At 60.6% G+C, this 115,343-nt stretch carries 104 protein-coding genes and 2 pseudogenes (2 of these 106 cut by a window edge); 34 read left to right on the forward strand and 72 right to left on the reverse strand.

Annotated elements, in window-relative coordinates; translation table 11 throughout:
* On the forward strand, positions 1–176 hold the final stretch of the coding sequence (locus tag LB513_RS18150; RefSeq protein WP_224664877.1) for a DUF3299 domain-containing protein. 388 nt of this gene lie to the left of the window's left edge; the window shows 176 of its 564 coding nt (coding positions 389–564); its start codon lies beyond the left edge, outside the window; it ends in the stop codon at positions 174–176.
* Between the two features lie 4 nt (positions 177–180).
* Here the strand turns inward: LB513_RS18150 and LB513_RS18155 are convergent, their stop codons facing one another.
* From LB513_RS18155 to LB513_RS18170, 4 genes are all read right to left on the reverse strand, one after another.
* A complete protein-coding gene (locus tag LB513_RS18155; protein ID WP_006205209.1) occupies positions 181–672 on the reverse strand; it encodes an Lrp/AsnC family transcriptional regulator in 492 nt (163 codons plus the stop codon).
* A gap of 108 nt (positions 673–780) precedes the next feature.
* Entirely contained in the window at positions 781–1,398 is a 618-nt protein-coding gene (locus tag LB513_RS18160; RefSeq protein ID WP_224664878.1) for a uracil-DNA glycosylase family protein, read from the reverse strand.
* Positions 1,395–2,006, reverse strand: coding sequence for a glutathione S-transferase (locus tag LB513_RS18165; RefSeq protein ID WP_224664879.1), 612 nt, complete (start codon positions 2,004–2,006; stop codon positions 1,395–1,397). Before LB513_RS18165 ends, LB513_RS18160 begins: the two co-directional genes overlap by 4 nt.
* Before the next feature lie 51 nt (positions 2,007–2,057).
* Entirely contained in the window at positions 2,058–2,681 is a 624-nt protein-coding gene (locus LB513_RS18170; RefSeq protein WP_411962719.1) for a thermonuclease family protein, read from the reverse strand.
* Between the two features lie 75 nt (positions 2,682–2,756).
* Between LB513_RS18170 and LB513_RS18175 the strand changes: the two genes are divergently transcribed.
* Positions 2,757–4,277, forward strand: a complete 1,521-nt coding sequence (locus tag LB513_RS18175; protein ID WP_224664881.1) for a sensor histidine kinase — start codon at positions 2,757–2,759, stop codon at positions 4,275–4,277.
* 73 nt (positions 4,278–4,350) lie between these two features.
* Here the strand turns inward: LB513_RS18175 and LB513_RS18180 are convergent, their stop codons facing one another.
* A complete protein-coding gene (locus LB513_RS18180) occupies positions 4,351–5,349 on the reverse strand; it encodes a nicotinate-nucleotide--dimethylbenzimidazole phosphoribosyltransferase (RefSeq protein WP_224664882.1) in 999 nt (332 codons plus the stop codon).
* Positions 5,350–5,544: 195 nt separating this feature from the next.
* Between LB513_RS18180 and LB513_RS18185 the strand changes: the two genes are divergently transcribed.
* Together LB513_RS18185 and LB513_RS18190 are read left to right on the forward strand one after the other, a co-directional pair.
* The gene (locus LB513_RS18185) at positions 5,545–5,778 is read left to right on the forward strand and encodes a DUF1289 domain-containing protein (protein WP_224664883.1); all 234 of its coding nucleotides are present in this window, start codon (positions 5,545–5,547) and stop codon (positions 5,776–5,778) included.
* 12 nt (positions 5,779–5,790) lie between these two features.
* Positions 5,791–6,487: pseudogene (locus tag LB513_RS18190) on the forward strand (TIGR02281 family clan AA aspartic protease).
* Between the two features lie 15 nt (positions 6,488–6,502).
* On the opposite strand, the gene dusA reads toward LB513_RS18190, so the two are convergent.
* Positions 6,503–7,501, reverse strand: a complete 999-nt coding sequence (dusA, locus tag LB513_RS18195; RefSeq protein WP_224664884.1) for a tRNA dihydrouridine(20/20a) synthase DusA — start codon at positions 7,499–7,501, stop codon at positions 6,503–6,505.
* 1,470 nt (positions 7,502–8,971) lie between these two features.
* On the opposite strand from dusA, the gene LB513_RS18200 reads away from it, so the two are divergent.
* Positions 8,972–9,217, forward strand: coding sequence for a DUF6894 family protein (locus LB513_RS18200; protein ID WP_224664885.1), 246 nt, complete (start codon positions 8,972–8,974; stop codon positions 9,215–9,217).
* Positions 9,218–9,248: 31 nt separating this feature from the next.
* Here the strand turns inward: LB513_RS18200 and LB513_RS18205 are convergent, their stop codons facing one another.
* The gene (locus tag LB513_RS18205; RefSeq protein WP_224664886.1) at positions 9,249–9,971 is read right to left on the reverse strand and encodes a glycosyltransferase family 4 protein; all 723 of its coding nucleotides are present in this window, start codon (positions 9,969–9,971) and stop codon (positions 9,249–9,251) included.
* A 725-nt stretch (positions 9,972–10,696) separates the two neighbouring features.
* Between LB513_RS18205 and LB513_RS18210 the strand changes: the two genes are divergently transcribed.
* From LB513_RS18210 to LB513_RS18220, 3 genes are read left to right on the forward strand one after another with little or no spacing between them, the layout of a single operon-like run.
* Positions 10,697–12,244, forward strand: a complete 1,548-nt coding sequence (locus LB513_RS18210; protein WP_224664887.1) for a DUF4214 domain-containing protein — start codon at positions 10,697–10,699, stop codon at positions 12,242–12,244.
* Complete coding sequence (locus tag LB513_RS18215) at positions 12,241–13,689, forward strand: lipopolysaccharide biosynthesis protein (protein WP_224664888.1); 1,449 nt, start codon at positions 12,241–12,243, stop codon at positions 13,687–13,689. Before LB513_RS18210 ends, LB513_RS18215 begins: the two co-directional genes overlap by 4 nt.
* Entirely contained in the window at positions 13,686–14,975 is a 1,290-nt protein-coding gene (locus LB513_RS18220) for a glycosyltransferase family 4 protein (RefSeq protein ID WP_224664889.1), read from the forward strand. The genes LB513_RS18215 and LB513_RS18220 overlap by 4 nt, the downstream gene beginning before the upstream one ends.
* Here the strand turns inward: LB513_RS18220 and LB513_RS18225 are convergent.
* The 3 genes from LB513_RS18225 to LB513_RS18235 all read right to left on the reverse strand — a co-directional run bounded on the left by LB513_RS18225 (position 14,959) and on the right by LB513_RS18235 (position 18,775).
* A complete protein-coding gene (locus LB513_RS18225) occupies positions 14,959–17,040 on the reverse strand; it encodes an oxidoreductase (RefSeq protein WP_224664890.1) in 2,082 nt (693 codons plus the stop codon). The two genes, LB513_RS18220 and LB513_RS18225, sit on opposite strands and share 17 nt — an antisense overlap.
* Positions 17,041–17,050: 10 nt before the next feature.
* Entirely contained in the window at positions 17,051–17,764 is a 714-nt protein-coding gene (locus LB513_RS18230; protein ID WP_224664891.1) for an FkbM family methyltransferase, read from the reverse strand.
* Positions 17,765–17,950: 186 nt separating this feature from the next.
* On the reverse strand, positions 17,951–18,775 hold the full coding sequence (locus LB513_RS18235; RefSeq protein WP_224664892.1) for a PIG-L deacetylase family protein: 825 nt from the start codon (positions 18,773–18,775) through the stop codon (positions 17,951–17,953).
* 87 nt (positions 18,776–18,862) lie between these two features.
* On the opposite strand from LB513_RS18235, the gene rfbF reads away from it, so the two are divergent.
* Genes rfbF through LB513_RS18255 form a run of 4 tightly spaced genes read left to right on the forward strand, consistent with a single transcriptional unit; the run spans position 18,863 to position 23,172 of the window.
* Positions 18,863–19,633, forward strand: coding sequence for a glucose-1-phosphate cytidylyltransferase (gene rfbF / locus LB513_RS18240; RefSeq protein WP_224664893.1), 771 nt, complete (start codon positions 18,863–18,865; stop codon positions 19,631–19,633).
* Between the two features lie 3 nt (positions 19,634–19,636).
* A complete protein-coding gene (locus LB513_RS18245) occupies positions 19,637–20,680 on the forward strand; it encodes an NAD-dependent epimerase/dehydratase family protein (protein ID WP_224664894.1) in 1,044 nt (347 codons plus the stop codon).
* A 27-nt stretch (positions 20,681–20,707) separates the two neighbouring features.
* Positions 20,708–21,955: a class I SAM-dependent methyltransferase gene (locus LB513_RS18250; RefSeq protein ID WP_224664895.1), complete on the forward strand. Its 1,248-nt coding sequence runs from the start codon at positions 20,708–20,710 to the stop codon at positions 21,953–21,955.
* A gap of 2 nt (positions 21,956–21,957) precedes the next feature.
* Positions 21,958–23,172: a class I SAM-dependent methyltransferase gene (locus LB513_RS18255; RefSeq protein ID WP_224664896.1), complete on the forward strand. Its 1,215-nt coding sequence runs from the start codon at positions 21,958–21,960 to the stop codon at positions 23,170–23,172.
* Here LB513_RS18255 and LB513_RS18260 read toward each other — a convergent pair.
* From LB513_RS18260 to LB513_RS18275, 4 genes are all read right to left on the reverse strand, one after another.
* The gene (locus tag LB513_RS18260) at positions 23,159–24,148 is read right to left on the reverse strand and encodes a DUF707 domain-containing protein (protein ID WP_224664897.1); all 990 of its coding nucleotides are present in this window, start codon (positions 24,146–24,148) and stop codon (positions 23,159–23,161) included. The two genes, LB513_RS18255 and LB513_RS18260, sit on opposite strands and share 14 nt — an antisense overlap.
* Positions 24,149–24,186: 38 nt before the next feature.
* Positions 24,187–25,146, reverse strand: a complete 960-nt coding sequence (locus LB513_RS18265) for a glycosyltransferase family 2 protein (RefSeq protein ID WP_224664898.1) — start codon at positions 25,144–25,146, stop codon at positions 24,187–24,189.
* 28 nt (positions 25,147–25,174) lie between these two features.
* Complete coding sequence (locus LB513_RS18270) at positions 25,175–26,158, reverse strand: class I SAM-dependent methyltransferase (protein ID WP_224664899.1); 984 nt, start codon at positions 26,156–26,158, stop codon at positions 25,175–25,177.
* A gap of 233 nt (positions 26,159–26,391) precedes the next feature.
* The gene (locus LB513_RS18275) at positions 26,392–27,699 is read right to left on the reverse strand and encodes a glycosyltransferase (protein ID WP_224664900.1); all 1,308 of its coding nucleotides are present in this window, start codon (positions 27,697–27,699) and stop codon (positions 26,392–26,394) included.
* A 260-nt stretch (positions 27,700–27,959) separates the two neighbouring features.
* On the opposite strand from LB513_RS18275, the gene LB513_RS18280 reads away from it, so the two are divergent.
* Together LB513_RS18280 and LB513_RS18285 are read left to right on the forward strand one after the other, a co-directional pair.
* Positions 27,960–28,826 carry a glycosyltransferase family 2 protein gene (locus LB513_RS18280; protein WP_224664901.1) on the forward strand — a complete coding sequence of 289 codons (867 nt, stop codon included), beginning with the start codon at positions 27,960–27,962 and terminating at the stop codon, positions 28,824–28,826.
* A gap of 14 nt (positions 28,827–28,840) precedes the next feature.
* Complete coding sequence (locus tag LB513_RS18285) at positions 28,841–30,271, forward strand: polysaccharide biosynthesis/export family protein (protein WP_224664902.1); 1,431 nt, start codon at positions 28,841–28,843, stop codon at positions 30,269–30,271.
* Positions 30,272–30,297: 26 nt separating this feature from the next.
* Here LB513_RS18285 and LB513_RS18290 read toward each other — a convergent pair whose 3' ends face one another.
* Positions 30,298–31,698, reverse strand: a complete 1,401-nt coding sequence (locus LB513_RS18290; RefSeq protein WP_224665001.1) for a hypothetical protein — start codon at positions 31,696–31,698, stop codon at positions 30,298–30,300.
* Between the two features lie 192 nt (positions 31,699–31,890).
* Here LB513_RS18290 and LB513_RS18295 point away from each other — a divergent pair, with 192 nt between their 5' ends.
* Entirely contained in the window at positions 31,891–32,127 is a 237-nt protein-coding gene (locus LB513_RS18295; RefSeq protein WP_224664903.1) for a hypothetical protein, read from the forward strand.
* Between the two features lie 38 nt (positions 32,128–32,165).
* On the opposite strand, the gene LB513_RS18300 is transcribed toward LB513_RS18295, so the two are convergent.
* The 8 genes from LB513_RS18300 to LB513_RS18335 form a co-directional block, all read right to left on the reverse strand.
* A complete protein-coding gene (locus tag LB513_RS18300) occupies positions 32,166–33,017 on the reverse strand; it encodes a sugar transferase (RefSeq protein ID WP_318011201.1) in 852 nt (283 codons plus the stop codon).
* Positions 33,018–33,455: 438 nt separating this feature from the next.
* Positions 33,456–35,192 (reverse strand): GumC family protein, encoded by a 1,737-nt coding sequence (locus LB513_RS18305; RefSeq protein WP_224664904.1) that lies wholly within the window; start codon positions 35,190–35,192, stop codon positions 33,456–33,458.
* Positions 35,193–35,477: 285 nt separating this feature from the next.
* Entirely contained in the window at positions 35,478–37,802 is a 2,325-nt protein-coding gene (locus tag LB513_RS18310; protein WP_224664905.1) for an AGE family epimerase/isomerase, read from the reverse strand.
* 192 nt (positions 37,803–37,994) lie between these two features.
* Positions 37,995–38,765 (reverse strand): response regulator transcription factor, encoded by a 771-nt coding sequence (locus tag LB513_RS18315; protein WP_224664906.1) that lies wholly within the window; start codon positions 38,763–38,765, stop codon positions 37,995–37,997.
* A gap of 363 nt (positions 38,766–39,128) precedes the next feature.
* A complete protein-coding gene (locus tag LB513_RS18320) occupies positions 39,129–39,848 on the reverse strand; it encodes a Crp/Fnr family transcriptional regulator (protein ID WP_224664907.1) in 720 nt (239 codons plus the stop codon).
* Positions 39,849–40,025: 177 nt separating this feature from the next.
* On the reverse strand, positions 40,026–40,301 hold the full coding sequence (locus LB513_RS18325; RefSeq protein ID WP_224664908.1) for a hypothetical protein: 276 nt from the start codon (positions 40,299–40,301) through the stop codon (positions 40,026–40,028).
* 284 nt (positions 40,302–40,585) lie between these two features.
* Complete coding sequence (locus LB513_RS18330) at positions 40,586–41,725, reverse strand: acyltransferase family protein (RefSeq protein WP_224664909.1); 1,140 nt, start codon at positions 41,723–41,725, stop codon at positions 40,586–40,588.
* A gap of 216 nt (positions 41,726–41,941) precedes the next feature.
* Complete coding sequence (locus LB513_RS18335) at positions 41,942–43,093, reverse strand: acyltransferase family protein (RefSeq protein ID WP_224664910.1); 1,152 nt, start codon at positions 43,091–43,093, stop codon at positions 41,942–41,944.
* A 380-nt stretch (positions 43,094–43,473) separates the two neighbouring features.
* Here LB513_RS18335 and LB513_RS18340 point away from each other — a divergent pair, with 380 nt between their 5' ends.
* Together LB513_RS18340 and LB513_RS18345 are read left to right on the forward strand one after the other, a co-directional pair.
* Entirely contained in the window at positions 43,474–43,920 is a 447-nt protein-coding gene (locus LB513_RS18340; protein WP_224664911.1) for a hypothetical protein, read from the forward strand.
* A gap of 343 nt (positions 43,921–44,263) precedes the next feature.
* Complete coding sequence (locus LB513_RS18345; RefSeq protein WP_224664912.1) at positions 44,264–44,554, forward strand: DUF982 domain-containing protein; 291 nt, start codon at positions 44,264–44,266, stop codon at positions 44,552–44,554.
* Positions 44,555–44,787: 233 nt separating this feature from the next.
* Here LB513_RS18345 and LB513_RS18350 read toward each other — a convergent pair whose 3' ends face one another.
* From LB513_RS18350 to LB513_RS18360, 3 genes are read right to left on the reverse strand one after another with little or no spacing between them, the layout of a single operon-like run.
* A complete protein-coding gene (locus tag LB513_RS18350; RefSeq protein ID WP_224664913.1) occupies positions 44,788–45,789 on the reverse strand; it encodes a rhamnose ABC transporter substrate-binding protein in 1,002 nt (333 codons plus the stop codon).
* Positions 45,790–45,838: 49 nt separating this feature from the next.
* On the reverse strand, positions 45,839–46,828 hold the full coding sequence (locus tag LB513_RS18355; RefSeq protein ID WP_224664914.1) for an ABC transporter permease: 990 nt from the start codon (positions 46,826–46,828) through the stop codon (positions 45,839–45,841).
* Complete coding sequence (locus LB513_RS18360; RefSeq protein WP_224664915.1) at positions 46,825–49,392, reverse strand: ATP-binding cassette domain-containing protein; 2,568 nt, start codon at positions 49,390–49,392, stop codon at positions 46,825–46,827. Before LB513_RS18360 ends, LB513_RS18355 begins: the two co-directional genes overlap by 4 nt.
* Before the next feature lie 242 nt (positions 49,393–49,634).
* Between LB513_RS18360 and LB513_RS18365 the strand changes: the two genes are divergently transcribed.
* A complete protein-coding gene (locus LB513_RS18365; RefSeq protein WP_224664916.1) occupies positions 49,635–50,831 on the forward strand; it encodes an ROK family transcriptional regulator in 1,197 nt (398 codons plus the stop codon).
* Between the two features lie 59 nt (positions 50,832–50,890).
* Here the strand turns inward: LB513_RS18365 and LB513_RS18370 are convergent, their stop codons facing one another.
* The 11 genes from LB513_RS18370 to LB513_RS18420 all read right to left on the reverse strand — a co-directional run bounded on the left by LB513_RS18370 (position 50,891) and on the right by LB513_RS18420 (position 61,857).
* Entirely contained in the window at positions 50,891–51,781 is an 891-nt protein-coding gene (locus LB513_RS18370) for a carbohydrate ABC transporter permease (RefSeq protein ID WP_224664917.1), read from the reverse strand.
* Between the two features lies 1 nt (position 51,782).
* Entirely contained in the window at positions 51,783–52,634 is an 852-nt protein-coding gene (locus LB513_RS18375) for a carbohydrate ABC transporter permease (protein ID WP_411962721.1), read from the reverse strand.
* 163 nt (positions 52,635–52,797) lie between these two features.
* Positions 52,798–54,123, reverse strand: a complete 1,326-nt coding sequence (locus LB513_RS18380) for an ABC transporter substrate-binding protein (RefSeq protein ID WP_224664919.1) — start codon at positions 54,121–54,123, stop codon at positions 52,798–52,800.
* A gap of 35 nt (positions 54,124–54,158) precedes the next feature.
* Positions 54,159–55,241, reverse strand: a complete 1,083-nt coding sequence (locus LB513_RS18385) for an ABC transporter ATP-binding protein (RefSeq protein WP_224664920.1) — start codon at positions 55,239–55,241, stop codon at positions 54,159–54,161.
* Positions 55,242–55,537: 296 nt separating this feature from the next.
* Positions 55,538–56,296, reverse strand: coding sequence for an SDR family NAD(P)-dependent oxidoreductase (locus tag LB513_RS18390; RefSeq protein ID WP_224665003.1), 759 nt, complete (start codon positions 56,294–56,296; stop codon positions 55,538–55,540).
* Positions 56,297–56,384: 88 nt separating this feature from the next.
* Positions 56,385–57,977 carry a gamma-glutamyltransferase gene (gene ggt, locus LB513_RS18395; RefSeq protein WP_224664921.1) on the reverse strand — a complete coding sequence of 531 codons (1,593 nt, stop codon included), beginning with the start codon at positions 57,975–57,977 and terminating at the stop codon, positions 56,385–56,387.
* A 43-nt stretch (positions 57,978–58,020) separates the two neighbouring features.
* Positions 58,021–58,737, reverse strand: a complete 717-nt coding sequence (locus LB513_RS18400) for an ABC transporter permease (protein ID WP_224664922.1) — start codon at positions 58,735–58,737, stop codon at positions 58,021–58,023.
* Positions 58,734–59,447 carry an ABC transporter permease subunit gene (locus LB513_RS18405; RefSeq protein WP_318011202.1) on the reverse strand — a complete coding sequence of 238 codons (714 nt, stop codon included), beginning with the start codon at positions 59,445–59,447 and terminating at the stop codon, positions 58,734–58,736. Before LB513_RS18405 ends, LB513_RS18400 begins: the two co-directional genes overlap by 4 nt.
* Positions 59,448–59,476: 29 nt before the next feature.
* On the reverse strand, positions 59,477–60,325 hold the full coding sequence (locus LB513_RS18410) for a transporter substrate-binding domain-containing protein (protein ID WP_224664923.1): 849 nt from the start codon (positions 60,323–60,325) through the stop codon (positions 59,477–59,479).
* 73 nt (positions 60,326–60,398) lie between these two features.
* Positions 60,399–61,064, reverse strand: coding sequence for a GntR family transcriptional regulator (locus LB513_RS18415; RefSeq protein WP_224664924.1), 666 nt, complete (start codon positions 61,062–61,064; stop codon positions 60,399–60,401).
* A 388-nt stretch (positions 61,065–61,452) separates the two neighbouring features.
* Complete coding sequence (locus LB513_RS18420; RefSeq protein WP_224664925.1) at positions 61,453–61,857, reverse strand: DUF982 domain-containing protein; 405 nt, start codon at positions 61,855–61,857, stop codon at positions 61,453–61,455.
* 166 nt (positions 61,858–62,023) lie between these two features.
* Here LB513_RS18420 and LB513_RS18425 point away from each other — a divergent pair, with 166 nt between their 5' ends.
* Entirely contained in the window at positions 62,024–63,481 is a 1,458-nt protein-coding gene (locus LB513_RS18425) for an NCS1 family nucleobase:cation symporter-1 (protein ID WP_224664926.1), read from the forward strand.
* Between the two features lie 33 nt (positions 63,482–63,514).
* Here LB513_RS18425 and LB513_RS18430 read toward each other — a convergent pair whose 3' ends face one another.
* The 5 genes from LB513_RS18430 to tpiA all read right to left on the reverse strand — a co-directional run bounded on the left by LB513_RS18430 (position 63,515) and on the right by tpiA (position 68,686).
* Positions 63,515–64,054 (reverse strand): DUF1697 domain-containing protein, encoded by a 540-nt coding sequence (locus LB513_RS18430; protein WP_224664927.1) that lies wholly within the window; start codon positions 64,052–64,054, stop codon positions 63,515–63,517.
* Between the two features lie 21 nt (positions 64,055–64,075).
* Complete coding sequence (locus LB513_RS18435; RefSeq protein ID WP_318011203.1) at positions 64,076–65,713, reverse strand: CTP synthase; 1,638 nt, start codon at positions 65,711–65,713, stop codon at positions 64,076–64,078.
* A gap of 236 nt (positions 65,714–65,949) precedes the next feature.
* A complete protein-coding gene (locus LB513_RS18440) occupies positions 65,950–67,065 on the reverse strand; it encodes a L,D-transpeptidase family protein (protein WP_224664929.1) in 1,116 nt (371 codons plus the stop codon).
* Between the two features lie 208 nt (positions 67,066–67,273).
* Positions 67,274–67,750, reverse strand: coding sequence for a preprotein translocase subunit SecG (gene secG / locus LB513_RS18445; RefSeq protein ID WP_224664930.1), 477 nt, complete (start codon positions 67,748–67,750; stop codon positions 67,274–67,276).
* A gap of 168 nt (positions 67,751–67,918) precedes the next feature.
* Positions 67,919–68,686: a triose-phosphate isomerase gene (tpiA, locus tag LB513_RS18450; protein ID WP_224664931.1), complete on the reverse strand. Its 768-nt coding sequence runs from the start codon at positions 68,684–68,686 to the stop codon at positions 67,919–67,921.
* 144 nt (positions 68,687–68,830) lie between these two features.
* Between tpiA and LB513_RS18455 the strand changes: the two genes are divergently transcribed.
* Genes LB513_RS18455 through glp form a run of 5 tightly spaced genes read left to right on the forward strand, consistent with a single transcriptional unit; the run spans position 68,831 to position 74,240 of the window.
* Positions 68,831–70,723 carry a SurA N-terminal domain-containing protein gene (locus LB513_RS18455; protein ID WP_224664932.1) on the forward strand — a complete coding sequence of 631 codons (1,893 nt, stop codon included), beginning with the start codon at positions 68,831–68,833 and terminating at the stop codon, positions 70,721–70,723.
* Positions 70,720–71,730 carry an anthranilate phosphoribosyltransferase gene (gene trpD, locus LB513_RS18460; protein WP_224664933.1) on the forward strand — a complete coding sequence of 337 codons (1,011 nt, stop codon included), beginning with the start codon at positions 70,720–70,722 and terminating at the stop codon, positions 71,728–71,730. The genes LB513_RS18455 and trpD overlap by 4 nt, the downstream gene beginning before the upstream one ends.
* A 3-nt stretch (positions 71,731–71,733) precedes the next feature.
* Positions 71,734–72,549, forward strand: coding sequence for an indole-3-glycerol phosphate synthase TrpC (gene trpC, locus LB513_RS18465; RefSeq protein WP_224664934.1), 816 nt, complete (start codon positions 71,734–71,736; stop codon positions 72,547–72,549).
* Between the two features lie 2 nt (positions 72,550–72,551).
* Positions 72,552–73,034, forward strand: coding sequence for a cyclic pyranopterin monophosphate synthase MoaC (gene moaC / locus LB513_RS18470; RefSeq protein ID WP_224664935.1), 483 nt, complete (start codon positions 72,552–72,554; stop codon positions 73,032–73,034).
* Positions 73,035–74,240, forward strand: a complete 1,206-nt coding sequence (gene glp, locus LB513_RS18475) for a gephyrin-like molybdotransferase Glp (RefSeq protein WP_224664936.1) — start codon at positions 73,035–73,037, stop codon at positions 74,238–74,240. It abuts the gene before it with no gap.
* A gap of 42 nt (positions 74,241–74,282) precedes the next feature.
* Here the strand turns inward: glp and LB513_RS18480 are convergent, their stop codons facing one another.
* Positions 74,283–75,116, reverse strand: coding sequence for an alpha/beta hydrolase (locus LB513_RS18480; protein WP_224664937.1), 834 nt, complete (start codon positions 75,114–75,116; stop codon positions 74,283–74,285).
* A 220-nt stretch (positions 75,117–75,336) separates the two neighbouring features.
* On the opposite strand from LB513_RS18480, the gene kynU reads away from it, so the two are divergent.
* Positions 75,337–76,584: a kynureninase gene (gene kynU, locus LB513_RS18485; protein WP_224664938.1), complete on the forward strand. Its 1,248-nt coding sequence runs from the start codon at positions 75,337–75,339 to the stop codon at positions 76,582–76,584.
* Positions 76,585–76,958: 374 nt separating this feature from the next.
* Positions 76,959–77,705, forward strand: a complete 747-nt coding sequence (gene lexA / locus LB513_RS18490; RefSeq protein WP_224664939.1) for a transcriptional repressor LexA — start codon at positions 76,959–76,961, stop codon at positions 77,703–77,705.
* On the opposite strand, the gene LB513_RS18495 is transcribed toward lexA, so the two are convergent.
* Positions 77,699–80,158: a ComEC/Rec2 family competence protein gene (locus LB513_RS18495; RefSeq protein WP_224664940.1), complete on the reverse strand. Its 2,460-nt coding sequence runs from the start codon at positions 80,156–80,158 to the stop codon at positions 77,699–77,701. The genes lexA and LB513_RS18495 overlap by 7 nt on opposite strands.
* Positions 80,159–80,261: 103 nt before the next feature.
* On the opposite strand from LB513_RS18495, the gene gltX reads away from it, so the two are divergent.
* Both gltX and gltA read left to right on the forward strand, forming a co-directional pair.
* Positions 80,262–81,686, forward strand: coding sequence for a glutamate--tRNA ligase (gene gltX, locus LB513_RS18500; protein ID WP_224664941.1), 1,425 nt, complete (start codon positions 80,262–80,264; stop codon positions 81,684–81,686).
* Positions 81,687–81,868: 182 nt separating this feature from the next.
* Positions 81,869–83,197, forward strand: a complete 1,329-nt coding sequence (gltA, locus tag LB513_RS18505) for a citrate synthase (protein ID WP_224664942.1) — start codon at positions 81,869–81,871, stop codon at positions 83,195–83,197.
* 30 nt (positions 83,198–83,227) lie between these two features.
* Here the strand turns inward: gltA and lpxB are convergent, their stop codons facing one another.
* From lpxB to LB513_RS18590, 17 genes and pseudogenes are all read right to left on the reverse strand, one after another.
* The gene (gene lpxB, locus LB513_RS18510; protein ID WP_224664943.1) at positions 83,228–84,400 is read right to left on the reverse strand and encodes a lipid-A-disaccharide synthase; all 1,173 of its coding nucleotides are present in this window, start codon (positions 84,398–84,400) and stop codon (positions 83,228–83,230) included.
* The gene (locus LB513_RS18515) at positions 84,393–85,295 is read right to left on the reverse strand and encodes an LpxI family protein (RefSeq protein WP_224664944.1); all 903 of its coding nucleotides are present in this window, start codon (positions 85,293–85,295) and stop codon (positions 84,393–84,395) included. Before LB513_RS18515 ends, lpxB begins: the two co-directional genes overlap by 8 nt.
* On the reverse strand, positions 85,282–86,115 hold the full coding sequence (lpxA, locus tag LB513_RS18520; RefSeq protein WP_224664945.1) for an acyl-ACP--UDP-N-acetylglucosamine O-acyltransferase: 834 nt from the start codon (positions 86,113–86,115) through the stop codon (positions 85,282–85,284). Before lpxA ends, LB513_RS18515 begins: the two co-directional genes overlap by 14 nt.
* A 15-nt stretch (positions 86,116–86,130) precedes the next feature.
* A complete protein-coding gene (gene fabZ, locus LB513_RS18525) occupies positions 86,131–86,598 on the reverse strand; it encodes a 3-hydroxyacyl-ACP dehydratase FabZ (RefSeq protein WP_224664946.1) in 468 nt (155 codons plus the stop codon).
* Complete coding sequence (gene lpxD, locus LB513_RS18530) at positions 86,591–87,649, reverse strand: UDP-3-O-(3-hydroxymyristoyl)glucosamine N-acyltransferase (protein ID WP_224664947.1); 1,059 nt, start codon at positions 87,647–87,649, stop codon at positions 86,591–86,593. The genes fabZ and lpxD overlap by 8 nt, the downstream gene beginning before the upstream one ends.
* A 74-nt stretch (positions 87,650–87,723) precedes the next feature.
* A complete protein-coding gene (bamA, locus tag LB513_RS18535; protein WP_224664948.1) occupies positions 87,724–90,096 on the reverse strand; it encodes an outer membrane protein assembly factor BamA in 2,373 nt (790 codons plus the stop codon).
* 217 nt (positions 90,097–90,313) lie between these two features.
* Positions 90,314–91,456 carry an RIP metalloprotease RseP gene (rseP, locus tag LB513_RS18540; RefSeq protein ID WP_224664949.1) on the reverse strand — a complete coding sequence of 381 codons (1,143 nt, stop codon included), beginning with the start codon at positions 91,454–91,456 and terminating at the stop codon, positions 90,314–90,316.
* A gap of 103 nt (positions 91,457–91,559) precedes the next feature.
* Entirely contained in the window at positions 91,560–92,375 is an 816-nt protein-coding gene (locus LB513_RS18545; protein WP_224664950.1) for a phosphatidate cytidylyltransferase, read from the reverse strand.
* On the reverse strand, positions 92,372–93,106 hold the full coding sequence (locus LB513_RS18550) for an isoprenyl transferase (protein ID WP_224664951.1): 735 nt from the start codon (positions 93,104–93,106) through the stop codon (positions 92,372–92,374). Before LB513_RS18550 ends, LB513_RS18545 begins: the two co-directional genes overlap by 4 nt.
* A gap of 32 nt (positions 93,107–93,138) precedes the next feature.
* On the reverse strand, positions 93,139–93,693 hold the full coding sequence (frr, locus tag LB513_RS18555) for a ribosome recycling factor (protein ID WP_224664952.1): 555 nt from the start codon (positions 93,691–93,693) through the stop codon (positions 93,139–93,141).
* A 104-nt stretch (positions 93,694–93,797) separates the two neighbouring features.
* Positions 93,798–94,520: a UMP kinase gene (pyrH, locus tag LB513_RS18560; protein ID WP_224664953.1), complete on the reverse strand. Its 723-nt coding sequence runs from the start codon at positions 94,518–94,520 to the stop codon at positions 93,798–93,800.
* 145 nt (positions 94,521–94,665) lie between these two features.
* A pseudogene (locus LB513_RS18565) lies at positions 94,666–94,974 on the reverse strand (aldo/keto reductase); the annotation flags it as partial.
* Positions 94,975–95,097: 123 nt separating this feature from the next.
* Complete coding sequence (gene tsf / locus LB513_RS18570; RefSeq protein WP_224664954.1) at positions 95,098–96,018, reverse strand: translation elongation factor Ts; 921 nt, start codon at positions 96,016–96,018, stop codon at positions 95,098–95,100.
* 110 nt (positions 96,019–96,128) lie between these two features.
* On the reverse strand, positions 96,129–96,911 hold the full coding sequence (gene rpsB, locus LB513_RS18575; protein ID WP_095200152.1) for a 30S ribosomal protein S2: 783 nt from the start codon (positions 96,909–96,911) through the stop codon (positions 96,129–96,131).
* A 259-nt stretch (positions 96,912–97,170) separates the two neighbouring features.
* Positions 97,171–97,782, reverse strand: a complete 612-nt coding sequence (locus LB513_RS18580; protein WP_224664955.1) for a LysE family translocator — start codon at positions 97,780–97,782, stop codon at positions 97,171–97,173.
* Entirely contained in the window at positions 97,779–98,057 is a 279-nt protein-coding gene (locus tag LB513_RS18585) for a DUF4031 domain-containing protein (protein WP_224664956.1), read from the reverse strand. Before LB513_RS18585 ends, LB513_RS18580 begins: the two co-directional genes overlap by 4 nt.
* Positions 98,058–98,072: 15 nt before the next feature.
* Entirely contained in the window at positions 98,073–98,900 is an 828-nt protein-coding gene (locus LB513_RS18590) for a cell envelope integrity EipB family protein (protein ID WP_224664957.1), read from the reverse strand.
* Between the two features lie 138 nt (positions 98,901–99,038).
* On the opposite strand from LB513_RS18590, the gene LB513_RS18595 reads away from it, so the two are divergent.
* The 4 genes from LB513_RS18595 (at position 99,039) to LB513_RS18610 (ending at position 102,078) form a co-directional block, all read left to right on the forward strand.
* Positions 99,039–99,503: a RidA family protein gene (locus LB513_RS18595; protein WP_224664958.1), complete on the forward strand. Its 465-nt coding sequence runs from the start codon at positions 99,039–99,041 to the stop codon at positions 99,501–99,503.
* 14 nt (positions 99,504–99,517) lie between these two features.
* Entirely contained in the window at positions 99,518–100,246 is a 729-nt protein-coding gene (locus LB513_RS18600) for a glycerophosphodiester phosphodiesterase (protein WP_224665005.1), read from the forward strand.
* A 55-nt stretch (positions 100,247–100,301) separates the two neighbouring features.
* A complete protein-coding gene (locus LB513_RS18605; protein ID WP_224664959.1) occupies positions 100,302–101,525 on the forward strand; it encodes a GNAT family N-acetyltransferase in 1,224 nt (407 codons plus the stop codon).
* Positions 101,526–101,643: 118 nt separating this feature from the next.
* Positions 101,644–102,078 carry an HIT family protein gene (locus LB513_RS18610; RefSeq protein WP_224665006.1) on the forward strand — a complete coding sequence of 145 codons (435 nt, stop codon included), beginning with the start codon at positions 101,644–101,646 and terminating at the stop codon, positions 102,076–102,078.
* A gap of 3 nt (positions 102,079–102,081) precedes the next feature.
* Here LB513_RS18610 and LB513_RS18615 read toward each other — a convergent pair whose 3' ends face one another.
* From LB513_RS18615 to LB513_RS18630, 4 genes are all read right to left on the reverse strand, one after another.
* On the reverse strand, positions 102,082–102,981 hold the full coding sequence (locus LB513_RS18615; protein WP_224664960.1) for a phosphatase PAP2 family protein: 900 nt from the start codon (positions 102,979–102,981) through the stop codon (positions 102,082–102,084).
* Positions 102,982–103,208: 227 nt separating this feature from the next.
* Positions 103,209–105,677 carry an ATP-dependent Clp protease ATP-binding subunit ClpA gene (gene clpA / locus LB513_RS18620; protein ID WP_224664961.1) on the reverse strand — a complete coding sequence of 823 codons (2,469 nt, stop codon included), beginning with the start codon at positions 105,675–105,677 and terminating at the stop codon, positions 103,209–103,211.
* A gap of 6 nt (positions 105,678–105,683) precedes the next feature.
* Positions 105,684–106,013, reverse strand: a complete 330-nt coding sequence (gene clpS / locus LB513_RS18625; protein WP_224664962.1) for an ATP-dependent Clp protease adapter ClpS — start codon at positions 106,011–106,013, stop codon at positions 105,684–105,686.
* A 326-nt stretch (positions 106,014–106,339) separates the two neighbouring features.
* Positions 106,340–106,669, reverse strand: coding sequence for a phasin family protein (locus LB513_RS18630; RefSeq protein WP_224664963.1), 330 nt, complete (start codon positions 106,667–106,669; stop codon positions 106,340–106,342).
* Positions 106,670–106,952: 283 nt separating this feature from the next.
* On the opposite strand from LB513_RS18630, the gene LB513_RS18635 reads away from it, so the two are divergent.
* Positions 106,953–108,383, forward strand: a complete 1,431-nt coding sequence (locus LB513_RS18635; RefSeq protein WP_224664964.1) for an SPOR domain-containing protein — start codon at positions 106,953–106,955, stop codon at positions 108,381–108,383.
* A gap of 45 nt (positions 108,384–108,428) precedes the next feature.
* On the opposite strand, the gene LB513_RS18640 is transcribed toward LB513_RS18635, so the two are convergent.
* From LB513_RS18640 to LB513_RS18650, 3 genes are all read right to left on the reverse strand, one after another.
* Entirely contained in the window at positions 108,429–109,130 is a 702-nt protein-coding gene (locus LB513_RS18640) for a DnaJ domain-containing protein (protein WP_224664965.1), read from the reverse strand.
* A gap of 288 nt (positions 109,131–109,418) precedes the next feature.
* Positions 109,419–109,856 carry a DUF1489 family protein gene (locus tag LB513_RS18645; protein ID WP_224664966.1) on the reverse strand — a complete coding sequence of 146 codons (438 nt, stop codon included), beginning with the start codon at positions 109,854–109,856 and terminating at the stop codon, positions 109,419–109,421.
* 70 nt (positions 109,857–109,926) lie between these two features.
* Positions 109,927–111,330, reverse strand: coding sequence for an L-serine ammonia-lyase (locus LB513_RS18650; protein WP_224664967.1), 1,404 nt, complete (start codon positions 111,328–111,330; stop codon positions 109,927–109,929).
* Positions 111,331–111,519: 189 nt separating this feature from the next.
* Here LB513_RS18650 and LB513_RS18655 point away from each other — a divergent pair, with 189 nt between their 5' ends.
* Positions 111,520–112,263: a DUF599 domain-containing protein gene (locus LB513_RS18655; RefSeq protein WP_224664968.1), complete on the forward strand. Its 744-nt coding sequence runs from the start codon at positions 111,520–111,522 to the stop codon at positions 112,261–112,263.
* Here the strand turns inward: LB513_RS18655 and LB513_RS18660 are convergent.
* From LB513_RS18660 to LB513_RS18675, 4 genes are all read right to left on the reverse strand, one after another.
* Positions 112,212–113,009, reverse strand: a complete 798-nt coding sequence (locus LB513_RS18660) for a YdcF family protein (protein ID WP_224664969.1) — start codon at positions 113,007–113,009, stop codon at positions 112,212–112,214. The two genes, LB513_RS18655 and LB513_RS18660, sit on opposite strands and share 52 nt — an antisense overlap.
* A 28-nt stretch (positions 113,010–113,037) precedes the next feature.
* Positions 113,038–114,603 carry an amidase gene (locus LB513_RS18665; protein WP_224664970.1) on the reverse strand — a complete coding sequence of 522 codons (1,566 nt, stop codon included), beginning with the start codon at positions 114,601–114,603 and terminating at the stop codon, positions 113,038–113,040.
* A 153-nt stretch (positions 114,604–114,756) separates the two neighbouring features.
* Positions 114,757–115,044 (reverse strand): Asp-tRNA(Asn)/Glu-tRNA(Gln) amidotransferase subunit GatC, encoded by a 288-nt coding sequence (gene gatC / locus LB513_RS18670; RefSeq protein WP_224664971.1) that lies wholly within the window; start codon positions 115,042–115,044, stop codon positions 114,757–114,759.
* Positions 115,045–115,185: 141 nt separating this feature from the next.
* Positions 115,186–115,343, reverse strand: partial view of a metal-dependent hydrolase gene (locus LB513_RS18675; RefSeq protein WP_224664972.1) — the final stretch only. 550 nt of this gene lie beyond the right edge of the window; 158 of the gene's 708 nt are visible here — the last part of the coding sequence; the start codon falls outside the window, past its right edge; its stop codon occupies positions 115,186–115,188.

Below are 115,343 nucleotides of genomic sequence, written 5' to 3' on the forward strand. Positions count from 1 at the left end.
CGGGCACCCTGAAGCCGGGTATCGAGACAAGCCAGTTGTTTATCCTGGACGGCGTCAGCGTCATCCGCTCCGGCTACACGATGCGCAAGGCCGAAGTGGTGGAGGTCGAGAGCGTGCCGGACACGGTGACTTTGCCGGCCAATTCGCCTTGGACTTTTCTCAACAAGAAGAACTGAACGCCTAGGCTGCGTTGGCACCCGATTCCTTGTCGAGCACCATATAGTCGAGTGGGATTTCGGTCGTGTATTTGATCTGCTCCATGGCGAATGACGACGACACGTCGCGAATTTCTATTTTGGCGATCAGCCGTTTGTAGAACGCGTCGTAGGCAGCGATGTCAGGCACCACCACGCGCAGAAGGTAGTCGACATCTCCGCTCATGCGGTAGAACTCGACCACCTCAGGAAATTCCTGGATAACCTCGGAAAACCGGCGCAGCCATTCGTGACTGTGCGAATTGGTACGGATCGACACGAAGACGGTGACGCGCACATTGACCTTCTCATGGTCGAGAATGGCGACGCGCCGCTTGATGACGCCCTCTTCCTCGAGCTTCTGGATACGCCGCCAGCACGGTGTCGTCGACAATCCGACTTTCTTGGCGACATCGGCCACCGCAAGCGTCGCGTCCTCCTGCAGAAGGCGGAGAATCTTTCTATCAAGCCGGTCCATTGCAAGCCCTCAAGGGAATAGATTGGCTATAATCCGCTTAACTGCGGCCTTTGCCAAGAAAGAAATTCTGCCGATCGCGGGAAAAGCGAGTGATTTCTTGCTGAAAGCTCAACCGAGGCGACAGCGGATTTCCGACTGAAGGAAAGGCAGCAAATCCGTTTCGAACCACGGATTCTTCTTCAGCCAGCCGGTGTTGCGCCACGATGGATGAGGTAATGGCAGCACTTTTGGCCCAGTCGACTTCTCCCATATGGCGCGCCAGTCCATGACCGTCTCGGTCAGCGAGGCCCGGCGCATGGCCCCCATGTGCCAGGACTGCGCATAAATGCCGATCGTCAGCACGAGGTCGATTTGTGGCATAAGGGCCATCAAAGGAGCGCGCCATGCCGGCGCGCATTCGGGTCTCGGTGGCAAGTCGCCGCCCTTGGCGTCCTGGCCGGGAAAACAGAAGCCCATCGGCACGATGGCGAATTTCTCGGTGTCGTAGAATTCGTCGTTCGTCACGCCAAGCCAGCTTCGCAGGCGGTCTCCCGAAGCGTCCGTGAACGGCATGCCGGTGATATGGACCTTAGTTCCCGGCGCCTGGCCGGCGATCAGGATCCTGGCGGTCGACGACGGCCCTAGAACCGGCCGTGGCTCGTGCGGCAGCGGCTTGACCGCAGGAGTTTCGGCGCAGATGCGGCAAGCGCGTGCCCGTGCCGCCAAGGCGTCAAGTTCAGCGCTCAAGCGGCGGCGCTAGGGCGACTGGAAACCGCATGGTGCCAGCGCAACACATGGGTGAAGTCTTCCGGCACCTTGATGCGAGCGGGCTTCATAAAGTCGATGGCAATCAGACCGGTGATATCGGCAATGGTGTAATCATCGCCAGCAATGAAATCCCGGTTCGCCAGTTCGCCGTCAAGCATCTTGAGGAATTCCAGTGCCTTTGGCTTGTTGGCCTCGCCCCACTCGGGAATCTGCGGGATTTCCCACTCCTTCATCGCCGGATGGATGTGACGGAAGGCCTGGGCAACGCAATTCAACAGGTTGAACTCCATCCGCCGCTGCCACATCTCCACCCGCGCTTTGCCAATCGCGCCACGGCCGAACAGCGCGGGCTCGGGGTGCAGTTCCTCGAAGTAACGGCAGATGGCGACGGATTCAGTGATCACGGTGCCGTCGTCGAGTTCCAGAACCGGCAGGCGCTGGAGCGCGTTTCGCGAGCTGACTTCCTGCTTTTTGTGCTCCATGGCGCCCATGTCGACAGGCACCAACGGAACCTCGATCCGCTTCTCGGCGAGAAAGACTCGGACGCGCCTTGGATTGGGCGCGCGGCCGCCGTCGAACAGTTTCATCTGATCCTCCCTATCTCGGCGCGACTATACGGTCGAACCTATCTGCGAGCATCACCAGAATCGAAAGACATCGCGCAAGATGTCACCCCACTGCGCCAGTGAACCGCGTTGTCTTTCGGTGATCGCGGCCGGATGGCTGTCACGCCAATCGCGCGGCCGGTCGAACGTGCCCGCCCATATGCCGGCCTTTGCGGCACGAGCGCGAGCCTCCTCCTTCTCGAAATCTCCGTAAGCGACTGCCCAGCCCGCTTCGACCTGGGCGCGATTCAGGTTGTTTCCGTCGGCGGCGGTGCAGTCGCCAAGCAGTCGGCCATAGCGGTCGCGCCGCCACCCTGTACAGGACACAGGCCCTCCGGCGATGAGGCGCACCAGCGAAAGCCGTGCCAGCGTTCCGCATGCATAGTCGGCGCCATTACGGCGGCAGGCCTGCGTGTATTCCGGCGCATCGATGCCCCGCATGCGGATGCGTTCGCCGCCAAGCCTGATGGAATCACCATCGTTGACGAAAGCCACGCCCGCGGTCCTGCGCGTTTGTGCCTGGTCAAGGCGTGCGGCAACCAGGATCAGCAGTCCAAGAATGACGATTGTTAATCCGTAGTCCGCCAGCCGGCGCCACATTGTTGGAGGTGCCGCGGCATATTGACGGCGCGGCCTCGAGCGCCATGAGCGGGTCATATGGCAAACGGTTGGTTAATCATTCGAACGTAGCTTAACAAATAGGAACCGCTGCTCGCATAAACCGAAGTTTTCATGCCCTTGCAACGCTCGAACACAGCGGACAAGTTCATTGTGGACCGCAGGAAACGCCATCGCAACAGCGATGTCGCGCGCGCGGTGCGTAAGACGCGCGACCGTCTTTCGCAACAGGCGGGTAATCCCGATTTCGACCGGGAACTTCTCAAGTTGCATGCCCGCGCGATGACGGGCGGCGCGATCGCCATGCCGCTTCTCGTTCTGGCGATAGCAGCAGGCGGCCGCATTGTAGGAGTCAGCAACGAGATCGGGCTATGGGCTCTGTTCACCCTGGCCTGCTACACGGCGCTCGCGTTGATGGCGCGGCGGATCGAGCGGACGCAGGCTTCGAACCTCACGGCTGTGCACGCACGACGCGGATTCCTGATCGGTCATTTTATGTGCGGCCTCGGCTGGGGCTGGTTCGTCTGGCTTGGGTGCGATGCCTGCCAGGTCGACCAGTTCCAGGCCGCCAAGGCGGCGGTGCTGTTGTGCGCCATGGCGGCGACTGCGTTGATGACATCTTCGTTGCGCGGCGCCCTACTGGCGACCTTCGCGGTCCCCGTCGCGCTCTATGCCTATGCCTGGTTCATGCTGCGGATGCCGGTCGGGGCGATCATGGTGGCATTGCTTGTCATGTCGCTGCCCTTCCTCGCTTTTGTCGCTCGCCATCTCCACCGTTCGTCTCTGATGCTGCTGTCGTTCCGCTCCGAGAAGGATGCTCTGATCGCCGAACTGGAGACGGCCAAATCGATGTCCGACGAGGCCCGGCGTCGGGCCGAGGACGCCAATCTGGCGAAGTCGCGCTTCCTCGCGTCTATGAGCCACGAGTTGCGTACGCCGCTCAACGCCATTCTCGGCTTTTCCGAGGTGATGTCGAACGAGGTGCTCGGGCCGATGAACAATCCGACCTATCGGGACTATGCCCATGACGTGCACGAATCCGGCCAGCATCTGCTCGACCTCATCAACGAGATCCTCGACCTGTCGCGCATCGAGGCCGGCCGTTATCAGCTCAATGAGGAGCCGGTGTTCCTGCTCAACATCGTCGAGGATTGCTGCCACATGATGGAGTTGAAGGCGCGCAACAAGGATATCCGCGTCATCCAAGACTTCGAGCACGAATTGCCGCGCCTCTTCGCCGACGAGCGGGCGGTGCGGCAGATCACGCTCAATTTGCTGTCGAATGCCATCAAGTTCACCCCCACCGGCGGCCAGATCCGTGTGCGTGTCGGCTGGACAGCGGGCGGCGGTCAGTACATTTCGGTCAAGGACAATGGACCCGGCATACCCGAGGATGAAATTCCCGTGGTGCTCTCCGCCTTTGGGCAGGGCTCGATTGCCATCAAGAGCGCCGAGCAGGGCACGGGGCTTGGGTTGCCGATCGTGCAAGGGCTGCTCGCCATGCATGGCGGAGAGTTCGAACTGCATTCGAAGCTGCGCGAAGGCACCGAGGCGATCGCCATTTTCCCGGTGAGCCGGGTGATGGAGGAGCTGCCCGCACTTCCAACGGCCGCCGTCGCCGCGCGGAGGCGATAGGATACCGGGCCAGTCCGCGCCATCTTGAGATAGTGCCGGGCCTAAACGAACGCGACTGCATCCTGTACGAGCTCTAGCCGCGCACCGCCGCCGCCATGCCTGAACTGGTGAGCGCCGCGGCTTTCACCAGGCCAGCGGCAAGAGCGGCGCCCGCCCCCTCGCCATGGCTTATGCCCAGGTCGAGCAGCGGATGAAGGCCGAGCCGCCCGGCGGCCAGCGCGTGAGCGGGGTCGGGCGACAGGCCAGCAAGAAGACAATGGTCGATCGCGGCCGGATTGGCGGCATGCAGCACTGCGGCGGCCGCCGTGGCCGCAAGTCCATCGAGCAGTACAGGGATCCGCTGCATCCGGGCGGCAAGGATGGCGCCGGCGATCGCCGCGAATTCTCGGCCACCGAGGCGGCGCAGCACTTCCAGCGGATCGCCGAGGTGGCCGTCATGAAAAGCCAGCGCCATATCGACCACTTCCGCCTTGCGGGCCTGCATGGCCGCATCGGCGCCTGATCCCGGGCCGACCCAATCGACGCCCCTGCCCCCGAACAGCGCCGCGAACAAGGCGGCCGCCACTGTCGAGTTGCCCACGCCGAGATCGCCAAGGCACAAAAGATCGGTCCCGCCGGCGATCGCCTCCATGCCGAAGGCCATGGTGGCGGCGCAGCCACGTTCATCAAGCGCGGCATCCTCCGTGATGTCGTCGGTGGGGATATGCAAGGCAAGGTCGAAGACCTTCAGCCCGAGATCGTTGGCGATGCAAATCTGATTGATGGCGGCCCCTCCGGCGGCGCAAAGCTCGACCGCTTCGGCGGTTGCCGCCACTGGCCGGGGCGAAACGCCATGCCTGACGACACCGTGGTTGCCGGCAAAGACTGCCATCGAGGCTCTTGTCACGGCCGGCGGAGCACGTCCGCTCCACTTGGCGAGCCAGGCCGCGACATCCTCGATGCGTCCCAGCGAATTGGTCCACTTTTCTGCCTTAGCAAACAGCGCCCGCACGCGGGCCTCGGCGACCGTGTCCGGTGCCGGCAGATTGGCCAGCAGGTCGCGAAAATCGTCGAAGGGCAGCAGGCTTGTCATGTTTCCAGCACCGTTCCGTGACGTTGTCCTGCGGCATAGCCGCCTTCCCTGGCCGGCACAACCTTCCGCATAACCTCTGGCATTGGCGCTAAAGCTGCCGGGGAAGGCGCAATCGGAAGGGCTTGCATTGGCTCGGCGGCTGCACCATGTGGGGATGGAAAAGGGGATTCCGCTCGGAACCCCGAAGAGAAAGTCATGACGGCCATCGAATCTCCGTGCATCCTTGTCTGTTCGATCGACATGAAAACCGGTTTCTGTTTCGGTTGCGGCCGCACGCGTGAGGAAATCGGCGCCTGGATAGGAATGACGCCGGAGGCGCGCCGGGGCGTGATGGCTGAATTGTCGGCACGATTGGAAACCGTTGAACGCCGGCCGCGCCGGGAGACCCGCCGCACGCGCATGACGCGCGAACGCGACGCGCTGTCGTAAGCGGCAGCGCCTATGAAGCGGCCTTTCTGGATAGTGATGGCGCTCATCGGAGCAGGAGCAATCCTGCTAATGTTCAATGACTCCGCAGGCAGTACGCTCGGCATGGAGAATTACGATTTCGGCCGGCTGATCTGGCTCGGCGCGCTCACTGTCCTGATCGGCGCCGGACTGCTTCGAGCCGGTCGGCGCGATGGCACGCAACCTCGGCGCCTGGGTAGCGATCGTGCTGACGCTCATCGCCGGCTATCAATATCGTTATGAACTGCAGGACGTGGCCAGCCGGGTGACAGCAGGGCTCGTGCCCGGCAGTCCGCTGGCGCTCGGCGTTGACGACGGCCATGCCACTGTGATGCTCAACAAGGCGGACAACGGCCATTTCGAAGCCCGGATCCTGATCAATGGGAACCCTATTCAAGCCGTGGTCGATACCGGCGCGACGAGCACCGTGCTGACGTCGCAGGACGCGCTGGCCGCTGGCTTCAATCCAGCCACGCTCGACTACACCATACCGGTTTCGACGGCCAACGGCATGGCGCGCGCCGCCGCGGTCAGGACCGAGGAAATGGCGATCGGCGCCATAGTGCGCAAGGACATGTCGGTAATGGTGGCGGCACCCGGTATGCTGAGCCAAAGCCTGCTCGGCATGAATTTCATCGGCTCGCTGTCAGGCTTCGACGTGCGTGGCGACCGGATGATCCTCAGGGACTGAGCCGAGCGTGAATAGTCAGGCCGCTTCGGCCCCGCGGGCGCCGAATTCAAGAGCGGCGAATGCCGTCTTAAGAATTTCCGCTCCGGCGCCGGGCCGAGTGGCGTCGGTCGATAGGATCTGGCGGTAGCGGCGCGCCCCGGGCATTCCGTGGAACAGCCCTACCATGTGACGGCTGACGTGGCCGAGCCGCCCGCCCCGCTCGATGTAGCGTGCTGCGTAGCCAGCCATCGCATCGATCAGCGCGGCAGGGTCGAAAGTCTCTGCCTCGACGCCATAAAAGGCGGCATCCACGCCGGCCAGAATGCCGGGCGTGTGGTAGGCGGCGCGGCCAAGCATGACGCCGTCGATGTGGTTGAGATGTGCCCGCCCCTCTTCAGTCGACTGAATGCCACCGTTGATACCGATGAATTTATTCGCTTTTCCGGTCTTCAGCCGATAGACTCTGGCGTAGTCGAGAGGCGGAATATCGCGGTTCTCCTTGGGGCTCAGTCCCTCCAGCCAGGCTTTTCGCGCATGCACCCACAAAGCGTTCGCGCCGGCATCGAAGACGCGATCGGCCAGCGCATCGAGCGCGGGCTCAGGATCCTGTTCGTCGACACCGATGCGGCACTTGACCGTAACCGGAATGGTCACGGCCGTCTTCATTGCCGCAACGCAATCAGCGACGAGATCCGGCACCTTCATCAGGCAGGCGCCGAAGGTGCCCGACTGGACACGGTCCGAAGGACAGCCGACATTGAGGTTGATTTCGTCATAGCCGAAGGATTCACCGATACGCGCGGCCTCGGTGAGTTTGATCGGATCGGAGCCGCCGAGTTGCAGCGCGACAGGATGTTCCGCCTCATCGAAGCCAAGCAGTCGCTCCCGCGCTCCATGGATGACCGCGTCGGCCACCACCATTTCGGTGTAAAGCAGCGCACGGGTCGTCAACTGCCGATGAAAGAACCGGCAATGCCGGTCCGTCCAATCCATCATCGGGGCCACGGCCAGTCTATGTTCTCGATATTTCTGCATCTTTTCTTTTAACATCAAGTCGTTCGAATCTGCCGAGTGCAGGCGACTCACGCCAGACAACGACCCTTCTCGCCACGTTTCGATCTCTCAGTGCACAGAGAGCGCACTCGAATAAAATGCCACCTGCGCAAAGCTAACGTCCGGTTCCTGGCGTGTGCAAGTCCGTCGCACAGGTCGCTACGTCAGCGAGACCCCTTTGCGCCGAGAGACGCTCGGCGCTGGGCGACATAAACCGAGGGCCAGGTTGATCGCGGTTAGCGGCCGACCAAATCCCGCAAAGCGCGCTGAAACGTTCAGCGAGCTCATCGACCTTCATATCGACGACATGTGCGATGTAGGCAAGTCCCGTCGCCGTTCCAAGGCAGCAGCCCTATATGCTGCAAAGCATCCAGATAACCTGTCGGGCTGCTGGCAAGCCCTATCGCTTGGGTTTAGCTCGGCTTGGAGACGCAGCTGATGTTGCGTGTCCGTCACCAAACAAGAGCACGAACCGGTACGGGGCGTCGCGCCTCCCCGGCGCATGGCTGCTGAGCAGGACAGGACGGCAGAGCGCGCGTGAAAGTGCCTCCGCCGCTCGCTCGTCAATCTCGAGCGTGACATTCTCGCTTGTGTCTGAAATCCCGCATCGAGGGCAAAACAGGCGATCCACCTCGTCACCGTGGCCGCGCACCAGCGCTACCTTGCATTGTCTACAGCCGACCGGTGGTGCGTTTCCGATCATTTCCGATCAATCACGTCTGACAAAGTTGGCACCATTGCACCTCAGGCTGATCGCATTCCATTCTGGGACATCACGCCGACGCCCGAACAGCTTTGCTTCAGCCCGTGCAATTACTATGCCGGTTGCAGTCATCTCAATTCGGGGCAGCACTTCAAAGCTTGCAACCGCGTCGATCTTACGACCGGACACTCGGAGAGGGACCTCCTAGAACCGCAGCCGGTTCAAGGGGGGTAAAGCTGTGCCAGCGCCGGCATGATCCGAGCTGTATTCCGCGATCGCGCATCTAGTCGCGGTGGCACCTTTGTTGTTATCTGTTGGTGGTAGAACTAATTGCTCCTTGACCGGCGCGAGTTCCGGCCCCGCCGGGCATGGTGTCGGCCGACTTTGTTTTGGTATTCTGGAATGCCCGGATGGAGTGCATTCTAACGTATCAGACGGCGCCGGGTAGTCTGCCCCCGGCTCCTATACAGCTGCACAATCAGGCTCCTCAATCATCTAGATTGGATCGCTGGATCCGTGTCTTTTGCGACGAACTCGACAGCGGCCTGCGTGGGGCGAATTGTAGGTAACGAAGCGTAACCCTGCTTCGCATTTTGTGATGGAACTTCTGGCGCGTTGTGCACAGAAGCGTTTTGTTTCCTACCTCCAGTTGCTGTCACATGTCATGGAATTGGCCTAAAGAACGTCGCCAGAGCGCTTTTCGAGAGCAGCGTATAAAAGTTCACAGTTCCATAGGGTCTAGATAGTTAATGCCAGTGTTTTTTTTCGACATCCAGGATGGCAAGAGCCGCTCGCCGGACACAGAAGGTACGGAATACCGTGGCATTGCCGAGGCGCAGGCCGACGCCATCAGGATGCTGGTAGCCATCGCGCAGGACGAATGGCATGACGGGGCGAGGAGCGCGCTGGCTGTCCAGATATATGACGAGGAACGCAGACCTGTGGTCGCAGCCAAGATCGACTGCGCCGTGACGGTCTTTGACGGTCAGTTGTGAGCCATTTGATAAAATCCGCGCTTCCCAAACACTAGGTTGCAAGAGCGTTCGATGTCTCCAGGCGGCACGGCGCCATGTGCGCTAGGCCATCCGCATGAGCCATCAATTCGAGATATCGTCGAGCAGATGCAGTCCAGCTGTATTGAGCCGCTCTCGCTCGGCCGCGCGAGGACAGATCGCGTCTGAGACCCTCGTTCCGTTGTAACCGCAAGAAACAGTTGAACCAGGCATCGGCATTATCAGGGGAAGCATAAAGTACGGCATCTCCTCCGATTTCTGGCAGGCTTGCACGGTCCGACATGACAACCGGACATCCAAGAGACATAGCTTCGAGCGGCGGCAATCCAAAGCCCTCAACAAGTGACGGGAACGCCAGGCACATTGAGTCGCGGAGAAGTGCGGCCAGTTCCGCGTCCGAAGATCTCCCCAGCCAGACGACGTTTGGCGCGTTCCTGTAGTCGATCCTGCTGAAGACACGAGAGGTGGAGGCGCCGACGACCGCCACCTGCAGTCCTGCCGAACCGAGCCGATCCTGGAGGCCAAGGATCAGACCTATATTCTTGTGCGCAATCGAACTGCCCAGCACAACAATCGTCCCTGGTCCGGCCACAGACCGGGTGCGATCCGAATGAAGAGGCACCCAGCGAAGCGCATGTTCGTGTCCGTTGCCGATGACCTCGATCTTCGACGCGGAAGACACGCCGTGCCTCGTCAGCTCGCCGGCTGAGTACTGCGACACTGTTGTCACTTTCATCGCAGTTTTGCCCAGAGCGGGTAGCAACGTACGGTAAAGCAGTCGAAACGGAAGCGAGTAGCTCTGTGGGCATATTCGCGTGTTGACATCATGAATGCACAGTATGTGCCTGCGCGCGCTCAAGGGGCCCGTATTGCATAGGCTAAGTAGACCGCCACGAACTCGAGCCGGAAGCACGGCCTGTTCCCAGGCATGACCACCAAAGCTGCCGACTGTCCGGACGCGGATCGTGGAAAGGCTCAGAAGGTCATGTGGCCCGGGCGGAGCCAGCAACTCAACCTCGAGGTCCCTCGCCAATGGACCTCGATCGGCGAGCAAACTGTCCAGTGCCGAAATGATCTCGCGTGCATACCTTTGGACCCCTGTCGTCGGTTGCGCCAGGAAGCGGCCGTTTATCGTCCAATGTCGCGTCATCAACTCACATTCGGGCGCAAAGATAGCAGCGCCGAGTCAGCCCCAGTCGCTCCGACTTTCGCTGACGAGAAAGCCCAGGTCATCTTAGCCTTGCGACTTAGCTGACTTAAAGCACAGCCTTGGGTCGTTCTCATCCGAATGGCGTGTCCTGGGCGGGCCTCTACGCCCAATGTGTGGGCTTGCCGCCGGCTCGCCAGTGATAGGATGGCGCCGACTGCAACAGGTCTGAATTGTCCCCTTTGATCGATCAGTGATCTGCCAACGGAGTGAAGGCGTATGATATCTGGCGACGTCCAGGGAAGTTTGGGCTGATGCTGGTCGCGACCAAGTCATCGGGACCTGGAGCCGTTGGCTACATTGCCGCGGCAACCAGATGTCTTTGGCTGTGCCTATTATGGATGATGATCACGACCGGTTCGTCCGCGGCGGACTTGCTCTGGGGCGTGAACGGACATCCGTTCAACGCTTATCCCGGCATATCCATCGAACGGCAGCTGGATTTTATCCACGACCTCGGCATGAAGTCATACCGCGTCAACATTTCCAACGCCGATAGCGCTGGCAGACTTGCCGAACTGATCAAGGCCGGGAAGGTGCGAGGCATAGAGATCCTGCCAGTGATCACACCCGAACTGGATCTCGACCACACGACCGCGGACGAACTTTACGCACAAGCCTATCGGCTTGCATCGACACTTGTATCTCGCTTCAAGGACGACATTCGCGTCTGGGAGCTCGGCAATGAGATGGAAAACTATGCCATCCTGTCGCCTTGCGAGATGAAGGACGACGGAGCGCAGTACAGTTGCTCCTGGGGGCCCGCCAGCGGCTTGGAAACATCAGATTATTTCAGCCCGCGCTGGGTGAAGGTGAGCGCGGTCCTACGGGGTCTTTCAGACGCCACCATCGCAGTCGACCCGACCATCAGGAAAGCGATGGGGACGGCAGGCTGGGGTCATCGCGCGGCCTTCACCCGCATGCGGCAAGACGGCATAAGATGGGATATTTCGGTGTGGCATCTCTATGAGGGTGACCCCGAGGAGGCATTCAAGTTCCTGGCTACGTTCGGCAAACCGATCTGGTTGACCGAGTTCAATTACAGCGGAGGCAGCCAACGAGGAGAAAGGGAGCAGGCCGAAGGTCTGCTCGAAACGATGAATCTCCTGCGCAAATATCAATCTTCCTATGACGTGCAGGCTGCCCATATTTACGAACTTCTCGATGAGACCTATTGGGCACCAAGCTATGAGGCTTTCATGGGCCTCGTCCGGCTGGAAAAACGCGGCGGTGGGCTCTGGACACCGAGTGGTGAAAAACCGGCTTACGAGGCGGTAAAGAAGTTCATTGCGGAAGGCGATTTGGATTTCACTTTACCAACAACAACAGCAACGAGCCCAGCGCTTGTGGACCAGACATCGGCTCCGTCACCTGAAATTGTCAGAGCAATTCACCCCTGTTCCCCCGATGATATCGATAAGTCCTCTTTCAACCATGCAAACCAGGTTGCGTATGCGTACTGCTTGCTCCTGCACCGCATGCCATCGCCTGTCGAACAGTGGAATCAGATCGTTGCCCTGAAAACGGATCCGTCCATCTCGTCGACACTCCTGATGATAATGAATTCGGCCGAATTCAAAACAGGGAACCTGCCGGCCGGGCTTGGAAACGTGAAATATATAACCGTGCTCTACCGAGTGCTGCTTGGGCGTGACCCGGACAATAACGGGCTCGATTCTTACGTTGGCAGGCTCAGCATAAACAAGGTAACTCGCCAAGACATCGTGTCTGAATTCACAAATTCCTACGAATTTCGCTCCAAGCATCCATTTTTATTCTCCACCCAGCAGGCACTTCAGTGAGTGTATTTGGCAAGCAGATCGCCAATAGCGCCTTCTGGGCCGCTGCGGAAACCTGGGGCCGGCAAGCGGCCATGTTTGCCGTATTCGTGGTGCTGGCGCGCCATCTTAGCCCCGAGGCATTCGGACTTGCCACCCTCTCGATGGTGGTGCCGAATATCTTCGCCGCTCCGGTAACGCGGGGACTGCCCGACGCCATTATCCAGCGGGCCGAAATCGAACCCATCCATCTGGATTCAGCGTTCTGGCTGCTTGTTTCGACAGGGGCACTGATCAGCACCCTCATATGGCTGTCTGCCGGGATGATCGCGGCTGCGTTTGATCAGCCGCAACTGCAGGCACTCGTCAAATGGACCAGCGCGGTCGTCGTGGTTCAGGCCTTCAACGTCGTGCCTGCGGCTATTTTGAAACGGGAGCTGAGCTTCCGCCTTTTTGCGGTGCGCACGCTGACAGGCTCCGTCGTAGGCGGCACGCTGGCGGTGGGAATGGCCCTCGCCGGTTTTGGCGTGTGGAGCCTGGTCTGGATGCAGCTCACAAAGGCCGTTGTCGAGACAATCGTCATTCTCATTGGCAGCGCATGGAAACCAAGTTTCAGATTTTCCTATACCCGCATCCGGGAGCTTTTTGGATTTGCCGGCCCACTGGTCCTGCAAACTCTCTGGAATCTCGGTAACGATGAACTCCCCAAGATCGTGCTTGGCGCGTTCCTCGGTCCAAGCGCCGTCGGCATATATGCGCTTGCGCGCCGACCTCTCGATCTTCTCGTCGAATTCCTGCTCTGGCCAATCATGGCCATCACCATGCCAACCATCTCCCGCATCCAGGCCGAACCGGAAAAGATAAACAGCTTCTTCAACACGACGATCCGGGTAGCCGGCATCATCGGTTTCCCCGCCTTTTTCGGTTTCGCCGCAATTGCGCCCGTGGCCGTCCCATTCATCTTCGGCCAACACTGGTCCGTCGGCGTGGTGGCTGTCCAGATATTGATGATACTGGGAGTCCAAAGAACGGTTGACGGAATCTGCGCCTATACGATCCTCGCACTCGGCCGCTCCAGCCTTCTGCTAAAGCTAAACATGATCTATACGGCTCTCGCTCTTGTCTTCATAGCGGGTGGAGTGCAGGTGAGCTTCGCTTGGGCCATCGCCGGCCTCGTGGCCAGCAACGTGCTGCTCCTGCCGGTCTTCCTTGTCCAGATTCGCCAAATTGCCCGCATCGACGTCCTCCGGCCGCTGGTGATTTTCCCTCGTCTTGCTCTCGCTTCGATGCTGATGTTTGCGGTTGTCAGTCTGTGGCTAAGGGGCGCCCCTGCCAGCGCCGCGCCCGGCTTCGTGCTGATCGGCGGTATCTTTGTCGGCGCGATCGTCTATGCAGCGGCCTCTTTCCTGCTGGTGCGGCCTGACCTGCTCAACGCACGCAATTTTGTGCTTGGACTGAGGACCCGATGAAGGTCGTCATCCTGAGCCAGCCCTTTGACACAGTCACACCGCCGACCCAGAACTCGGTTGGCATTTGGACATATGAGGTTGCCAGACGGCTGGCTAGCGATTGTCAAACGACTGTCCTGGCTCGGCGTTCGCGAGGTATGCCGGCCCACCTGGAGATCGACCGCGTACGTTTCGAACTGCTGAAATGTGCACCAGCACGTTTGTGGGGCATAGCCTCCCGTTTCTGGAGACATGTCAGGCCGCGGTCGCCGTTGGTAGCACAAAGTATCTATGCACTGGACTATCTCGCCCAGGCCCTTCGGGCGATACGTCGGATCTCGCCTGACATAATCCACGTGCAGAATTTCCCTCAGTATGTGCCTGCAATCCGACGTGCGGCGCCGAAAGCGGCAATCATGCTGCACATGCATTGTGACTGGCTTGCTGAACTTGACCGCGAAGCAATGAAGCGCGCGCTGGCCGCCACCGATCTTGTTGTCGGTTGCTCTGGACATGTCATGGCCGGCGCGCGCAATCGCTTCGCCGACTTGGACACAGTCTTCGCGGTTCTGCCAAATGGCGCACCCGAGAGCCATAATGTCTCGGCCGCAGCGGGAATTCCCGGGCGGGTCTTGTTTGTTGGCAGAGTGTCTCCCGAAAAGGGCCTTCACACGCTGATGAAAGCCTGGCAGATCGTGACTGCTGAACTTCCTGCGGCGCGGTTGGAGATCGTTGGGCCGTCGGTCACGCTTCCTCGCGAATTTCTAATTGACCTGAGCTCGGATAATGACGTCCGCGACCTCGCCCGCTTCTATGAGGGCGGCCGCGAATGCGTCGGTTCCTACGAAGCGGCATTGCGCGCCATGATACCCGCGGAAATCGCTTCCACGGTCAGCTTTCTTGGCACCCTTCCCTACAAATTATTGACTGAGCGATATGCCCAGGCATCGCTCCTCGTAAATCCTTCCTTGAGCGAATCCTTCGGAATGAGCCTGATCGAGGCGCTGTCTGCAGGCACTCCCGTTCTTGCAACGCGCGTCGGCGGCATGACCGAGATCGTGGAAGGCGTAGGGGGTGGCGTTCTTGTGGAAAAAAATGATCCGCAGGCGCTGGCGGCTCAAATGATCGATCTTCTAGCCAACCCCGCCCGAACGGCAAGGATGGGATTTCAAGCTGCCGCCAGGATCGCCGATCGTTATGGGTGGGAAAAAATTGCTGAATCGACCCTCTCCCAGTATGCGGCAGCGCTCGCTCTTCGCCATGCACATGTTGAGGCAAGCCGCCCTCATCTCAGCGCCGGGCCTTGAACGATGTAAAGACCGAACCCGTGTCGTCACCCCATTCCCAGTTGACTGCAAGTCCGACCCGCATGATTTGAAGTGCCGGATCATTCGGATAGATATCGGTCAGGCTGCGCTGCATGACGGGTTCGTCATCAATGAAGATTTCAAACCGATTGCCGTCGAATGCCACGCGCATGCGAAAAGGCTTCCCCCAGATGACCTTGTCGGCCACATTGGTCCAGACCGCATCGTAGAGTTCTTCAAAGCCGAGCCGCTTGATAAACACTGAAATCGAAGCGCCCGGGTAGACGTCGTCGAGCCAGGTCGTGACGCAAACGTAGTTGTCGCGATCTTGCCAGAAGAGCAATCCAGCCCGACTGCGCTGATCCTGTCCTCGACGCTCCCCAGGGGGCAGAATCGAAACTTCCAGATCGCTGAAGCCGGGCAGATCCCACGGCAGCGAATAGAACGTGCGACCCGGGTTCGGTCGATCCACGCTTGCCCGCACACAGGCGCCGCCGCGGCCGTCGAGGTCGATGACCCCGGCTCCGAGCGTTCGGGTCCATTGTCCGTCGCCGAAGTCCGTCGTGCGTTGTTCCAGCTCGCCGGCAATACCAGCAAAACTGTCGGCATAGGACAGGCATGTGCCGAGCAGTTGGGGATGCTCGCGCAAAGGCGCCATTGATGGAACAGGAACCTCACTCGGATGGGCCTCGAAGCTGCGCCATCGAATTTCGCTCTCGGCGGTTTTCCACGTTCCTGCTCCGGTAGCGGTCTCTGCAGCGACGACACCGGCATGCGCTTCGAAAAGGCGAAACCCGTCCAGAAAACAGGTTACCCGGCCGCCGAAATCGAGAATCTGGACCGAATGCGTAACGCCTTCTCGCAGCCCGTGCTCTGTATTCGACGCGATTGCAACATCTTCGCCAGAGCGCCTGGTGACCAAACTGCATCCGAGCGCCGAGAGTTTCAGCAGCCAGTAGTTTCCGATGTCGCCGAACCGCCACACGAGCCCCCCGGCGCCAGAGGCTTTGTCTATCTGCAACAGAGCGTGGATCAGCCCAGAGGGGCGGCCGGGATCCACGATGGAGATATCGTCGGCTCCATCGGGCCAACTACGCCAAGGCCCACCGATAGCGGCAGACCGCCTCGGCAAGCCTTCGTTAAATGCATCGGCAGCGTGGGCGGATCCAAATGTCGTAGCGAAGCGCGGTATTGTTCCGATGTGGACCGCCTCGACGCGAGTATCGACCCTAAACCCGATCTGGCCAAGTGCGGCTTGATGGACACCCGCAAAAAGCTTTTCGTCCTTGTTGAACGGGTCCACCGCGATCGGCCGCATCATCGGGAAGGCCGCGACGCCGAACGAGGCCTGGTCGGCGGCCGCATAGTAGACAGCGCCCTGTTCCCGCAATGCCACGACGTAGTACGTATGAATGTTGTTCAGGCGTCGAAACGCGCTGAGACAACGCTTGCCGACACGTGCCCACAGTTCTCCGTTTTCACCTTCCGCGGCGTGAACAACAAAGCAGCAGCCGTCTCCGAGCGGATTTATCGGGGCCTCGCTAGAGAACCAGCCAACAGCCAGGTTCTCGTTGATGTTCGGTCCCCGGTAGGTCCTTGACGTGCTGAGCGCCCACCACAAAAACCGGCGGGCAGTGAGGCTCTTTCGCGGCGAGCGCAGCAAGGCAAGCAACCGGCTTGGCCATGGGTCGATCCCGGGGCCCCGGAGCCAACGGTAGAAGCGCCTGGCGATGTCGTCTGGCAGTGGTGAGGCCTGCGAGGTATTGTGTCCATTGGTCAAGGAGACCACGAGCACCAGGCCGGCCTCGCGCTGAAAGGGGCCGTAGGCGATGCCTTGCCGACCCCAGCCAGGTCTCACCAGTGGTTGAAAACGCAAGGCACCGTGATCGATCGCGATCTGACGCTCGACATCGCAGCCATGCCTGATGCCTCCCTTCGTTGCCGGCGTCCCTATCACGGTGCCGCGTGCGCGATCATCTCCAAAGTCATCAACGACTATCGTCCTTGGCAAGGCGCCGTCTGCTTCGACCCCTTCATCCGGCTCCAACCGGTCGAGCCAATCCAACCGAATATCCTCACATCGTCACGGGCTGTGCAAGCAGATGCAAGACCTGCCAGCCGCCGTTGGCATAAGCCACGGGCAAGGGCGATACGGTGTACCCGACCGAAGCCAGGAACCGAGCGATCTCGCGCATCTTCTGGTCCGCCCCCTCCTTTGTGGCATCATCGATCTCGCAGATTATTTTTGGGCGATGCGCGTTCAAAGTCGCCACCATCCCACGAAAAACATCCATTTCCGCGCCCTCGACATCGACCTTGATGAGGCTCGGCGGCCTCAATCCGTGTTCAGCGATGGATGCGTCGATGGTGGTCATCCTGACATCGAGGCGCCCCTTCATATCCGGAGGCATGGAAACCGTCGCAAGGGTGGCGCCTCCGAGATGGCGAGCCAGCAACAACTCGACCTGCCCGCTGAGCGCACCAACCGCTTCGGCAAAAACACGAAGCCTGCTCAGGCCGTTGGCGTCACGGCTTCGTTCAATGGCGGCAGCGTTGCGGGGCACGGGCTCATAGGCATAAACTTGGCCGGCGGCGCCGACCTGGCGCGCAGCAATCAGCGAGAAGAAACCTATGTTGGCCCCTATATCGTAGAAGACATCGCCAGGCATCAGGCGCGATGCAATCGCCTTCTGCACGGGAAGCTCGTAGATCCCCCTTGCAAAATCCGGATCCGCACCGCGCGAAAATATCTTCAGGCCGGCGGCTTCTCCCCCGGCAATTGTCGGCATGCCGGACAAGACATCATGCAGCTTCGTCGCTAGTCTCACGGATGTTCCTCACGAGCTGGGCTCCCAAGGAGCAACCTCGAGCATGGCAGAAGGTAGCGCCGCCTTCGAGTTATACATCAGTTGCTCGGCGCACATCCTTCTGGCGGTACCTCTGCTGTCCATTCGTATCGACGAGATACCCCGCCGTCATAGGTTGACCTCATAGCGGGTGAACATCTCGTGGTTGCCCAGCAACCGCATCAGGAAGTCGCCCTCGCCTACGTCCGCCAGCACAGGCCAGTTATCGAGCCCCGCCGGACGCTCGACCTGGGACCGGTGTGCCATCAGGGCATGGCGTTTTACATCGATCATGTCGCCGATATCGGCGACGCAGTTGAACATCCTGATGCCTCGGAGACCTGCAAGGGTCCGCAGCGTTTGACGTAACGCCGCGCGACGGAGCCCAGGTGCGTGCCCGTGCAGGCTAACCCAGGGCCACTGATGCCAATACCAGACGGGATACTCGAAAACGCTGACATGCCGGCCGTAAATCCGCAGCGCCTGCCTGACACCGAGATTGGCGGCAATGTGATCGGAAGGCGGCTCTTTCGCATGCGTGACGAAAACGCTCTGAGGCTGCCAGGCGACTAACAGCGGGACGAGTGCATTCGCGATCGCTCCAACATGAGTCTTGGCCTCACCGTCTGAAACGCGCAGGAATGTCACGCGATCGGCTGAGCCGCCCAACCGGCAAACGGCCTCTATCGCCTCGCCCTCCCGGATGGTTCTTAGGGCCTGCGGGCCAACACGATCCGAATGGGATGCCGAACCATCAGTAACGAACACGAAACGCACGTCGGCCCCGCAGCTGAGTTTCTTGCTCGCCACACCTCCGCATCCCAACGTCTCATCATCGGGGTGCGGTGCGACGATGACCGCCGATGACTGCCAGTCAGCTACCTCGAATGGATGAGCCCCCCTAATCATCGCTCTGTCGAGCATAGCGCCAATCGTATGCCTGAAGTCACGCATCCATGTCTTCCCCTCATCCCTTCTTCGGTCTGGTTCAACCCGACAACCGCATGCTAGCAAAACCGCAAGGTAAGGGGTGTGAAAATAATGAAGGTGGGAATTCTAGCTGGCGGATTAGGTACGCGCTTAGCGGAAGAGACCGAAATCAAGCCAAAGCCAATGGTCGAGATCGGAGCCAAGCCGATTCTATGGCATATAATGATGCATTATTATGCCTACGGTCACCGGGAATTTGCGATTGCCTTGGGATACAAGGGCGAATACATCAAGCGCTGGTTCAGTGACTATGTTGCATTCGACGGCAGCCTAACGGTCAATGCCGGATCAGGCAGCATCAAGCGCCACTCGAATTCTCTGCCGGACTGGTCCGTCGATCTCGTCGAAACAGGACTGAATACGCTCACGGGAGGCCGCATAAAGCGGCTTATCGAATGGATGGGCGGTGAGACGGTGATGCTCACCTGGGGCGACGGCGTCTCCGATGTAGATCTCGACGAGTTGATCGCCTTTCACAAATCGCACGGTAAGCTCGCCACCATGACGGCGGTAAGACCGCCAGCTCGCTACGGGCACATCGAATTTGATGGCAACCGCGTCGTCGACTTCACGGAAAAGCCGCAGGCCTCGGAGGGCTGGATCAATGGCGCCTTCTTCGTGCTCGAACCAGGGATCGCGGACTACATCGACGGCGACGACGTCATGTTCGAGCATGCTCCAATGCAGAGGCTCGCCAACGACGGGCAGTTGATGGCCTATCGCCACGAATCTTTTTGGCAATGCATGGACACGGTGCGCGAAAAGCACCTGCTTCAGAAACTGTGGGACGGCGGCGGCGCCCCCTGGAAGACGTGGGATTGATCAATGAAAATTCTGGTTACGGGTCACCTTGGCTACATCGGCTCTGTTCTGACGCCGATGCTGCTCGAACGCGGTCACGCCGTCACAGGCCTTGACAGCGACATCTTCCGGGCGTGCACCTTTGTCGGCGCGCTGGCCTACACGCCAACGATCGAGAAAGACATTCGTGACATCGAGCCCGGCGACATCGCTGGCTTCGACGCCATCATCCATCTCGCCGGCCTTTCAAACGACCCGTTGGGCGACTACCGGCCGCACCTCACCGAGGAAATCAACTGCAATGCCTCGGTAAGGTTGGCCCAGATCGCCAAGGCGGCCGGCGTCAAGCGCTTCCTCTACGCGTCATCGTGCAGCAACTATGGAGCCGCTGGTGACAGCTTTCTGGCTGAAGATGCCTCGTTCAATCCCGTTACGCCCTATGGCGTGTCGAAGGCAAATGTAGAGCGCGCCGTCTCCCCCATGGCAGATGAAACGTTCAGCCCGACATTCCTGCGAGCTTCCACCGCCTACGGCTTGTCGCCTCGCATCCGCTTCGACCTTGTGGTCAACAACCTGACTGCATGGGCCTACACGACCGGCCTCGTCTACCTAAAAAGCGATGGATCGCCATGGCGCCCAATCGTCCATGTCGAGGACATTGCACTCGCCTACATCGCCGTGCTCGAAGCCGACCGGGACCTCGTTCATAACCAGGCATTCAATGTCGGCTTGACGACGGAAAATTACCAGATCCGTGAGATCGCGGCCCTGGTGCAGGCGATCGTCCCCGGCAGCCGTGTGGAGTTCGCGCTAGACGCCGGGCCGGACAAGCGATGCTATCGGGTCGACTGTTCCTATATCGGACGGCGGCTGCACGGGTTCAAACCGCAATGGACTGCGCGGCGCGGTATCGAGCAGCTCTACGACACCTTCCAGGCGGCGAGCCTGACGCTTGAAGACTTCGAGGGCGAGCGCTTCAAACGCATCGCCCATGTACAGAAATTGATCCGAGATGGCGAGTTGGATGGCGACCTGCGGCGCAGGCCACTACTGGCGATGGCCGTTTGACGCAATCTGTAGCTGGGGACGACGACAATGATGATCGCTGGTACAGCGTCTGTGACCGAGCAGACCTGCAGGTCGTGTGGTGGGCCTCATATCGACACGTTCTTAAAGCTCGGCAGGACACCTCTTGCGGATCGGCTCACAACCGACGCGAACAGTGGCGAGGCAGAGCCCGTTTTCCCGCTCAATGTCGCTTTCTGCCAAGACTGCAGTCTGGTGCAAATCACTGAAACGGTGAACCCCAGGATTCTGTTTGCCGACGCCTACCCCTATTACTCGTCGTTCTCGCAAGCGCTGTTGGAGCACTCGCGGGAGAACGTCCTCGATCTGATCGAGCGGCGCGGACTGACCGGCGACAGTTTCGTCATCGAACTGGCGAGCAATGACGGCTATCTCCTGAAGAACTATGTCGAGGCGGGTATTCAGGTATTGGGGATCGACCCGGCCGATGGACCCGTCGCCGCTGCCAACAAGATCGGAGTTCCAACAGATCTTGCCTTCTTCACTCGTGAGCTTGCAGAAACGCTTCGCGAGAAAGGCCGACAGGCCGATGTCGTTCACGCAAACAATGTCCTCGCCCATGTCGCCGACACCAATGGTTTTGTCGCCGGTGTCGCCCGACTTCTCAAGGACGACGGCGTTGCGGTAATAGAGGCACCGTATGTCGAACCAATGATCGACCATTGTGAATTCGATACGATCTACCACGAACATCTGTGCTACTTCTCAGTGACGGCGTTGGACAAGCTGTTTCGCAGGCACGGGCTCTATCTCAACGAGATCAAGCACCTGTCGATCCATGGGGGCTCACTTCGCCTTTATGTCGAGAAGTTGGAGCGCGTCGGAGCAAGCGTAAAGGATCAGCTGGCGCACGAGAGATCACGCGGACTGGACGCTATTGAGTACTACCGGGACTTTTCCGCGAAAGTCGACCAGCTGAAGGTGGACCTTCGCAGTTTGCTCCACGATTTGAAGGCCGACGGCGCCACGATCGCGGCCTATGGGGCAGCGGCCAAGGGCGCCACCTTGATCAATACCGCTGGTATCGGGCGCGATGTTCTCGATTTCGTTGTTGACCGCAACACGAACAAGCAGGGCAAGTACATGCCCGGCCAGAGAATCCCAATCCGCCGGCCCGACGCCTTGCTGGATGCCCAGCCGGACTATGTTCTCGTCCTCGCTTGGAATTTTATCGACGAGATCGTGGCACAGCAGTCGGAATATCGCGCTCGAGGTGGCAAGTTCGTTGTTCCGGTGCCGACCCCACGGATCATATGATCATGGGGATCCAAGCCTTGGTCGGTGACGAATTGCGCGAGGGCATCCCAGGCGCCGCGCATCTTCGTGGGGATTGTCCCGTCTGCGCAGGGCAACATTTGCAGCATTCAGTCTCTTTCGAAGCGTTGCCGGTTTCCTGCAACTCGCTGCACCCGGACGCCAAGTCGGCCGCCGCTGCAGCGACCGGGCACTTCGCCCTGGCCTTCTGCCGAAGCTGCGAACATTTCTTCAACGCGGCATTTGAAGACGATCGCGTCGGATACACCCCGGACTACGAGAATTCGCTGCACTTCTCGCCGCGTTTCGTAAAGTTCGTTGAAGATCTCGCGCACCGCCTGTCGAGCGCTTACGGGCTCGAGGGAAAACTGGCTGTCGATGTTGGCTGCGGCAAAGGAGATTTCCTCAAGCGGCTTTGTTCGACCAGCGGCGCCACGGGTATTGGCTTCGACAGGAGTTACGAAGACAATCGCAGCGCGAAAGTCGCCGGCGTCGAGTTCATCAATGACTGGTTCGGTGATGCCTATCCGCAGGTAAAGCCCGACTTCGTCTCCTGCCGCCACGTTCTTGAGCACATAGCCAACCCAATTGCCTTCCTGGAAGGGCTTCGCTCTCACCCTGGGATTGGATCCAATTCGGTGTTCTATATCGAAGTTCCCAATGCCCTTTATACATTGCGCGACATGGGCATCTGGGATCTGATCTATGAGCACGTATCCTATTTCACGCCAAATTCTCTACGGGTAGCGATGCAGACGGCCGGTTTCGAGGTGCTGGACCAAGGCTCGTCCTACGGCGATCAATACCTGTTCATCGAGGCAAGACCGGTCCAATCGCCGATGGCTGTCGGTCTCTCGACGTCCGCGACGGTCGACGAGCTGGTCCGCAGGTTCGATCGAACCTACCGCGACAAGGTGGCGTGGTGGCGTCGCTACCTCTCAAAGCGGGATCCGGCGCAGACCGTCGTGTGGGGTGCGGGATCGAAAGGCATCACTTTCGTCAACGTCGTTCCCGAGGCCGCGCGGATAGCAGCGCTGGTCGACGTCAACCCGCACAAGCAAGGCCGCTTTGCCCCGGGCACCGGAACACCCGTGGTTGGGCCCGAGAGCCTGCGTGGCAGGCCTTTGCAATCGATCATCGTGATGAACCCCCTTTATCGGGACGAAGTCGCGCAGGCCGCCCGACAGCTCGGCCTGGCTCCGGAGATCATCGTGGCATGATCGAACGGGCCGCCCTCTCCCGCTGAACGCCCGGCTTCTCGATACCTGCGATGTCGATCCGCTGGAGGTTGATCGGCCTCGACCAGCAGTGTCGCGTATAATCGGTCGCAAGGCGCAGGAACTGGCTCCATTTGAGCGGCGTTTTGAACAGTGATCGCAGAAGTCTGAGGGAATTCAGGCCGATCAGAAAGCGAGAGCGAACAAGTTGTCCCCGCCGGTTGACGGCGGCGTAGGTTACGAACCCACGAAACTCAGCGCCAAATCTCTTTAACACCGCATCGACTTGGACATCGTAACGTTCGTTTACACCGAAGCCTTGTAGCGTTTTTGTCGTACCGACGGGTCGAGTATGCCGCACGACGACATCGTCAACTATGGCGTACCGCAGCCAAGGTGTGTCAGTCAGGCGGCTCCAGAGCAAGTCTATACCTGTCTCGTAGCCCAGTCCGAACAATCCAAGCGCGGATCGCAGGCAACGTGCGCTAAACACCGGGCACATCATTTCGACGGTGTTGGTGTATCGCAAGACATATCGCTTACCGCTGGCGAGGGTCGATGCGTATGAGAAATAACTGTCTGACGACAAAGCCGGTTGAAATAAATCGAGTTTGTACTTTTTACCGATTTCGAACAGCCGATTGATATCGTCCGTGGTTGTGTCGATGTCATCGTCGATCAGCGCGATAAGATCGTAGTTCTCCAAAATCTCTGGATAGCATTGGAACAGCGCATGATACCCGGCAATCTTGCGGCCGGGGATGAAGACGCTCAGGTCGGTCGGCGCATGAGAAACGCCAGCCTCATAGGCGGCGACCAGAAGATCAAAGCCTGCCTTCCCCGACCCCTTCGCCCATCCTGGATGCAAGGATCTGCGTCCCGCCCGGACGATGACCAGATTCCTTACGCCCGACCCCTTGAGAAATTGTCGCGGGATTGGGAAGGTCGATGCACCCGGTGCCAGGCTGCGGCGGTTCATTCAAAGCTCCGAGCGGATCGTTGCGATAAATTGCTCATTCAGCCGGGAGATCGATTGGAGACGGTTTGGATGCGTTTTAGAGCGACAAGGCCGACACCACGCAGTTTCGAGCGCAAGGTGGGAGAGACAACACCCACCGCCTCGAGGCATAGGCGCGCGACAAGCAGCGGATTCAGGACCCATGCAGACAAATGAAAAAGCGTCCTTCCCAATGGCACGATGCCACGGTGTCGATGGACGATGGCAACGAGATGCCTCAGCCGTGTCGATAGTTCAAAGGCATTTGCCTTGGAGCCGTTGGGGTTTTGCCAAGCCAGTCGATCGGAGCTCGGCAGTCGCACCGAGCGCATCGGGTGGTCGCGGCTATACAGAACCGCCTCAGGAGCGCCTACAAACGTCCCCAGCAGAGCCATCTCGGCCAGAAGCGCGCAGTCAGACCCATAGTAGGGCTCGTGCAATGTTGTTTTGACCAGGGCGTCCCGCCGCCAAACCCCAAACATGGCTGCATCCCACCCGTGTGCCGCAACCATCAGCCGGAAGCGGGATGCCGGCGGCGCTCTTTCCATGTCGGGCAGCACGCGTTCGACGTATCCCGTCAGTTGTCCGGTCTCGTCGATACCCAATAGGCGGGGGTAGGCAATCACATGCGCTGCGTTGTCGTCGAGTGCACGAACGCATGCCGTGATGAAGGCTGAATTCACGATGTCGTCGTGCGCGCACCATTTGAAGTATTTGCCGAGACTCAGTTTGAAAGCTTGGTTGAAATTGCCGGCGGCGCCCAGATTGTGCTCGTTTCGAAAATAGCGGATGCGTCCGTCACGCCGTGCGAATTCCTGACAGATATCTGCGGTCCTATCCGTGGAGGCGTTGTCCGTTATGACCAGCTCGAAATCGCTGAAGTCCTGATCGAGGATCGAACGGATCGCCTCGCCGACGAAATTCTGGCCGTTATAGACGGGAAGACCTAGAGACACCTGTGGGGGCATGGATTCTTCCATCTTTCAAATCGCCGAGCGAGGTCGGCGGTCAGACCGAGACGACTTCCGGCCGCAAGCCCAACGCGTCCAGGGACTGCACCACTTCGGAGCGATAGATCGGGTTCATAACGATGACGAGGTCGGGTGGATTATCAACAAGGTCCGTGGGAGCGATGACCGGATGACCGCTACCGGGCGTAAACTTGCCTTGCTTGTAGGGATTGATGTCGACAGCGGCTGACACCTCGTCGCCTATCTTCAGTGTCGTCAGGAATGACACCGCCTTGGACCCGCCGCCCCACAGCACCACTCGCCGGTCGGCGGCATGGGCAGACCGGATGCGCTCCAGCCACCGATGTTTCGAGGCCCTTACGCGGATGGGAAACGTTTCGGCCAGGTGGTGCATCTCCTCCAGGTCGCGCTCTAGCGGCAGCCTTGGCACGGATCGGCCTTTTGACGGCCTGGCATACTGGACGATGTACTGTTTGTCGTAGACGAGTTCCAAATCGGTGACGTCAAAACCTTCCTGTCGGAATAGCCGCGCGTGCGCACCGGCACTGAAATAGGAACAATGCTCGTAGTAGATATCCCAAAAGGCACTTTCGGCCAGCACGCGTTTAGCGTCGGGCGTTTCGAAGAAGATCCAATCCTCGGTCCGCTTCCCGACCATCTCGCGGATCAACCGTACGAATGCGGCAACCGAGCTTATGTGCTCAAGCGTGTGACGGCAAAGGATCGTGTCGGCCTCGAGATTTCGATACTGCGGGCCAAAGAAATCGACGATGAACTCGATGTGGTTGTAGTCTTCGTTCCGCCCCTTGTCGGCGCGATACCCCGGATCGATACCGAGGCCCGTTGCATTGCCCGACAGGCAGAGCTCTCGCAGGAATTCTCCTTTACCGCAGCCTATCTCCAGTACCCTCTTCCCGGCTATCTCACATTTGCGCGCGATCTCATGCGCGAGTTCTTTCGCGAAGTTGTTGAATGTACTCGAAAAATGTTGCGACTCCTCGAAATTGGTCGAGTAAATCATAACGCCTTCGTCAAAGGCCCTGTTGAATATGAAGCCGCACGCTTCGCAGAATGCTAGATCGAGCTCGCGACGCGGAAAGGCTTGAGCTTCCTCAGCCGTGTTCAGGAGGACGCAGCTATGCACCGGTACGGATGCGACGCGATAAATTGATCGACTAACCGCCGCGGAGCAGCACGGACACGCCGTAGCTCGAAGCGCCTGGCCAGTCCTGGCAGCATGCGGGTCAAATGAATTCATGGCAAAGCTGGCTCAGCAAGAGTATCGGAAATGCCGCGGGCCGCGCTCTCGGCGCCGAGATATTCGTTGTGTCCCATTTCGCGAGCGGACTGGACGGATTGAGCAAGGCCAAGGGCGTCGCATATCGCCAGATCAAACCGTTCCTCGGAGAATCGGGCCGCATTCATTCGGCATGCATTGGGGGCAATAGACGTCGTGTTCGCCTCAAACAGATCAATCGCGACCGAAATGGAGGCAAGGGTCTGGTTGGCGAAGAGCACCCCGGTGGGGTGGTTGCTCTCGCCAAGCGGCCGAACGATGTCGCGAGCCCCGCCGCGGCCGAACGCGATTAACGGAGTACCGCACGCTTGCGCCTCGGCAAGCGCAATACCGAAATCTTCACATCCGGCGAAAACCATGGCGCGAGCTCGCGCGATCTTCTCGATATATTCGTGCCGCGGCAGGTACCCGGTGAAGACAATGTTAGGACCGGCGATCGACCTGAGGTGCTTTGATTGCACGTCGTCGCCTACAACAACCAGCCGGCGCGATGGCGTTTTGCTGAACGCCTCGATGATGAGGTCCGTGCGCTTGTAAGGAGCGTGAAACGCAGCCGTCACATAGTACTCGTCCTTGTCAGCGACAAATCCGAGTTCCTGAGTGGCGACGGGCGGATGGACCACTCTTGCATCGCGACCGTAGATCCGCTGAATTCGCGAACGGACGTAGGTCGAATTTGCCAGCATCAGATCCGGACCATGCGCCGTGCGCGCGTCCCATACCCGCAGATTGTGGAGCAGATATCGAAACGCCAGGCCCTTCGGCCCGAAGCCTAGCCCGCCCTGCTGCAGGTATGAGAATTGCTCGTCCCAGGCATATCGCACCGGACTGTGGACATAGCAAAGATGCGGCTGATCCGGCCTGGTCAGGACCCCTCTGGAAAAGGCTGCAGATGAGGAAATGACGGCATCGTACCCAGTTACATCAAATTGCTCGACCATGAACGGGCAGAGAAAGAAGAGGGACCGGTAATACCTCTTCACAAACGGAAGACGGTTTAATGGAGATACATGAAAAACGACGTCTTTGAAGTATTCTTCTTTCACGTCGTCCGGAAGAAAATCGAACAGCGTAAAGACCTCGGCTCGCGGGAATATCTTGCAAATACGAGCAAGGACGCGTTCCCCGCCTCGAAAATTTGGGCACCAGTCGTGCACGACAGCGATGCGAGCGTTGCGGTCGATAGCGGGCAATGGCGCCGTGGAACGGGAGCTATTGGCACCAAGACGTTGCGAGTCAGACGAATTCCGCCGCTCATGACGCATGTGCTTGCTCCCAACCTCTTGCCATAACCAGACAGTGTGTTGCCCGTCCGATCCGCACAAGCTGGCTATCAGGGTGAGCCGAAGCCTAGACGGCGCATGGATGTAGTCCAACGGAGTAAGCCTGCTACTTCCATCTGCCTAAGGGGGCATCAGCGCTAGCCTTATGCACAGGCTGCATCGCTGCGTTCCGGGCATTAGGGTGCGTCTGCGGCCTAGAGCCAGCATCTGGTTTGTATGCCAATGGGAAGAGCTGATCGTCGATGAAAATAGTCGTGGTCATTGCAACGTTCGGACGTCCTGAACACGTGACCCGGCTCCTCGCACAGCTTGAGAAGCAAACCAGACTGCCGGACGCCGTCATCATCTCGGCGCCTGATGCCGGGCACATCCCAAGCAGTACGGCCTCGACGTTCCCCGTCTCGACGCTGCTCGGCAAGACCGGTTTGCCCGCTCAACGAAACATCGCTCTCGAAGCGGCGCTTGACCGTTTCGACATTGTCACCTTTTTCGATGACGACTTCATCCCTGAAGACACCTATCTCGCCGGCGTTTCGGCGGCGTTCGACAAACAGCCGGACTGGGCTGTCATAACGGGCAACGTGCTTAGGGATGGAGCAAGCTCGGCGGGCCTGACCTGGGACGAGGGAATACAGGCGCTTGCTGAGGCCAACCCCACTGCCGAAGCCCCCGGCGTGGACAAGCTGTGCGGCTACGGCTGCAACATGGCCATCAGAACAGCATTCATAGGCAATCTGCGCTTTGATGAGCGCCTTGTCCTCTACGGGTGGCAGGAAGATGTCGATTTCACCAGCCAACTGCGGGTCAAAGGGCGGGTCGTTGGCTTGAATTCCATCCGTGGTGTCCACCTCGGCGTCAAGAGCGGTCGCGTCAGCGGTGTTCGTTTCGGTTACTCTCAGGTTGCCAACCCGGTATACCTCATCCGCAAAGGCACGGTTCCGTTGACCTTCGCATTGCGGCTGGTGGGCAAGAATCTGCTCGCCAATCTCGCACGCAGTCTCTGGCCGGAGTCCTATGTCGATCGCAGGGGACGCCTGCGCGGCAATCTTCTGGCCATATCACATGTCGTGAGAGGCCGGGTAGAGCCAGAATATATTCTAGAGATCTAGTGCAGAGGATCGTGATGCTGGAAGCGCCAACCGGATCGATTGACGATGGTTCAACCAGTCGCGTGGGGCGTCCACGTAAGGTGCTCAATCGATGGATGATCACGCATTCTCTTCGTGTGGTGTTGTTGGCGGGACTTTCCGTTAGCGCAATTGCCAGCTCCTCATCCGCCAACCCCAAGGGGTATGTTCTCGGACCTCAGGACAAACTTCGCGTGAAGGTCTACGAGTGGCGGGCGTCTCGGGATTCCATATTTGCATGGGATGCGATCAATGACGTCTATACGGTCGGCCCAGATGGGTCCGTTTCTCTGCCATTGATCGGAGAAATCAAGGCCGCCGGGTTCACGACCCAGGAGGTCGCCGTCTCCGTCGGCGAGAACCTGATGCGGAACATTGGTTTGGCAAGGCCGCCGGCCGCAGCGGTGGAGATCGTCCAGTTTCGGCCGATCTACGTGGTGGGCAAGGTCTCGCAATCGGGAGAGTTCGCGTATCGGCCGGGGCTGACGGTCTTGAAGGCTTTGGGTCTTGCAGGCGGACTGCGAACCCGGGAAGACAAGGACGCACGGTTCGAGCGCGAGGCGATCCAGGCTCGTGGGGATCTTAGCCTGATCAGGTTGAACGAGGTCAACCTCCTCGTGCGTAAAGCGCGGTTGGAGGCGGAACTGTCTCATGCCAGCGAAATAGCTCTCCCCCCGGAAGTGACATCCCATCTTCAAGACAGCGCGATCGCGATGATCGTCAAGCAGGAGCGTCAAGTCTTCCAGGCTCGAAGCGAAGGATTGGATACTCAGATCAAGGCACTTCAAAACCTGCGAGAGTTCCTTGAGAAAGAACTCAAGTCGCTGGAGGAGCAACTGGTTTTCCTGGATAAGCAGATCGAGTCGATTCAGAAGGAACTGAAAAGCGTCTCGTCGCTAGTGGACAAAGGTCTCGCGGTTGCGCCTCGCGAGTTCTCCCTGGAACGGACGCTCGCGCAGGCCCAGAGTGAGCGACTTACGGCTGAAGTCAGCCTGCTGCGGGGTCGCCAGGAAATAAGCAAGACGGACATCTCGATTCTCGAACTCCAGGATGGAAGGAGAAACGAGGTCACGATCGACCTACGTCAAACACAGGCCGAACTCGATGCCCTCGTCAGCAAGACAGATACAACCCAGCAGCTTTTGTACGATTCCGAAGTCTCCGCACCAAGTCTTGAGGCCCGTCGAGCGGACTCGGAGGCGGCCGCGCCAACCTACACCATTTTCAGGCCTTCCGCGGACGGTACGACAGAGCAGATGCCAGCGAGCGAAACGAGCGCTGTGGAGCCTGGGGATACCATAAAGGTCGATATACCGATGGTCTCGGATGAGCCGGCTGTGCTAGGCGCAATTTCGAACGGGCGCAGGCAGGTGCAAGGCATAGCGCTCCAGGAAGACCCCACCGCGGGTTCGATCGCTATTCCATAGGCTAGACAGGTGCTTCTCACGACGTGTTACGCGCGCCCGGACATCGAAGCCAATCGACGCTTGCCTGAACGAGCCTGGTGATCGGACCGCTCTAACGCGGCAACAACGGCGCGATTGTCTTTGACGGGTAAGCGTCGGCTCGCCAGAATGACAGCAAGCGGAATATAGAAAACGATGCCTGGGTCAGGGCTGCCGCTTGCCAGCGATCCAGCCACGAGTGACGACAATGCGCAGGCGCGGGAGCTCGAGGCTATGGCGTCCACCTCCGCGTCGACAAAGCTGCTGCCCTTCAGTCCTCGCATGAGCATCGCCAGCAGGACCGTCATGATGACGGTGCCGAACAATCCCAACTGAGAAAGAAGGGCTATCGGCCAACTTGATGCTCGAGAGCTGCCCAGGCCGACTCCCAACCCCCCTGTGTCGAAGAAGGACTGCAGGCTCTTGTAGTTCCAGTAACTGCGCTCCTGGCCGGAGGTCGACGTGACCTTGTTTACGAGTGTGTTGTCGACAAGCTGCGCCACCGGATCGAGGAAGTGAGGATAGAACAAGATGACGGCCATACAAAGGAGCAGCAGGGGCATCAGAAGCGTCAAAAGCAACGCCTCCTCGGACCTTAGCCGACCTGAGGCGAGCGACCTTGCAATGGATAAGACTACCGGCAAGCTGATGATCGCAAGGCCGACATAGGCGGTCGACGACGTCGAGAGCAACAGGAGGCAGAACAATAACGCTCCCAGGCCGAGTGCAAACTTTGATCCCGTCTTTGTCCAATAGGTGTAGGTGAACGCAAGGCCCGACAGGGACACGCCGCCGAACGCCGAAGCTTCTGAAAATGCCCCCGCGATGCGAAAGAACCCTGCTTCTGTAACGTCCGTCAACATGGAGTAGTTGGCGGTACGGATCGGGGCGAGGACGTCGCCGGCGCCTGCAAGTTTCCCCAACAGATCCAGCATGCCCATCGACACGTGTAGGATGAACCACAAGAAGTAGCCGCGTTTGATGTCCGTTAACGTACCTTCACGCTGAACCAGCACGCAGACCGCCAGAAAGGTAAGTCCAGCAAGCACGAAATACCCGGTCTGCGAGATGTTGGCCGATACCGGCGCTAACGCCGCTTCGTAGACACCTCTGCCGGTTCGAGAAGCAACAAAGGCACTTGTCTGCCCCTCAAAAAGCCTCGGAAACAGCAGTGCGCCCAGAGTCACATAGATCATGAGCGCGCTCACGATCCATGTTGCACCAATATGGCTGAAGGCTATCCCAATTTGGCGCCATATGCCACGCCGAGCCAACGCCGTCCCGATCAGCAGTATGTTGAAAAACGTGAAGATCAGCGGAGATGACCCGCCAAGGGAGCCTATGGTGCCAATCGCGGTCGCGCCGAAAGCCAACGAGGCAATAAGAGCGGTGATGATCGACCAGCGCATGTAGGCCACGACTGCCAGGATCCCACAGCATATCAATAAGCCTACGACGGAGATTTGCACTCAACTTCTCCAATGCCCGGCGTGCGACGCGCAGCCGCTTGGATAAATCATCGGCTTCACACGAAGGGTGGACTCTGATTTCCTGCGACCCCTGATCATATCGACCGTGCCAAGCCGACCTGGGGGATCGCCGTGTTATTTGCCTTCGTCGGCGTCGCAATCGTCTCCCTGCTAGTTGGGCTGACGTTGCGCGCGCCGGCTCTTATTGTGGTTACGCTTGTGGTGATCCTCGTGAGCATCATTGCCGGCAGTGTTCTCCAGCTTTCGCTTCGAACCACGGTAGGTTCGACTTTATGCCTCGTTCTCGTCACGCAGGTTTTCTATTTGATCGGCCTCGCGATCGGACTGCTGCGCCACCGTGCCCGGTAAGGGGTCGCGACGCATTGTAGCGGTTGCAGCGATGCCACCTAGGATGTCTGATCAAATCGCAAAACCGCGGGTATCGTCTTTGCGAGGATTGTGAGGTCGCGCGCGAATGACCATGTCTGGATATACAGTGTGTCCATCGAGACACGGTGCGAATATTCGGCAAGGTTTCTGCCGCTAATCTGCCAAAGGCCGGTCAGGCCTGGCCGTGCCCTCAGATATTCCAGCGATGCGGCTCCGTAACGTTCCAGTTCATCGGCCACGACAGGTCGCGGACCAACGCAGCTCATGTCGCCACGCACAATATTGAACAGCTGCGGTAGCTCATCCAAGCTCGACTTTCGCAGCATCTTGCCAAAAAACAGCACACGTGGATCGCACTTCAGCTTCTGGGTCGTCCGCCACTCTTGAGCGGCGTGGGGATCCGAGCTCAAATGTCGTTCCAGCACCTCCGCGGCATTCGGCACCATAGTGCGGAACTTGTAGCAATCGAAGGCCGCCCCGTTGAACCCGATCCGGCGGTGAACGAATAGCACCGGGCCGCCCGTCGTTAATTTTATCACGATGGGGATCAATATCAGAAGGGGGCTGACCAGAACGAGCGCCATCGAGGCGACCAGCAGATCCAGAAATCGTTTTGCACGACCCCCGATTGGTTGCAGGCATTGGTTGGGCGAGTTGTCGTTGGCAATTGCCGAAGACATGTCGACCCCAGTGCGGATGGCGTTGAGAGCTTGGCTCGCGCTGATTTCGGGTGAAGAGACCGCATGTGCATTCAGCTTGGCGAGACTGGCGGCCGGCAGGGCAAACAATGTTGCGGGTGCGGCTCGCCCCCCAACCGACGTGCCCTGGAGCCCAAGTTGCTGCAGACTGCTTTCAAGTAGGTCGTGCATTAGCAACAACTCTCCACTGTCATCTCGGCATATTCGCAACGGCGCGTGGCGGTCAGCAAGCAGCGAAAAGGGAGTAGTCGGCGATTACCAGTTTCACCGGACTACGCCAAAGTTGCTAGGGAACGCCCTCACGTCCCACCCCCAAAATATGCTCGCCGTCAATGTTCATCGGCGATAAGGCGCCGGCGACACAAGTATGGAGCACGTCTTACCGCCGCCCGCCCGGCATGCCCGGGGCAGCAGGCGGGCCGATCTCCGGCGCTTCGGTTAGATTGTCTGCATGGCGCAACAAACGTGGCGATAGCGTGCAACCCGGCGCCGCCGATGCCTGTGACGGGTGTTGCAAGGCGCCAAAGGATTCAGCGACAGATTGCCCGGCTAAACCGGATCGATGGCGGTTCTCAACCCCGAGGCTGCAGACGCCGTACGATGCATTTCTCAGCGTGGAGCCTGGGCCGCGAGCTTGCGGTGGCCGCTTGTCGACATTGAACGGACTTTGGTCATTACCACGCCCAGCACGGTTGAATTGTTGTTCTTGAGGGTCGCCGTCAGCTCCGCGAGCTGGTCCATGGAGGTTACACCCCACTGCGCCACAACGACCACACCATCAAGAGCCGGGCAGATTGAAAGCGCATCGGACCCCGAAGTAAAAGGCGGAAGGTCGACGATAATCATTTTAGAGAGGCCGACTTCCTTCAGAACCTTCTCCAAATTCTTGGCAAGAACGATTTTCCCTACGCCGGTATCGGAGCCTTTCATGCAATAATATCCAGTTTGCTCAACAAACTGGATCTTCCTTACGTGATCTTTTGCATCGACGGATTCCTGCTCGAATACATCGAAATTGTGGGTTTGAAGCAAATCGTTGGCCAAGGCGGAATTGTTATCGACGTTAATGACCAAAGTCTGGATGCCGGATGCCGCATAAAGCGCCGCCAGATTGCTGACGACGGTAGCCTTTCCGTCTCCGGGTGACACCGAGGTGATGCCGATCCGGGCCTGATTGGGCGCCCGTGCGACATTGATCGACAGCTTGGCACCTTTCAAGCTGGCCGTAAAAGCGGATCTGGGGTCCTTGAGCACCTCGTCGAGGCGACCAAAACCACTTCGCTTGAAACGAACGTACGGCAGCTCTCCAATACACGCCAAGCCCAGTTCCCGGCCGATTTGCTGCGCAGACCGCACGCTGCGATCAAGGCTTCGTCGCGCAACGGCAAACCCTATGCCGGCCACCAGTCCGGCGAGGCCCCCGAAGGCAATGATCAGTTTTTTGCGAGGCCAGCTTTCCACCTTTGGGCTGGTCGCAGACGTGATTACCCTGGCATTCGCGATCAGATATGGCTGCTGGTCAACGGAATTTGTATATGCAGCAAGCAGACTCTCATACATCTTGCGATAAGTGTCCGCGGTGACTTCCAGCTGCTCCAAGGTAGTCTGGCGTTCGCCACCAGAGCCGCCATCCCCGCCGCCAGCTGCCGTTTCGACTTGATCAATGCTATAGTCATGCTTTGCGCGAAACTCCTGGGCGAGCCGGGTCGCCTCGTTCATCTGGTTGCCTACCTCCTGCATCCGCTTCTCCAACCAGGCGATGCCTTCTCCAGCTGCAAGCGTTGTCGTTTGCACCTGCTCGCGCACGAATGCATCCGCCGTCGCATTTGCAATGCGTGCCGCCAAATCGGGCTCCAGGGACTGGAAGGTGATATCGATCGCGTAGGAGACACCGACACGCTGCACCACCAGACCATCATCGAACACCTCAACCGCGACGCGCTCGCGCTCCGAATCCGGTTGAGGAGCTTCTGGTTGTTTGTCGTCTGACCACGGAAGCATCCGATCCAACAGATTCGCCAACGCGGCGTAGCCACCGTGATTGCGCAGCGACGCGCCGTAAACGAGGCTGGCCCAAGCCCTTCGAATCCTCGCCCCGATCCCAGGCCCATGCATGTCCCTGAAGCTTGGATCGTTCATAAGCCCAAGGTCATCGATTACCATCATCGCGATCTTCTGGGAGCGCAGGACTGCGAGCTGGCTCTCGACCTGGGCGGTGTCTAGAGACAGGTTCACTTCGGCGGGCTGTTGCTGCTGAACGCCGCGGGGAATCTTCGGCTCGATCAGAATTTGCGTTCGCGCCGCATATATTGGGTCAGAGGTGACGACATAGAACGTCGACAGCAATATACCAGCAGCACAAAACGCAGATATGGAAGATATATACTGCCTGACGAAGTAGAGTACGTCATGGAGGCTGATAAGTTCTTGTGATGCCTCTCGCCATGATCTCTCATTCATCGCCGCCAGAGACCGGTGTAGCATACTTGAAATCCCTAGTTACGATGGGAAACGTCAGAAGTTAAGAGATGGGCCGTCGCCCCGGCTTTGAAACTGCGTTCAAATGTCGTTCAATTCCGCTTTGCTTCCAATTGGTGGCTCATCTCAGCTCGTCTGGATTAGGCGGCGCCGCTAAGCCGAATCCCGAAGAGCCTGATCGAACATGTCTGGATCCAATTTGGGCCGTGACGCGTAAGGCGATGCGGATATCGGCCGGACAATCGCCCCTTCGGTGTTATCCAGATACTGCATCAAGGCTGTCACTAGGTGGTAGAATATGCTGGCAGGTGTTTCGGTGGCACGGGCCCTGCCCTTCTCGTCGATCCTGTCGATCCACAGCCCAAGGGGGGCGGGGTCTATATGCCAGCGAAACAGGCGTCCGACGCGAGTTTCTATCTCCGGTTTCAGGTCTGGTCCGCCGGTTCCATCGAGTGCGATCGCGGCCTTGATCGCCTCCGACTGAGGCCAGCTGCGCGATATCAGGTCCAGCGGCAAAGCAGATCGCGACACGGCACCATAGGCCAGTCCCGTCGATCGATTGAGCCCATTGGCTATGGCGGAAGCATAGAGCTTTCTTGCATAGGGCATGAGATCAGTCTGCCCGCTCTTGGTCGCGAACTCGACAAGGAGTGAGGCCCATTCGAAATGGTGCCCGGGCTCAGTCCATTGGCCCTGCTCACCCGCAGCCGGCTTCCATTCGTCGTCGAAATACTCGCCGAGGGTCCAGCTGTCAGCATCGAAGAAATGCGTTCGGAAGAGATCGACGATGCGAGCGGCATGGCGAAGGTAGCTGCGCTGCCCAGTAGCCGTATGCCATGCCAAAAAAGCTTCCAGCAAATGCATGTGAGGATTGCTGCGGCGTAGCCCAGCTCCGCTCGATGTTTCGAGGAACCCGTTTAAACGGCCATCTTCGAGATGCGCGGCGACGAAGGCCATGGTTTCTTCGCCCAGCCTGAGCGCATCCGGGTTTTCTGCTTGGTGGGCGTATGCCAGGGCCAGAAGAACACAGGCATGATCGTAAGCATCCTCGCACGCATCGGCGACGGCCCCGTCGACATTGAGTGTACGTGCCCATCCGCCTCGACTGGTTCGTCCACTCTTCATGAACTCGATGCCATGGGCGATGATTTGGTCGGCGGGCCCGTCCCATCCGCGCAGCTTGGCGACCGAAAATGCATAAACCTGCCGCGCCATAGTTCGCATGCGCTTTGGCTTGGCAAGCGGCTTGCCGTCCAGCGATAAAGCCTCGTGGAATCCGCCGTAGCGTTCGTCAACGCCCACGGACGACCACAGCGGCAGCGTCTCATTGAAAAGCCAGTGCGCGACACGCTCGCGCCAAGCACCCGGCAGCAGCCCATGACTGTGGGAAGGCGTGAACTTGGTTTCGAGGCGGCCCCATTTCTCAAGCCGCTCGACAACGCGCTTTACATTCTGGCTTTCGGCCACAGGGGCCACAAAGGTCGCGTCGGCTGTCGAGACAACGGCAACGTTCTTCAACCCGATTGCCGACAGCAACCTGCCGCGGCTGCGGAGATAGGAGTTCTCGCAATCTATGGCGACGACATCGCCGATTACCACATTGCCATTATCATCGGTCACGCTTGAATCGAGCAATGACTGCCAAGAGCCAAGGTCACTCCAACTGAAGCTTGCCGGTACCAAGGCGATATTGTTGGCATTCTCCATGATGGCGTAGTCTATGGAGATCGCCGGGATCGCCCCGTAGAGATCGAGCGGCAGATAAGTGCCAGACACGTTTGTCGTCGCCGCGTCCAGGGCTTTTTCAGCACGGCTCCAAATGTCTGGACAATGGCGAACAAAAGCGTCGCGCATGGTGCTCGCGCGGAACAGAAAGATGCCCGTGTTCCAGAAAAATGAATCGGTGCCGATGTACCTCGTTGCAACCTCGAACTCGGGTTTCTCGATGAAGCGAACCACATTGCGGATGTCGGTTTCAGCCGCCGGCGCTCCGGCCTCGATATAGCCATATCCTGTCTCAGGGCGACTTGGACGCAGGCCAAACACAACAATACTGCCTTGCTCCGCAGCAGGCACGCCTTTCTCGATTGTCTCCCAGAACTCCAGGTTGGTGGAGATCGCATGATCGGAAGGCACGACGAGAACAATCCCATCACCGTGGCGAGCAATTGTGTGCAGCGCCGCGGTGGCAACCGCAGCTGCGGTGTTGCGTCCGACCGGCTCGAAGACAGCACATCCACCGGAAAGGTCAATTCCGGCAAGGTCAGACCGGACCTTGTCTGCGTTCCGCTCCGATGCGATCAGATGGATCGGCGTCTCACCGTTGCAGCGGCTCTTCAGCCGCCTGACGGTTTGGGTCAGCATTGACCCATCGCCAGCGAAATCATGGAACTGCTTCGGGTTGTCCTCCCGAGACAGCGGCCACAGCCGGGAACCGACCCCGCCGCTCAACACAAAACAGGAAACTCGACCAGTCATCACACTTTCAACCGCCAGACGCGCACATATTGCCAAGAAACACCCTCTTGAGAAGCGCGGCGGCCGGAACCGCAGCAGGTCTCGGGGACTTGGACGTGGAATTACAATTGAACTAGACCAGCGTAGTTCATGAGAGATCGTTGGAAATTCTTGCAATCACAAGGATGCAGGCATCCACACGCCAAAGACTCTTCAGCTCGCTCGTGTTGAATGGCTTGCGCCGGGAAACATCTCGTTTAGCTTGTAGACGACCTCAGTCCTGTTGGTTGCCTTCAACTTTTTCATGATATTACGGATATGCACTTTGACCGTACTTTCTCGGAGGTTCAGCTCGTGGGCGATTATCTTGTTCGCCTTTCCGCGTCTGAGGGCTTGGACGACCTCCTCCTGCCGCTCGGTAAACACGCTCGCCATTGGTCTTGGCATTTCCACATCAGCGTCAATGGTCGTATGCAGCCCCATAAGGCTGCTTGCGGGAACAAATGTTCCGCCAGCGATGACGAAGTTTATGGCTTCCACACAGATTTCGAAGCGGAGCGATGACGGGATATACGCTTTTGCCCCATAGTTCAGGGCTTTGAGTATCTGCTCCAACTCGTCAGAGTCAGCTAAGATGACAATTGGCGCGGGCTGAGCTTTCCTGACGAGATCAGCTATCGCCTCGCCTGTCTTTGCATCACTCACCTTCCGACTTCCCAGGTTCAGCAGAACTGCCGAAGCTGACGGTACATTCTCGCACAGCTGCCAATCCTCGATTGAGCCGAATGACACGATGTCTTTCCCGACCCGGTAGGCGGTCAGGCACTGTGCCAGACATTGCCGGTCAAGCACGCGTTCATCGAGAAGAACCAGGCATGTTTCAGCGGTTGCCTGTCCGTTGAGACGTATTGCACCCCCGCCCTTCTGACTGACGAGTTCAAGTCCGAGGATCGGTTTGCTATCCGTTTGAATTGCCGCAATCATGCCACTCACCCCTAAAACATTACCCAGGTTCGAGACCGGCACGAGACGGGGATTTCGGGACAAGCGAAAAGCTGCGAACGATTTTCTGTCCGCGCCGAAGTCTGGACGACTGTGAGTTCCTAGGCCCCCGCCGCAGTCACAGGTCTAATTCATTCAGACTATCAGCCCAACTGCACGCTTTCACTAACGTAAGTTAATAAAATGTAAAAAACGGAGATAAATTTAGTTCGACCCGAATGGTCGATACTCTCCATTTGCGCAACCCAGCCAAGCCTCTTGTTATCGGGCGCAAATCTGGTCGCGTGCTCGGTCGAAGCGACCGGCCGTTCATGGGACTGTATTAGGTGTCGATGCGGCGCAGCGTCAGTTGTCGACATGCCTGTCGTCGAAGTCTGCAAACCTCGCCACGCCCTCTCGATCAAGCATCCGGACGTGGCCCTGACGAAACTCCAGAAGCTTGCGTTCACGCAATTCTCGCAACATGCGATTTACGTGGATCGGGGTGAGGCCCAATGCGTCCGCAAGGTCGTACTGGGTAAGCGGGCAAGAATAGCCATTATGAGTAGCACTCCCCACTCGCTCCAAGCGTGTCCTGAGTTCAAGGAGAAGGTGCGCCGTGCGTGTCAAGGCGCTACGCCGCCCCACATTCGTCAGATGCTGGGCGACGAGTGCCCGCTGAAGGACCAGAGTTTCAAGAAAGAGGGAAGCGATCCGAGGCGATTTCGCGACTGCAAGCGCAAACATCTTGTTTGATGCCTCGAACACCGCAAGGTCGGTCTGGGCCACGAAAGTCTCGGGGGCGGCCCCCGGGAAAGAGTGTGGCAGCACAACGTCACCCTTTAACGCAAAATCCAGGATCTGACGCTGACCGCCAGCGAGATTGTGCGATATACATCCCCAACCCGACTCGATTATGAAGACACGGTCAGCGTGCTGGCCATGATCAACGATCGTTGTTTCGGCCGGATACCGCTTCTGCACGAAGCCAAGCGCTTTGATGTAATCCTTGTCATCGTCGTCAAGTCGGGCCGATGAAGGACGGTTTTCGTTCCCAGTCAAAAATGGATGAGATGCAGATGCCATCGAACCCCACTAGCCCCTCCCTTTTGCAACCATAGGGTAAGTGTATATCAGGCTCGAATAGATGAGTAGCCTACATTAGCTACACCTATTGGATGAAGCTATGGCGTGGTTTTGTGCCACTCCAAAGCGGAGCTTGCATCCATAGCAGTTGGGCGAACAGCACCGGCAGGGTGCGGATCAGACTTTGCTTTTCTTGAAACTTTCGCGGAGCGCCTCGATCATCTCGCTGGCCACGATGCAACTGCGGTTTTCTACTCCTGCATTGCGCAGCGTCGTAGCGGCGTCTTTCAGCACTCCCCTGATTTCTCTAGCAGTGAGAATCTCGGATGCTTCCAATTCCAGCAACAGCGCCTCGCTCACATGCAACGCAGCGAGTGCGATTGCCTCGGGCCTGTTGCCCTGCACGACGAGCAGGTCGCCGCCCTGTTTGTAGCGTGACTTCCTTTTTCCCATCTTAATCTCAACCTCTCTGAGGCAGACAACCTCCAACGTACGCCGCTGTCAGAACTTCGAACACCATACTAACCTTATTCAACATCCCGACACAGCGTGCGGCGCCTACCAAATTCGCTGTAACTTGTTGAACAGGCTGGAACGCTACGGACCTCCTGACATAAGCCAGACGGCACGAGGCCGGCATTGCAGGAGCTGATCCTGCTGAGAATACCCGCAGCAGTTGCCGCAGCATCGTCACCAACAAAATCCTGCCATGGCTTGCGCCGTCAGCATTCCTGCCGTCACATGGCCGCCAGTTTGGCCGCGCCTGACATGGGATGGGCGAACCTGCTGCGTATGGCATTCTGGACTTTTCTCTCCAGCCAGGTGACGCTGGCACTTACAATCAAGACCGAGGCGACAGACACAATAAACACGGCATAGGTTGGAAGCCCCCGGCGAAATAAAAGCCACACCACAACCATCCCCAGCGTATAGTGATTTAGATATAGCGTATAGCTTATTCTACTCATGTAATTTGCAAAATTCTCATAAGCGCTGATTTTTCTACTTATTTCTACATCCCATAACTTTCCTAGTATCATCAACACCAACAATATAGCGAAGATCGACACCGCTATGTATTTATATTCGCCGGGGCTATCCAGGTTGACCAATATTTCAATGATCCCCATCATCGAAAACAAGACAATCAGAATGGTCATTTGGGCATGACTGGGCCCCGGTCCACGATCCTGATTGCTGGCGACAAAAAAGACCATGCCGGCCGCGAAGAAGACACCGTGCTGCAACAAGAGCAGTTTAAAGGGGAAGCGAGAGAGCACTGCTATTGCCCCTTCCGTCCCCGCCGAGGAAGGCGCCAAATGAAGCCCGCTCAAAATCAGAAGATATGCTGAACTCGACAGGCCAATCAACTTTGCCAGGTCGTAGATCGACAGACGGAATTTTGACATGACGCTGACGGCGGCCAACAGATAGAAAGTCGCCTGCACAACGAGCGACCAGACGACACCGTCAATGTATGGCCCCTTGGGAGATAGAAGAGCGGATCTGGCAAAATCCATCACCAGAACGCGGAAATCTTCTCCGTAAAAGCTGCGCGCAGCCAAGCTGACGAACGCCGACATCCACAAGGCAGGCAGGATCCGCGTAGCCCTGATACGAGCGAACCTTAGAGCAGCGGACATCCCGCCGTCGCGAGAGGCGCTCATTGCAATTGCAAATCCCGAAATTACAAACAGGGTCGCGACACCCGCTGCCCCCAACCCCGCAAACACAGATAGGAACCCGAAGGCCGCGTCCTTTCCGGTGGTGACGGATGCCGACTTCCCGGCATAGGTAGCGAAATGGCTCAGTAGAACCAGTATGGCGGAGAATATCCGCAGGCCGTCCAGGGTGAAGTAGTGCGGTTTGCGGTCCATTAGGCGTTATGGGCCTTTGCTTCGGACGCCACGATGGGATCCATTTTGCTACATCGAATGGCCCGTTGCGACCACTGCACCGTTTGGGTACGGCGTCATTCCTTCGGATAATCGGCTGCCTGAACTGGTTGCATCAGACCCTGCGGCCCGGACGACCTTCCAGGCGCCGTAAGGCAGCTGCCCAAATCAGGAGGCGCGTAATGCCGCTCGCGGCGTTCAGCCGGACGCGAGTGTTGTCGCCGGCACGATTGGCCTGCGAAGCAGATGCCGGATTGTGAAACCAGCTTTTGCTTGATGCTGAATTTTGCCCTCCAGCCAAAGGACGGCCAAGCTTAAAATCAAAACCGCCAGTAAGGAAATTCCAAAACAGACAGGCGCAGAAACGCCATATGAGCTTACAAACCAGACAATAATCATCCCGGAAGCGTAATGATTCAAATACAGAGGATAACTTAATCTTCCGCTGAATTTAATTGCTCGGCCGTATGCGATAAGGCGTGAGTTCACTGCATTCTGTGCAACGACGTTTAGAATTATCGCTATCACGCTGAGAGCCCAGATTCCAGCTGCTGCGATTTTGTAAGGATAACTCCTGTCTATCGACAACAGTATTTCCAGAGCACCCATTGCGAGGAAGAAGCCCATCAACGATGTCATCCTTGTACGGCGGAAGCTCTGACGATCATCGTTCAATCTAAACAATAGCATCCCAGACGCAAAAAATACGCCGTGCTGCAGCAGCAATATCTTGAAATGAAACCGTGATAGAATCGCGATGAGATCGACTGCAAAAATAGGTGGACGCGCCACAACGAGAAAAAATAACGACGTTATGTATATGGAACTGCAGATTCCTAGAGCTATTGCCACTCCATGAATTGATACTCGGAACCTGGACATGATAGATAGAGCGATCAGCGCATAGAATATCATTTCTACGACCAGTGACCATACAACACCGTCAATGTATGGGCCTTTGGGTGATAATATAACGGATCTGAAGAAATCCATTGACAGCGATGACATGTCCTCTCCGTAGGCAGATCTGACCGCAAGGCTTATCAACGCCGATATCCATAAGGCTGGTAATATACGAAGGGCGCGGAGTCGCGCGAACTGGATTGAGTGCGACAAACCCCCTTTGCCGGCAGCACTCACGGCGATTACAAAGCCGGAAATTACAAAGAAGATTTCAACCCCGACTGCGCCCACGCCAGCGAAAGCCGAAAGAAAGCCGAACTTGGCCTGGTTAGTATCGACCACCGATGCCGCCTCGCCTGCGAATGTCGCGAAATGATTCAACAGCACCAGGGTCGCCGCAAAAATTCGCAGTAGGTCTATCGCCAGATAATGATGGGCAGATTTCATTGCACTTTCCGCTGCCAGCCGCCAAGGCAGGATGATAGACCGAAATGGTCAGGGTACCTGCTAGTCCATTCGGATATGGCGCAAAGTGCTGACCGCTTACAGGCAACTAGATGCGTGCCTGATTGCTTGGTGGTGGACGAAGAGTGCTTTTGACCGTCTGCCGGAATTCACAACAGAGGTTTTGAGCGGATGCCTGTAGGAACGCTCATCCAAATGGAGGCCGGAGAAACTGTCGGCGTATGCCGCCTGGCAGATTGAGTCGATCGGACTCAAGGAGCCGGGCTAGTCCCCTTTGCACGCCAGTATCATCCAAGTGGTGGAATGGACCGGATGTCATGCCTGGCTGTAGGCTAACCGGGGCGGTGCGCCTTGGGAGGCCGATGACGATATCGTTGCAAATCAGAGAGTTGTTGGAACTTGACGCGTACCGGCGAACGATCAAGGTGATTAACCATGCGTGTGAACTGAGCCTGAGAGATGCTGGCTCGGACGCGGACCGCGAGCGTGCACGTTACAAACGTCATTGGGAGACGTTGCTGTATTCCGAGCAGATCGAAGCGATACGCTCGCGACGACTGTTGAGGGCGGCTCACAGGTTCAATTTGGCGATTGACGACGCGGTTCAGGATAGCCCGCTGTGGAGATGGTCGACCCAGCTTAACAGCTGGATCCTGACGGCAAAAGGACATTCGGACATCCAGAACGCGATCCGGACAGAGCGCAAGCGACAACGTCGAGCAGCCATCGCCTGGATCGGCTGGGCCATCGGGGTTTTCGCCTCATTTACAGGCCTGTTGTCCGTATGGCGCTTTGCTCGGGGTTTGTAGCGAGCCGAGGGGACGCTCCGCTTCTTACTTCATGTTCAAGCCTGTGCGCAGCTGCGGGGACACAGACCACAACTTAAAAAAAGGACCTGCCGGTGCGGCACACGCCGATGCAGGAGAGCGCCTGAACCGATGCCAACCCGCCCTGATGAATTTATGGGCATATCAGGCATCACGCGGCTAAGACCGGAATCCTACCCGCGTTTGCTCGCGTCAGATCGGGATCCTATCCGTAAGGCTTAGTTGCATCGTTGTGGGAACACCGCGATCATTCGCAAGCTAGGGATGGCTATCCCTAACACGTCCTTGGCACTTGAGCCATCGTGCGACCAACGAGGTTCAACAAATGACTGTCCAGCGCTTCAGACGTCCTGTGCACGTTTTCGTGGGGCTCGGCTTTCCCCATTTGGTATCGACCGTGCAGGAGGTCCGACAGCTTCTTGATGAATGGACAGGTAGCCGCTGCCAAAAATATGCGCAGGCTTTAGCGCTTTGCCATTCTGCACTGGCCTGCGAGGAACATGTTGATGTGCTTTGCGCTGCCTTTGAGGCTTTTGCTCGAGCCCACGGGATTCTTGCGCCTGACCCGATCGAGGTTTCGGTTTCGCGCACAGCTGAAGACTGGATGACAGCTTAAGATACTCGGTGACTGATTTAGGCGCGACGTCCTACCGGTCAACTTGCCTGGCGAGGACCCCAACCAGCTCAAGCCCGGCGAGCCTACTCCCCGCCGGCAGCGACCGAACTCCTCGGCGCGAAGGTCTCGCCTGCCGGCAACAGTCCTATCGTCACCCTCACACTATTCGACTACGGGGTGGAAGGCGGGCGGCGGCTGGAACCGGCGCCCGCGGTCTCTGATGCTTCAAGGGATCAGAACTTGAACTCGGCCAGGTTTTCCGGAGTCACGATCTTGGCCGGGCCAAGGATCAGTTCGCCACTAGCGCCAATTGTGTATTCCCCAAGCCGGCCTGCCTTGAACTTCTCGCCTTCCTTGCCGGTGATCTTGCACTGTGCCAGCGCTTGCGCGGTTTGATAGGTGAGATAGCCAAGGTCGGTGACGTTCCACCAGATATCCTGAGCAGCCCCGTCCTTGATGTATTTCGAGATCAAAGTGGCCGGCGCCAAGCCGGTCAACTTGACTTTACCGATCATGCCCGCTTCCTCGAGTGCACGAGCGGCCGCAGGAAGGCCGATGCCCGCAGGAACGATGATCACCTTTAGGTTCGGAAAGGCCTGCACCAGTGCAAGTGCCTGCTGCTGGTTGATCTGCTCGCTTTCTTCTCCATAAGCGACCTGCACCAGTTTCATCTTGGCGAATTTGGGCTCGGCAGCCATTTTCGCCTTCATGAAGTCGATCCAGGCGTTCTGGTTGGTCGCCGTGGGCGTCGACGACAGGATCGCGAATTCGCCCTCACCGCCGCTGAGATTGAATGCGCTTTCCAGCATCATTTCGGCCAGGCTGTCGCCCTTCACTTGATTCACGAAGACTGCGCGGGCGTCGGCCGCCACATCGGAGTCATACGAAATCACGCGGACGCCCTGCTGGACGGCGCGCTTCAGCGCGGGCGCAACGGCATTGGCGTCGTTGCCGGCAATGGCGATGACCCCGACCTTCTGCGACACGAGAGTGTTGATGAATTCGATCTGCGCCTCTGCCGTCGCCTGCGATGGGGCGACCTGGGTAGCGGTGCCGCCAATTTCCTTCGCCGCCTCCTGGGCGCCTCCAAAGGCCACCTTGAAATAGGGGTCAGTGTCGAGCTTGGGCAGGAAGCCGACCGTTACCGGCTCCTTGGCGCATTCCTGGCTCAGAGCGAGCGAGGTTGGCGCAAGCAGAACCGCGGATGCGAGCAGGGCTAATCTAAACGCTTTCATTGTAACTCCTCCGTCAAAAAAATTCGGGCTTGAAGGAAGGGGCCCGAGATCACCCCTTGGTCTCGCGCATGACGCGCGATCTTGAGAGCCGCTCCTGTGTGGAGCGCCAGTAATTGCCGACCAGCAGCGAGCCGATCAGAAGCAGGCCGATGATCATCCCCTGCGCGTCGCCCCCGATCTGGTTGAGTGCCAGCACGTTGCGGATAACGGCAATCAAAACCAGGGCAAGCGTGACGCCGGTGAGGCGACCCTTCCCGCCAAAGACGCTGACGCCGCCGAGCAGCACGATGGTGATGACGTCGAGCTCCATGCCAAGTGCATTGTTGGCGCGGGCATTGGAGAGGCGCGCGGTATAAACCATGCCAGCGATCGCCGCGACGGCGCCCGAGACGATGAATAGTTTCAACACCATGCGGCGCGTATCAATGCCGGAATAGCGCGCCACTTCGGGGCTGCCGCCGAGCGCATAGATGCGCTTGCCCGTCGGTGTCTTCTGCAGGATGACTGCGAAGATCGGCGCCAGCACCAGGAAGGGCACGATGGTCCAGGGTATCTGCGTGCCCGGCAGGTTGTTGATGCCGAAATCGACGACCGCGGGCGGCAGTATGTTGACCGAACCGGTCCCGAGCAGGATGTAACCGATGCCCCTATAGAGAGCCATCGTGCCGAGCGTCACTACCAGAGACTGCAATCCCAGGCTTGAGACCAGGTAGCCATTGAAGGCGCCAAGCAGGCCTCCAACGATGAGCGTAAGCGGGATTGCGGCCAGTGTCGGGACACCGGCTTGGACAAGCATGCCAAAGACCACGGATGTCAGCGCCAGCACAGAGGCGATCGACAGGTCAATCTCCCGGGTGATGATGAGCAGCGTCATGGGCAGGATCAGCAACGCCTTTTCCGAGGCGCTCGCGGCTAGTTGCGAAAGATTGAAGCCGGAGACAAAGTTCGGAACGAACAGGGCCGCGTAGAGGAATATGGCCAGACAAGAGATGGCCAGGAGCAGATCCCAGAAGTCGATTGAACGGAGGAATTTTCTCACCTCGCCCTCGCCTGTCTTGCCTGATCGGCGCGCCGCACGATGAGCGTGTCGATGCCGATGGCGACCAGGATCACCAGGCCGTAAACGCCCTGCAGCCACAGCGGGTCAACGCGCACCAGAGTCAGCCCATTCTTGATGACAAGAAGCGTCAGCGCTCCAAGGATAATGCCGAGCAGTGTGCCGGAACCACCGCGAATAGCGACACCGCCTACCACCGCCGAAGCGATCACTGTCAGTTCGAAGCCGAGGGCGACGCGGGCGTCGATAGTGGCATAGCGGGATGCCCACAGCGCGCCGCAGAGGCCACCCAGCAGACCAGCCACCCCGAACGCCAGCAGGATCCGACGGTCAACGGGAATGCCGATTAGGCGGGCGCCGTCCGGGTTGGAGCCGGTGGCAAACAGTTCGCGCCCGATGGCCGTGCGGTAAAGCAGCACGTAACCGGCGCACAGGATGAGAATGGCGATGACGACGATCAGAGGCACGCCGGCAATCCGCATGCCTGTCATGTCGAGCCAGCCCTGGGTGACTTCGTCGGCGCTGATCTGGTCGCCGGCGGCCCAAATCGAGTTGAAACCGCGAAAGATCGACATCGACGCCAGCGTGACCACAATGGCCGGGATCGTTCCCCGGGTAACAACGAGCCCGTTTATCAGGCCGGCCATGCCGCCGACCGCGCATGCCGTGGCAAGGCCGATGGCTATGTCGAGCCCCGGATAGGCCTGAACCATGCTGGCCGCCATGTAGGCCGAAAGCCCGATCACCGCGGCGATCGAGAGGTCGATATTTCGTGTGATCAGAACCAGCATCTGAGCGAGTGCTGCAACCACGAGCAAGGCAGCATCCATCGACACCGCTGTCAGGTTTGGCGCACTTACCATCCGCGGGTTTATGATGGTGACCGGAATGGCGACCGCCAGCATGGCGGCGAGCAACCCCAGCTCGCGCCGCTTCAGCAAATCGAATGGTCCCTTTTTCCTCTTCCGGAAGGGGCTCCGCTCTGCCAGCGCCGCCGGATCGACGCCCTCGCTGGTCTTGGTCGCCGCCTCCAGTACTTTCTCCTGGGTCGCCTCTCCCCTGGCGAATTCGGCCGTCTGGTGGCCTTCGCGCAGCACAACGATGCGGTCGCACATGCCGATCAACTCGGGCATTTCGGACGAGATCAGGATGATGGCCATGCCTTGCGCGGCGAGGTCGGCGATCATCGCGTGGACTTCCGCCTTGGTGCCGACATCGATGCCTTGCGTCGGCTCGTCGAGGATCAAGACCCGCGGCTCGGTGCGCAGCCATTTGGCCAACACCACCTTCTGCTGGTTGCCGCCGGACAATTCCTTGACGGGCTGGCCGTAACCGGAGAAGCGCAACTTCATTCGTTTCAGCCAGCCCGCGACCAGATCAATGGCGCGATCCGTGCCGTAAAGTCCGGCCGGCGCGGCTTTGTCGAGAACGGGCAGCACTGCGTTGTCGAGGATCGAGAAATCCATCACCAGGCTCTGGCCCATGCGGTCTTCAGAGACATAGGCGATGCGAGCATCCATGGCGTCGCGCGCGGTTGCAAAGCGCAGAGCTTTGCCGTCGATCAGGATTTCGCCGGAGTCCGGCTGGTCGATCCCGAACAGCACGCGCGCGATCTCCGTCCGCCCACTGCCGACCAAGCCGCCAAGCCCAAGCACCTCTCCGGCGTGGAGCTTGAGATCGATGCCGGAAAAGCTGCCTGCTCTCGAAAGCCCCCTCGCCTCCATCACCAGCGCGCCGGTCTCGTGGCGCCGTTCGGGATAGAGGTCGGTCAGTTCGCGGCCGACCATCATGCTGATGGCAGCGGCGCGGCCGAGCTCTGCCTTGGACTTGACGCCGACCAGACGCCCGTCGCGCAGCACGGCAATGCGGTCGGCGATACGGAAGATCTCGTCCATGCGGTGGCCGACGAACATCATCGCCACGCCATGCAGCCGCAGATCGGCAACGACGCTAAACAGCCTCTCGACCTCACGCTGCGACAGGGCCGCGGTGGGCTCGTCCATGATCAGCACACGCGCGTCGAGTGAGAGGGCGCGGGCGATCTCAACCAATTGCTGTTCGGATGTTCGCAAGGTTCCCAGCTTTGTTTCGGCCGGCACATCGAGGCCGACCGTCGCCAGCACCTTGCGCGCGCCAGCCAGGATGGCTGCGTTGTCGATGCCGCCGAGGCGGTCGCGCGGCATGTGGCCGAGATAGATGTTTTCGGCAACCGAAAGGTCTGGAAACAGGCCGGGATGCTGGTGCATAACCGCGATGCCCGCAGCCTGGGCATCGTGCGGGGAATGGAACAATACGGGTTTGCCGTCGACTTCCACGCGGCCGCTCGTTGGGGCGTGCACACCTGCCAGCAGTTTGACGCAGGTGCTTTTGCCGGCTCCGTTTTCGCCAAGCAAAGCCAGCACCTCGCCGGAGCGCAATTCAAAGGACGCGTCCTTGAGGGCAATGGTGCCGCCAAAGGCCTTTGTCGCCTGAACAAGGGCCACGGGAACAGCCACGGTCCGCTTTATCGTGGCGTCGACCTGGCCTTGCGCGCCTGACTCTAGCACCGATCCTCCCAGTCGCTGTTCTTTTTTTAAATTTGCTATATTAAATGCTCCGCGACGGCAACCAAAAAATTGACTTCCGCCGCCCCGGGAGGCACTGTCGTGTTGCGGGGGAGAAGCCGCGACCGCGGCAGCTTGAAATCTCCGGGCGGCCGAAATAACGCCGCGAGACATGAATGGAGGCGCCGGTTTTGTCTGGAAAGGGCAGTAATTCTGTCAAGGTTCGGCACTACAACGAGCGTTTCGTGCTTGATGCCATCCGCCGGCTGAAGGAGGCCTCCAAGTCCGATCTGGCGCGCGCGGCGAATCTTACGCCTGCTGCGGTGGCCGCCATTGTCGACGGGTTGGAGTCCTCTGGATTCGTAAAGCAAGTCGGAAAAAGGTTCGGTCAACGCGGTTCTCCTTCCACACTCTACAGGCTTGCGCCCGAGCGCATCTACAGCATCGGCATAAAGATCGGTCGGCGCGCGCTGGAGGCGGTGCTTGTCGACTTTGCCGGCGAGGTCCGCTCGCGCGAGTCGCATGAATATTTGTATCCGGATCCCGATATCGTGGTCAGGGCCGGAAATAAGTCGCTTGTCAATTTCGACAAGGTGATCGCCGGACTTGGCGACGCCAGCATTGTGGGTGTCGGCATCGCTTCGCCCTATTTCTTCGGCGGCTGGAGCGAGGAGCTGGGCTTTCCGGACGACCTTGGCAGCCGCTGGGAGACAATTGAGCTGACGACATTCTTCGCCACGGGGCAGAAGACGCCAGTCTTCGTCGAAAACGACGCGTCGGCGGCGGCGCTGGCCGAACTCATCCAAGGAGCCGGCGCGCGCTTCCGCGACTTCATGCATATCTCGATCGACACTTTTGTCGGCGGCGGGCTTGTGCAAGGCGGTAAGGTCCATACGGGTCCGCATGGCAACAGCGCCGCGCTTGGACCGTTGCCGGTTTCACCTTCGAGCCTCGATTCCGTAGCGGCCAAGCCGGCGCGCTACCAGAGCCTGCTGCATCGAGCTTCGATCTATGTTCTGGTCAATCATCTCAAATCCCGCGGCGTCGAGATCAATCGCGTGCGGGAACTGGATCCGCTGCCGCCTGGAGCACGTGAGCCATTGTTCGAATGGATCGAAGACTGCGCCAACGCGCTGGTCGAAGCGATCATCGCCATCACCTCCGTTATCGACATCGAAGCGATCGTCCTCGACAGCATTCTGCCGCGGCCCATCCAACTTGAGTTGCTTGCGAGGGTGCAGACCCGGTTCAACCGCACCGGCGCGCTTGGCATCGTGGCGCCGGAAATCGTGTCGGGACAATTCGGCCCAGAGGCGTCACCGATCGGCGCGGCCATGCTGCCGTTCTCGGCGCTGCTGGCCCCTGACAGCGGCGTGCTGATGATCGGCAAGGACAGAACAATGCTGCCAGGCAGCCTCTCGAGGCTGGCCGGCCAGAAGTGAGCGCTAGGGTGTGGCGCCAGAAGGCGCACGCACTTTGGCAAGGCGACCGTAGCGAACCCTCACTCCTTCACTGCGCCTGTCATTGAGGAGACGTAGTGTTCGACGAAGAATGAATAGAGCACCACCACCGGCAGGGAGCCGATCAGCGCGCCCGCCATCAACGCTCCCCATTCATAGACGTCCGACCGCACGAGTTCGGTAAGCACGCCGACCGGGACGGTCTTGTTTTCGGACGACTGGATGAAAGTCAGCGCATAAATGAACTCGTTCCAGGACAGGGTGAAGGCGAAGATGCCGGCGGAAATCAGGCCCGGTACCGAGAGCGGCAGCACGATCTTGGTCAGGATCTGCCAGCGGCTTGCCCCGTCGATCAGCGCGCATTCTTCCAGTTCGAACGGGATCGAGCGGAAGTAACCCATCAACAGCCATGTGCAGAACGGGATGAGAAAGGTCGGGTAGGTAAGGATCAGAGCGAAAGGCGTGTCGTAAAGGCCAAGGTTGAACACCATGACCGAGAGCGGAATGAACAGGATCGACGGCGGCACGAGATAGGCAAGGAAAACCGCCAGGCCGACCTGCCGCGCCCCGGAGAAGCGCAGCCTTTCAATCGCATAGGCCGCGAACACTGAGGCCAGCAGCGACAGGAACGTAGCGGCTGTCGAGATGATGATCGTGTTGAGCAGCCATCCCGGATAGGACGTGTCGAAGAGCAGATAGCGGATGTGCTCCAATGTCGGGTGCACCACCCAGAACGGGTTGAAGTTCTGATAGTCGGTCATCTCCAGATTGGGCTTAACTGCCGTGATCGTCATCCAGTAGAACGGGAACAGCAGCACGATGACGAACACCAGCAGCGGCAGATAGACGGTCACGACGCGCCGGGGCAGGCTCTGGAGATAACCCATGCCGCCTTCGTCTGTTTCCGGACGGTTGCTTTCTATTGCGGCCATATCAGTCTCCGCCGCCCTGCTGCCATTTGCGGCGCTGCAGCCCGAAATAGCTGAACAGGATCGCAGCGAGCAGGAATGGGATCATGGCGACCGCGATCGCAGCGCCCTCGCCTAGCTGACCGCCGGAAATGCCGCGCTGGAACGACAGCGTCGCCATCAAATGGGTTGCGTTCACGGGCCCGCCGCGGGTCAGCACATAGATCAGCTGGAAATCGGTGAAGGTGAACAGGACCGAGAACGTCATCGTGATGGCGATGATGGGCGTCAGCAACGGCAACGTCACGTAGCGGAACAATTGCCAGCGGCTGGCTCCATCGAGGGTGGCGGCTTCATAGAGGGATTGAGGGATCGTCTGCAGGCCGGCAAGCAGCGTGATCGCGACAAAGGGAATGCCGCGCCACACATTGGCGGCGATGACCGAGGCGCGCGCGTTTGTCGGATCACCGAGGAAGTTGATGCGGTGGTCGATAAGCCCCATCTGCTGCAAGGCCCATGACAGGATCGAGAACTGCGCGTCGTAGATCCACCAGAAGGCGATCGCCGACAACACCGTCGGCACCACCCACGGCAACAGGACGACGGCGCGAAAGAAGGATTTGAAGGGCAGGTTCTGGTTGAGGATAAGCGCCAGCCAGAGGCCGAGCACGAATTTCAGGATCGAGGCGCTGATGGTGTAGAGCAAGGTGTTGAAGACAGAGAGCCAGAAGACGGCGTCGCTCCAAAGATATTCGTAGTTCTCGAGGCCAACAAAGATGCCGGGGCGGCCGATGCGGGCATCAGTGAAGCCGAGCCAGACGCCGAGCCCGAGCGGATAGGTCAGGAACACCAGCAGCAGCGCCGCCGCCGGCAGCATGAAACCGAAGCCAAGCGCGTTGCGACTTTCGGACAGGCGCGAAAGGATCGACGGACGCGGCTGAACGACGACGGACGGCACGGCCATGGGGGTCGGCTCCTGTTGAAGTCATTTGATTGGCCGGATAGCCAGCCGGGCAGCAGAGCTGCCCGGCTGGCTCGCATCAAACGCGATAGTAGCGGTTCGCGCGCTTCTCGGCCTCTTCCATCGCCTCTTGCGGCGTCGCTTGGCCGGTGACGGCCTTGGCAAACATATCAACCAGCACATAGTCGGCCATGGTTGCCGCCGAGGCATAGCCCAGCGGCCCGGCAAAGCCATTCGGTCGCAGCGTCGCCGACGCCTTTGCGTAGGCAGCATTGTTGCGGTCGGCCGTCCATACAGGATTATTGTCGAACGCCTTGAGCGTCTGGCAGCAATAGCCGGCCGAGGAGGTGATCCAGCTCGACATTTGCGGTTCTTCGAACATGAACTGCAAGTAGGCTTTGGCCGCGTTCGGGTAAGGCGTGTAGTCGAAGATGACGGCGGTGGTCACCTGGAACAGCTCGACGGATTTTCCGATGGGACCGATCGGCAGGTTGGTCGTGCGCGTATCCTTGGCGATTTCGGTTAGTTTCGGATCCTTGTCCTTGTTGATCTTGGCCGTGTTGTAGGCTGAAATGCCGTTGGCGATCACGCTCAGCTCGCCAGCCAGGTAGGCTCGGTTGTTGTTGACGTCGAGCCAGCTCTCAGTGCCCGGAATGAATGTCTTGTAAAGCTGCTGCGCGTATTCGATCGCCTTCATGGTTTCGGGGCTGTTGATCGTCACCTTGCCCTTCTCGTCGACCATCTGGCCGCCGTGGCTCCAAAGCAGCCAGTGCGCGTAATTGTTGCCGTCGCCGACGCCATGGCCGTGCGTGAAACCGGCGGGATGTCCCTTCGCCTTCAGCGCTTTGCAAAGTTCGAGGAAGCCTGCCGTGTCTTTCGGAAATTCCGAGAAGCCAGCTTCCTTCACCCAGCTCTCGCGATAGACAATCGCGTTGCCGATGGTGGCCAGCGGCAGGCCGATGAACTTTCCTTCCCGTGTCGCATACTGCTTTGGTCCCTCATGCCAGCCGCCGTATTTCGACCCGAGATATTCGCCCAGCTCGGTCACGTCGTGCAGCTTGTCGGGATATTGGTGTGGATCGTCGAACCAGACGAACATCAGGTCGGGGCCGGATCCGACATTGGCGGCGACCGCTGCCTTGGGCCGAATGTCCTCCCAGCTTTCCTTGTCGACACGAACCTCGACACCGGTGGCTTCGGTGAATTTCTTGGTGTTGGCCAGCCACTGGTCCTCGTCGCCCTGGACGAAGGGTGACCAGCGCAGCAGCCTGAGCTTGGCGCCTTCCTCGGGTTTGTATTTGGGTCCCTCCTGGGCAAAGGCGGGCGAGTTGATGAACCGGCTTCCCAAGGCACCCGCCGCAGCAGCGGCGGTGGTGCGGATTACGTCGCGTCTGGTGACCTTCATGCTTATCTCCTCCTGTCGATTCCTCGTGGTGATCCCTATTGCCTGATGCGCGTGTCCAATCGCTTCCCGGTCTCGGCGTTGAAAAGGTGGATGAGTCCCGGCTCGGCGGTGAGGTGGATGGTTTCTCCCGGCGTGAAAGCATGGCGCTCCCGGAAATTGGCGACGATCTCGTCACCCCCCGAAGTGCGGCCGATGAGCTGCACCTCCGATCCGGTCGGTTCGACCACCACGACGGTGACGGGAATGCCGTGATCGGAGAGCTGCAAATGCTCGGGCCGGATCCCCAACACCACGGGCTGGCCATTGCCAACGGAAAGTGCCGAGGCCAGCGGGACCGAAATGCTCCCGGCGCCGCGAAAGGTCGGCGAGCCTTCGGTGGCGATTTCACCCTTCAGCAGGTTCATGGCCGGCGAGCCGATAAAGCTGGCGACAAAAAGATTGTCCGGCCGATCATAGAGTTCCAGCGGCGGCCCGATCTGCTCGACGATGCCGTCATGCATGACAACGATCTTGTCCGCCATGGTCATGGCTTCGATCTGGTCGTGGGTGACATAGACCGTGGTCGTCTTCAGGCGCTGGTGCAGCTCCTTGATTTCGGCGCGCATTTGCACCCTGAGCTTGGCATCCAGATTGGACAGCGGCTCGTCGAAAAGGAAGACCGCCGGATCGCGCACGATCGCGCGGCCCATGGCAACGCGCTGGCGCTGGCCGCCGGAAAGCTGACGGGGATAGCGCGACAGCAGCGGCACCAGCCCGAGGATTTCGGCGGCCCGGCGAACACCGGCATCGCTCTCTGTCTTGGAGACACCTTTGAGCATCAGCGAGAACGCCATGTTCTCGGCGACTGTCATGTGCGGGTAGAGCGCGTAATTCTGGAAGACCATCGCGACGTCGCGTTCCTTTGGCGCAACGTTGTTGACGACACGATTGCCGATCATGATCTGGCCGCGAGAGATTTTTTCCAGGCCAGCGATCATCCTGAGAAGGGTCGATTTTCCGCAGCCCGAGGGCCCGACCAGCGTGACGAACTCGCCGTCTTCTATATCGACACTGACGCCGTGGAGAATCTCGGCGGTCCCGAATGATTTGTAGACTTCGCCAATTGCGACAGCCGCCATCGATTCCTCCCGAATGCTTCCCGCGACTTCGCCGAAGGAAACCGCCTCGTGTCAGGTCCGCGATAGCGCAGGTTCTCCTCCCCTGCTCACGCGACCGTGAAACGGTAGCGCTACCACACCGGGCTGTAAAGAGTTTACTCCACCCCAGGTTGGCCCGCCGGTCGATCCATCAGTCCTCTGAGCGGTCATGCGCGCGTGGCCGACTGCGTAAATGCAAGGATCATGATCGGCCCGAAAAGCGCAAGGTCAGCGCCATTCGGGCACGAGCAACAGCGCTTGCACATCGGCATGCCAACTCAGCCCTTGCGTTCCTGAAGGCTGTTGCCGCCGTCGACCACAAGCAGGGCGCCGTTGACGTAGCTGGCGCCTTCCGATGCCAGGAATGCCACCGCCGCGGCCACCTCGTCCGGTCGTCCGGCACGCGCTGGTGGTGTGTGCAGCGCGGCTTGCCGTTCCATCTCGCTCGACGCGCCCGTTTCGATCCAGCCGGGCGCCACGGCGTTGACCGTCACGCCGCTCTTGGCCACTTCGAGCGCCAGCGCGCGCGTCAGGCCCACCATGCCTGCCTTGGCGGCGGAATAGGCCGATGTGCCTTCGAAGGATACCAGCGGCCCGGTGACCGACGCCACATTGACGATGCGCCCATAACCCGCCTCGACCATCGCCGGCAGGAAAGCCTGGGTGACCAGAAACGCGGTTTTGAGGCTGACGTCCATGCCTCGATCCCATTCCACCTCGGTCATGGCGAGAAACGTCTTCTCGACCGATGGCGATGCAAGCGAGCCCATGCCGGCATTGTTGACCAGGATGTCGACAGCGCCGACATGAGCCCGCAGCCTCGCGACTTCGGCCGCAATGGTGAGATCGGCAACCGCGGCTCTGGCATCGATGCCTCCGGCGCAAAGCTCGGCGGCGCGGTCGAGGACACGCCCGCTGGCACCGTTCAGGAAGACGGCATGGCCGGCAAGGCCGAGTTGCCTAGCGATCGCAAGGCCGATGCCGTCGGCCGCCCCTGCCCCGGTGATCAGCGCACGCTTGGTGGTGGAATGAGGCATGGTCAAGTCACACTCCGCTGGTCAGCCCGTCGCTGTCTTACCATGCACCCTGGCGACCGCGCCGCGATCGCCACGGTCGTGAGATGTTCTAAATACCTAATGCGCAGCCGTCCTTGCGAGGGTCTGAACCGCCCTGCAGCGTCCCGTTCATCCAGTCGATCATGATCGCTTGGGCGCCCCCGATCGGCTCCGCCGCCTGGACGATGCGGAACCCGCGACGGGCCAGTTCTTCTTGAACAGCGGCTGGGAGCGTACTCTCGACCTCCACGTCCATCGTGCCCGGAATTGGAAAGACGCGTGGCAGATCAATGGCCTGCTGAAGGTCGAGGCCAAAATCGAGAACTTTCGACAGGAAGTGCGCGTGACCCATGGCCTGATAAGCACCACCCATCACGCCGAAGGGCATGACTGCGCGCCCGTCCTTCACCAGCATGCCCGGAATGATGGTGTGCAGCGGCCGCTTGCCCGGCTGGATAACGTTGGGGTGGTTGGGATCGAGCGAAAAGCTCATGCCGCGATTGTTCAGTGTCACGCCCGAGCGTGGCGCAACGATCCCCGAGCCAAAACCATAATAGATCGAGTTGATGAAACTGACGGCGTTGCGGTCCTTGTCGACGACGGAAATATAGACCGTGTCGCGATGGACCGGCCCATCGAATGAAGGAAGATCCGTGCGCGCACGCATGAGATCGATCATCCCTGCCAAGCGATCCGCCGTCGCATCGGAAAGCAGTTGCTCGACCGGCACAGCCACCTTCGCCGGGTCGGCGAGCAAAGCGTCGCGCGCCGCATAGGCAAGTCGCGTCGCCTCGATCTCGATGTGCAGCCGGTCCGCGGACTGAGGGTCGCCATTGGCCTCGAAGCGCGACAGGATGTTAAGGATCATGAGCGCTATGACGCCTTGGCCATTCGGTGGGCATTCATAGACGTCGTGGCCGCGAAAACTCGTCTTTATCGGCGTCACATATTCGCCCCGGGCCCCCAGGAAATCATCCAGCGTGTGCAGACCGCCGAGGCTCTGCAGGCGCGAAACCATGTCCTGCGCGACTTCCCCCATGTAAAAGGCGCTTCGTCCGTCCGTTGCGATCTTGCGCAATGTTGCGGCGAGTTCGGGTTGCCGGTGCACCTCGCCGATCCGCGGCGCCCGCCCCTCAGGAAGAAAGATGCGTTTTGCGGCAGGATCACCGGAAAGCAGCGCCGCCTCCCGTTCCCAGTCAAAATGCACGCGGGGGGAGATGGCGTAGCCGCTTTCGGCGTATTCGATGGCAGGCGCCAAAAGCTCGCCCAATGGCAGTGTTCCGTGATCAGCATTGAGCTGGGCCCATGCATCGACCGCACCGGGGACGGTTACAGCATGCGGTGAGTCACGCTCGATTTCGGTGATGCCCCGGGACGCATACCAGTCAGCCGTTGCTGCCGCCGGGGCACGGCCGGATCCATTATAGGCGATGATGTCGCCGGATCCTTCCTTCGACATCAGGACGAAACAATCTCCGCCAATGCCGGTCGATCCCGGTTCGACCACGCACTGGACGGCGCTGGCGGCGATGGCCGCATCGAGTGCGTTGCCGCCCGCCTCCAAAATCCGCACCGCTGCAAGCGTGGCCGAGGGATGGGATGTCGCTGCCATGCCATGCCGTGCCACCACAATCGAGCGGTTTGGTTTCTCGAAATCCCTCATTTGCAAAAACTCTCTAAAGCGGGTTGGTGTGAAGGCCAGCCGGTCACGTTGGACTTGTCGCGAAGCCCGATGCAGGACGCAGATGCCGAGACAGATTGTGTTCGAGCCGGCCCAGCGTCCGGGTGATGATGAAATTCAGGATCAGGTAGATGGCGCCGGCGCAGACGAAGACTTCCACGGCCCGGTAGGTCTGCGAGATGATGCCCTGGGCGATGCCGGTGACTTCCATCAGCGTGACGATGGATGCAAGTGAGGTTCCCTTGACCATCAGGATGATCTCGTTGCCATAGCTTGGCAAAGCCTGGCGCAGTGCGATCGGCAGGACGATGCGACGCAGCGTCATCAGTCGCGTCATGCCAAAGGCCTGCGCCGCCTCGATCTGGCCGATCGGCACCGACTGCATGGCGCCACGCAGGATTTCACTGCCATAGGCTGTGGTGTTGAGGGTCAGCGCAAGGATGGCGCACCAATAAGGCTCGCGGAAGAGACCCCACAGACCGAGTTCCTGCAGCGTCAACCGAAACTGGCCAAGACCGTAGTAAATCAGGAATATCTGAACCAACAGGGGTGTGCCGCGAAACAGCGCGACGAAACCTCTTATCGGCCAGTCGATCCAAGGCTGCCGGAGCCGCTGGGCCAGCGCCAAAGTCAAAGCGAGGATACCGCCGAGCAGAATGGAAGTGCCGGCAAGCTCCAGCGTCAGCGGCAGGCCGGCAAGCAGCTTCGGCACTATCTCAGCAAAAAAGGCGAAGTCCATCATACCCTCCGAAAGCCCCGAAGCGCGCGGCGTTCAGCCCGTTTGAACAGCAACCCCGTCGTTGAGGCGATGGCCAGGTAGAGCGCAGCGGCGGCCGTGTAGAAGAGAAACGGCTCGCGCGTCGATCCGGCCCCGATCTGTGCCTGACGCATCAGTTCGACAAGCCCGATTACTGAAATCAGCGCTGAATCCTTGAGCACCAGTTGCCAGCCATTCCCCAGGCCCGGGATGGCGTGACGCATAAGCTGGGGAGCGATCACCCGCCGCAGCATGAGCGCAGGCGGCATGCCGTAGGCGCGGGCTGCTTCGATCTGACCTCGGTCAATGGCGATGTAGGCACCGCGGAAGACCTCGGCCTGATAGGCTCCGGAAATGATGCCGATCGCCGTCGTGCCTGTGGCGAAGGCCGGCAATCCGACGAAGCCTTCGGCGCCGAACCAGTGTCCGACCGCAGTCAGCGCCATGCTGCCGCCGAAATAAAGGAGGTAGATGGTCAATAGGTCGGGCACGCCCCGGAACACCGTGGAATAGGCATCGGCGAGCAGGCCAAGGGGGCGCGACCCGCTGACACGGGCCGAAGCCGCCAAGGCCCCTATCACCGAGCCAACCATGAACCCGGCGATCGAAAGCAAAAGGGTTACGAGCGCCGCGCTGAGCAGCGCCTCTGCCCAGCCGCCGTCGCCAAAGCCCAGCAGACCAAGGCTGTCCAGCATCGGCTAGTTCGCGCTCCCGGAAGGGCTTTTCACTTGGGCGGCGTGACGTCGGTCTTCAGCCATTTCAGCGAAAGCTTCTTGACGGTGCCGTCGGCGATGGCTTCATCGATCGCCTTGTTCAGCATCGCCTTGAGCGCCGTATCCTGCTTGCGCAGCCCCGCTCCGGTACCCCGTCCGAAAACCCCGCCGACAAAACCGGGACCGGCGACGGTGTAGCCGGAGAATTCCGGCTTGGCCAAGGTTGCCGCCAGAGCGGTCTGCTGCGCAAACAGGGCATCTACGCGGCCGGCCGCGAGGTCGAGGTCATGCTGTTCCGTGGTCTTGTATTCGCGGATCTCGACGGAGCCGTCGAAATACTTTTTCAGGAACTCCAGGTTCGAAGTCGCCGCCTGAACGCCGACGACCTTGCCGGCGATCAGCGGCTTGATCTTGTCGATGGCCGCCTTGGCTGGAGCTTCGTCTTCGAGCTTTATCTTCTCGCTCGAGCCGGCCAACGCACCGAGCGGGCTGTCTTTCGCAACGGCGAATCCGGAAGGGTCGATGGCATAGGGCTGCGTGAAGTCGATGACTTCAAGTCGTTTGTCGGTGATGAACATGCTCGCCATTATGACGTCGAACTTGCCTACCGTCAGGGCCGGGATGAGCCCGTCCCAGTCCTGTGTGATGATGGTGCATTCGACTTTCATACGCTCACAGAGATTGCGGGCGAGTTCCACTTCCATGCCATCAGGCTTTCCATCGGCCGTGGTGAAGTTCCAGGGCGCATAAGCGCCCTCCGTCGCGATGGTGATTTTCTTTGGCGCGTCCTCGGCTGAAGCCGACAGAGCGGCGCCTATGCTCAACGCAGCAGCAAGACATGCAATGGGCAGTAGTTTCATTGTGGTGTTCCCCTTTTTTCGGCCCTGCGAGGGCACTTGTTGAAATCAAATGTTTCTTTCCAGCCCGACTGGCTCAGCGTCGGCTCGGGCTCGCAAACTCGGCCAGCAGCGGGGCCGTGTCGAGGATGTGGCTGCGCATAACGGCTTCGGCGGCCGCGGCATCTCCGCCGCGCAACGAATCGATTACTGCCGAATGTTCCTCCGCGGCGCTGAGCGGTTTTTCGACATAGTCGAACCAGATGCGCAGATAGGGTTCGATGGTCACATGCAGTGACGCGATGTGGCGAATAAGCTTCGGGCGGCCGCTGAGATTGCAGATGTAGCCGTGAAATTCCTGGTGGCGTGTTACCCAATCGGCTCCGCCGGCAGCGCCACTCCGCTCCATCCGAGCCAACAAACGTTCGAGTTCGGCAATGGTCTCGGCGTTCATTCGCGGCATCGCCAAGCGAACGGCAAGCCCTTCGAGGACCGAGCGCATCTCGAACGTCTCGTAAATCTCCTCCAGAGTAAGGCCGGCAACGATACACCCACGATTTGGGCGGATCACAACCAGCCCTTCGACCGCCAGGCGCTGGAAGGCCTCCCGAACGGGCATCCTGCTCATGCCGATCTCGGCCGCGATCTCTTCCGGGATAAGCCGGTCACCTGCCCGGTAACGCCCGAGGCGTATGGCGGATTGCAGATGTAGGAAGGCCTCCTGCTCCGCAGTGGCCGGCGTCTGGGCGTAGGGAAGTGCCAAATGATTGACCCTAACGACATCACTGGATTTTTGTATCCACAAATACACTGGTCTTTTTCGAAGCCGTCAAGGCAAATCACCACAGCTCTTGAAGTTAGGCGGAGGAATCGAGGACCAATGCGGCTGGGCCGTCCGTACTGGCCGGCGCGCCGAACTTCTGGCGGTGGCGATGATCAGCCTGTTGGCCGCGCAAGCGGCGCGTGAGCGATCTCGCGGCGGGTTCTTAAGCGTGTATACGCTGCGCACTGACGGCCAGATTACAAAGGGCAAGAGAAGCGTTCGGATCAGCGGTCTTTATTGCGTGAGCAGGAGTGGGGCGACACCGTTAGAGGCGAAGCGATCGCGAAGCCCAACAGTCGCGGCAGATCTGATGCAGCCGCCCGGCCGTTTAATGCCTTAGCGCCTGCACGCTGGCCGCGACTTCACCGCGCACCGGCCGCGCTAGATCCTCATCCAGGAGGCGGGTGATCCGCGCAAACCCGGTAAAGGCCTTCCTGGCGGCCGAGGCCGCCATCTGGCCCGACAGAGCCGCGGAACAGCAGTTCACGGCGCATTGATAGACCGGCCCACGCCGGCCTGCAGGCCATGCGTTAAGAAACGTTATGGCCTGACCGACGCTGCCGATCTCTTCTACAGGATGTCCGTCTCGGTGCGAAATCCGAGTCGGGCAAAAGAAATGCAATCGGTCCGTTGCCTCCTCCCTCAAACACGATGCGGAATAACTGGTACGACGCGTTCTCCTCCGATGTTTCCGTGCAACGGGCGTCGAGCTCCTGCGGCCGAGCCGGCTCATCCGCAAAGAATGAACCCGCGCGCCTTGGCGTGGCGATAATCGCGGTTCTCATTGAATATCTTTAAGGCCAAAGCCGGCCAATGGATTGCTTGCGGCTAACCCTGCGTCAGGATTAACTGGCATTGCCATCGCGTGGGGGCGCGCGGCGATCAAGGGGAGATTTCGCATGACTATACAAGGCGCATCGCCTGACCTGTATAATGAGGACCTAGCTCCGGCGACGATCCGCAACTGGGGACCATTCTCGATCTTCAACGTGTGGACATCGGATGTTCACAGTCTTTGGGGCTATTATCTCGCGGCCAGCCTGTTCCTGTTTTGCGGCGGCTTCTTCAATTTCATCATCGCCATCGGCATAGGGTCGCTGATCATCTATGCGCTGATGAACATGGTTGGCTATGCCGGCGTCAAGACAGGGGTGCCCTACCCCGTCCTCGCCCGCGCTTCCTTCGGCATCTGGGGCGCCAACATACCAGCACTGGTGCGCGCTATCGTCGCTTGTTTCTGGTACGGCGCCCAGACAGCCGCGGCGTCCGGCGCCATCGTCGCGCTCCTGATCCGCTCGCAATGGTTCGCCGATTTCAACGCCAATACGCATTTCCTTGGCCATTCCGGCCTGGAGGTCATCTGCTTCGTCGTCATCTGGGCGCTACAACTGCTGATAATCCAGCGCGGCATGGACACGGTGCGGCGTTTCCAGGATTGGGCCGGGCCCGCGGTCTGGGTCATGATGCTGATCCTGGCGATTTATCTCTGCGTCAAAGCCGGAACATTCGCATTCACCAGCGATATTCCGATGGATGTGCTTCTGGAGAAGACCAAGGACGCAGGTGTGCCGGGCACGCCTGGCTCCCCGGCCGCCCTCTTCGCTGTGGCGGCGATCTGGGTCACCTATTTCTCGGCGCTCTATCTCAACTTCTGCGATTTCGCGCGCTACGCACCCGACCAGGCGTCGCTTCGCAAGGGCAACATCTGGGGTCTGCCAGTCAACCTCATCCTGTTCTCGCTGGTTGCCGGCGTCACCACCATTGCCGCCTACGATGTCTATCACGAGGTGCTGCTGCATCCCGACCAGATCTCGGCCAAGTTCGACAGCTGGTTCCTGGCAGCGCTTGCGGCTTTGACTTTCGCCGTGGCCACCTTGGGCATCAATGTCGTCGCGAATTTCGTGTCGCCGGCCTTCGATTTCTCCAACGTTTTCCCGAGGCAGATCAACTTCAAGAAGGGCGGCTACATCGCGGCGCTGATCGCGCTTGTGCTCTACCCCTTCGCGCCATGGGAAGGCAGTGCGGCCTCCTTCGTCAATATCATCGGCGCGACGATGGGGCCGATCTTCGGCGTGATGATGGTCGACTACTATCTGATCCGCAAAGGCGAGCTCGACGTCGAGGCGCTATATCGCGAAGACGGCGAGTTCCGTTTCCAGGGCGGCTGGCACGTCAATGCCTTCATCGCCGCCGGCATCGGCGCCGTCTTCTCGTCGATCCTGCCCAACTTCACCGACTGGCTGCCGTCCTGGTGGGGCGTCTATGGCTGGTTCTTCGGCGTCGCTATTGCCGGCGTCATCTACTATGTGCTGCGCACCGCCGCCGTCAGCGCCGGCGCCAGGACAGCGAAAGCCTGACAGGCCTCGTAAGGGGCGGCGAAAGGCCGCCCCTTACTCGCGAACCATATCGGCCAGTTTGCGCACTGTGTTCCAGTTGCGCGAGGTGCCGATGCCCAGCCGCTTGTGGCCTATCGCCGTCAGAAGCCGTGAATTGGGCGTGGCGCGGGAGAAGAAAATCCAGAGGTCGCCATCAACGGCCTGCATCTTTTCATCCCTGCCGACATAGGGCCTAAGCGTGGCGACATCTTCTTCGGACACTGGCCGCCGCATCACCCGAACCGCCACCTGATCCGTGGCGGCTGCCGATTCCGCCGGGAACGGATTGCCGGCCGCAAGCCTCAGCCAATCGCCGGCGCCGCGCACGATGATGTGGACATGGCGGCCGAAGGCACGCTCGAAGGCTGCTTCAAGCCGTGCCTCGAGATCAGCGATCTCTGTCGCCGGAGCTTCGAAGACGAGATTACCCGTCGCCACCAGCGTGCGGGCATTCTTCAGGCCAAGCTCCTGCGCCATCGCCTTGAGGTCGGACATGACGACTCGCCGCCCCTCGCTGAGGACGATGCTGTAGAGCAGCGCGACATAGGTCTGCATGCAGCGCGATCCGTCGAGCGGCTATACCAAGCGCGATTGCTCCACCGCCGCCTCGATGAAACTCGCAAAGAGCGGATGCGGCTCGAGCGGCCGGCTCTTCAGCTCAGGGTGGTACTGGACGCCGATGAACCAGGGGTGATCCGGGTATTCGATCGTTTCCGGCAGCACGCCGTCCGGCGACATGCCGGCAAACACGAGGCCGCAATCCTCGAGCCGTTCCTTATAGTCGATATTGACCTCGTAACGGTGGCGATGACGCTCGGAAATCTGCGTGTCGCCATAGATGTCGGCGATCTTCGAACCCTTCACGAGCTCGGCCTGATAGGCGCCAAGCCGCATCGTGCCGCCGAGATCTCCGGTCTCGCGCCGTTTCTCAAGCATGTTACCTTTCAGCCATTCGGTCATCAGGCCGACGACGGGCTCCTGGGTCGGACCGAATTCCGTCGACGACGCATGTTCGACGCCCGCCAGCGAGCGGGCCGCCTCGATGCAGGCCATCTGCATGCCGAAGCAGATGCCGAAATACGGCACCTTGCGTTCGCGCGCGAACTTCGCCGCCAGGATCTTGCCTTCGGAACCGCGCTCGCCAAAGCCACCGGGAACAAGGATGCCATGCACCTTTTCCAACCAAGGCGTCGGATCTTCCTTCTCGAAGATCTCAGATTCGATCCAGTCGAGCTTCACCTTGACATGGTTGGCGAGGCCGCCATGCGAGAGCGCCTCGATGAGCGATTTGTAGGCATCCTTGAGGCCGGTATATTTGCCGACGATGGCGATGGTCACCTCGCCTTCCGGATTATGAATGCGGTTGGACACCGCCTGCCAGGGCTCCATACGGGGCTTCGGGGCCGGCTCGATGCCGAAGGCGGCGAGGACTTCCGAATCGAGCCCCTCCTTGTGATAGGCCATCGGCACGTCATAGATGTGCGGCACGTCGAGAGCCTGGATGACGGCGCTTTCCCGGACGTTGCAGAACAGTGACAGCTTTCTGCGTTCTTCCCTGGGAATTGAGCGATCGGCGCGAACCAGCAGAATGTCGGGCGCGATGCCAATGCCGCGCAGTTCCTTGACCGAATGCTGGGTCGGCTTGGTCTTCAACTCGCCGGCCGTCGGAATATAAGGCATCAGGGTCAGATGGACGTAGACGGCGTTGTTGCGCGGCAGGTCGTTGCCGAGCTGCCTTATGGCCTCGAGGAACGGCATCGCCTCGATATCGCCTACCGTGCCGCCGATCTCGCAAAGCACGAAATCATAGTCGTCATTGCCGTTGAGGACGAAGTTCTTGATCTCGTCGGTAACGTGGGGAATGACCTGCACGGTGGCGCCGAGATAGTCGCCGCGACGCTCGCGCTCGATGATGTTCTTGTAGATGCGGCCGGTCGTGATGTTGTCCTGCTGGTTGGCCGAGCGGCCCGTGAAGCGCTCATAGTGGCCAAGATCCAGGTCGGTCTCCGCGCCGTCATCGGTGACGAACACCTCGCCATGCTGATAGGGCGACATGGTGCCAGGATCGACGTTGAGATAGGGATCGAGTTTCTTGATACGCGCGCGATAGCCTCGCGCTTGCAGGAGAGCCCCAAGGGCCGCTGCGGCAATGCCTTTTCCAAGTGAGGAAACCACGCCGCCTGTGATGAATACATATCGCGCCATGGGAGTCATCGCTTAACGCGGCCGGGTTGATTCCGCCAGAGAAAAAACCGCCGCGAAGTGTTTTTCCCAAGAAGGCGCCGGAGCCTGTGTGTGGCGCCGAAGGCGAGCAGACGGTACGAAGCCACGGCAAATGGCCTCAGGACCTGGAGCGCGGCAATCGAGGCGATTTCGACACGAAACGCCTTGGGGCCGGCCAAAACAAAAGGGCCGGCGGAGCCGGCCCTTCGGCAATGTTGTAACGGAGGTCAGATGATGACGACCTTGGTGCCGACCTTGACGCGGCTGTAGAGGTCCATGACGTGCTCGTTGATCATGCGGAAGCAGCCATTGGACGCGCTGGTGCCGATCGACTGGGGAGCGATGGTGCCGTGGATACGCAGATGCGTGTCCTTCTTGCCGTCATAGAGGTAGATGGCGCGTGCGCCGAGGGGGTTTTCGCCGCCGCCGGGCATTCCGTCCTTGAAGCGGCCATAATGCTTGGGTTCGCGCTTCTGCATGTCCAGCGTCGGGATCCAGCGCGGCCATTCCTGCTTGTCTCCGACAGCGACCGTGCCTTTGAACTGCAGGCCCTCGCGGCCGACCGCGATGGCGTAGCGGCGTGCAGTGGACGAGGACTCGACCAGGTAAAGCCGGCGCGCGCTGGTGTCGATGACGATGGTGCCGGCATCATAGCCGGTGAATTCGACGTCCTGAGGCACGAACTCCGGCTTCACCTTGAACTGCTTCCTGGCTTCCTTCCTGGCAAGAGCCTGGTCGAGAGCCCGCGTCTCGGGCAGATAGGAAATCGAATTCGAGGAGGATGTACCGCCGAACAGGCCGGCGAAAATGCCGCCGCTTTGCGGCTTCTGCCCGGGCGCCTCGCTACGCAATTCGCCATTGTTGCCGGTCAGGGCAACATTCATCGCCTCGGCGGGAAGTGGTTCGGCCGACTGGATCGGCGCCAGCGGTTCGATTGGCTCGATGACCTTGGTTGTTTTCTTGGTCGGCTTGGCGTCAGCCACGACAGTCGCGCTCTTGCCCTTCTTGGCCAGGAACGCCTCACGCTCCGCCTGGGCCCTGGCCTTGGCCGCCTCGCGCATCGCGAGCTTCCTGGCCTCGAGAGCCTTGGCCTTGGCGTCTTCCTTATCGGCAACGATCTTGGCCTCGATCTTCTTGATCTGCGCGAGATCGTCCGGCGTAGGGTTTTTCTTTTTCTTGAGAAGCTTCAATTGCGCCGTGTCACTCTTGGCGGCCACCTTGATGGCATCGGTCTTCTCGACCGACTGATGAGCGGCCATGTTGGCCGGTACGCCGGCGAAGGCCGGGGAACTCATGCCGAATGCGGCGCAAAGTCCCAGGAAAATGAAGCTGCGAAGCTGCATGGCGAGATCCGATCGTTCTATGCTTGTTGCCCACGGCGTCGCCCGGCGCCCCCCAAGGACACCGGAAATGCCGCGCGCAATCTATAGTCGAATTAGGGCTGGCGCCTCAAGCACGCAGCAGCGCCTGCAGGCTCGAATCTTCGTGATCGGGCCGCATTTGCCGCGACTGTTGTCAATCCACAACAGATCGCGGCTTCGGCGCCGATGATTACTGGTTCGGAACCTGAGGGGTGGCTGGTGCTGCTGGAGCGGTCCCGTTGGTCGCGGGCGCAGTCGTACCGGCGGCAGGCGCCGTTGCCGGCGGGGTTGGCGCAGGCGTGGCCGCCGCGTCATTGCCGGAAGGTGGTGTCGGCGCGGCGTTGCCGGCCGGCGCCGGTGTCGTCGTTCCGGGCAACTGGTCGAGCACACCCTTGCCGGCGCCGTCGGATGTCGCAGGCACGCGGTCGAGGATGTCGATCGGCTTTTCACCATAGCGGGCGACGATCGACAGCGTCAGCGAGGTCACGAAGAAAGCCGCGGCCAGGATCGCCGTCGCACGCGTCAGCGCATTGGCCGCGCCGCGCGCGGTCATGAAACCCGATCCGCCACCGATGCCGAGGCCGCCGCCTTCGGAACGCTGCAGTAGCACCACGCCGACAAGGGCGAGCACGACCATGAGATGGATGACGATCAGTACGGTTTCCATGGGTTATCCTGGCAAGGCCTAGCCCGGCCGTGGACACGACCGGTGAATTGGAGGCGGCTCAATACAATGCTTTGACGGCATTTCCAAGCCCGTGGCCGGAATATGGGAAGCAACGGGTTCTTTGCAACGATTCCGGCCGGCGGCGCGCAAGGCCGCGTCCGGAAATTCTCAGGAGATATCGCGGTAGGCCTCGGCGATAGCGAGGAAGTCAGCGGCTTTCAAGCTCGCCCCACCGACCAGCGCACCGTCGACGTTCTTTACGCCGAGCAGTTCGACCGCATTGGATGGCTTGACCGAGCCGCCGTAGAGAATGCGCATCTTCACCGCCGCAGCGCCCAGCTTCTCGGCCAGCTTTTCACGGATATGCCGATGCGCTTCGGCGACGTCCGCGGCGGTCGGCGTCAGGCCGGTGCCGATCGCCCATACCGGTTCGTAGGCGACGATGGCGTTGGACGGGGTGGCGCTCGGCGGCACCGAACCGGCGATCTGGCGCGACAGCACATCCAGCGTCTCGCCTGCTTCACGTTGCTGCCGCGTCTCGCCGACACATATGATGGCCACAAGCCCGGCGCGCCATGCGGCGGACGCCTTGGCCTGAACCGTCGCATCATCGTCGCCGCGCTGCTCGCGGCACTCGGAATGGCCGACGATGACATGGCTGGCGCCGGCGTCCTTGAGCATTTCCGCAGAAATACATCCCGTGTAGGCGCCACTTTCCTCTGTGTGGCAGTCTTCGCCGCCCGCATGGACCGGCGTGCGCGACAAAATCTCCGCCGCGCGGGCCAGCAAGGTCGCCGGAACGCAGACCAGCGCCTCGGTCTCCGCATCGAGCCCGCTCATGAAGCCATTGCCGATCATCCTGAGCTCGTTGACCGATGCACTGGTACCGTTCATTTTCCAGTTGCCGGCAACAAGCGGGCGGATTCCTGGCGTCATGGGTTTGGTTCTCCGGTCGATATTCGGCACTCGCCCTCACTACCAAAATCAGGCCACAAAGCAATCGACAGTGGACCGGAAGGGCGCTATTGCGCTTGTTTCAGACTCGGCGCACGCCGAATTGCGCATAAATCGGAATTGTCCATGCTTGGTGTATTGAGAAACGCGGCGGGAACCTGGGTCGCGAAAACGTTGCTTTCGCTGCTCGTGGTGAGTTTCGCCGTATGGGGCATCTCCGGTCGGTTGATGGGTGGCTTCGCCGGCCATGATTCGGTGATAACGGCGGGTGGCACCAAAGTGTCGATCAACGAGTATCGCCTTGCCTATGATCGCCAGCTCAGCGTGATGTCGCAGCAGTTCGGTCAGCGCCTCACCCACGAACAGGCCAAGGCGCTCGGCATCGACAACCAGGTCCTGGCGCAGCTCGTGTCGGGCGCCGTTCTCGATGAGCAGGCGCGCAAGCTTGGCCTCGGCCTTTCAAAAGACCGGCTGGCCGAGCTCACCCGCGAGGACCCCGCCTTCAAGGGTCCCGGAGGCCAGTTCGACAGGCGAACCTTCGACTACATGCTGCAGCAGATCGGCATGCGTCCCGAGGATTATCTGAAGAACCGCGCCAAGGTGGCCGTGCGCCAGCAGATCGTCGAGGCGGTTTCCGACGGCCTCAAGGCGCCGGACACGTTCTTCAAGGCGGTGGCACTCTACCGCGGCGAAGACCGCACCGTGGACTATCTGACATTGCCGAAGACGCTGGTCGAGCCGATCGCGGCCCCCGGCGACAGCGTGCTGTCGGCCTATTTCGAGGCCAACAAGAAAACCTACGCCGCGCCCGAATTTCGCAAATTCTCCTATGTCCGCCTCGAACCGGAGGACATCATGGATACGACCGCCGTTACCGATAGCCAGGTGAGTGACGACTACAACAAGAACAAGGCGCGTTACACGACGCCGGAAATGCGCACCATCGAGCAGCTTGTTTTCCCGACGCCGGAGGCGGCCAAGGCCGCGTTCGATTCGCTTCGGGCTGGCGCCACTTTCGACAAGCTCGTCACGGCGGCGGGCAAGACTCAAGCCGACACGCTGCTCGGCACGCTCGCCAAGGACAAGATCGCGGACAAGGCGGTGGCCGAGGCGGCCTTTGCGCTCACCGTCAATGAAGTCAGCCCCGTGGTGCAAGGCGCCTTCGGTCCGGTGCTGCTGCGCGTCACCGAGATCAAGCCTGAAGTGGTGAAGCCGCTGGCCGAAGTGTCCGACCAGATCCGCAAGGATTTGGCACTAGGCGAGGCGAGCCGCATCCTCTTGGATGTTCACGACAATTATGAGGACACACGCGCCTCCGGCAGTTCGCTGGCTGAAGCGGCCGCCAAACTGAAGCTCAAAGATGTCACCGTCGACGCCATCGATCGTAGCGGTCTCAAGCCCGATGGTTCCGTTGTAAAGGATCTGCCGGAATCGCCGGAGCTTATCAAGGCGGTCTTCGAGGCAGAGCCCAAAACCGAGAACGACGCCCTGACCACGGCGGACAATGGCTTCATCTTCTACGAGGTAGACTCGATCACGCCGGCGCGCGACCGGACGCTCGACGAGGTTCGCCAGAAGGTCATCGCCGACTGGACGGCGGCCGAGACAACCAAACGGCTAGCCGCCAAGGCTGACGAGCTTGAGAAGCGACTCAAGGCTGGCGCGACACTTGACGCCATCGCAGGCGAACTCAAGCTGGAAAAGCAGACCAAACGCGGCGTCAAGCGTGAGGCCGACGATGTCGATCTCGGCAAGGACGGCGCTGCCGCGATATTTGCCGTCGGCGAAGGCGGCAGCGGCTTGATTCCTTCGCCCAGCGGCGACGGACAGATCCTATTCAAGGTCGCCGAGGTGTTCGAACCAGCCGGTGCCGACGCCAGCTCGGTCCCCGCGGAAGCTCAGAAATCGTTCACTTCGGGTATGTCGGATGACTTGCTCGACCAGTTGGTGGCACAGTTGCAGACCCAATACGACATCCGCATCGACCAAGCCGCCGTCGCCCAAGCCTCGACAAGATGAGCGCGCTGAAAACCCATATCGCCAAGGTCGCCGCCGGCAGCCCGCTCTCCTTCGAGGAGGCGCGCGAAGCCTTCGACATCATCATGTCGGGCGATGCGACCCCTGGGCAGATCGGCGGCTTCCTGATGGCGCTGCGCGTGCGCGGCGAGACGGTAGGCGAGATTTCAGGCGCGGTCGCGACTATGCGGTCCAAGATGCTTCGCGTCGACGCCCCTGCCGGTGCCATCGATATTGTCGGCACGGGGGGCGATAATTCGCACAGCGTCAACATCTCGACGGCATCTGCCTTTGTCATCGCAGGTTGCGGTGTGCCGGTTGCCAAGCATGGTAATCGCGGCCTGTCCTCCTTGACCGGATCCGCCGATGTTCTGGTGGCGCTCGGCGTCAAGATCGATATCTCGCCCGAGGTCATCGGCCGTTGCATCCATGAGGCCGGCGTCGGCTTCATGTTCGCACCGGCGCATCATCCGGCGATGAAGCATGTCGGCCCGACCCGCGTCGAACTCGGCACCCGCACCATCTTCAACCTGCTCGGGCCGCTCTCCAATCCGGCCGGCGTCGTCAGGCAGATGGTCGGCGTCTTCCTGCCGGAATGGATCATGCCGGTGGCGGAGACGCTGAAAGCGCTCGGCGCCGAGCACGCCTGGGTTGTTCATGGTGACGGCTATGACGAGATCACAACCACCGGCGAGACGCAGGTTGCGGAATTGATCGGCGGCGAAATCCGCCACTTCACGCTGACCCCCGAGGCGGTGGGGCTGGCTCGTCACACCAAGGATGAATTGCGTGGCGGCGACGCCGCTTACAATGCCGGGGCGTTGCGCGATATGCTGGGCGGGACCGCCGGCGCCTATCGCGACACAGTGTTGATGAATGCCGGAGCCGGACTTGTGGTAGCGGGCAAGGTGACGACGCTTGGCGACGGCATTGCCATGGCCGCGCAGGCGATCGACAGCGGCCGAGCCCTGCAAGTGCTCGACAGGCTGGTCGAGATTACGAACGGATAGAACGTGTCTGACATTCTGCGCAAGATCGAGGCCTACAAGCGCGAGGAGATCGCGGCGGCAAAGGCACGCGTGCCGCTGGCCGAGATCAAGGCGCGGGCGAGGGATGCCGAAGCGCCGCGTGGGTTCCTTGCGGCGCTCGAGGCGAAGCGCAGGTCGGGCGCCTTCGCCCTGATAGCCGAGATCAAGAAGGCCAGCCCGTCCAAGGGCCTGATCCGATCCGATTTCGATCCGCCGGCATTGGCGCGGGCCTATGCCGATGGGGGCGCGGCCTGTCTTTCGGTCCTAACCGACGGACCATCCTTCCAGGGCGCGCCGGAATTTCTGACGAATGCGCGGGCAGCGGTCGCCCTACCCGCATTGCGCAAGGACTTCCTCTTCGATCCCTACCAGGTCCACGAAGCGCGGGCATGGGGCGCCGACGCCATCCTGATCATCATGGCCAGTGTCGACGATGCCCTGGCGAGCGAACTCGAATCGACGGCGTTCGAATTGGGCATGGACGCTCTGGTCGAAGTGCATGACGAGGCCGAGATCCAGCGCGCGCTAAAACTTTCGTCGCGGCTTGTCGGAATCAACAACCGCAATCTGCGCACGTTCGAGACCAGCCTTGAGACCTCGAGGCGGCTGGCGACCATGGTGCCCGCGGACCGGCTGCTGGTCAGCGAAAGCGGGATCTTCACCCATGACGACTGCCTGCGCCTGCAAAAGAGCGATATCGGCACGTTCCTTGTCGGCGAGAGCCTGATGCGGCAACAGGACGTCGCAGCGGCGACGCGCGAGTTGCTGACAGGCACGACGCTGGCCGTCGAGGTCGTCTGATCATGACGGGCGCCCTCACCCATCTTGGCGCGCAAGGCGAGGCCAACATGGTCGATGTCGGCGAGAAGGAAGAGACGACGCGCACGGCGATCGCCGAAGGCTCTGTCTCGATGCAGCCAGGAACGCTGACCATGATCCTCGCGGGCGACGCCAAGAAGGGCGATGTGCTCGGCACGGCGCGCATCGCCGGCATCATGGCAGCCAAGAAAACGCATGAATTGATCCCGCTCTGCCACCCGCTGCTGCTGACAAAGGTCTCCGTCGATGTCGAGCCGGACCATGATTTGCCGGGCCTGAGGGTGACGGCCCTGGCGAGGGTCACCGGAAAGACGGGCGTCGAGATGGAAGCTTTGACCGCCGCGTCTGTGGCTTGCCTGACGATCTACGATATGGCCAAGGCGGTCGACCGCGCCATGGTCATTTCCGGCATCCGGCTTGTCGAAAAGACCGGTGGCAAGTCGGGCGACTACAAGGCGGCCCCCTGAATGGCGCTGGTTCCGGTCGCGGAAGCGCTGGAGCGCCTGCTGGAAGGCGCCGCACCCCTGGCAGGCGAGAGCGTTCCGTTGTTCGAGGCGATGGATCGGGTTTTGGCCGAGCCGGTCGTAGCGCTCCGTACCCAGCCCCCTTTCAATGCGTCGGCGATGGACGGCTATGCCTGCCGCGCCGAAGACGTGGCGACGGTGCCGTCGCGGCTCTCGGTCATCGGCGTGGCCCCGGCCGGGCGCGGCTTTAGCGGCGCCGTCGGCAGGTTACAGGCCGTGCGCATCTTCACGGGAGCGCCACTTCCGGAAGGCGCCGAGACCATCGTCATCCAGGAGAATGTCAGGGATCTCGGCGGCGGCGAAATCGAGGTGGTGGAACCTGCCGCCAAGGGACGCAACATCCGTCGCGTCGGTCTCGACTTTTCGAAGGGCGATGTCCTGCTTGCACCAGGCCGCCTGCTCGACGCCGCAGCCTTGTCGCTGGCAGCCTCCGCCAACCATGCTCGGGTGAGCGTCGTCAGGCGGCCGCTGGTCGCCATCATCGCCACCGGCGACGAGCTGCTGCCGCCCGGCAGCGAACTCGGGCCGGACCAGATCATTTCGTCCAATGCCTACGGCGTTGCCGCCGCCGTACAATCCGTCGGCGCCCGCGCGCTCGATCTCGGCATTGCGGCGGACCGCAAGGAAGCGATCGCGGCGCTGGTGACGAAAGCGGTCGCGTCAGGTGCGGATGTCATCGTCACCTTGGGGGGCGCTTCGGTCGGAGACCATGACCTGATCCATGACGTGCTGACCGGCGAAGGCATGAAGCTCGGCTTCTGGAAGATCGCCATGCGCCCCGGCAAGCCGCTGATGTTCGGCCGCCTTGGCCATATCATGTGCATAGGACTGCCAGGCAACCCGGTCGCAAGCCTCGTCTGCTCGCAACTGTTTCTGAAGCCGCTTCTGGCGCGGTTGGGCGGCCGAGACTTTCGCCAGGATATCCGTCCCGCGCGCCTGGGTGCTGCACTGCAAGCCAACGACCTGCGCCAGGATTATGTGCGTTCGGTCGTCAGCGACGATGACGGCGCCCTTGTCGCGACGCCGTTTGGCATCCAGGACTCCTCGATGCTGCGGATGCTGGCCGACGCCAACGGACTGATCGTGCGGGAGCCGTTCGCCCCCGCCGCCGCCGTTGGCGAGGCCTGCCGGGTGTTGATGTTTCGCTGAAGGGCGGGCAGGCAGACCATTGATAAAAAAGAGTCTCTGGTGCTATGGAGAGAGCAGCGTCTGCGTCAGCGCATGCGCGGGATCGGCAAGGCCGTCGACGACATCGAAATGATGACGATCGGGCTCGATGACGGTGCTGGTGGTGGCGCCAAGGCCGGTCCAGATATTGGCGAGCAAAAAAGTCTGACGCAGGAACTCGGCACGCTCGCCGCCGCCTGCCCAGCACGTGATGCGGGTCCCGTCCAGTGGCCGCAGCAGCGCCGGGCTTTCGGTAAGCGCCTCCTCCTCGTCGAGAGCCAGTGTCGTGTTCATCCCTGTGCGCATGATCGGACGCAGATCGTGGACGCCTGAAATCGAGACGACGCGGCGAATGCGCTGTGCCACTGCGGCCGCGAGCGGCGTGGTCGTGGTCACCATGCGGCTGGCGAGATGGCCGCCGGCGGAATGTCCGGTCAGCATCAGCGGGCCTTCTTCTACTAAGCCCGCCGCCATGGTGATCGCGACCCCGACTTCGCCGACGATGCTTCCGATGCGTATGTCCGGACACAAGGTGTAGGAGGGCATCGCCACGGCAAAGCCGCTGCTGACTGCGCCATTGGCAAGGTGCGACCAGTCACCCTTGTCGGACTCCATCCAATAACCGCCATGGATGAACACCACGAGGCCCTTGGGCGCGGCGTCGGGAAAGAAGAGATCCAGCCGGGCGCGCGGTGCATCTCCGTACGGAATATCCAGCCTTGCCCGATTGACGGTCAGGCGCGTTTCACGAAACGCCTCGGCCCGCATGGTCCAGGCGGCCGGCCAGCGGTCACTGCCGGCAATGTTGGCACCGTTGGCGTAGGCATTGTCCCAATCGGCGATATGACGTTCGAACATCGCCCCTGCCCTCAACAAATTTGCTCGTCACAGCAATGGCCATCGTCACGGCGGGCGTCAATGCTATGGCAGCAACACTTTAGGCTTGAAACACCTCGCGTCACTTGCCACCCTGCGTGACGTCGGCTGCGCTGCCATGCTCCAGGTCTTCGCGATGAGAACGGCCAAACCGAAGCAACGCTGGTTACGGACCTTCGGCAAGATCGAGGAAAGCACGAACATGAGCGAAATTCCCGATCTGGCCGCGATCGAGACGATGGATGCCACGGATCCGCTGCGCGCCATGCGCGATCGTTTCACCCTGCCGGAAGGTGTCATCTATCTCGATGGCAATTCCCTGGGGGCGGCGTCGCATGCCGTCCTTGCCGAATTGCAGCAGGCGGCGGGTCACGAATGGGCCCAGGATCTCATACGAGCCTGGAACTCCGCCGGATGGTTCGACATGCCGATCGAACTTGGCGACCAGATCGGACGCTTGATCGGCGCAGCGAGCGGTCAGACGGTGGTTTGCGACACGACGTCGATCAACATCTACAAGGTCCTCCATGCGGCGCTCAACATGCGCGGTGGCAGGACCGTGATCGTCTCCGAGGGCGACAGTTTTCCAACCGATCTCTACATCGCCGAAGGCGTGGCGACGACCCGCGATGGCGCCTCGCTGCGTCTATCGGGCATCGATGCGCCAGCCATCGAGGAGCTGATCGACGAAGACGTTGCGGTGGTCCTGGTCAATCACGTCAATTACAAATCGGGTGAACTGCGAGACATGGGGGCTTTGACCCGCAAAGCTCATGCGGCCGGGGCGCTTATCATCTGGGATCTTTGCCACACCGCCGGCGCGCTTCCGGTCGAGCTCGACCGTGCGAATGCCGACTTCGCTATTGGCTGCAGCTACAAATACCTCAATGGCGGCCCCGGCGCACCGGCCTTCATCTATGCCGCCCAGCGCCACCATGACGATATACGCCAACCGCTCACCGGCTGGTGGGGGCATGCGCGGCCCTTTGCTTTCGAGCGAGACTATGTCGCTGGCGCAGGGATCCGACGCTTCCTGTGCGGCACGCAGCCGGTGCTCTCCATGCGCGCGCTCAAAGGCGCGCTTGCGATCTGGGACGAGGTAGACATGGCTGCGTTGCGAAGGAAGAGCGTGGCGCTGACCGAACTGTTCATCCAACTCGTCGAAGCGAAGTGTGGCGCCTATGGCCTGACCCTCGAGAGCACCCGCGACTGGACGAAGCGCGGCAGCCAGGTGTCTTTCCTTCACGATCATGGCTACCAGATCATGCGGGCATTGATCGAGCGCGGCGTCATCGGCGATTTCCGCGCGCCGTCGACCATTCGGTTTGGTTTCACGCCGCTCTATGTCGGATACAAGGACGTATGGCGGGCTGTCGAGGTGTTGGAAGACATTCTGCGCACGGAAACGTGGAAGGATCCGCGTTTCGAGGTCAGGGACGCGGTTACCTGAGCCGGCCGGCAACGGCACATCCACGCCGAGGCTGGAGCCGGCGCGAGGTTGGCGTTTTGTCTTCGTTTCGTTCCGGACAAACCTTCCGATATTCCCCAGCAGGCTGCCGCGCGGGGATTCGCAAGAGTTGGCGACCGACACTGTCGTAGCGTTGTTTACCGGCCATTAACCAAACAATTTCAAACGGCAGGGCCACTCTCTCTGCCACGGCAGAGCCGCCAGTCCTCTCGCCGAACGGCAGATAAATGTACGCCGCCTTAACAAAATCATTAAACTTTAAACGGTTGCGGAACACAACTGGAACAGATAGTGTTTGTTCTGGGTTTGTTTTTCCGATTCTGTTGCAGACCTTCCTTTGATCCTTGGGGACCGACATGCTGACGCGCAAGCAACATGAACTGCTGATGTTCATCCATGAACGCCTCAAGGAGAGCGGCATCCCGCCATCCTTCGACGAGATGAAGGAAGCGCTCGACCTTGCTTCGAAATCGGGCATTCATCGGCTGATCACGGCGCTGGAAGAGCGCGGTTTCATTCGTCGGTTGCCCAACCGCGCACGTGCGCTGGAGGTCTTGCGCCTACCGGACTCGATCGCGCCGGGGCTCAACGCGGCGAAGAAGTTCTCGCCAAGCGTGATCCAGGGCAGTCTTGGCCAGAATGGTGGCGGCCAGGGTGGACTTGGCCGGCAAATCAAGCCGGCGTCGCCGCGGATGCCCGCCGGAAATGATGACGCGGTTTCCGCTGTATCCATCCCAGTAATGGGTCGCATCGCGGCCGGTGTGCCGATAGACGCCATACAGCATCAGACACATTCGATCTCGGTGCCGCCGGACATGATCATGGGCGGCGAGCACTATGCCCTGGAGGTCAAGGGCGACTCGATGATCGAGGCCGGCATCTTCGATGGCGATACCGTCATCATCCGCAATGCGGACACCGCACAGCCTGGCGAGATCATCGTGGCGCTGGTCGATGAAGAGGAAGCAACGCTGAAACGGTTTCGCCGCAAGGGCGCCTCGATTGCCTTGGAAGCCGCCAATCCAGCGTATGAGACGCGTATTTTCGGGCCCGACAGGGTCAAGGTGCAAGGCAAGCTCGTCGGGCTGATCAGGCGTTACTGAACTGCGGGAGAGTCTGCCGGCCTTTCCGGTTTGCGGTAAGGAGGCAGGCCCCTCGCTTCGCGTGAGAATGCGCGCTTGGCGTGCCAGGGCCGGTAAGGGCTGTCCACCGCGAAACTGACCGTCGCAGGCGCGATCGCCGATTGCCCATCGAAGAACACGGCAGCGCTTCCCTTGCGGGCGAGTTGCCGCTTGGTGATGACAAGAACCAGCGGGTTGTGACAGGGATCATAGCCGGTCGCATCGTCGATGACGATCAGATTGGCGAAGGCACACGCTTTCCACGCGTCCTTGCGATCCTCGACATGCGCGATGATGGCACCGGAAGGATGCCTGGCGAGACAAACGCCTTCGACACAATAGAAGGGAGCGCCGGACGGGAGGTCGGCGGCATGCGCCAGGTCGAACTGGCCTTCCCCCTTGTTGAACACCTCCGGTACGATGATGCTTTCGGATTTCACTGCCCGCTTCCAGTTGTCGACGGTGAATTCGTTTGGCCGTGCGCGGCTGACGGCGAGTTCGCCGCCGCCGATGGGGACTGCAATCAGCCGTGCATCCTCCGAGATCAGCACGTCGGGCGCTCGCGCCTGCGAGACGGTGAGCAAACCGGCAAGCGCGAATGGGAGGGCAGCCAGCCGCAACCAGGTCGTCGCCATCGTCGCGATGACCAGGGCGATCGCTACCAGAATGACGGACTCCCGCGAAATCAGCCCGACCGCGTCGAGCGGCGAGCGTTGCGAAATCCACGCCGATATCGCGATCATCGCGGTCAGGCCTTTGCCCATGACGTAGAGGGCCGGCCAATCCAATCCGAACGGCATCAACAACGCGCTCGCAACCGCCAGGAACATCACCACCGACACGATCGGCATGATTGCCAGATTGGCAAACAGACTGAGCGGCGACACACGCTGGAAATGCCAGATGGCAAACAACGCCGTGGCACTGCCGGCGATGATCGAGGTCATGGCCAACCCACCTGCCGAATGCAGGATTTTTCGCGTCAGGAAGCCGGGCAACGACCGTTTCGGCGGCGGCGACCTTGTCTGGCCCGCTCGGTGATCCGCCCAGCCCGCATAGGCGCCGACCAGTGCCGCCGTCGCGGCGAACGACATCTGGAAACTCGGGCCGATCACCTCATGTGGCGACACAATGATGACGGCGATCGCCGAGATCGCCAGATTGCGCATGGTCAGCGCCGCCCGGTCGAACAGAACGGCAATCAGCATAACCGCCAGCATGATGAAGCTGCGTTCGGCGGCAACGACCACGCCCGAGATCACGAGATAGGCCGCAATCGACAACAGGGCCGCGGCGGCGGCATATTTCTTCACCGGACGGCGCGCGGACAAGTCCGGAAACAGCGCGAAGGCGCCACGCAGCAGCCCCATGACGGTGCCCGCGACCAGGGCCATGTGCAGTCCGGAAATGGAGATGATGTGGTAAATGCCGGTGCGCCGCATCGCCTCGTTGATCTCGTCGGGAATGCCGGCTCTCACGCCCACGATCAGTGCCGCGGCAATTTCGCCTTCCGCGCCGCCGACAATGCTCCTGATATGCTCGGCGATAGCCTCCCGGGCGTTCTCGATCGAGGAGGAAACGCGCGCCGGCAAAGGCACTTCCTTGTCGTCGGCGGCGACAATCCTCGGATTGCCCAGGAAGAACCCGCTGCCGCCGATGCCTGCGAAATAGCTATCGAAGGAAAAGTCATAGCTGTCGGGTCGCACCGGCCCCGTTGGGGGCAACAGCTTGGCATAGCCCGATATCAGCGAGCCGGCCGTCATATCCGCCGGGATCTTACGCGCCGAAAGCCGAACCCTCCGCGGCATGTAGCGCAGTTTCGGCCGGGCGGTCGACACCACATCGATGGTCAGCCGGATGCGGCCGGTCTCCATCTGGTCGAGCGAGACGACGCGGCCGGTGATTTGGGTCGAGATTTCCGAACCAAGAACCTGGGTCCCCGCCCGCCACGTCTCGACCTTCGCGGCCAGCAGTCCGAGCGTGCACAGAAATGCCGCCATGAAGCAGAGATGGGTTTTCGCCCAGGAGCGCGAGACAAGCGCACAGAACCCTATCAGCACGACGAGCGCGATGAGCCTCGCGAAATCAGGCTCCGCTGCCAGCGAAAAATAGGCGATCGCCCCAACCGCGAGGCATACCGGCACCAGCAGGAAGCAGATGCCCCGGTCGAGTTCGAGATCAGCCGCAACGGCCACGCCGTGCCGCAGGCGAGGCAGCGATATCGGTCCAATCCGCTTGCGCACACGCTCGACCAGGCCGGCCCGGGCAGGTGGGCTTGAGGACGGCAGCTCTGCTCGCGACGGATCGTTGCCTGGACGTTTCTCCGGCGGCGATGTCGGCAGCGGCGAGGTCGGCAAAGGCGCAAAGAGGGATCGCTCGCTGACGCCGATGACGGCGTCCTCGCCCCGATCCAAGCCCCGGCCTCGTCCAGCCATCGGGTCTGCCCCTTGCACCCTTGACGCCCTATGCTACATGAACGCCACGCGCGCGAAAGCCCGTGCATCGGCACCCCATCTCAGACGCATCCCCGAGAGTTCCATGTCCGACAAGGTCGTCACCCGCTTTGCCCCCTCGCCCACCGGCTATTTGCACATAGGCGGCGCGCGCACGGCGCTGTTCAACTGGCTGTACTCAAAGCACATGGGCGGCACGATGCTGCTGCGCATCGAGGACACCGACAGGGAACGCTCGACCGACGCGGCGACGACGGCCATCCTCGACGGCCTCTCCTGGCTCGGCCTTTCCTGGGACGGCGATCCTGTATCGCAGTTCGAGCGCGCGCCGCGCCACCGTGAGGTGGCCGAGGAGCTGGTGCGCATCGGGAAGGCCTATTACAGCTACGAGACATCAGCCGAGCTCGAGGCGATGCGGGAGGCCGCGCGTGCCAAGGGGTTGCCACCGCGCTACAATGGCCAATGGCGCGACCGCAGCCCATCTGAGGCACCGCCAGGTGTCAGGGGCGCGATCCGCGTCAAGGCGCCGACCGAGGGTGAGACGATCGTCCATGACCGCGTCCAAGGCGAGGTACGCTTCCCCAACAAGGATCTCGATGATTTCATCATCCTTCGTTCGGACGGCAATCCGACCTATATGCACGCCGTCGTCGTCGACGACCACGACATGGGCGTTACCCATATTATCCGCGGCGACGATCACCTGACCAATGCCGCCCGCCAGACCGTTATCTACAACGCCATGGGCTGGGATGTGCCGTCCATGTCGCATATCCCGCTGATCCACGGTGCCGACGGCGCCAAACTTTCGAAACGGCACGGGGCGCTGGGCGTCGAGGCCTACCGCGCCATGGGCTATCTGCCGGAGGCGCTGCTCAATTACCTGGCGCGGCTCGGCTGGAGCCATGGCGACGACGAGATCATGTCGATCAAGGACATGATCTCCTGGTTCGACATCGGCGACGTCAACAAGGGCGCAGCGCGTTTCGACTTCGCCAAGCTTGAAGCGATCAACGGCGCCCATATGCGCCGAATGGCCGATGCAGAGCTGTTCGACATCTTCATCGCCACCCTGCCCTATCTCGAGGGCGGTCCGGAAATGGCCGCGCGTCTCGACGACCGTAGCAAGGCACAATTGCTAGCAGCCCTCCCGGGCCTGAAGGAGCGCGCCAAGACATTGGTCGAGCTGGTTGACGGCGCCGCCTTCCTGTTCGCCCAGCGGCCTCTCGCGGTCGACGAGAAGGCCGCCCTGCTGTTGACCGACGACGCGCGAAAAATCCTGCGCAGCGCTCACGAAGCTTTGAACGGGCTGTCCGGAGACTGGACAGCGGCGGCGGCGGAAGCTGCGATCCGCGAGGTTGCCCAGGCTGGCGGTTACAAACTTGGCGCCGTCGCCCAGCCTTTGCGGGCCGCCCTGACCGGCAGGAGCACGTCGCCTGGCGTATTCGATGTGTTGGCCGTGCTCGGCCGGGAGGAAAGCCTCGCGCGCATAGGCGATCAAATCGATTAGGGGCAAACTGGCCCAAGAAGATTGGCATTGAAAGGTGGGTTTCGCAGTGCAACATTAGGCCTTGACCCAATTTGACACGCACTCCCGAAAAATGCGGTGGCGACGATGCGCATTGCGGTGGTTCCGATGTCGCTCCGCGATATGTGCCGTTGCCGGCACGAGGAAAGAATAAGGAGTTTGCAATGACCGAAGCTGCGACAAAATTGGAACTGGGCGGCAAGACCCAGGACGCAACGGCCAAACTGGAATTCGGCGGCAAGACTCACGAATTCAAGGTGCGAAGCGGCTCGGTCGGGCCCGACGTCATCGACATCGCGTCTCTCTACAGCACGACAGGTGCCTTCACCTACGATCCGGGCTTCACGTCGACCGCGAGCTGCGAGTCGGAAATCACCTTCATCGACGGCGATGCCGGTATCCTCCTGCATCGCGGCTACCCGATCGACCAGTTGGCCGAGCATGGCGACTTCCTCGAGGTCTGCTATCTCCTGCTCTATGGCGAATTGCCGACCAAGGCGCAAAAGGATGATTTCGACTATCGCGTGACGCGCCACACCATGGTGCACGAGCAGATGTCGCGCTTCTTCACCGGCTTCCGCCGCGACGCGCACCCGATGGCCGTGATGTGCGGCGTGGTCGGCGCATTGTCGGCCTTCTACCACGATTCCACTGACATCTCCGATCCCTACCAGCGCATGGTGGCGTCGATGCGGCTGATCGCCAAGATGCCGACGATCGCCGCCATGGCCTATAAGTACCATATCGGCCAGCCCTTCATTTACCCGAAGAACGAGCTGAATTTCGCGGCCAACTTCCTGCATATGTGCTTCGCCGTGCCCTGCGAGGAATACAAGATCAACCCTGTGCTGGCACGCGCCATGGAGCGCATCTTCATCCTCCATGCCGATCACGAGCAGAACGCCTCGACCTCGACGGTCCGCCTGGCCGGCTCGTCGGGCGCCAACCCGTTCGCCTGCATTGCCGCGGGCATTGCCTGCCTGTGGGGCCCCGCGCATGGCGGCGCCAATGAGGCGGCGCTGAACATGCTAGGCGAGATCGGCCATGTTGATCATATCCCGGAATTCATCGCCCGCGCCAAGGACAAGGACGATCCTTTCCGGCTGATGGGCTTTGGCCACCGCGTCTACAAGAACTATGATCCGCGCGCCAAGATCATGCAGAAGACCGCGCATGAGGTGCTGGGCGAGCTCGGCATCAAGGACGATCCGCTGCTCGACATCGCCATGGAACTGGAAAAGATCGCGCTGACCGATTCCTATTTCATCGAAAAGAAGCTCTACCCCAATGTCGACTTCTACTCCGGCATCACGCTGAAGGCGCTGGGCTTCCCCACCACCATGTTCACCGTGCTGTTCGCCGTCGCGCGCACCGTAGGCTGGATCGCGCAGTGGAAGGAAATGATCGAGGATCCACGCCAGAAGATCGGCCGCCCGCGCCAGCTCTACACCGGGGCGCCGGAGCGAGACTACGTGCCGATCGCCAAGCGCTGATCGCGCTTTTGTCTGACTTGAAAGGCGCCATCAGGGCGCCTTTCTTATTTGACGCAGCACTACGCTCGCCGCGATATCGCCGGACGGTTTTTCCGTCGCCATGCGCCGTCTGATCTCTTCGAAGCCCTGCTTCTGCCAGGCGCGCATGCCGCTGTCAGCGAACAGAGCTTCCAACTGCCGGCACAAATTGTTGGGCTTGACGTATTCGTTGTAGAATTCCGGCACAAGCGCGCGATCCGAGATCAGATTGGGCAGCAGCGCCGACCAGACGGAAACCAGATACGGCGCGGCGGTGCGCGCGATCGGGTCGAGCCTATAGCTGGAGATCATCGGCACACCGGCCAGCGCCAGCTCCAACGAGACCGTCCCCGACGCGATCAGCGCGGCGTCGGCCTTGCCGAAGGCCTGCCATTTGCGCTGGGCATCAAGGATGATCTCGGGTTTTTCATCCCACCTTGTTACCCCCGCGCGAACGAGTTCGGCGACATGCGGCACCGTGGGCAACATCAGCCGAAGACGATGCCCGCGAGCACGCAACAGCGACACGGTTTCCCCGAACGGCTCCAGCAGCCGCCGCACCTCGCCGCGCCGCGAACCGGGCAGGACAAGGAGCGTCTTCACACGGTCCGACGCCAGGTCGCGCGGAAGATCCTGCGCCTTGGCCGCCGCGACCACTCCGGTGTCGTGCAGGAGACGATGTCCGACATAAGTGCCGGGCGGTCCGCCCAACCTTTCGAGTTCCTTCACCTCGAAGGGCAGGATGCACAATATCTGGTCGACATAGGGTTTCATCGCGGCAGCCCTGCCGGGACGCCAGGCCCACACGCTTGGGCAGACATAGTGGATGATGGGGACCGACGGATTGGCGGCCCGGACCTTCCTGGCGACGCGCAACGAGAAGTCGGGACTGTCGATCGTGACCAGGCAATCCGGCTTTTCGTCCGCGATGGATTTGGCCAACTGTTTGATGCGCCTCATTAGGCGCGGCAGGTCTCGCAGGATGGCACTGAAGCCCATCAGCGCGATCTCGCCGGCATCGAATGGTGCAGCCAGCCCCAATGCCTGCAAATGGCGGCCGCCGAGGCCGACCAGTCGCACCTCCCGGCCGGTCGCCTTGCCGAGCGAGCGCACAAAGTCGGCGCCGAGCAGGTCCCCCGATTCTTCGCCCGCGACAATGGCGATCTTCAATGGCTTGTCAGCCATGACCCTGCTCCGTGGCACGAGGCAGACCGATCACGAACAGGCCGAGCGCATTGGCACGCGCGATGGTCGCGGCGCCCTCGAGAACCAACGACCGCCCCGCCTCGACGGCGACACCCGCAAGCCCGGCGGCATGCGCCGAATCGATGGTCTGAGGGCCGATAGAAGGCAGGTCGGCGCGCAGTTCCTGCCCCGGCTTGGCGCATTTGACCAGGACGCCACGCGTTTTCCCGGCGATGCGGCCATGCCCGCGAAGCAGCTTTGTCCGGTCGAGCAATCCGGCGGTCCCTTCGATGCCTTCCAGTGCGATGGTCCTCCCGCCGACGGCGATCGCCGCCTGGCCGATATCCAGCGCCCCAATAGCCTTTGCCGCGGCGAGACCGGCTTCGATGTCGAGCCAGTCGGATTTGGTGGGCGCAGCTTCTGTGAGCACGCCTTCGCCGGCGACGAGGTTCGGCACGATTTCGTGGGCGCCCAGGATCTTTATGCCACGGGCCTCAAGGCCTCTGGTCACCACTTTCAGCAGACCGTCATCACCGCGCGCCAGCGCCGCGACCACCAGCGGAATGACCGAAAGCAGGCTGAGACTGGGGCGCAAGGCAAGCAGGCGTGGCCTGCGCTTGATTTCGCCGGCGAGCACCAGATGGGTGACCCGATGGCGCCTCAGCAACGGTATCAGCGAACCGATGCCTTCCAGGGCCAGGCTTTCGTGCTCATAGCGGGTGAGTTCGGCCATACGGTCGACTTCACCCTCCATAAGGATCACAAAGGGGGGATAACCGCGCTCCGCGGAACTGGCCGCGACTTCGACCGGCAGGCTGCCGCCACCGGCAATGATGCCCACCCTCGCGCCCGGAGGAAAATCGAGACCCGTTGCCGTCTTCTCAGTCTTCGTCATCGGCATCATCGCCGTCGCCGCCCTTGAGCGAAGGCACAGCATAATGCCGCTTGCCGCGACTGCTGATGAAATCGATGATCTTCATCGCGGTCGGCGACGAGGCGAACTCCGCCTTGGCGAACTCGATGTTCTCGCTGACGGTGCGCGACCGATCGAAGATCATCCGGTAGGCCTTGCGCAGCACCTGGATCTCCGACCTGGGCAGGCCGGACCGTTTCAGTCCAATGATGTTGAGCCCGCGCAGGCTGGCGCGGTTGCCGACGGCAATGGCGTAGGGAATGACATCGCCGACGATTGCGGAGCAGCCGCCTAGAAACGCATTGTCGCCGATCCGCACGAACTGATGCACCGCGCTCAGGCCGCCGATATAGACGTTGTTGCCGACCTCGCAGTGGCCGCCCAGCGTCGCCCCATTGGCGAAGGTGGCGTTGTTGCCGACCACGCAGTCATGGGCGACGTGCGCATAGGCCAGGAAATTGCCGTTGTCGCCAACCGTCGTCTCGCCTCTGCTTGAATCGGTGCCGACATGCATCGTCACTCCCTCACGGATCGTGCAGCCCTTGCCTATGACCAAGGTCGTGCGGCCACCCTTGTGCTTGGTGTTCTGCGGTGGCCCACCCAACGTCGCCATTGGGTAGACCTTGGTCGATGCGCCGATGGTGGTCGCGCCGAGCACCGAGACATGACTGATCAGTTCGACGCCGTCGCCAATAACCGCATCGGCGCTGACATAACAAAACGGCCCAATGCGCACGCCTTGTCCGATCTGAGCGCCGTCTTCCACCACAGAGGAAGCATGGATTGATGTCTGGATTTTCATAAGCACTCGATCGCGTCAGTCGCTGGTGACCATCATGGCCGAAATCTCGGCCTCGGCCGCCTTGGCGCCGTCCACCATGGCCTCACAAGCGAATTTGAGCAGGTTGCCGCGTTTCTTGATCTTCTTGACATAAATCTTCAACTGGTCACCGGGCACGACCGGTTTACGGAACTTGGCGTTATCGATGGTCAGGAAATAGACCAGCGAAGGCTTCTCCGTGCCAAGGCTGCGAATGCAGATGGCGCCCGCCGTCTGTGCCATCGCCTCTACGATCAGCACACCGGGCATCACGGGCTGCTCCGGGAAATGGCCCTGAAAATGCGGCTCGTTTATAGTCACGTTCTTGATGCCGACGGCCGACTCGTCGCCATCGATGTCGATGATGCGGTCGATCATCAGGAACGGATAACGATGCGGCAGGAGCTTCATCAGCCCCATGATGTCGACCGCTTCAAGCGTCGTCGCCGCGATGATATCAGCCATTGCCTCCCTCGCCCTGTTTACGGTTCCTGGCGAGCTTGCGCAGCATTGCTATCTCGCGCATGGCTTCCGCCATCGGCTGCGCCGGGTAACCGCCCCAAATCTCGCCCGCCGGGACATTGCTCATAAATCCGCTTCTGGCGGCAAGCTTGGCCCCTGTCCCGATGGTCAGGTGATCCGCCAACCCGACGCCACCGCCCATGGTGACGTTGTCGCCCACCACCACGGAGCCCGAAATACCCGAAAGCCCAGCTATAATGCAATTGCGGCCGATGCGGACGTTATGGGCGATCTGCACCAGATTGTCGATCTTGGTGCCTTGGCCGATGACCGTATCGGACATGGCGCCACGATCGACGGTGGTGTTCGAGCCGATCTCGACGTCGTCCTGGATCACAACCCGGCCGACCTGCGGGACGCGTTCCGGTCCCTTGGCGCCGCCGACGAAGCCGAACCCGTCCTGACCGATCCTGGCGCCGCCGTGAATGATGACGCGGTTGCCGATCAAGGCATACTGGATGCTGGCGCCCGGGCCGACATAACCGTCGCGGCCGATCTGGCAGGACCGTCCGATGACGGCGTTGGGGGCAATGACGGTTCCGCTGCCGATCGAGGCGCCTGGCCCGATCACCACGCCGGCCTCGATGATCGCCCCGGCCTCAACGTGAGCGGTCGGATCGACATAAGCATGGGGCGACACACCGGTTTCGCCTGTGACCGCGCCCGGCGTTGCTGCTGTCGGAAAAAGCAGGCGACCGACGAGCGCGAAGGCCTGTTGCGGACGCGGATGGACCAGAACGGCCATGCCGGCCGGCGCCTTGGCGGCAAATTCCGCCGTACAGAGCACTGCTGCTGCCCGCAAAGAGGGCATCAGCGCGGAGTTGCGCCTGCCATCGACAAACACAAGGGCGTGTTCACGGCTCTCGTTGGCCGGAGCAAGCGCTTCGATGAAAACATTGGAGTGGCCGGAATCGACAAGCACCGAGCCGGTCAGATTCGCGACTTCGGCCGCCGTATACCGGCGTGATGGCGCGAAGAACACCGGATCGGTCATTCCAGAAGCTATACCCAGCTAGGTCGGAACATTTCTCCCGGACATGACAGTCCGGGAGTATCGTTGGCCGCCGATCAGAAGCGGGTCGATATGCCGAAGTTGAATTCCTGCACGTCGTCGCGGTCCTGCTTCTTGACCGGGATCGCATAGTCGATACGGATCGGGCCGAAAGGCGAAGCCCACATCAGACCGACACCGACCGACGCACGCAGTTCCAGATCAGTCGACTCTTGAACAACGCTGGTGACCTTGCTTCCGTAGAGCGTTGCCGCGTCCGCGAACACCGCTCCGCGAAGGCCGAAGCTCTCGGGAACGACCGGGATCGGGAACTGCGCCTCCGCAGAGGCATTGAAATAGGTCGTGCCGCCAAGATGGTCGCCCGTCGCAGGATCCACAGGACCGATGCCACCGTAAGCGAAGCCGCGGATCATGCGATCGGTGCTCTGGAACTGATCGAAGATACGCAGTTGGTCGTTGCTGCCGTAGCCTTGAACGTGACCCGCACCGCCGGAAATCAGGCCGACCAGATCAAACTGCTCCGAGAGCGTCTGATAGATGCTGCCGCGACCGGTCAGCTTCACATATTTGGCATCACCACCGAGACCGGCAAACTCCGCCGTGGTGGTGGCGTAGATGCCTTCATGCGGATTCTTCATGTCGTCGATGGTGTTGTAGACCAAGCCCAGGCTGACCGACGACTTGATCCAGGGGCTCTGCTCTATCCCATCAAGAATGGCTGGCGAGATGTCGCAATTGGGGCCGTCTGGATCCCCAACCGTGGGCGTTCCGCAGCCGTCATCCAGCTCATACTTTTCCCGCGAAATATTATAGGCGAGCTGCGTCGTGAGGCTCTCGGTTATCGGCAAGCCGAAACGGATCGTCGCGCCGGTCGTTTCGCTGTTGTAGTTATTCTTGTACTGCCTGGTCGACTGATAGATGTCGAAGCCGGCGGCAATGCGCCTACCAAGGAAATAGGGTTCGGTGAAGGACAGGCTGTAGTCGCGCGAATTCTTGCCGCCGCCGGCCGACAGTTTGATGAACTGGCCACGGCCAAGGAAATTGCGCTCGGTGATCGATCCTTCGACCGACGGGCCAGCGGTGTCGCCGCCGGTCGAGTATCCGGCGCCAATCGAGAATTCACCGGTCGACTTCTCGACCACATCGACCACGAGCACGACCTGATCGGGCTGCGAACCCGGGACCGTCGAGATATCGACTTTTTCAAAGTAGTTCAGGGCTTCCAGCCGCTTCTTGGCGCGCTGGATGAGAACCTGATTGAAGGCGTCGCCCTCGCTGACGTCGAATTCGCGCCGGATGACATAGTCACGCGTGCGCTCGTTGCCGCGGATCTCAATGCGCTCGACATAGGCCTTGGTGCCCTGGTCGACAGTGTAGACTACCGAGATGGTGTGGTTCTCGAAATTGCGGTCGCCGCGCGGTGTCACCTGCGCGAAGGCATAACCCGAACCCGCCACCTTCTCGGTCAGCGCGATGATGGAGTCCTCGACGTCCTTGGCGTTGTAGACGTCGCCCTTGCGCGTCTCGACCACCGATTCCAGCGACTTCGAGTCCACTTCCGGAATCGTGCTTTCGACGCTGATGTCGCCGAACGTGTAGCGGTCGCCTTCCTGCACGGTGATGGTCACGGTGTATTTGTTCGTCGCGCTGTCGAGCTCGCCAACTGCGGAGACGACCTGGAAATCGGCATAGCCGTGATTGTAGTAGAAGCGGCGCAGCAATTCCTGGTCGGCACGCAGCTTGTCGTCATCATAGACGTCATCGCGCAGAATGAACGAAACCCAGGACGAACGCTTGGTGTTGATAATGTCCGCCAGGCGGCGGCTCGAAAACGCGCTGTTGCCGACGAAATTGATCGCGGCGATCTGCGTGCGATCGCCTTCGGTGATCTGGAAAACCACGTTGACGCGATTGTCGCCGAGATCCATGACCTGGGCAGTCACCCCGGCATCGTCACGACCGATGCGCTTGTAAGCGGCCTTGACGGATTCGACGTCCCCATCCAGCGTCGCCTGGGAGAATGTGCCGCGCGGCTTCAGCTGAACCGCGGCCTGGAGCGCATTGTCCTTGAGCTTCTTGTTGCCCTGGAACAGCACCTGGTTGACGACCTTGTACTCGGAGACTTTGACCACCAGCGTCGAACCGACCTGATTGATCTGGACGTCGGAGAACAGTCCGGTTCCGAACAGCGCCTTGACCGCCGCATCGATGTCCGAGCTGGAGAAGGCCTTGCCCGGCTTGATGGTGATGTAGTTGCGGATCGTGTCGGCGTCGACGCGCTGGTTGCCGCTCACTTCAACGCGGCTGACGACAGCGGCCTCGGCCGCCGATGTAGCAACGAATTGTACCGCGAGCGAACCTGGCACGACCATAGCGGCGGACAGGGCCGCCGCAGAAGCGGCGCTCAGAAACTTGGATGCTGCCTTCATCGGGCTTAATAACCTTTTCTCGTAGTCCCCACGGCGAGAAAACCGGACGTGCGGTAATTTCCCCTACCGTATTAACCGGATTTTCCCTACACGCAAGGCTTCTGGTTAATTTGTATTTACTTAACCCTACCGCGTGGCTTTCGCGTCACTCATATCCCCGTGCATGGTAAACGGGGTCTCAACATCGCAGGCGCCGAAGCCGAATTTCTTCATGATTTCAGCATCCAAACAGATCGTTCCAGAAAACGAATCCCATGAAGCAAACGACCAGAAGCAAGCCGGCGCGATAGGCCATTTCCATCATTCGTTCCGACACCGGACGGCGTATGACAGCCTCCACCCCGTAGAACAAGAGATGGCCTCCGTCGAGGGGGGGAATCGGCAAAAGGTTCAGTATCCCTATGCCGACGGACAGTAGAGCGACCAGTTGCACGAGCCATTCGAAGCCTAGCTTCGCGGCCCTGCCCGCCATGTCGGCGATCTTCACCGGGCCCCCGAGCTGGCATTTGTCTTCTCGTCCGACGACGAAGCGTTGCATGAATTGGCCGGTGCGCTGGATGACGTGGCCTGTCTCCTCGACCGCAGCCCCGAGCGCGGCGACTGGCGTGTAAGTGATGAGCCTCGGTTGCCCGAATTCCTTGTTGTTGACGACGCCGATGACGGCCACCTTGACCTTGTTGCCGAGCGCGTCCTCCTGCTCCATCAGCCGAGGCGTGGCAGTCACGGTGACTTCCTTGCCGTCGCGCAGGAGGACGAAGGTGATCGCATCACCGGCGCGGCCGGAGACAAGGCGCTGGACGTCGCCAAAGGTTTCGACCTTGCTGCCGTCGACGCTGACGAATCGGTCACCGGGCAGGATACCGGCGTTCGCCGCCGGGCTGTCGGCGGTCACCTCTGCCACCATGGGTTCGGCGACGTAGCGGCCATAGGCGGCAAACAGCACCGCGAACACGGCGATGGTCAGCAGGAAATTGAACAGCGGCCCTGCCACCACGGTCGCCGCGCGCTTCCAGATCGGTTGTAGATGGAAGGCGACCTTGCGTTCCTCTTGCGTCAGCGTCTCGAGCTCTTCCGATGTCGGTTGGCTCGACGTGGCGTTCATGTCGCCGACGAACTTGACGTACCCGCCAAGCGGGATCGCGCACAGTTTCCAGCGCGTGCCGTGACGGTCGTTGAAGCCGAGAAGTTCGGGGCCGAAACCGATCGAGAACGCCCTGACCCCGATGCCACACCAGCGGCCGACGAGGTAGTGTCCCATTTCATGGACGAACACGACCACGGTCAGCACAAAGAGGAAAGGCACCAGCGTGCCAAGGACAAAGCCTTCCGTGCTGAAAAGCGCGTGGAGAATCTCGTTCAACTCAGGTCCTCAAATTCTTCCGCGGCGCCGGTAGCGCCGTGACTGTCACATCAATCGGGGCGAATCCAAGGCGCCGTGCGCATTGGATCTGTACCAACACCACTCAAACGGGAAAGAGCCCGTGCGCTGGATGATCGGCGGTCGCGGAAATCCAGCCGATGACGTACAGCGCGAAGGCGGCGGCGACAAGCCCGTCGACCCGGTCCATCACGCCGCCATGGCCAGGTATCAGCGTGCCCGAATCCTTACGGCCGTGCCGGCGCTTGACCCAGGATTCGAACAGGTCTCCGGCCTGCGAGACGATCGAAAGCACCAGGGCCACAAGGCCGAGCAATGGCAGATTGCCGACGCCGACGACGGCGGCCAGGACAAGCCCTGCAACAACAGCACCGACGGCGCCGCCAAGCGCTCCGCTGCGCGTCTTGCCGGGCGAAATCGATGGCGCGAGCTTGGGGCCGCCAACAGCGCGGCCGACGAAATAGGCAGAGATATCGGTGGCCCAGACGACCGCGAACAGAAACAAGATTGCGACGAGCCCCGACCGGTCGCCATCGCGCAGCAGGGCGAGCGACAGGCCTGAAACGGCCGCATATGCAAGGCCGGATGCTTCCCATTGCCCAGCCTTGCGAACCGAAGCCGCCACTGCGGTTGCGGCGACGCCGACAACGACGAGGGGCAGTAGCCAGGCGGCCTGAACGCCCGCGACCAGGGCGCAGAGGAACACTATGATCAGCGCTTCGGGCAGGAAGCCCAACCCTGACGCGCCTGCCTGACGCGACATGCGCGACCATTCATGGAAGATGACCGCCGACATCACGGCGCACAGCAACCGGAACGGCAAGCCGCCAATCCAGGTCAAGCCAAGGGTAACGATGGCGAGCACGATTGCCGAAATCACGCGAAGCCGTAGATTGCTCATCCTGCAGCCGGTCGCGAAGCAACGTCGTCCGCGCCAAGTCCGCCGAAGCGGCGTTCGCGGCCGGCATATTCACGGAGGGCCTCGACGAGATGATCGCGGCCGAAATCGGGCCAGTAGCAGGGCAGGAAGACGAGCTCGCTATAGGCGGCCTGCCACAGAAGGAAATTCGACAGTCTCAGTTCGCCGCTGGTGCGAATGACAAGTTCGGGATCGGGAATTCCTTGCGTGTCGAGTGAGCCGGCAAAGCTCTCGGCCGTGATCGACTCGCTGTCGAGCTCGCCGCGTGCCGCGGCAGCGGCAAGCTTACGCGCCGTTCGCACGATCTCGTCGCGTCCGCCATAGTTGAAGGCGATGACCAGCGTCAGCGCTTCGTTCGCGGCGGTCAGCGATTCGGCTTCGTCGAGCAGCCCCCTGATGTCGGGTCGCAGCCCTGCCCTGTCGCCGATGATCCTTACCCGCACGCCGCTCTGGTGCAGTTCGGCGAGGTCACGGCGGATGAACAGTTTCAGCAGGCCCATCAGGTCACTGACCTCGGATTTAGGCCGCGACCAGTTCTCCGAGGAGAAAGCGTAAACGGTCAGGAAGGAGATGCCGAGGCCGGGCGCAGCGCGCACGGCCTTGCGCAGCGCCTCGACGCCAGCGCGATGGCCGGCAAGACGAGGCAGGCCGCGCGCCTTGGCCCAGCGTCCATTTCCGTCCATGATGATCGCGACATGCGCGGGCGTTGCCATGTTCTCGCTTTCGGGTCAGCCGCTGGCCAACCCTAAACCTGCATGATTTCAGCTTCCTTATCGGAAAGCAGGTGATCGATCATGCTGATGGTCTCGTCGGTAAGTTTCTGAACCTGATCCGAGCGCTTGCGCTGATCGTCCTCGCTGATGTCGCCGTCTTTCTCAGCCTTCTTCAGGAAATCCATGCCGTCGCGGCGCACGTGGCGCACGGCAACGCGGGCGTTCTCGGCATAGCCGTGCGAAATCTTGACGAGTTCCTTGCGGCGCTGCTCATTGAGCTCCGGCAACGGAATCCTCAGATTGGTGCCGTCGACGATGGGATTGAAGCCTAGATTGGACTCGCGAATAGCGCGGTCCACGGCACCGACCATCGACTTGTCCCATACGGACACCGAGATCATGCGCGGCTCCGGGACGGAAACGTTTGCGACCTGATTGATCGGCATGGTGGTGCCATAGGCCGACACCTGGATCGCGTCGAGCAGATTGCTCGAGGCGCGGCCGGTCCGCAATGAGGCCAGATCATGCTTGAACGCGGCGATCGCCCCATCCATGCGCCGTTTCAGATCGTCGTACTCGCCACTCATCCTGTCTCTCCTCGACCCGTCTAAGACGGGTTTATTGTTCCAGGGCAAAGCCCGGTCTTCGATCCTTCGCGGAGGGGCTTACGCCAATCCCGGATAGGCTCGGGTCAATCGTCGGCCACGACCGTGCAACGGCCCCTGCCCCTCAGGATTTCGCCGAAACCACCCTTCTCGTGGATCGAATAGACGATTATCGGGATGTTGTTTTCGCGCGCAAGTGCAATCGCCGCCGTATCCATGATGGAAAGGCCCCGATTTATGACTTCGCCATGGCTGATGCGCTCGAAACGCGTCGCGTTCGGGTCCTTCTTAGGGTCAGCCGAATAGACGCCATCGACCTGCGTGCCCTTGAACAAGGCATCGGCGCCAATTTCAGCCGCCCGAAGGGCCGCCGCCGAATCGGTGGTGAAGAAGGGATTGCCTGTGCCGCCGGCGAAGATCACCACCTTGCCCTGGTTCATGTAGGCGGTCGCCTGGCGCTGCGAAAAACTCTCGCAAAGCTCGGGCATGGCAATTGCCGACAGCACGACAGCATCGACTCCGATCTTATTGAGCGATGTGCGCAGCGCCAGCGAGTTGATGACCGTGGCAAGCATGCCCATATGGTCGCCGGTGACGCGATCGCCGCCCTTTGAAGCAACGGCGACGCCGCGAAAGATATTGCCGCCGCCAATGACCACGCCGACTTCGATGCCCAAGGCGCGAGCCTCGGCGATGTCGCCGGCGATACGATCGACGACCGACACGTCGATGCCGAAATGCTGTTCGCCCATCAATGCTTCGCCCGACGCCTTCAGCAAGACACGTCGGTAGAGGGGCTTCACCGTCATTTGGGCCTCATTGCTTTGCGTGGCGGGTCAAGGGCGGCGACCCTCTCGCAGGCTCCGTCCCAAGATACTGGGTTCCGATACACGAAGGGCGCCGCGATGTCACGGGCGCCCAAACGGCAATTTCAGGGGCACCTTGCACGGTCAATCAGCTGGTGGAGGCGCTGGCCGGCAAACCCTCGATGAGTGCCGGCGGGCGTATCCGGAAGGCTTGTCGCCGGCCGCAGTACCGCCGGCAACGCGCGCCTGAATCTGTGAGCCGAAAATAGGAATAGGGAAAAGGCGCCGGGATCGTGCTGACCTCGTCCAGCCTGCCGCGATGCTCTGCGGGAATCGCGAAATCCAGCGCGCCCAGATTGTCCTGCATCTGAGAAAGCTTCGTCGCGCCGAGAATGACGGTGGCGATTCCCGGCTGGGTCGCCGCCCAGTTGAGCGCGACCTGGGACATACAGTGGCCGCCGGGCGTCCATGGCGCCAAAGCTGCGCGCCTTCATCGATACCGCGCAAGAAATAGGCCGGGCACCCTCACGGACACCCGGCCGAAAAACTCTTCGTCACGACAAGCCGCTCGAAGGCGACCTTACTTCTTGACCGCAGCCGCGACTTCCGCAGCGAAATCGGTCTCTTCCTTCTCGATGCCCTCGCCTAGAGCGAAGCGCAGATAGGCCGAGATCTTGGCAGGCGCCCCGATCTCCTTCTCGGCATCCTTCAGCGCCTGTTCGACGGTGATGTCGGGGTTGAGGACGAAAGCTTGCTTCAGAAGCACGACCTCTTCGTAGAACTTGCGCATCCGGCCTTCGACCATCTTCTCAATGATGGCTTCCGGCTTGCCGGACTGGCGCGCCTGGTCGGAGAAGATCGCCTTTTCGCGCTCGACGGCCGCTGAATCGATCTGCTCTGCGGTCAGTGCCATTGGGTTTGTCGCCGCGACATGCATGGCGACCTGACGGCCAAAGGCGTTGGCGGCGTGTTCGTTGCCAGTGGTCTCGATCGCAACAAGCACGCCGAGCTTGCCGAGGCCGTCGGCCACCGCATTATGGACATAGGTTGCGACCGCACCGTGCGGAACGGTCAGCTTGGCCGAGCGGCGGAACCCCATGTTTTCGCCGATGGTGCCGACAGCGTCCTTGATAGTGTCGGTGACAGACTTGCCCGAACCTGGATAGTTCGCGGCGGCAACAGCCTCCGTCGTGCCATAGGCAAGCGCCACCTTGGCGACTTTGGCGACAATTTCCTGAAACGCGGCATTGCGGGCGACGAAGTCGGTCTCGGAATTGACTTCCACCACGGCAGCCTCGCGAACGCCGTTGTCCACACCGATCAGGCCTTCGGCCGCGGTCCGGCCAGCCTTCTTGTCGGCCTTGGAAATGCCCTTCTTGCGCAGCCAGTCGACGGCCTCTTCCATGTTGCCGTTGGTCTCGGTCAACGCCGCCTTGCAGTCCATCATGCCCGCGCCCGTCAAGTCGCGGAGTTCTTTGACCTGTGCAGCCGAAATGCTCATTGTAGCCTCTTTGTCTAGAATGCACTGACGCACCATCGGTATTCGATGGTGCGTCTGTTTAGCGTGCCGGAAATAGGAGAAAGATGAAGGCCGCTGCCGGCCTTCTATAATCAAGCCTCGGGGGCTTCCGATGCCGGAGCCGGATCGAGCGCGGGCTCGATCGGAGCTTCGACCGAAGCGCCGATGTCGACGCCGAGAGCGCCCTGCTGACGGGCGATGCCGTCGATCGCCGCCTTGGCGATCAGATCGCAATAGAGCTGAATGGCACGAGCCGCGTCGTCATTGCCGGGGATCGGGAAATCGATCTTGTCCGGATCGCAGTTCGAATCGATGATGGCGACGACCGGAATGCCGAGGCGCTTGGCCTCGAGGATGGCGATCGCTTCCTTGTTGGTGTCGATCACGAACATCAGGTCGGGCGTCGAGCCCATGTCCTTGATGCCGCCCAGTGCCTTGTCGAGCTTCTCGCGCTCGCGATCGAGGTTCAGGCGCTCCTTCTTGGTGAGGCCCTGGGCCTCGCCGGCCAGCATCTCGTCGAGCTTGCGCAGGCGCTGGATGGAGTTCGAGATGGTCTTCCAGTTGGTCAGCATGCCGCCGAGCCAACGCGAGTTGACATAGTACTGCGCCGAACGCTGCGCCGCGTCGGCGACGATGTCGGACGCCTGGCGCTTCGTGCCGACGAACAACACGCGGCCGCCCTTGGCGACAGTGTCGGAAACCTGCTTCAGCGCCTGGTGAAGCAAGGGCACCGTCTGCGAGAGGTCGATTATGTGGATGTTGTTGCGGGCGCCATAGATGTAGGGCGCCATCTTCGGGTTCCAGCGGTGAGTCTGGTGGCCGAAGTGAATGCCAGCTTCCAAAAGCTGGCGCATGCTGAAATCAGGCAGTGCCATTCTTAGTTCCTTTTCCGGTTAGCCTCCACGGACACAGGCATTTTTGGACTTTGTCCTCGAACGCCACCGGAGGTTTCAGCCGGATTTCTCCCGGGCAGACACCAAAGTCCGTGTGTGGAATGAGCGCGCATATAGAGGGGATGCGCGATAAAGGCAAGCGCCGGTCGTATCGTGCACGCTAGTAGGTCGCACATCGAGCTCGCCAGCATCGCCAGGCAGATGGCAAACCGCCGCTTCGGCCGATTCGGCGTGTTGTGGTTCAGCGCGCGGCGATCAGCGCACCGGTGCCGATCATGGCGCTACCGGCAAACCTATTCATCAGCCGCATGCGCTGCGGCGTCCTGAACCAGCCCGAGGCCCGGCCCGCAAGCGCCGCGTAGGCGCCCATGGTGACGATGTTGACGCTCATCACCACCGCGATCACAGCCACTCCGTCGGCGAAAGTGAGGGTGTTAAGATCGAGGATCAGGGGCATGATAGAGGCATGGAACAGGATGGCCTTGGGATTGCCCAGAGCGATGGAGGCGCCGAGGAAGAACGACCGCGACAGCCTTGCCTGCTTTGCCTGCAATCCCTCCGACCGCGCTGCGGCTGCCCGCCACATCCTGATGCCAAGAAAAATTAGATATGCGGCACCTGCATATTTCAGCGCGAGAAACACCCACTCGAAGGTCTGCGCCACGGCAACGAGGCCAAGCAACGCCAAATTGACCAGCACGGCGTCGCCGACGGCGATGCCGAGGCCGGCCACGAAGGCTCTGACAAAGCCGCGGGAAACACCATTGGTGATGACGGCAAACATCGCCGGACCCGGAGTGGCGGCAGCAAGCGTAATCGCGACGCAATAAGCCGCAAAAGCCGTCAACGTCATGACCTTACCTTCCCTTTCGCCACCCTCACCCGCCGGAAAATCGCGACGATCTCCTCCCGGCTGCATTGGATCGCGCCGAGCCGCACCGCCCGGTCGCGTTCAAAGCCTGTTATGTCATAATGCGGCGCCGATGTCTTGGGCGGACCCTGGTAGGACGAGCGCTTGACGCCAAGCTGCGCAGCGAAACGATGCAGTTCGTCCGTGTCGTCGGCCATCAGGTGGCACCAGCGATGGCCCACCCATTTCCAGATCGCGGCGTCGACATAGACCGCCATGACGGCTTGGTGGCGCTATTTCGCCGGACAGGCCTTCGGCTGGTCGAACAGCGAGAGATTGACCAGCTTTCCCGTCATCGAGAAGTCGCCATAGTCCATGACCAAATCGCGCGTTATGCCATTCTCATGCAGCTTGAAGCTGATCCGGTATTCCGGCACTTCTTCGCCTGTCTTGCCCGTGTCATTGAAGTAGGCAATGTCCACCGGCCAGAATTTGTCTGTGGCGAGCTTCGACAGTGCCGGCGCCTCGGGGTCGGCCTTATCGGAATCGGTTTTCTTGCCGACGACAACGGTCGTGGTCATCACCTTGTTGGCGTCCTCGGAACCGTCGAACAGGCTGGTCTCATAGAAACTCTCGCCCTTTTCGGCTTTGCCGATGAGCTCGACCAGATGCTGGGTCGGGAACTGGGTCGTCGACAGTTCAACGCTGCTCTTTTCGGGCTTGTCTATATCGACCTTGAGCCCCTTGGTCTCCTTCGTGGCGACACCCTTGACCTCCTTGTCGAGGTTCTGGTCGACGAAGGATTTCGTCACGAATGAAAAAGTCTTGCCCTCGGCGTCCTCGAAAGTGGTGGTCTGTTGATCCGTCAGCCTGGTGTTGTCGGCAGTAACGATCTGAGTGACGAAGCGGAATTTCACCGTATAGCCTTCGCAGGCCGAGCCGTTGAACTCATAGACCATGCGGCCGGATATTCCGGTTATCCCGGAGCGATCGGAGGCCTTGTCGAGGGATAGATCGTAGACCGCGCGGTGAGCCTGTAGGGCCGGAACTGCGAAAGCAGGGCCTGCCGAGAACGCCGCCGACAGCAGTGCGGCATGGAAAGCAAAGCGCGTTGCGCGCATGAGGTACTCCGATCGTCGCGGCTGATGGCGGGCCGTAGGGAAATCTTGTCCAGCTTAAAAAAAGTCGTGGCGGAAGCGAGGCAAAAATAGCAATTTCGCCCCCGGCCGGCGCGGCCGTTCAAGCAATAGGGAAATACCATGAGCGAGACAATCGAAAAGCGGCTAAGCGGTCTGGGCGTGACGCTTCCAGTCGCGGCCGCGCCCGCGGCGAATTACGTGCCCTTTTGCCGGAGCGGCAATCTTTTGTTCACAGCCGGCCAGTTGCCGCTGAAGGACGGCAAGTTGCAGGCGAGCGGCCTGCTTGGGCGTGACGTGGATACCGCCGCCGGCAAGGATGCGGCGAAATACTGCGCCATCAACATACTTGCGCAGGCCAAGGCGGCCCTGGGTGACCTCGAGAAGATCCGACGCCTGGTGAAGATCACGGTGTTTGTCGCTTCGACGCCGGATTTCGTCGAGCAACATTTGGTTGCCAACGGCGCATCCGATTTCCTAGTGGCGGCGCTTGGCGAGCCCGGCAAGCATGCTCGCTCCGCCGTCGGCACCGCCTCCCTGCCGCTTAATGCCGCAGTCGAAATCGAAGCGGTCTTCGAAGTCGAATGAGCGGGCGCGAAGTCATGACCGACCTCTCCTGGCTTACCGCCCGGCCCGTCGCCCATCGCGGCTTCCATGACATGAACAAGTCCCGATGGGAAAATACGCTTTCAGCCTTCGCCGCGGCGGCCGAGCGCGGCTATGCCATCGAATGTGACGTGCACCTGTCTGCGGACGGCGTCCCCGTGGTCATCCATGACGATGACCTTAAGCGGCTGACGGGGGAGGATGGATTCATATGGCAACGGTCGGCGGCGGAATTGACGGCGCTCAAGATCGGCGGCACGTCGGATCATCTGCCAACGCTGCGCGAAGCGCTCGACCTGGTCGATGGCCGCGTACCGATCGTCGTCGAACTGAAGGGGGTCCCGGGCCGCGACGAAGGCCTTGTGGCAAGCGTCGGCAAGATGCTCAAAGGCTATAAGGGCAAAGCGGCGATCATGTCGTTCGATCATTGGCTGATCCGCGACTTTCCGAAAGATGCGCCGGGCATTCCGGGCGGCCTGACAGCCTATGGCAAGGACAACCGACTGATTGAAGCGCACTTCGCCATGCTGGCGCATGAACTCGCCTTCACCTCCTATGCCGCAGGCGACCTGCCCAACCGGTTCGTCAGCTTCGTGCGCGAGAAGCTTGGCATGCCGGTAATCACCTGGACCGTGCACGACCAGCCGGCCGTAGAGCTTACTTTCAAATATGCCGACCAGATGACGTTCGAGGGGTTCGATCCCGATCAGTTGAATGTCGCGTAGACAAGCTGTCATGAAACAGGCTTGTTCGCGCACCGGCAGGGCTTAAATAGGCTGTATGGATCAGGGCGATGACTGCGACGGGGAGGCAGCGAATGCGGAGTATTCGATCCGTGTGGCTGCCGGCATCTCTGCTTTTACTTCCGATGAATGGAATGGGCTCGGCGGCACTACGGCCAGCGATGTCGAGAATAGTTATAACCCCCTCGTTTCTTTCGCCTTTCTGAGTGCGCTGGAAGATTCCGGATGCGCCGTGCGGCGCACCGGCTGGCAAGGTCATCATTTGAGGCTGGAGAATGCGAGAGGCAGGCTGCTCGGCGCAGTCCCATGCTATCTCAAATCGCACAGCCAGGGCGAGTATGTATTCGATCATGGCTGGTCGGATGCGTTCGAGCGCGCCGGCGGCCGCTACTATCCCAAGCTGCAGTGCGCAGTGCCTTTCACACCGGTTACCGGCCCTCGATTGCTGGTCACCAGAGGAGAGGATAGCGAGAGCGTCAAGGCCGGGCTTGCCGCCGGGCTGAAGGGGGTTACGGACAAGCTTGGCGTCTCATCCGCCCATGTCACCTTCGCCCAGGAGAGCGACGTCCAGGTGCTGGAAGCAGCGGGTTTCCTGCATCGGACCGATCAGCAGTTCCATTTCTTCAACGAAGGTTTTTCAACCTATGACGACTTCCTCGCCACACTTGCCTCGCGCAAGCGCAAGGCGATGAAAAAGGAACGGCGCGAAGCGCTTGCCGAGGGCATCTCGATCGACTGGCTGACCGGCAAGGATCTCACCGAAAAGGCCTGGGACGACTTCTACGCTTTCTACATGGATACAGGCAGCCGCAAATGGGGCCGCCCCTATCTCAACCGCCAGTTCTTCTCGCTGATCGGCGAACGCATGGCCAACGACATCTTGCTGGTGATGGCAAGGCGCAACGGCCGCTACGTCGCGGGCGCCATAAATTTCATTGGCTCCGACGCGCTTTATGGCCGCAATTGGGGCTGTATCGAGGACCATCCGTTCCTGCATTTCGAGGTCTGCTACCACCAGGCGATCGACTTCGCCATCGCGCGCAAGCTGAAGGTGGTGGAGGCGGGTGCCCAAGGCGAGCACAAACTGGCGCGAGGCTACCGTCCGGTCACCATGCATTCGGCCCACTACATCGCCCATCCCGGCCTGCGCAACGCCGTTGCCGACTATCTGGAACGCGAAAGGCGTGAGGTGGAACGGATGAGCGAATATCTCGAAGGTCACACGCCGTTCCGCAAATCGGATCCGTCGGACGAGGAGTGACGCTGACGATGCGCTTCCGCGCAGCGCTTCGAAACCGGCAGGATTGATCTTGCCTGATCATCTTGCCCGCCATTGGCCGCTTCGTTACACCGACAACAAGGCAAATCCGGAGCGCGCCATGGCTGAGGCCCCCTACGATCCCGACAACATCTTTGCCAAGATTCTGCGTGGTGAAATTCCCTCGCATCGCGTCTACGAGGACGAGGCCATCGTTGCGTTCATGGACGTGATGCCGCAAGGACCGGGGCACACGCTCGTGGTGCCGAAAGCGCCGTCACGCAACCTGCTCGATGCCGACCCAGCAACGCTCGACGCGCTTTTCACGGTGGTTCGGAAAGTGGCTCTGGCAGTCAAGAAGGCTCTCGGCGCCGACGGTGTCACCATCATGCAGTTCAACGAACCGGCCGCCGGGCAAAGCGTCTACCACCTGCATGTCCACGTCATCCCGCGCTTCGACGGCGTGCCGCTAAAGCCGCATACCGGCGGAATGGAAAAGCCTGAAGTGCTGGCTGACAACGCCGGGAAAATACGCGAATCTTTGGCCGCAGGTTGAGGCTCAGGCTCTAACTGCCGGCAGAGCGTGTTTAGGCTCAACGAGAAGGCGGCGATCTTGCGCGTCGAACGCCAACTGCCCCAATCGCCAGCATGCTATGGTAATCACGGTTCCGCCGAAAACATCCATCAAGTTGTGCCCACCATGAATCAGGATGGCCGGCAGCAAAGCCGCGTTGACCAGGATCAATGCATAACGCAGCGGCCTGTAGGGCCACGCTGCTATCAACGACATTAGCGCCATCACGGTGTGAAAAGAAGGGAACCCAACAAGTCCCGTCGCCTGTAGCGTGGAAATGTCCTTCACACCGTCAACGAGGAGGCGGTTCAATTCAGCGCCGTAGGCGGAATTAACGACCGGCCGAACGATGCGATCAATCTCCGGCGCCAACGTCCAATAGGCGGAAGCGCCGCTGGATGGGAACAGCGCCCAGCAAAAGATGGTGGCGAGGGAAGCGAACACCGTTCCCAGCGCGGCCGTGTGCAATTGCCGCCGGTCATTAGCCATGCCGAGAAACAGAAAAACAAACAGGATTTGGGCCAGGGTCAGGCTGTAGATCTCCCGCAGAATATTGGCGAGTTGAGGATACTGGGAGATCCAGGCACACGCCCCCGGCCAGGAATAGCCGAACCAAGAGTCCATCCGGACGAGCATGGCGTCGATGGGTACCGAATGGCGCGGCAAGAGCAACAGATTGAAAAGCGAAGCCGGCACGGAATAGACAATGAACAGCGCAAGGGCGTGTGTTGTGAGCGCAATTCGCTCGGACTTGCGGATATGGCGATAGAATTGACCGACGGCTACCATGACGATGCCAAGGCCAATGGACAAACTGTAAACGCCAAGCGCCAATGTCGCGCCCTTGCTCCAAATCAGAAACAAGCACACGACTACCAGCGTCATGGTGGTCGTTAGGATTGTGCGTTCCGCGGGCAAGAAAATCATTCCGCGAGTATGACTCACCAGCGTTAATTCAGCGTGAAAACAACGAGCCTGGGCAAGGTACCCCTGGCCAGGGGACTGCGCCGTGCAAAGCGGCGGCGAGGTGCTCCGGAGGTGCTGGACCGGAGCCTCTCATTGGCCCAACAAAAAAGCCCCGTTTCCGGGGCTCTTCTCGGCTTTCGCCAGACTCAGTTCTTTCTGGGCAGCTGCGGGACCAGGCTGCGCTTGCCGCCATCCTTGCCCTTGGCTTCGGGCTTCTGCGCCGCGGCCTTCTTCGCCGCCGGCTTTTTGGCCACCGCCTTGGGAGACTTCGGCGCTTCCTCCGGCTCTTCCTTCTTCGGCATGACCGGCGCCTCGTCGGCGAGCGATTCGAGTTTCAGGCCGGTCTCGCCGGTTTCCTTCTTCTCGACCGTCACACGCACGGTGCCGCCCTTCCTGAGCTTGCCGAACAATACTTCGTCGGCCAGCGGCTTCTTGATGTGCTCCTGGATCACACGGCCAAGCGGTCGCGCGCCCATACGCTCATCATAGCCCTTGTCGGCAAGCCAGGCGATGGCGTCCGGCGACAGGTCGAAGGTGACGCCCCGCTCGGAGAGTTGCGCCTCGAGCTGCATGACGAACTTCTGCACCACCTGATGGATGACCGGCACCGGCAGCGAGCCGAAGGGGATGATCGCATCGAGACGGTTGCGGAATTCCGGCGTGAACAGCCGGTTGATCGCCTCGACATCGTCGCCTTCACGCTTGGTCGAACCGAAACCGATCGCCGCGCGCTGCGCATCGGATGCGCCCGCATTGGTGGTCATGATCAGGATCACATTGCGGAAGTCGATCTGCTTGCCGTTGTGGTCCGTCAGCTTGCCGTGATCCATCACCTGCAACAGGATGTTGAACAGGTCCGGATGCGCCTTCTCGACTTCGTCCAGCAACAGCACGCAGTGCGGGTGCTGGTCCACGCCATCGGTCAGGAGACCGCCCTGATCAAAGCCGACATAGCCGGGAGGCGCGCCGATCAGCCGCGAAACGGTGTGGCGTTCCATGTATTCCGACATGTCGAAGCGGATGAGCTCGACACCAAGCGATGCCGCCAATTGCTTGGCCACTTCCGTCTTGCCGACGCCGGTCGGGCCCGAGAACAAATACGAGCCGATCGGCTTCTCCGGTTCGCGCAGGCCGGCACGGGCCAGCTTGATGGCCGAGGTCAGCGCCGTGATCGCGGTGTCCTGGCCGTAGACGACGCGCTTCAACTCGATATCGAGACCTTGCAGCACCTTCTCGTCGTCGGCAGAAACCGTCTTCGGAGGGATGCGCGCCATGGTTGCGATCGTTGCCTCGATCTCCTTGATGCCGATCGTCTTCTTGCGCTTGCCTTCCGGCACCAGCATCTGCGAGGCGCCGGTCTCATCGATCACATCGATCGCCTTGTCCGGCAGCTTGCGGTCGTTGATGTAGCGCGCCGACAGTTCCACCGAGGCCTTGATCGCCTCATTGGTGAATTTCACCTTGTGGAATTCCTCATAATAGGGCTTGAGGCCCTTCATGATCTCGATGGCGTCCTCGATGGTGGGCTCGTTGACGTCGATCTTCTGGAAGCGCCGCACAAGCGCGCGGTCCTTCTCGAAGAACTGGCGAAATTCCTTGTAGGTGGTCGAGCCGATGCAACGGATCGCGCCCGACGACAGAGCCGGCTTCAGCAGGTTCGACGCGTCCATCGCGCCGCCCGATGTGGCGCCGGCGCCGATCACCGTGTGAATCTCGTCGATGAACAACACGGCTCCCGGATAATCCTCGAGCTCCTTGACGACCTGCTTCAGCCGTTCCTCGAAATCGCCGCGATAGCGCGTGCCGGCCAGAAGCGTGCCCATGTCGAGCGCGAATATCGTGGCGTTTTGCAGCACTTCGGGAACGTCGCCCTCGACGATGCGCTTGGCGAGGCCTTCGGCGATCGCCGTCTTGCCCACGCCGGGGTCGCCGACATAGAGCGGGTTGTTCTTGGAACGGCGGCACAGCACCTGGATGGTGCGGTTGATCTCGGTGTCGCGGCCGATGAGCGGATCGATCTTGCCTGCCTTGGCCTTGTTGTTGAGATTGACGCAATAGGCGGTCAGCGCGTCCTGCTGCTGCTTCTTCTTGCCGCCTTCCTCCTGTGGCTCGGCGCCGTTCTGGCCGCCCTGCTCGTCATCGGCCCCGCGAGGCGAGCGAGACTCGGATGCGCCCGGCCGCTTGGCGATGCCATGCGAGATGTAGTTGACCGCATCGTAGCGGGTCATCTGCTGTTCCTGCAGGAAATAGGCGGCATGGCTCTCGCGCTCGGCGAAGATGGCGACGAGCACGTTGGCGCCGGACACTTCCTCGCGACCCGACGATTGCACATGGATTACCGCGCGCTGGATGACCCGCTGGAAGCCAGCCGTCGGCTTGGAATCCTCGTCATAGCCCGTGACCAGATTGTCGAGTTCGGTGTCGATATAGGTGAGAACCGTGTGCTTCAGGTCGTCGAGGTCGACATTGCAGGCGCGCATGACGGCGGCCGCCTCGGTGTCGTCGATGAGCGCAAGCAGCAGATGTTCCAGGGTTGCATATTCATGGTGCCGCTCATTGGCGAGCGTCAGCGCTTGGTGAAGCGCCTTTTCCAGGCCTTGGGAGAAAGCCGGCATGTTACCTCACTTCTTCTCCATCACGCATTGCAGCGGATGCTGATTCTGTCGGGCGAAATCCATGACCTGAGACACTTTGGTCTCGGCCACCTCGAATGTATAGACCCCGCACTCGCCCACTCCATGATTGTGAACATGCAGCATGATGCGTGTGGCGGCTTCGCGATCCTTCTGGAAGAACCGTTCCAGGATGTGAACCACGAACTCCATCGGAGTGTAGTCGTCGTTAAGGATGAGGACCCGGTATAGGCTTGGCTTCTTGGTCTTGGTTTTTGTGCGCGTGATGACAGCTGTACCGCGACCGGCGCCATTGCCGTCGCTATTGCCGTTTTGCATCCGCGCCACTCGTCTAGTGGCAGTCAAACCAATCGTCACGTATTCCTGCCTTTTTCGAATCCCCATGCGAGCTCAACATGTAGGTGTTCGATGGACGATTTTAAGCCCTTCTGTTTAGCTGACAATATGGCTAGGTGCCCAAAGGCAGCCGATTTTTCGATCTCGCCGGCATTTGCGATGGCGAAACGGCGCGGCGCGCCGACCGGGACCACACATGAAAAACCCGGCCGCGCTGACACGGTCGGGTTTCTCACGTCTGGGATGGGCGATATTTCGGCCGGGCCCGGCGCAGGCAAGTGCGACGAGCCCACGTCGATCGCGTGAAACTACTTGGCCTTTGCGACCATCGATTCGAAGGGCCTGTAAGCTTCCTTGGCAAGTTCAGCGTAGAGGTCGCCGATCTTGGTTGCCTCGGCTACGAACGCCTCATAGGACGTCTTGGCAAAGTCGGTCTGGATCTCGATTGCCTTGTCAAGCGACTTGGCCGAAAGGATCTTTTCTGCGGCGGCACTACCCGCCTCGAAGGTCTTCTTGGTGTACTCGCCCGCCTCGGTCGCGATCGCCTGCGCGCCCTTTGAGAGCGAAGCAAAGCTCTTCAATCCTGTGTCGGCAAAGTCCTTGCCGTATTTGCTGAAGTCCTCATAGGTCTGGGTCATTTTAACGCAATCCCTTGACGTTGAGGCGTCCGTCCATCCGGCGCCTGTGCAATGCACAGTAATATATTGTGCAGCGCACAAAAGTCAATATTCCCCAACGTCCCCTGCCCGCCTCAGGGGCAATCGCTAAAAATCGAATAAAGAAAACTTCAACCCCAAAGAAAATGGTGAACGCGGCGGTTACCATAAACGGATTGGTAACGCTGCCCCCTTAGCTTGCCTGGAAGCGAGGCAGGATCCCTTTGCCGCCTCCAACGCAACGAGAAACTCAAAGGAACTATCAGTGCGTCAGGCGTTGTCGGGAATCGTTTCCAAATCCACCTCCCCTCTCAGGACGATCATGATCGTCGCGATGGCGATGACGTTTGTGATCGCGGACGCGGCGTCGTCGCTGGCGGCAAGGCAGGCCGCGATCGTCATCGACGCCAAGACCGGCAAGGTGCTCTATTCGGCGGATGCCGACGGCAGGCGCTATCCGGCATCGCTCACCAAGATGATGACGCTCTATCTGACCTTCGAAGCGCTGGCGAAGGGCAAGATCAACCGGGCCTCGCCGGTCTCGTTCTCGAGCCATGCGGCCGCTCAGGCGCCGACCAAGCTTGGGGTGAAGGCGGGAGGTTCGGTCACGGTCGACACCGCAATCCTTTCCGTGGTCACCAAATCGGCCAATGATTCCGCAACGGCGCTCGCCGAGATGCTCGGCGGCACCGAATCCAATTTCGCCCGCATGATGACCGCCAAGGCGCGGCAGTTAGGGATGAACGGAACCGTCTTCCGCAATGCCAATGGCCTGCCCGACCCGGGCCAGTTCACCACGGCGCGCGACATGGCGACGCTGGGCATCGCGTTGCGAGAGCATTTCCCGCAATATTATGGCTACTTCTCCCAGCGCTCCTTCCTCTATGGGCGCCAGCGCATCAACGGTCACAACCGCCTTCTGGGACGCATAAAGGGTGTCGACGGCATCAAGACCGGCTATACCCGCGCGTCCGGCTTCAACCTCGTCTCGTCCGTCTCAATTGGCAACCGTCGCCTTGTCGGCGTCGTCATGGGTGGCACGTCGGGCAGCAGCCGTGACAACCAGATGGCTGCTTTGATCAACACCTATCTGCCCCGAGCTTCGACTCGCGGCGGCGGCGATCTGGTTGCCCGGGCCGACGGCAAAAACCCGATCAAGGCGCTTGCGGACGCTTTCCTGCCTAAGCAGGACGCGCCAACGTCGAACGACGAGCCTATCGAGGTGGCCAGCGCCGATTCGTCCGTGGGCGATCACCCGGCCATGGATCAGGCCAACGGTGATGGCGAAGAGAATACCGAGGTCGTCGAGCAAAAGCCGGCCGTTGCGGCAAGAAAAGTGAAGACCGTCATCGTCTCGGCCCCCAAAGTCGCCACCGCGCAGGTCGTGGCAGCTTATGCCGAGCCGACGCCCGCGCCCACGGTCGACCCAGTCAACACCGCCTCCGTCCCATCGGGCTGGGCGATCCAGGTTGCTTCGTCACCAAAGCAGTCCGAGGCCCAGGCCCTGCTCGACAAGACCAGCAAAGAGGCACCCAGGGTGCTGGCCCAGGCTTCCGGTTTCACCGTCGCATTCGAAAAGGGTGGCGTCACCTACTACCGCGCCCGGTTCGGTGGCTTTGGGTCGAAAACCGCCGCCTGGAAAGCCTGCACCGCTTTGAAGAAGAAGAATATCGAGTGCTACGCCGTCCAGCAGTAGGGCGGCGTGGTTCAATCTCCCGGAAAAGTTCTGCGTCGAAGGAGACTAGTTGTGATTGGAGAGCAAGACGTCCTTGGCTTCGTTGATCCGCGCCGCCAGGAAAGACGTACCGCCGATATCGGGGTGCAGGCGCTGCATCAGGCGGCGGTGCGCCTTGCGGACATCCGCCGCGGCGGCCCCCGCTTCAAGACCAAGGACCTTGTAGGCCTCCTGCTTAGTCATGGCGCCCGGACTTGGCGCAACACCCAGCCTTTCACTACCGTTCGTCTCAGCGTGTTTGCGCCAGACGGGAAATCTGCCGTCAAGATACGTCTCTAGGAGTTGCCGACTCTCCGCGTCGCCGGAGAGTTCACCGTGGAGATGGCGCATCTCTGCCACTCCCATCGCACCCAGCATCTTGCCCTCGTGGCGGCCGGCCAGCACCAGACCTTCGAGGCTGCCAGTATCGTGATCAAGTTCCATCTCGATCGCAGCGGTTCGGACCGTCGAGCGTTTTCCCGGCGCCAGCGGCGACGCCGGACGCCCAAGCCGCGTGGCGCCATACCAGCCGATCGCCACCAGTAGGATGATACCACCGATCGCTTCACGCCCGACGAGCAGCACGGGGAGCCCGACAAGCGCCAGCAGGAGCGGTCCCATCGTTCTCGCTTGGCTCGCCAGCTTGGCCGGCTCGGCGCGAAGGAAAGCCGTGGCGAGGCTCAGAAGCACCAGCAGCACCGCCACAAGAACGATAATCGCGCCTAACATGTCTCACCATGCCGCAAATCCGCAGTCCATCCCAACAGCCATGGAAGCTCGCTGAAGATTGTCCCTAAGCTGCGATGATGACGTTCCGGGACGGGAAGATGGTATCGCCACACGGCGCGGCCCCGCGCCCGGTGGCTTGCCGCGGCTATGGCTGTCGCCGATCTGTTCGGGCTGTCACTACTCATAAATTCAAGATGTGGCGTTGCCGGGCCTCTGGCAAGTCCAGGGTTGAGCAGATCGGGGGCCACAAATTGGCGCGACATTGCATGAAGGCTTGGAGTTTAAGACCTAGAGCAGGCCGAGATCGGCAAGCTCGCGCCTGAGCTTCGGAGGCATCGCAATGAGTCCCGCCTTGACCTTTGCGAGGTCAACCGGCGCATCCGATAGTTTGAGATAGCGCCAGCCTTGGAACGCCCGGCGCGGCTGCCAGTCGGTGCGGACGACTTCGGAATGCAGCACCAGATGGCAACGGCCGATGCCCTCACTGTCGGTGAACGGCCGGATCTCCGTGATAAGCTGGCGGCACTGCACATTGCCCTTGATCACCCAATAGAGCGAACCCCCATCTGTGATCTCGGCAGCGCGCGACGGCACCATCCGGGTGGTGTGATAGTGCTCTACCGGCTCTCCGGCCCGCCGCTTTTCATCGAGACGGAAAGCGATCCACTCTTCCAGATCCTCGACGCTATCGCAGCCGACACAGAGTTTTAGGATGTTGAGAGACATGGCTTAAGGTTTAAGCCCTCTCACTCAGGCGTCAACGGCCCCATCGACTTCTCCACAGTACGGGCAGTCCTCAGCACTCGACGACATTGACGGCGAGACCGCCCAGGCTCGTCTCCTTGTACTTTTCATTCATGTCGAGACCGGTCTGGCGCATGGTCTCGATTGCTGCGTCCAGCGGCACGAAATGGATGCCGTCGCCCTTGATGGCGAGCGACGCGGCCGTCACCGCCTTGACCGCCCCAAGCGCGTTGCGTTCGATGCAGGGCACCTGCACCAGGCCGCCAATGGGATCACAGGTCATTCCGAGATGATGCTCGAGCGCGATCTCGGCGGCATTCTCGACCTGTTCTGGCGTGCCGCCCATCACCGCGCACAGGCCGGCCGCCGCCATCGCCGATGCGGAGCCCACTTCGCCCTGACAGCCAACCTCGGCGCCCGAGATCGAGGCATTGGTCTTGATGATGCCGCCTATGGCCGCCGCCGTCAGCAGGAAGTCACGGATGCTCGCCTGATCGGCCTCGGGATGGAAATGCAGCCAGTAGCGCAGCACGGCCGGTAGCGTCCCGGCTGCGCCGTTGGTCGGCGCTGTCACGACGCGCCCGCCGGCGGCGTTCTCCTCATTGACGGCCATGGCGTAAATCGACAGCCAATCATTGGCTAGCAACGGATTGGGCTTGTTCTGCCGCCACTGCTCCTGCAGCTTGTCGTGCAGCATTCTTGCGCGCCGACGCACCTTAAGCCCGCCCGGCATTATGCCGTCCTGCGACAGGCCGCGGTCGATACAGCCCTTCATGGCGCTCCAGATTCCGTCGAGGCCGGCATCGAGTTCCTCGCGTGACATCTTTGTCTCTTCGTTGACGCGCTTCATGTCGGCGATGGAGAGTCCGCTCTGTCCTGCCATGGCAAGCATCTCGACCGCGTTCTTGAAAGGATAGGGTACGCGTCCGGCTTCCGTCGTCACCGATCCCCTGGCCTTCATGCGCTGGAGCTCTTCCTCCGAGACGACGAAGCCGCCGCCGATCGAATAGTAGATGCGCTTGAGCAGCAGGCGGCCCCCCGCATCATAGGCGTAAAACGCCATGCCGTTGGCGTGGCCGGTGAGCGGCGTCTTGCGATCCAGCACTAGGTCGACAACCGGATCGAAACGATAGGCAGGATGGCCTGGAGGCGTCAGGCGCTTTTCACTGGCGATACGCGCGGCAATCCCATCGGCCTGGTCGGGGTCGACTGTTTGGGGCGTCAGGCCGGCCAGCCCGAGGACCACCGCGCGATCCGATCCATGGCCGATGCCGGTATAAGCGAGAGAGCCGTGCAGGCTGGCACCGACACGGTCCACTTGGACGCCGGCAGGGCGCGGCCAATCGCCGTTGAGGATCTCGTCCAAGAAACGGGCGGCAGCCGTCATAGGGCCCATCGTGTGCGAACTTGATGGTCCGATGCCGATCTTGAACAGGTCGAAAACCGATAGGAACACGCTGTCTCCTGAAGTCACGTCGAGGACCACATATAGGAATTCCCACGATGTTTCCGCTCTTTTGAGAATCCCGGCGCGGCGTCTGCCGACCTTGGTTGCTCCGGCAGCGACATTGGCCATTGATCGCCAGAGGCGGCAATCGAAATACGGCCATCGAAGCGATAGCGCTGAATGTGGTAAATTCGGCCCATGGGCGATTCCCTGGATCTTTCGACAGCCGATCTGGCCGCGCTGGCTTTGTTCCTGGCCGCCTGGATGCTGCACACCCTGGCCTCCGACGGCAGACTGGTCAGCCGCATGTCGCTGACATCAGCCATGAACGCGCAACGCGAAGCGTGGATGCGGACCATGGCCGAGCGCGAAATCCGAATCGTCGACACCGCCATCATGAGCGGCCTTCAGCAAGGGACCGCGTTTTTCGCTTCGAGCTCGCTGATCGCCCTCGGCGGCTGCTTCGCTTTGCTTGGCGCCTCCGACCGGGTTCTCGAAGTTCTCAGCACCCTGCCGTTGGGCGGCGCGCCATCGCGTGCGGCGTTCCAGCTAAAGGTTTTCGGGCTGGTGCTGATCCTGGCGTTTTCGTTCTTCAAGTTCGGCTGGGCCTACCGGCTGTTCAACTACTGCACGATCCTGATCGGCGCCGTGCCGATCCCGCATGGCGAAGCCTCGCGCAATCCGGTGACCGAAACCGCGGTCTGGCGCGCGACGCAGATGAACATGTTGGCCGGGAAGCACTTCAATTCCGGACTGCGCGGCGTGTTCTTCTCGATCGGCTATCTCGGCTGGTTCGTCGATCCGGCGGTGTTCGTGCTTTCAACGCTGTTGCTGCTGGCCGTGCTGGTGCGCCGCCAGTTCTTTTCAGCGGCGCGCCAAGCCGTGCTCGGTCAGCCGCCCGGCGCGGGCAAGGGCCGGTCTATTCGGCCCGACAGCCAGTAGGCGAAGAGGCCGATCCACTCGCGGGTCGCCGTGGTGGTCGACTGCAGCGAATCGGCGGGGTTGTCGCGGAAGAGGCCGATGCCTTCCTTGCCGGAGGTGCGGTAGTCGACCGGCCAGGGAATGGTCGAAAAGCCGGCCTTGTCGAAGAGGGCCTTGGCGCGCGGCATATGGAAGGCCGACGTGACCAGCAGCCAGGTTTCCCCGGGCTTCGGCGTCACCAGTGCCCTGGTGAACACCGCGTTCTCGTAGGTGTTGCGAGACTTGTTCTCGAGGATCAACCGCTCCGGCGCTACGCCTAGCGCGCCAAGCAGGCGGGGCGCGGTCGTGGCATCGCCTTCACCGTCGAGAACGAGTTCGCCACTACCACCGGAAACGACCACTTTCGCCTCGGGAAAACGCTTTGCCAGCACGGCTGCTTCGACCATTCGGTCACCACCGGCATTCAGCTCATAACCGCCGCGCGCCAGATTGATCGCCCCTTCGAAACCGCCGCCGAGCACGACGATGCCATCGACCTTTGCCGGCAAGGGCGGGCGCGGAAAGCGCTCTTCAAGCGGATGGAGCATCAGGGCGCCGAGCGAGGTCCAGGCTGACAGCGCGAGGACTAAAAAGGCGAGTGCACTGCCCGTGGCAGCTAACCGTCGCCGTCCGATCGTGGCCGCCAGCAGTCCGGCCAGCAGCAAAAAGATCGCAAAGTTCAGCGGCTGAATGAAGAACCAGAAGATCTTGGAAAGATAGAAGAACATCGCGTGGCCCGTCGGACGCCAGACGTTCTTACCACCATTGTTCAGGCTGAAAGGGGCCGGCTGCCTGCTCGATGACGGCTGCGGTCTGGAACAGGGTTTCCTCATCGAACGGTCGGCCGATGAGCTGCAGGCCGAGTGGCAGGCCCTTCGAATCCAGGCCGGCGGGCACCGCGATGCCAGGCAAGCCGGCCATGTTCACCGTGACTGTGAAAATGTCGTTCAAGTACATCTTGACCGGATCGGCGGCCATGTCCTCGTCAGCAATGCCGAAGGCAGCGGACGGCGTCGCCGGGGTCAGGATGACGTCCACCCCGGCGGCAAAGACAGTCTCGAAATCCCGCTTGATCAGGTTGCGCACCTTCTGCGCCTGCAGATAGTAGGCATCGTAGTAGCCCGCCGACAGCACATAGGTGCCGATCATGATGCGGCGTTTGACCTCGCGGCCGAAGCCGGCGGCGCGGGTCTTCTCGTACATGTCGACAATGTCCTTGCCGGGCACGCGCAAGCCGTAGCGAACGCCGTCATACCGCGCCAGGTTGGACGAGGCTTCGGCTGGCGCAACGATGTAATAGGCCGGCAACGCGTATTTCGTATGCGGCAGGGAGATATCGACGATCTCGGCGCCGGCATCCTTCAGCCACGCAATACCCTTCTGCCAAAGCGCCTCGATCTCTTCCGGCATGCCTTCAACGCGGTATTCCCTGGGAATGCCGACCTTCATGCCCTTGATCGGCTTGCCGATCGCCGCCTCATAGTCCGGCACCGGGCGGGCGACGGAAGTCGTGTCCTTCGCATCGACGGAAGCCATCGATTTCAGCAGGATAGCGGCATCGCGCACGTCGCGCGCGATCGGCCCGGCCTGGTCCAGCGATGAGGCGAAGGCGACGATACCCCAGCGCGAGCAGCGGCCGTAGGTCGGCTTGATGCCGACAGTACCGGTGAAGGCCGCGGGTTGGCGAATCGAGCCGCCCGTATCCGTCGCCGTGGCGCCGGCGCACAAGAAGGCCGAAACGGCAGTCGCCGAACCACCTGACGAGCCGCCCGGCACCAGCTGAGCATTGTCGAGGCTGCGCGCGGTCCTGGCGCCGCCAGCCGATACGAAGCCGCCATCGCCCTGATGCGTGGTTGGCATCACCACCGTATCGACGCGCGACCGCCGCCATGGGTTGATGACAGGGCCATAATAGGACGTCTCGTTGGATGAGCCCATGGCGAATTCGTCCATGTTGAGCTTACCCAGCATGACGGCGCCGTCGGCCCAAAGATTGGCGGTGACGGTCGATTCGTAGCGCGGCTTGAATCCGTCGAGCACGTGGCTGCAGGCCTGGGTGTGGACCCCTTCGGTGCCGAACAGATCCTTGATGCCAAGTGGTATGCCTTCGAGCGCACCGCCCTCGCCATTGGCCAGCCTGGCGTCGGACGCCTTTGCCATGTCGCGCGCCTTGTCGCCCGTCACCGCGACATAGGCGTTCAGCGTCGGATTGGCGCGATCGATGGCCGACAGATAGGCCTCGGTGAGATCGGTGGCGGTGATTTCCTTGCCGCGCAGCTTGGTGCGGGCCTGCGAAATTGTCAGTCGTGTCAGGTCGGTCATGGGAAGCTCTTTTCGTCGAAAGCCGACGTTTGCGAGTCGGCACAATCCAGCATCGAACCGTAGTGGCAGCGTTGGGCCCGGCCGTGCGCTGCTACGGCGGCGCGATCGCCATCGCGGATTTCCCCCGGGGGCTCCTCAATGGCCATCCGCAGGCTACTCCACCACCTTGGGCACAAGGAAGAAATTCTCTTCGGTCGCCGGCGCGTTGGCGACGATGTCGGCCGCCTTGTTGCCGTCGGTGACGACGTCCTGGCGCTTTTTCATCTCCACGGGCGTTACAGAGGTCATCGGCTCGACCCCGGAAACATCGACCTCGTTCAGTTGCTCCACGAAGCCCAATATGGCGTTCAATTCGCCGGTCATGCGTTCAGCGTCTTCCTCGCTCACCGCAATGCGGGCAAGACGGGCGACGCGCTTCACTGTCTGAACATCTACGGACATGCTTTTGCCTCGGGAAAACGAGTTCGGGCTATAGCGGCGCGCCACGCGCCGCGCAACATCGCATACCCACAATCAAGCGGATGCGCCCCAGGCGGGCGACCGCCGCCGGCCAAACGGACCGCGCCGCGTTTTAGGCCTTTGCTAGATCGTAATGGTCTCGCCGATCTTCGGCAGGGCTATTTTCACGCCCGAACCTTCCAGGCCGACCTCGAATTTCTCAGCCGTCGGATCGATCATCGGGAACGTTCCGAAGTGGCAGGGAATAACGGTATCGAAGTTGAAGAAGCGGCGGCAGGCGA

The sequence above is a fragment of the Mesorhizobium sp. ES1-1 genome (assembly GCF_020164785.1).
Classification (GTDB): Bacteria; Pseudomonadota; Alphaproteobacteria; order Rhizobiales; family Rhizobiaceae; genus Mesorhizobium.

What these genes read in the sequence shown, in the direction of transcription:
- LB513_RS18155 (WP_006205209.1), bottom strand. Translation starts at nt 672, where the DNA reads ATGGACCGGCTTGATAGAAAGATTCTCCGCCTTCTGCAGGAGGACGCG.
- LB513_RS18165 (WP_224664879.1), bottom strand. Translation starts at nt 2,006, where the DNA reads ATGAAACTGTTCGACGGCGGCCGCGCGCCCAATCCAAGGCGCGTCCGA.
- LB513_RS18170 (WP_411962719.1), bottom strand. Translation starts at nt 2,681, where the DNA reads ATGACCCGCTCATGGCGCTCGAGGCCGCGCCGTCAATATGCCGCGGCA.
- LB513_RS18175 (WP_224664881.1), top strand. Translation starts at nt 2,757, where the DNA reads ATGCCCTTGCAACGCTCGAACACAGCGGACAAGTTCATTGTGGACCGC.
- LB513_RS18180 (WP_224664882.1), bottom strand. Translation starts at nt 5,349, where the DNA reads ATGACAAGCCTGCTGCCCTTCGACGATTTTCGCGACCTGCTGGCCAAT.
- LB513_RS18185 (WP_224664883.1), top strand. Translation starts at nt 5,545, where the DNA reads ATGACGGCCATCGAATCTCCGTGCATCCTTGTCTGTTCGATCGACATG.
- dusA (WP_224664884.1), bottom strand. Translation starts at nt 7,501, where the DNA reads ATGCAGAAATATCGAGAACATAGACTGGCCGTGGCCCCGATGATGGAT.
- LB513_RS18200 (WP_224664885.1), top strand. Translation starts at nt 8,972, where the DNA reads ATGCCAGTGTTTTTTTTCGACATCCAGGATGGCAAGAGCCGCTCGCCG.
- LB513_RS18205 (WP_224664886.1), bottom strand. Translation starts at nt 9,971, where the DNA reads ATGAAAGTGACAACAGTGTCGCAGTACTCAGCCGGCGAGCTGACGAGG.
- LB513_RS18210 (WP_224664887.1), top strand. Translation starts at nt 10,697, where the DNA reads ATGCTGGTCGCGACCAAGTCATCGGGACCTGGAGCCGTTGGCTACATT.
- LB513_RS18220 (WP_224664889.1), top strand. Translation starts at nt 13,686, where the DNA reads ATGAAGGTCGTCATCCTGAGCCAGCCCTTTGACACAGTCACACCGCCG.
- LB513_RS18230 (WP_224664891.1), bottom strand. Translation starts at nt 17,764, where the DNA reads ATGCCGACAATTGCCGGGGGAGAAGCCGCCGGCCTGAAGATATTTTCG.
- LB513_RS18235 (WP_224664892.1), bottom strand. Translation starts at nt 18,775, where the DNA reads ATGCGTGACTTCAGGCATACGATTGGCGCTATGCTCGACAGAGCGATG.
- rfbF (WP_224664893.1), top strand. Translation starts at nt 18,863, where the DNA reads ATGAAGGTGGGAATTCTAGCTGGCGGATTAGGTACGCGCTTAGCGGAA.
- LB513_RS18245 (WP_224664894.1), top strand. Translation starts at nt 19,637, where the DNA reads ATGAAAATTCTGGTTACGGGTCACCTTGGCTACATCGGCTCTGTTCTG.
- LB513_RS18250 (WP_224664895.1), top strand. Translation starts at nt 20,708, where the DNA reads ATGATGATCGCTGGTACAGCGTCTGTGACCGAGCAGACCTGCAGGTCG.
- LB513_RS18255 (WP_224664896.1), top strand. Translation starts at nt 21,958, where the DNA reads ATGGGGATCCAAGCCTTGGTCGGTGACGAATTGCGCGAGGGCATCCCA.
- LB513_RS18260 (WP_224664897.1), bottom strand. Translation starts at nt 24,148, where the DNA reads ATGAACCGCCGCAGCCTGGCACCGGGTGCATCGACCTTCCCAATCCCG.
- LB513_RS18265 (WP_224664898.1), bottom strand. Translation starts at nt 25,146, where the DNA reads ATGGAAGAATCCATGCCCCCACAGGTGTCTCTAGGTCTTCCCGTCTAT.
- LB513_RS18270 (WP_224664899.1), bottom strand. Translation starts at nt 26,158, where the DNA reads ATGATTTACTCGACCAATTTCGAGGAGTCGCAACATTTTTCGAGTACA.
- LB513_RS18275 (WP_224664900.1), bottom strand. Translation starts at nt 27,699, where the DNA reads ATGCGTCATGAGCGGCGGAATTCGTCTGACTCGCAACGTCTTGGTGCC.
- LB513_RS18280 (WP_224664901.1), top strand. Translation starts at nt 27,960, where the DNA reads ATGAAAATAGTCGTGGTCATTGCAACGTTCGGACGTCCTGAACACGTG.
- LB513_RS18285 (WP_224664902.1), top strand. Translation starts at nt 28,841, where the DNA reads ATGCTGGAAGCGCCAACCGGATCGATTGACGATGGTTCAACCAGTCGC.
- LB513_RS18290 (WP_224665001.1), bottom strand. Translation starts at nt 31,698, where the DNA reads ATGCGCTGGTCGATCATCACCGCTCTTATTGCCTCGTTGGCTTTCGGC.
- LB513_RS18300 (WP_318011201.1), bottom strand. Translation starts at nt 33,017, where the DNA reads ATGCACGACCTACTTGAAAGCAGTCTGCAGCAACTTGGGCTCCAGGGC.
- LB513_RS18310 (WP_224664905.1), bottom strand. Translation starts at nt 37,802, where the DNA reads ATGACTGGTCGAGTTTCCTGTTTTGTGTTGAGCGGCGGGGTCGGTTCC.
- LB513_RS18315 (WP_224664906.1), bottom strand. Translation starts at nt 38,765, where the DNA reads ATGATTGCGGCAATTCAAACGGATAGCAAACCGATCCTCGGACTTGAA.
- LB513_RS18320 (WP_224664907.1), bottom strand. Translation starts at nt 39,848, where the DNA reads ATGGCATCTGCATCTCATCCATTTTTGACTGGGAACGAAAACCGTCCT.
- LB513_RS18325 (WP_224664908.1), bottom strand. Translation starts at nt 40,301, where the DNA reads ATGGGAAAAAGGAAGTCACGCTACAAACAGGGCGGCGACCTGCTCGTC.
- LB513_RS18330 (WP_224664909.1), bottom strand. Translation starts at nt 41,725, where the DNA reads ATGGACCGCAAACCGCACTACTTCACCCTGGACGGCCTGCGGATATTC.
- LB513_RS18335 (WP_224664910.1), bottom strand. Translation starts at nt 43,093, where the DNA reads ATGAAATCTGCCCATCATTATCTGGCGATAGACCTACTGCGAATTTTT.
- LB513_RS18340 (WP_224664911.1), top strand. Translation starts at nt 43,474, where the DNA reads ATGACGATATCGTTGCAAATCAGAGAGTTGTTGGAACTTGACGCGTAC.
- LB513_RS18345 (WP_224664912.1), top strand. Translation starts at nt 44,264, where the DNA reads ATGACTGTCCAGCGCTTCAGACGTCCTGTGCACGTTTTCGTGGGGCTC.
- LB513_RS18350 (WP_224664913.1), bottom strand. Translation starts at nt 45,789, where the DNA reads ATGAAAGCGTTTAGATTAGCCCTGCTCGCATCCGCGGTTCTGCTTGCG.
- LB513_RS18370 (WP_224664917.1), bottom strand. Translation starts at nt 51,781, where the DNA reads ATGGCCGCAATAGAAAGCAACCGTCCGGAAACAGACGAAGGCGGCATG.
- LB513_RS18375 (WP_411962721.1), bottom strand. Translation starts at nt 52,634, where the DNA reads ATGCTGCCGGCGGCGGCGCTGCTGCTGGTGTTCCTGACCTATCCGCTC.
- LB513_RS18380 (WP_224664919.1), bottom strand. Translation starts at nt 54,123, where the DNA reads ATGAAGGTCACCAGACGCGACGTAATCCGCACCACCGCCGCTGCTGCG.
- LB513_RS18385 (WP_224664920.1), bottom strand. Translation starts at nt 55,241, where the DNA reads ATGGCGGCTGTCGCAATTGGCGAAGTCTACAAATCATTCGGGACCGCC.
- LB513_RS18390 (WP_224665003.1), bottom strand. Translation starts at nt 56,296, where the DNA reads ATGCCTCATTCCACCACCAAGCGTGCGCTGATCACCGGGGCAGGGGCG.
- ggt (WP_224664921.1), bottom strand. Translation starts at nt 57,977, where the DNA reads ATGAGGGATTTCGAGAAACCAAACCGCTCGATTGTGGTGGCACGGCAT.
- LB513_RS18400 (WP_224664922.1), bottom strand. Translation starts at nt 58,737, where the DNA reads ATGATGGACTTCGCCTTTTTTGCTGAGATAGTGCCGAAGCTGCTTGCC.
- LB513_RS18405 (WP_318011202.1), bottom strand. Translation starts at nt 59,447, where the DNA reads ATGCTGGACAGCCTTGGTCTGCTGGGCTTTGGCGACGGCGGCTGGGCA.
- LB513_RS18410 (WP_224664923.1), bottom strand. Translation starts at nt 60,325, where the DNA reads ATGAAACTACTGCCCATTGCATGTCTTGCTGCTGCGTTGAGCATAGGC.
- LB513_RS18420 (WP_224664925.1), bottom strand. Translation starts at nt 61,857, where the DNA reads ATGAGCCGGCTCGGCCGCAGGAGCTCGACGCCCGTTGCACGGAAACAT.
- LB513_RS18425 (WP_224664926.1), top strand. Translation starts at nt 62,024, where the DNA reads ATGACTATACAAGGCGCATCGCCTGACCTGTATAATGAGGACCTAGCT.
- LB513_RS18430 (WP_224664927.1), bottom strand. Translation starts at nt 64,054, where the DNA reads ATGCAGACCTATGTCGCGCTGCTCTACAGCATCGTCCTCAGCGAGGGG.
- LB513_RS18435 (WP_318011203.1), bottom strand. Translation starts at nt 65,713, where the DNA reads ATGACTCCCATGGCGCGATATGTATTCATCACAGGCGGCGTGGTTTCC.
- LB513_RS18440 (WP_224664929.1), bottom strand. Translation starts at nt 67,065, where the DNA reads ATGCAGCTTCGCAGCTTCATTTTCCTGGGACTTTGCGCCGCATTCGGC.
- secG (WP_224664930.1), bottom strand. Translation starts at nt 67,750, where the DNA reads ATGGAAACCGTACTGATCGTCATCCATCTCATGGTCGTGCTCGCCCTT.
- tpiA (WP_224664931.1), bottom strand. Translation starts at nt 68,686, where the DNA reads ATGACGCCAGGAATCCGCCCGCTTGTTGCCGGCAACTGGAAAATGAAC.
- LB513_RS18455 (WP_224664932.1), top strand. Translation starts at nt 68,831, where the DNA reads ATGCTTGGTGTATTGAGAAACGCGGCGGGAACCTGGGTCGCGAAAACG.
- trpD (WP_224664933.1), top strand. Translation starts at nt 70,720, where the DNA reads ATGAGCGCGCTGAAAACCCATATCGCCAAGGTCGCCGCCGGCAGCCCG.
- moaC (WP_224664935.1), top strand. Translation starts at nt 72,552, where the DNA reads ATGACGGGCGCCCTCACCCATCTTGGCGCGCAAGGCGAGGCCAACATG.
- glp (WP_224664936.1), top strand. Translation starts at nt 73,035, where the DNA reads ATGGCGCTGGTTCCGGTCGCGGAAGCGCTGGAGCGCCTGCTGGAAGGC.
- LB513_RS18480 (WP_224664937.1), bottom strand. Translation starts at nt 75,116, where the DNA reads ATGTTCGAACGTCATATCGCCGATTGGGACAATGCCTACGCCAACGGT.
- kynU (WP_224664938.1), top strand. Translation starts at nt 75,337, where the DNA reads ATGAGCGAAATTCCCGATCTGGCCGCGATCGAGACGATGGATGCCACG.
- lexA (WP_224664939.1), top strand. Translation starts at nt 76,959, where the DNA reads ATGCTGACGCGCAAGCAACATGAACTGCTGATGTTCATCCATGAACGC.
- LB513_RS18495 (WP_224664940.1), bottom strand. Translation starts at nt 80,158, where the DNA reads ATGGCTGGACGAGGCCGGGGCTTGGATCGGGGCGAGGACGCCGTCATC.
- gltX (WP_224664941.1), top strand. Translation starts at nt 80,262, where the DNA reads ATGTCCGACAAGGTCGTCACCCGCTTTGCCCCCTCGCCCACCGGCTAT.
- gltA (WP_224664942.1), top strand. Translation starts at nt 81,869, where the DNA reads ATGACCGAAGCTGCGACAAAATTGGAACTGGGCGGCAAGACCCAGGAC.
- lpxB (WP_224664943.1), bottom strand. Translation starts at nt 84,400, where the DNA reads ATGGCTGACAAGCCATTGAAGATCGCCATTGTCGCGGGCGAAGAATCG.
- LB513_RS18515 (WP_224664944.1), bottom strand. Translation starts at nt 85,295, where the DNA reads ATGACGAAGACTGAGAAGACGGCAACGGGTCTCGATTTTCCTCCGGGC.
- lpxA (WP_224664945.1), bottom strand. Translation starts at nt 86,115, where the DNA reads ATGAAAATCCAGACATCAATCCATGCTTCCTCTGTGGTGGAAGACGGC.
- fabZ (WP_224664946.1), bottom strand. Translation starts at nt 86,598, where the DNA reads ATGGCTGATATCATCGCGGCGACGACGCTTGAAGCGGTCGACATCATG.
- lpxD (WP_224664947.1), bottom strand. Translation starts at nt 87,649, where the DNA reads ATGACCGATCCGGTGTTCTTCGCGCCATCACGCCGGTATACGGCGGCC.
- bamA (WP_224664948.1), bottom strand. Translation starts at nt 90,096, where the DNA reads ATGAAGGCAGCATCCAAGTTTCTGAGCGCCGCTTCTGCGGCGGCCCTG.
- LB513_RS18545 (WP_224664950.1), bottom strand. Translation starts at nt 92,375, where the DNA reads ATGAGCAATCTACGGCTTCGCGTGATTTCGGCAATCGTGCTCGCCATC.
- LB513_RS18550 (WP_224664951.1), bottom strand. Translation starts at nt 93,106, where the DNA reads ATGGCAACGCCCGCGCATGTCGCGATCATCATGGACGGAAATGGACGC.
- frr (WP_224664952.1), bottom strand. Translation starts at nt 93,693, where the DNA reads ATGAGTGGCGAGTACGACGATCTGAAACGGCGCATGGATGGGGCGATC.
- pyrH (WP_224664953.1), bottom strand. Translation starts at nt 94,520, where the DNA reads ATGACGGTGAAGCCCCTCTACCGACGTGTCTTGCTGAAGGCGTCGGGC.
- tsf (WP_224664954.1), bottom strand. Translation starts at nt 96,018, where the DNA reads ATGAGCATTTCGGCTGCACAGGTCAAAGAACTCCGCGACTTGACGGGC.
- rpsB (WP_095200152.1), bottom strand. Translation starts at nt 96,911, where the DNA reads ATGGCACTGCCTGATTTCAGCATGCGCCAGCTTTTGGAAGCTGGCATT.
- LB513_RS18580 (WP_224664955.1), bottom strand. Translation starts at nt 97,782, where the DNA reads ATGACGTTGACGGCTTTTGCGGCTTATTGCGTCGCGATTACGCTTGCT.
- LB513_RS18585 (WP_224664956.1), bottom strand. Translation starts at nt 98,057, where the DNA reads ATGGCGGTCTATGTCGACGCCGCGATCTGGAAATGGGTGGGCCATCGC.
- LB513_RS18590 (WP_224664957.1), bottom strand. Translation starts at nt 98,900, where the DNA reads ATGCGCGCAACGCGCTTTGCTTTCCATGCCGCACTGCTGTCGGCGGCG.
- LB513_RS18595 (WP_224664958.1), top strand. Translation starts at nt 99,039, where the DNA reads ATGAGCGAGACAATCGAAAAGCGGCTAAGCGGTCTGGGCGTGACGCTT.
- LB513_RS18600 (WP_224665005.1), top strand. Translation starts at nt 99,518, where the DNA reads ATGACCGACCTCTCCTGGCTTACCGCCCGGCCCGTCGCCCATCGCGGC.
- LB513_RS18605 (WP_224664959.1), top strand. Translation starts at nt 100,302, where the DNA reads ATGGATCAGGGCGATGACTGCGACGGGGAGGCAGCGAATGCGGAGTAT.
- LB513_RS18610 (WP_224665006.1), top strand. Translation starts at nt 101,644, where the DNA reads ATGGCTGAGGCCCCCTACGATCCCGACAACATCTTTGCCAAGATTCTG.
- LB513_RS18615 (WP_224664960.1), bottom strand. Translation starts at nt 102,981, where the DNA reads ATGACGCTGGTAGTCGTGTGCTTGTTTCTGATTTGGAGCAAGGGCGCG.
- clpA (WP_224664961.1), bottom strand. Translation starts at nt 105,677, where the DNA reads ATGCCGGCTTTCTCCCAAGGCCTGGAAAAGGCGCTTCACCAAGCGCTG.
- clpS (WP_224664962.1), bottom strand. Translation starts at nt 106,013, where the DNA reads ATGCAAAACGGCAATAGCGACGGCAATGGCGCCGGTCGCGGTACAGCT.
- LB513_RS18630 (WP_224664963.1), bottom strand. Translation starts at nt 106,669, where the DNA reads ATGACCCAGACCTATGAGGACTTCAGCAAATACGGCAAGGACTTTGCC.
- LB513_RS18640 (WP_224664965.1), bottom strand. Translation starts at nt 109,130, where the DNA reads ATGTTAGGCGCGATTATCGTTCTTGTGGCGGTGCTGCTGGTGCTTCTG.
- LB513_RS18645 (WP_224664966.1), bottom strand. Translation starts at nt 109,856, where the DNA reads ATGTCTCTCAACATCCTAAAACTCTGTGTCGGCTGCGATAGCGTCGAG.
- LB513_RS18655 (WP_224664968.1), top strand. Translation starts at nt 111,520, where the DNA reads ATGGGCGATTCCCTGGATCTTTCGACAGCCGATCTGGCCGCGCTGGCT.
- LB513_RS18660 (WP_224664969.1), bottom strand. Translation starts at nt 113,009, where the DNA reads ATGTTCTTCTATCTTTCCAAGATCTTCTGGTTCTTCATTCAGCCGCTG.
- LB513_RS18665 (WP_224664970.1), bottom strand. Translation starts at nt 114,603, where the DNA reads ATGACCGACCTGACACGACTGACAATTTCGCAGGCCCGCACCAAGCTG.
- gatC (WP_224664971.1), bottom strand. Translation starts at nt 115,044, where the DNA reads ATGTCCGTAGATGTTCAGACAGTGAAGCGCGTCGCCCGTCTTGCCCGC.